At 67.8% G+C, this 89,565-nt stretch carries 85 protein-coding genes and 4 pseudogenes (1 of these 89 cut by a window edge); 33 read left to right on the forward strand and 56 right to left on the reverse strand.

The genetic code is table 11. The annotated features are described in order from the left end of the window. From QSJ19_RS17650 to QSJ19_RS17665, 4 genes are all read right to left on the reverse strand, one after another. Positions 1–1,459, reverse strand: partial view of an ATP-binding cassette domain-containing protein gene (locus tag QSJ19_RS17650; protein ID WP_286322272.1) — the 5' portion only. It extends 806 nt beyond the left edge of the window; the window shows 1,459 of its 2,265 coding nt (coding positions 1–1,459); it begins with the start codon at positions 1,457–1,459; the stop codon falls past the left edge of the window. Positions 1,460–1,561: 102 nt separating this feature from the next. Further along, complete coding sequence (locus tag QSJ19_RS17655; protein WP_286322274.1) at positions 1,562–3,337, reverse strand: Hsp70 family protein; 1,776 nt, start codon at positions 3,335–3,337, stop codon at positions 1,562–1,564. Between the two features lie 40 nt (positions 3,338–3,377). Continuing rightward, a complete protein-coding gene (locus QSJ19_RS17660) occupies positions 3,378–4,814 on the reverse strand; it encodes a dynamin family protein (RefSeq protein WP_286322275.1) in 1,437 nt (478 codons plus the stop codon). Continuing rightward, positions 4,811–6,628: a dynamin family protein gene (locus QSJ19_RS17665; protein WP_286322276.1), complete on the reverse strand. Its 1,818-nt coding sequence runs from the start codon at positions 6,626–6,628 to the stop codon at positions 4,811–4,813. The genes QSJ19_RS17660 and QSJ19_RS17665 overlap by 4 nt, the downstream gene beginning before the upstream one ends. Before the next feature lie 202 nt (positions 6,629–6,830). Here QSJ19_RS17665 and QSJ19_RS17670 point away from each other — a divergent pair, with 202 nt between their 5' ends. The 3 genes from QSJ19_RS17670 to QSJ19_RS17680 all read left to right on the forward strand — a co-directional run bounded on the left by QSJ19_RS17670 (position 6,831) and on the right by QSJ19_RS17680 (position 9,997). Then, positions 6,831–8,138 carry a DUF7373 family lipoprotein gene (locus QSJ19_RS17670; RefSeq protein WP_286322278.1) on the forward strand — a complete coding sequence of 436 codons (1,308 nt, stop codon included), beginning with the start codon at positions 6,831–6,833 and terminating at the stop codon, positions 8,136–8,138. Positions 8,139–8,260: 122 nt separating this feature from the next. Continuing rightward, the gene (locus QSJ19_RS17675; protein ID WP_286322280.1) at positions 8,261–9,661 is read left to right on the forward strand and encodes a peptidoglycan recognition protein family protein; all 1,401 of its coding nucleotides are present in this window, start codon (positions 8,261–8,263) and stop codon (positions 9,659–9,661) included. 78 nt (positions 9,662–9,739) lie between these two features. Next, positions 9,740–9,997 (forward strand): hypothetical protein, encoded by a 258-nt coding sequence (locus QSJ19_RS17680; protein WP_286322281.1) that lies wholly within the window; start codon positions 9,740–9,742, stop codon positions 9,995–9,997. Positions 9,998–10,002: 5 nt separating this feature from the next. Here the strand turns inward: QSJ19_RS17680 and QSJ19_RS17685 are convergent, their stop codons facing one another. After that, positions 10,003–11,613: a DUF222 domain-containing protein gene (locus QSJ19_RS17685; protein WP_286322282.1), complete on the reverse strand. Its 1,611-nt coding sequence runs from the start codon at positions 11,611–11,613 to the stop codon at positions 10,003–10,005. 281 nt (positions 11,614–11,894) lie between these two features. Then, a pseudogene (locus tag QSJ19_RS27030) lies at positions 11,895–12,173 on the reverse strand (type I restriction enzyme endonuclease domain-containing protein); the annotation flags it as partial. A gap of 50 nt (positions 12,174–12,223) precedes the next feature. On the opposite strand from QSJ19_RS27030, the gene QSJ19_RS17695 reads away from it, so the two are divergent. Then, on the forward strand, positions 12,224–12,454 hold the full coding sequence (locus QSJ19_RS17695) for a hypothetical protein (protein ID WP_286322286.1): 231 nt from the start codon (positions 12,224–12,226) through the stop codon (positions 12,452–12,454). After that, positions 12,454–12,726, forward strand: a complete 273-nt coding sequence (locus QSJ19_RS17700) for a hypothetical protein (RefSeq protein ID WP_286322287.1) — start codon at positions 12,454–12,456, stop codon at positions 12,724–12,726. Before QSJ19_RS17695 ends, QSJ19_RS17700 begins: the two co-directional genes overlap by 1 nt. 132 nt (positions 12,727–12,858) lie before the next feature. Here the strand turns inward: QSJ19_RS17700 and QSJ19_RS17705 are convergent, their stop codons facing one another. Genes QSJ19_RS17705 through QSJ19_RS17715 form a run of 3 tightly spaced genes read right to left on the reverse strand, consistent with a single transcriptional unit; the run spans position 12,859 to position 15,295 of the window. Next, positions 12,859–13,692, reverse strand: a complete 834-nt coding sequence (locus tag QSJ19_RS17705) for an HAD family hydrolase (protein ID WP_286322359.1) — start codon at positions 13,690–13,692, stop codon at positions 12,859–12,861. A gap of 32 nt (positions 13,693–13,724) precedes the next feature. Continuing rightward, positions 13,725–14,498 (reverse strand): lysophospholipid acyltransferase family protein, encoded by a 774-nt coding sequence (locus QSJ19_RS17710; protein WP_286322290.1) that lies wholly within the window; start codon positions 14,496–14,498, stop codon positions 13,725–13,727. A gap of 26 nt (positions 14,499–14,524) precedes the next feature. Beyond that, the gene (locus tag QSJ19_RS17715; RefSeq protein ID WP_286322292.1) at positions 14,525–15,295 is read right to left on the reverse strand and encodes a lysophospholipid acyltransferase family protein; all 771 of its coding nucleotides are present in this window, start codon (positions 15,293–15,295) and stop codon (positions 14,525–14,527) included. Positions 15,296–15,462: 167 nt separating this feature from the next. Between QSJ19_RS17715 and QSJ19_RS17720 the strand changes: the two genes are divergently transcribed. Further along, positions 15,463–17,040, forward strand: coding sequence for a Rieske 2Fe-2S domain-containing protein (locus QSJ19_RS17720; RefSeq protein WP_286322293.1), 1,578 nt, complete (start codon positions 15,463–15,465; stop codon positions 17,038–17,040). A 105-nt stretch (positions 17,041–17,145) separates the two neighbouring features. Next, complete coding sequence (locus tag QSJ19_RS17725; protein ID WP_286322294.1) at positions 17,146–17,757, forward strand: TetR/AcrR family transcriptional regulator; 612 nt, start codon at positions 17,146–17,148, stop codon at positions 17,755–17,757. A 111-nt stretch (positions 17,758–17,868) separates the two neighbouring features. Here the strand turns inward: QSJ19_RS17725 and QSJ19_RS17730 are convergent, their stop codons facing one another. Beyond that, positions 17,869–18,735, reverse strand: a complete 867-nt coding sequence (locus tag QSJ19_RS17730) for a DMT family transporter (RefSeq protein ID WP_286322295.1) — start codon at positions 18,733–18,735, stop codon at positions 17,869–17,871. Positions 18,736–18,770: 35 nt separating this feature from the next. Between QSJ19_RS17730 and QSJ19_RS17735 the strand changes: the two genes are divergently transcribed. Further along, positions 18,771–19,049 carry a hypothetical protein gene (locus QSJ19_RS17735; RefSeq protein ID WP_286322296.1) on the forward strand — a complete coding sequence of 93 codons (279 nt, stop codon included), beginning with the start codon at positions 18,771–18,773 and terminating at the stop codon, positions 19,047–19,049. On the opposite strand, the gene QSJ19_RS17740 is transcribed toward QSJ19_RS17735, so the two are convergent. From QSJ19_RS17740 to QSJ19_RS17750, 3 genes are read right to left on the reverse strand one after another with little or no spacing between them, the layout of a single operon-like run. Further along, a complete protein-coding gene (locus tag QSJ19_RS17740) occupies positions 19,033–19,971 on the reverse strand; it encodes a DMT family transporter (RefSeq protein WP_286322297.1) in 939 nt (312 codons plus the stop codon). The two genes, QSJ19_RS17735 and QSJ19_RS17740, sit on opposite strands and share 17 nt — an antisense overlap. 13 nt (positions 19,972–19,984) lie before the next feature. Further along, positions 19,985–21,241 (reverse strand): serine--tRNA ligase, encoded by a 1,257-nt coding sequence (serS, locus tag QSJ19_RS17745; RefSeq protein ID WP_286322298.1) that lies wholly within the window; start codon positions 21,239–21,241, stop codon positions 19,985–19,987. A 10-nt stretch (positions 21,242–21,251) separates the two neighbouring features. Beyond that, positions 21,252–21,596 carry an ankyrin repeat domain-containing protein gene (locus QSJ19_RS17750; protein ID WP_286322360.1) on the reverse strand — a complete coding sequence of 115 codons (345 nt, stop codon included), beginning with the start codon at positions 21,594–21,596 and terminating at the stop codon, positions 21,252–21,254. 128 nt (positions 21,597–21,724) lie between these two features. Here QSJ19_RS17750 and QSJ19_RS17755 point away from each other — a divergent pair, with 128 nt between their 5' ends. Together QSJ19_RS17755 and QSJ19_RS17760 are read left to right on the forward strand one after the other, a co-directional pair. Next, entirely contained in the window at positions 21,725–22,948 is a 1,224-nt protein-coding gene (locus QSJ19_RS17755) for a septum formation family protein (protein WP_286322299.1), read from the forward strand. A gap of 4 nt (positions 22,949–22,952) precedes the next feature. Beyond that, a complete protein-coding gene (locus QSJ19_RS17760; protein WP_286322300.1) occupies positions 22,953–23,303 on the forward strand; it encodes a metallopeptidase family protein in 351 nt (116 codons plus the stop codon). A gap of 22 nt (positions 23,304–23,325) precedes the next feature. Here QSJ19_RS17760 and QSJ19_RS17765 read toward each other — a convergent pair whose 3' ends face one another. Further along, positions 23,326–23,991, reverse strand: coding sequence for a histidine phosphatase family protein (locus QSJ19_RS17765; protein WP_286322301.1), 666 nt, complete (start codon positions 23,989–23,991; stop codon positions 23,326–23,328). Beyond that, entirely contained in the window at positions 23,991–24,941 is a 951-nt protein-coding gene (gene pheA / locus QSJ19_RS17770; protein WP_286322302.1) for a prephenate dehydratase, read from the reverse strand. Before pheA ends, QSJ19_RS17765 begins: the two co-directional genes overlap by 1 nt. Positions 24,942–25,094: 153 nt before the next feature. On the opposite strand from pheA, the gene QSJ19_RS17775 reads away from it, so the two are divergent. Both QSJ19_RS17775 and QSJ19_RS17780 read left to right on the forward strand, forming a co-directional pair. Beyond that, the gene (locus tag QSJ19_RS17775) at positions 25,095–25,850 is read left to right on the forward strand and encodes a DUF2470 domain-containing protein (RefSeq protein ID WP_286322303.1); all 756 of its coding nucleotides are present in this window, start codon (positions 25,095–25,097) and stop codon (positions 25,848–25,850) included. A gap of 39 nt (positions 25,851–25,889) precedes the next feature. Next, entirely contained in the window at positions 25,890–26,711 is an 822-nt protein-coding gene (locus tag QSJ19_RS17780) for a CPBP family intramembrane glutamic endopeptidase (protein WP_286322304.1), read from the forward strand. Between the two features lie 58 nt (positions 26,712–26,769). On the opposite strand, the gene QSJ19_RS17785 is transcribed toward QSJ19_RS17780, so the two are convergent. The 3 genes from QSJ19_RS17785 to QSJ19_RS17795 form a co-directional block, all read right to left on the reverse strand. After that, positions 26,770–27,453, reverse strand: a complete 684-nt coding sequence (locus QSJ19_RS17785) for a DUF4873 domain-containing protein (protein WP_286322305.1) — start codon at positions 27,451–27,453, stop codon at positions 26,770–26,772. Next, the gene (locus QSJ19_RS17790) at positions 27,453–28,361 is read right to left on the reverse strand and encodes an AurF N-oxygenase family protein (RefSeq protein ID WP_286322306.1); all 909 of its coding nucleotides are present in this window, start codon (positions 28,359–28,361) and stop codon (positions 27,453–27,455) included. Before QSJ19_RS17790 ends, QSJ19_RS17785 begins: the two co-directional genes overlap by 1 nt. Positions 28,362–28,873: 512 nt before the next feature. Further along, entirely contained in the window at positions 28,874–29,050 is a 177-nt protein-coding gene (locus tag QSJ19_RS17795; protein WP_286322307.1) for a hypothetical protein, read from the reverse strand. On the opposite strand from QSJ19_RS17795, the gene QSJ19_RS17800 reads away from it, so the two are divergent. Together QSJ19_RS17800 and QSJ19_RS17805 are read left to right on the forward strand one after the other, a co-directional pair. Further along, a complete protein-coding gene (locus QSJ19_RS17800; protein ID WP_286322308.1) occupies positions 29,049–29,999 on the forward strand; it encodes an LCP family protein in 951 nt (316 codons plus the stop codon). The two genes, QSJ19_RS17795 and QSJ19_RS17800, sit on opposite strands and share 2 nt — an antisense overlap. A 129-nt stretch (positions 30,000–30,128) precedes the next feature. After that, positions 30,129–30,686 (forward strand): ferritin, encoded by a 558-nt coding sequence (locus tag QSJ19_RS17805; protein WP_286322309.1) that lies wholly within the window; start codon positions 30,129–30,131, stop codon positions 30,684–30,686. Positions 30,687–30,696: 10 nt separating this feature from the next. Here the strand turns inward: QSJ19_RS17805 and QSJ19_RS17810 are convergent, their stop codons facing one another. From QSJ19_RS17810 to QSJ19_RS17830, 5 genes are all read right to left on the reverse strand, one after another. Then, positions 30,697–31,683: a DUF5926 family protein gene (locus QSJ19_RS17810; RefSeq protein WP_286322310.1), complete on the reverse strand. Its 987-nt coding sequence runs from the start codon at positions 31,681–31,683 to the stop codon at positions 30,697–30,699. Between the two features lie 41 nt (positions 31,684–31,724). After that, positions 31,725–32,516, reverse strand: a complete 792-nt coding sequence (locus QSJ19_RS17815; protein ID WP_286322311.1) for a glycerophosphodiester phosphodiesterase family protein — start codon at positions 32,514–32,516, stop codon at positions 31,725–31,727. Continuing rightward, a complete protein-coding gene (locus tag QSJ19_RS17820) occupies positions 32,513–33,349 on the reverse strand; it encodes a DUF4328 domain-containing protein (protein ID WP_286322312.1) in 837 nt (278 codons plus the stop codon). The genes QSJ19_RS17815 and QSJ19_RS17820 overlap by 4 nt, the downstream gene beginning before the upstream one ends. A 239-nt stretch (positions 33,350–33,588) precedes the next feature. After that, positions 33,589–33,924 carry a rhodanese-like domain-containing protein gene (locus QSJ19_RS17825; RefSeq protein WP_286322361.1) on the reverse strand — a complete coding sequence of 112 codons (336 nt, stop codon included), beginning with the start codon at positions 33,922–33,924 and terminating at the stop codon, positions 33,589–33,591. 439 nt (positions 33,925–34,363) lie between these two features. Continuing rightward, positions 34,364–35,236, reverse strand: a complete 873-nt coding sequence (locus QSJ19_RS17830; RefSeq protein WP_286322313.1) for a S49 family peptidase — start codon at positions 35,234–35,236, stop codon at positions 34,364–34,366. 52 nt (positions 35,237–35,288) lie between these two features. Between QSJ19_RS17830 and QSJ19_RS17835 the strand changes: the two genes are divergently transcribed. Further along, the gene (locus QSJ19_RS17835) at positions 35,289–36,041 is read left to right on the forward strand and encodes a VOC family protein (protein ID WP_286322314.1); all 753 of its coding nucleotides are present in this window, start codon (positions 35,289–35,291) and stop codon (positions 36,039–36,041) included. Between the two features lie 14 nt (positions 36,042–36,055). On the opposite strand, the gene QSJ19_RS17840 is transcribed toward QSJ19_RS17835, so the two are convergent. After that, on the reverse strand, positions 36,056–37,141 hold the full coding sequence (locus QSJ19_RS17840) for a winged helix DNA-binding domain-containing protein (RefSeq protein WP_286322315.1): 1,086 nt from the start codon (positions 37,139–37,141) through the stop codon (positions 36,056–36,058). Between the two features lie 3 nt (positions 37,142–37,144). Continuing rightward, entirely contained in the window at positions 37,145–37,849 is a 705-nt protein-coding gene (msrA, locus tag QSJ19_RS17845) for a peptide-methionine (S)-S-oxide reductase MsrA (protein ID WP_286322316.1), read from the reverse strand. A gap of 189 nt (positions 37,850–38,038) precedes the next feature. Between msrA and QSJ19_RS17850 the strand changes: the two genes are divergently transcribed. Together QSJ19_RS17850 and QSJ19_RS17855 are read left to right on the forward strand one after the other, a co-directional pair. Further along, the gene (locus QSJ19_RS17850; RefSeq protein ID WP_286322317.1) at positions 38,039–38,191 is read left to right on the forward strand and encodes a hypothetical protein; all 153 of its coding nucleotides are present in this window, start codon (positions 38,039–38,041) and stop codon (positions 38,189–38,191) included. Between the two features lie 182 nt (positions 38,192–38,373). Beyond that, a complete protein-coding gene (locus QSJ19_RS17855; protein WP_286322318.1) occupies positions 38,374–39,003 on the forward strand; it encodes a superoxide dismutase in 630 nt (209 codons plus the stop codon). A 110-nt stretch (positions 39,004–39,113) separates the two neighbouring features. Here QSJ19_RS17855 and QSJ19_RS17860 read toward each other — a convergent pair whose 3' ends face one another. After that, positions 39,114–39,863 (reverse strand): energy-coupling factor transporter transmembrane component T family protein, encoded by a 750-nt coding sequence (locus QSJ19_RS17860; RefSeq protein WP_286322319.1) that lies wholly within the window; start codon positions 39,861–39,863, stop codon positions 39,114–39,116. Then, entirely contained in the window at positions 39,860–42,007 is a 2,148-nt protein-coding gene (locus QSJ19_RS17865; protein WP_286322362.1) for an ABC transporter ATP-binding protein, read from the reverse strand. The genes QSJ19_RS17860 and QSJ19_RS17865 overlap by 4 nt, the downstream gene beginning before the upstream one ends. Before the next feature lie 218 nt (positions 42,008–42,225). Here QSJ19_RS17865 and QSJ19_RS17870 point away from each other — a divergent pair, with 218 nt between their 5' ends. From QSJ19_RS17870 to QSJ19_RS17880, 3 genes are all read left to right on the forward strand, one after another. Then, the gene (locus QSJ19_RS17870; protein WP_286322320.1) at positions 42,226–42,750 is read left to right on the forward strand and encodes a peptidase; all 525 of its coding nucleotides are present in this window, start codon (positions 42,226–42,228) and stop codon (positions 42,748–42,750) included. Positions 42,751–42,864: 114 nt separating this feature from the next. Next, a complete protein-coding gene (locus QSJ19_RS17875) occupies positions 42,865–43,581 on the forward strand; it encodes a TMEM165/GDT1 family protein (RefSeq protein ID WP_286322321.1) in 717 nt (238 codons plus the stop codon). A gap of 109 nt (positions 43,582–43,690) precedes the next feature. After that, entirely contained in the window at positions 43,691–44,452 is a 762-nt protein-coding gene (locus QSJ19_RS17880) for an SDR family NAD(P)-dependent oxidoreductase (protein ID WP_286322322.1), read from the forward strand. Here QSJ19_RS17880 and QSJ19_RS17885 read toward each other — a convergent pair whose 3' ends face one another. The 3 genes from QSJ19_RS17885 to QSJ19_RS17895 are packed head-to-tail and all read right to left on the reverse strand — an operon-like array spanning position 44,453 to position 46,706. Then, entirely contained in the window at positions 44,453–45,601 is a 1,149-nt protein-coding gene (locus QSJ19_RS17885; protein ID WP_286322323.1) for an MAB_1171c family putative transporter, read from the reverse strand. It abuts the gene before it with no gap. A gap of 1 nt (position 45,602) precedes the next feature. Beyond that, positions 45,603–46,112 carry a hypothetical protein gene (locus QSJ19_RS17890; protein WP_286322324.1) on the reverse strand — a complete coding sequence of 170 codons (510 nt, stop codon included), beginning with the start codon at positions 46,110–46,112 and terminating at the stop codon, positions 45,603–45,605. A 27-nt stretch (positions 46,113–46,139) separates the two neighbouring features. After that, on the reverse strand, positions 46,140–46,706 hold the full coding sequence (locus tag QSJ19_RS17895; protein WP_286322325.1) for an XRE family transcriptional regulator: 567 nt from the start codon (positions 46,704–46,706) through the stop codon (positions 46,140–46,142). Between the two features lie 271 nt (positions 46,707–46,977). Between QSJ19_RS17895 and QSJ19_RS17900 the strand changes: the two genes are divergently transcribed. Further along, entirely contained in the window at positions 46,978–48,114 is a 1,137-nt protein-coding gene (locus QSJ19_RS17900) for a hypothetical protein (RefSeq protein WP_286322326.1), read from the forward strand. Here QSJ19_RS17900 and QSJ19_RS17905 read toward each other — a convergent pair. Beyond that, positions 48,094–49,806, reverse strand: a complete 1,713-nt coding sequence (locus QSJ19_RS17905; protein ID WP_286322327.1) for a TM0106 family RecB-like putative nuclease — start codon at positions 49,804–49,806, stop codon at positions 48,094–48,096. The genes QSJ19_RS17900 and QSJ19_RS17905 overlap by 21 nt on opposite strands. 183 nt (positions 49,807–49,989) lie before the next feature. On the opposite strand from QSJ19_RS17905, the gene QSJ19_RS17910 reads away from it, so the two are divergent. Then, positions 49,990–50,688, forward strand: coding sequence for a DUF6474 family protein (locus tag QSJ19_RS17910; RefSeq protein ID WP_286322328.1), 699 nt, complete (start codon positions 49,990–49,992; stop codon positions 50,686–50,688). Positions 50,689–50,739: 51 nt separating this feature from the next. After that, a complete protein-coding gene (locus QSJ19_RS17915) occupies positions 50,740–51,534 on the forward strand; it encodes a hypothetical protein (protein WP_286322329.1) in 795 nt (264 codons plus the stop codon). 71 nt (positions 51,535–51,605) lie between these two features. Here QSJ19_RS17915 and QSJ19_RS17920 read toward each other — a convergent pair whose 3' ends face one another. Further along, complete coding sequence (locus QSJ19_RS17920) at positions 51,606–53,192, reverse strand: thiamine pyrophosphate-binding protein (RefSeq protein ID WP_286322330.1); 1,587 nt, start codon at positions 53,190–53,192, stop codon at positions 51,606–51,608. A gap of 76 nt (positions 53,193–53,268) precedes the next feature. Beyond that, positions 53,269–54,102 (reverse strand): alpha/beta fold hydrolase, encoded by an 834-nt coding sequence (locus QSJ19_RS17925; RefSeq protein ID WP_286322331.1) that lies wholly within the window; start codon positions 54,100–54,102, stop codon positions 53,269–53,271. A gap of 58 nt (positions 54,103–54,160) precedes the next feature. Here QSJ19_RS17925 and QSJ19_RS17930 point away from each other — a divergent pair. Both QSJ19_RS17930 and QSJ19_RS17935 read left to right on the forward strand, forming a co-directional pair. Further along, a pseudogene (locus QSJ19_RS17930) lies at positions 54,161–54,346 on the forward strand (YdeI/OmpD-associated family protein); the annotation flags it as partial. 194 nt (positions 54,347–54,540) lie between these two features. After that, positions 54,541–54,615, forward strand: coding sequence for a YdeI/OmpD-associated family protein (locus tag QSJ19_RS17935; protein WP_286322363.1), 75 nt, complete (start codon positions 54,541–54,543; stop codon positions 54,613–54,615). Positions 54,616–54,720: 105 nt separating this feature from the next. On the opposite strand, the gene QSJ19_RS17940 is transcribed toward QSJ19_RS17935, so the two are convergent. The 7 genes from QSJ19_RS17940 to QSJ19_RS26830 all read right to left on the reverse strand — a co-directional run bounded on the left by QSJ19_RS17940 (position 54,721) and on the right by QSJ19_RS26830 (position 62,210). Beyond that, entirely contained in the window at positions 54,721–56,823 is a 2,103-nt protein-coding gene (locus tag QSJ19_RS17940; RefSeq protein WP_286322332.1) for an ArnT family glycosyltransferase, read from the reverse strand. A 291-nt stretch (positions 56,824–57,114) separates the two neighbouring features. Continuing rightward, the gene (locus QSJ19_RS17945) at positions 57,115–57,912 is read right to left on the reverse strand and encodes a cyclase family protein (RefSeq protein WP_286322333.1); all 798 of its coding nucleotides are present in this window, start codon (positions 57,910–57,912) and stop codon (positions 57,115–57,117) included. A 24-nt stretch (positions 57,913–57,936) separates the two neighbouring features. Further along, positions 57,937–59,145: a PQQ-dependent sugar dehydrogenase gene (locus tag QSJ19_RS17950; RefSeq protein WP_502876229.1), complete on the reverse strand. Its 1,209-nt coding sequence runs from the start codon at positions 59,143–59,145 to the stop codon at positions 57,937–57,939. A 121-nt stretch (positions 59,146–59,266) separates the two neighbouring features. Further along, positions 59,267–60,820, reverse strand: coding sequence for a succinic semialdehyde dehydrogenase (locus QSJ19_RS17955; protein ID WP_286322334.1), 1,554 nt, complete (start codon positions 60,818–60,820; stop codon positions 59,267–59,269). A 13-nt stretch (positions 60,821–60,833) separates the two neighbouring features. After that, positions 60,834–61,439, reverse strand: a complete 606-nt coding sequence (rraA, locus tag QSJ19_RS17960) for a ribonuclease E activity regulator RraA (RefSeq protein WP_286322335.1) — start codon at positions 61,437–61,439, stop codon at positions 60,834–60,836. A 49-nt stretch (positions 61,440–61,488) separates the two neighbouring features. Continuing rightward, positions 61,489–61,845 carry a hypothetical protein gene (locus QSJ19_RS26825; protein WP_353507155.1) on the reverse strand — a complete coding sequence of 119 codons (357 nt, stop codon included), beginning with the start codon at positions 61,843–61,845 and terminating at the stop codon, positions 61,489–61,491. Continuing rightward, positions 61,842–62,210 carry an alpha/beta fold hydrolase gene (locus QSJ19_RS26830; RefSeq protein WP_353507156.1) on the reverse strand — a complete coding sequence of 123 codons (369 nt, stop codon included), beginning with the start codon at positions 62,208–62,210 and terminating at the stop codon, positions 61,842–61,844. Before QSJ19_RS26830 ends, QSJ19_RS26825 begins: the two co-directional genes overlap by 4 nt. 191 nt (positions 62,211–62,401) lie before the next feature. Between QSJ19_RS26830 and QSJ19_RS17970 the strand changes: the two genes are divergently transcribed. Continuing rightward, positions 62,402–63,334, forward strand: coding sequence for an MBL fold metallo-hydrolase (locus tag QSJ19_RS17970; protein ID WP_286322337.1), 933 nt, complete (start codon positions 62,402–62,404; stop codon positions 63,332–63,334). A gap of 21 nt (positions 63,335–63,355) precedes the next feature. Here the strand turns inward: QSJ19_RS17970 and lysX are convergent, their stop codons facing one another. Beyond that, positions 63,356–66,769, reverse strand: a complete 3,414-nt coding sequence (gene lysX / locus QSJ19_RS17975) for a bifunctional lysylphosphatidylglycerol synthetase/lysine--tRNA ligase LysX (RefSeq protein ID WP_286322338.1) — start codon at positions 66,767–66,769, stop codon at positions 63,356–63,358. 53 nt (positions 66,770–66,822) lie between these two features. Between lysX and QSJ19_RS17980 the strand changes: the two genes are divergently transcribed. Next, positions 66,823–67,041 (forward strand): RNA-binding S4 domain-containing protein, encoded by a 219-nt coding sequence (locus QSJ19_RS17980; protein ID WP_286322365.1) that lies wholly within the window; start codon positions 66,823–66,825, stop codon positions 67,039–67,041. 493 nt (positions 67,042–67,534) lie between these two features. Here QSJ19_RS17980 and urtE read toward each other — a convergent pair whose 3' ends face one another. The 6 genes from urtE to QSJ19_RS18010 all read right to left on the reverse strand — a co-directional run bounded on the left by urtE (position 67,535) and on the right by QSJ19_RS18010 (position 73,565). Next, the gene (urtE, locus tag QSJ19_RS17985; RefSeq protein ID WP_286322366.1) at positions 67,535–68,227 is read right to left on the reverse strand and encodes an urea ABC transporter ATP-binding subunit UrtE; all 693 of its coding nucleotides are present in this window, start codon (positions 68,225–68,227) and stop codon (positions 67,535–67,537) included. 4 nt (positions 68,228–68,231) lie between these two features. Continuing rightward, a complete protein-coding gene (gene urtD / locus QSJ19_RS17990; RefSeq protein WP_286322339.1) occupies positions 68,232–69,086 on the reverse strand; it encodes an urea ABC transporter ATP-binding protein UrtD in 855 nt (284 codons plus the stop codon). Further along, positions 69,083–70,201, reverse strand: coding sequence for an urea ABC transporter permease subunit UrtC (gene urtC, locus QSJ19_RS17995; protein WP_286322340.1), 1,119 nt, complete (start codon positions 70,199–70,201; stop codon positions 69,083–69,085). Before urtC ends, urtD begins: the two co-directional genes overlap by 4 nt. Next, positions 70,198–71,085, reverse strand: a complete 888-nt coding sequence (gene urtB, locus QSJ19_RS18000) for an urea ABC transporter permease subunit UrtB (protein WP_286322341.1) — start codon at positions 71,083–71,085, stop codon at positions 70,198–70,200. Before urtB ends, urtC begins: the two co-directional genes overlap by 4 nt. A gap of 103 nt (positions 71,086–71,188) precedes the next feature. Continuing rightward, positions 71,189–72,505, reverse strand: coding sequence for an urea ABC transporter substrate-binding protein (urtA, locus tag QSJ19_RS18005; protein ID WP_286322342.1), 1,317 nt, complete (start codon positions 72,503–72,505; stop codon positions 71,189–71,191). 223 nt (positions 72,506–72,728) lie between these two features. After that, positions 72,729–73,565: a cutinase family protein gene (locus QSJ19_RS18010; protein ID WP_286322367.1), complete on the reverse strand. Its 837-nt coding sequence runs from the start codon at positions 73,563–73,565 to the stop codon at positions 72,729–72,731. 208 nt (positions 73,566–73,773) lie between these two features. Here QSJ19_RS18010 and QSJ19_RS18015 point away from each other — a divergent pair, with 208 nt between their 5' ends. Then, a complete protein-coding gene (locus QSJ19_RS18015; RefSeq protein ID WP_286322343.1) occupies positions 73,774–74,208 on the forward strand; it encodes an SRPBCC family protein in 435 nt (144 codons plus the stop codon). A 46-nt stretch (positions 74,209–74,254) separates the two neighbouring features. Here the strand turns inward: QSJ19_RS18015 and QSJ19_RS18020 are convergent, their stop codons facing one another. The 3 genes from QSJ19_RS18020 to gltB all read right to left on the reverse strand — a co-directional run bounded on the left by QSJ19_RS18020 (position 74,255) and on the right by gltB (position 81,660). Further along, positions 74,255–75,463, reverse strand: coding sequence for a TetR/AcrR family transcriptional regulator (locus tag QSJ19_RS18020; RefSeq protein WP_286322344.1), 1,209 nt, complete (start codon positions 75,461–75,463; stop codon positions 74,255–74,257). Positions 75,464–75,623: 160 nt separating this feature from the next. Continuing rightward, positions 75,624–77,078, reverse strand: a complete 1,455-nt coding sequence (locus QSJ19_RS18025; protein ID WP_286322345.1) for a glutamate synthase subunit beta — start codon at positions 77,076–77,078, stop codon at positions 75,624–75,626. Beyond that, a complete protein-coding gene (gene gltB, locus QSJ19_RS18030; RefSeq protein WP_286322346.1) occupies positions 77,071–81,660 on the reverse strand; it encodes a glutamate synthase large subunit in 4,590 nt (1,529 codons plus the stop codon). The genes QSJ19_RS18025 and gltB overlap by 8 nt, the downstream gene beginning before the upstream one ends. Positions 81,661–82,035: 375 nt before the next feature. On the opposite strand from gltB, the gene QSJ19_RS18035 reads away from it, so the two are divergent. After that, positions 82,036–83,067 (forward strand): alpha/beta hydrolase, encoded by a 1,032-nt coding sequence (locus QSJ19_RS18035; RefSeq protein ID WP_286322347.1) that lies wholly within the window; start codon positions 82,036–82,038, stop codon positions 83,065–83,067. On the opposite strand, the gene QSJ19_RS18040 is transcribed toward QSJ19_RS18035, so the two are convergent. The 3 genes and pseudogenes from QSJ19_RS18040 to QSJ19_RS18050 all read right to left on the reverse strand — a co-directional run. Next, complete coding sequence (locus QSJ19_RS18040) at positions 83,054–83,434, reverse strand: type II toxin-antitoxin system VapC family toxin (protein WP_286322348.1); 381 nt, start codon at positions 83,432–83,434, stop codon at positions 83,054–83,056. The two genes, QSJ19_RS18035 and QSJ19_RS18040, sit on opposite strands and share 14 nt — an antisense overlap. Then, positions 83,431–83,682, reverse strand: coding sequence for a type II toxin-antitoxin system Phd/YefM family antitoxin (locus QSJ19_RS18045; RefSeq protein ID WP_286322349.1), 252 nt, complete (start codon positions 83,680–83,682; stop codon positions 83,431–83,433). The genes QSJ19_RS18040 and QSJ19_RS18045 overlap by 4 nt, the downstream gene beginning before the upstream one ends. Before the next feature lie 181 nt (positions 83,683–83,863). Then, positions 83,864–84,191: pseudogene (locus QSJ19_RS18050) on the reverse strand (DUF2254 domain-containing protein); the annotation flags it as partial. A 59-nt stretch (positions 84,192–84,250) separates the two neighbouring features. Between QSJ19_RS18050 and QSJ19_RS18055 the strand changes: the two are divergent. Continuing rightward, positions 84,251–84,889 (forward strand): response regulator, encoded by a 639-nt coding sequence (locus QSJ19_RS18055; protein ID WP_286322350.1) that lies wholly within the window; start codon positions 84,251–84,253, stop codon positions 84,887–84,889. After that, positions 84,873–86,144, forward strand: a complete 1,272-nt coding sequence (locus QSJ19_RS18060; protein ID WP_286322351.1) for a sensor histidine kinase — start codon at positions 84,873–84,875, stop codon at positions 86,142–86,144. The genes QSJ19_RS18055 and QSJ19_RS18060 overlap by 17 nt, the downstream gene beginning before the upstream one ends. Here QSJ19_RS18060 and QSJ19_RS18065 read toward each other — a convergent pair. Next, positions 86,133–87,485, reverse strand: a complete 1,353-nt coding sequence (locus QSJ19_RS18065) for a carboxylesterase family protein (protein WP_286322352.1) — start codon at positions 87,483–87,485, stop codon at positions 86,133–86,135. The genes QSJ19_RS18060 and QSJ19_RS18065 overlap by 12 nt on opposite strands. A gap of 214 nt (positions 87,486–87,699) precedes the next feature. Between QSJ19_RS18065 and QSJ19_RS18070 the strand changes: the two genes are divergently transcribed. Next, positions 87,700–88,170, forward strand: a complete 471-nt coding sequence (locus QSJ19_RS18070) for a hypothetical protein (RefSeq protein WP_286322354.1) — start codon at positions 87,700–87,702, stop codon at positions 88,168–88,170. Positions 88,171–88,289: 119 nt separating this feature from the next. Here the strand turns inward: QSJ19_RS18070 and QSJ19_RS18075 are convergent, their stop codons facing one another. Then, entirely contained in the window at positions 88,290–88,670 is a 381-nt protein-coding gene (locus QSJ19_RS18075) for an Lsr2 dimerization domain-containing protein (RefSeq protein ID WP_286322355.1), read from the reverse strand. A gap of 58 nt (positions 88,671–88,728) precedes the next feature. Continuing rightward, positions 88,729–89,181 carry a VOC family protein gene (locus tag QSJ19_RS18080; protein ID WP_286322356.1) on the reverse strand — a complete coding sequence of 151 codons (453 nt, stop codon included), beginning with the start codon at positions 89,179–89,181 and terminating at the stop codon, positions 88,729–88,731. Between the two features lie 175 nt (positions 89,182–89,356). On the opposite strand from QSJ19_RS18080, the pseudogene QSJ19_RS18085 reads away from it, so the two are divergent. Then, positions 89,357–89,565, forward strand: a pseudogene (locus QSJ19_RS18085) (DUF222 domain-containing protein); the annotation flags it as partial.

The following is an 89,565-nucleotide window of genomic DNA, read 5'->3' on the forward strand; positions in this document are numbered from 1 at the left end:
CACCCGACTGTGGTCGAGCCGCGAGACGACGGCGCGGCTGCGGGCCCGATCCCCGAACGGTATATGGGAGATCTCCCCGGGAGCCGCTGCGTCTCAGGTGTTCTCGGTGTGCGGTCTCCGGATGTGCCGACACATGGGCGAAGATCTCGGCCCAGTCTGCCGTGCCCATCGCGGTCGAGATCCCCTCCGGGGAGCCGAGATACGCGGTCCGGCCGCCGGGGGCCATGAGGAGGACCTGATCACACATGGCCAGATGGGTGAGAGAGTGGGTCACCACGAGCACCACGCGGCCGGCGTCGGCGAGCCGCCGCAGGGAGGCCATCACCTGACGGTCCAACGCGGGGTCCAGGCCGGACGTCGGTTCGTCGAGGATCAGGAGCGACGGCCCGGTGAGCAACTCCATGGCCACCGACGCCCGTTTGCGTTGTCCCCCGGACAATCTGTCGATGCGGGTGTCGACGTGCTCGAGCAGTTGCAACTCGGTCAGCACGTCCGCGATCACCGCGCGGTGATCGGTCGCGGACAGATCCGGCGGCAGACGCAGCTCGGCGGCGAAACCCAGCGCCTGACGCAGGGTCAGCTTGTGGTGCAACACATCCTGTTGCGGCACCATCCCGATACGGGTACGCAGGGCGTCGTAGTCGGCGTGCACGTCGTGGCCCTCGAAGCAGACCACACCCTCGGTCGGGCGGACCATTCCGGCGACGATGCCCGACACGGTGGACTTGCCCGCACCGGACGGACCGATCACGGCGGTCAGGGTGCCGGGGCGAGCGGAGAACCCGATGTCACCGAGCAACCGCTTCCCGCCGTCGACGGTGAGCCCGACACCGCGCACGTCGAGCCCACCAGAACCGCCGGCGGTACCGGGCACCGCGACCTGCTGTGCCGGACGGCGGACGAGGGATCGTCCGGAGACGAGGAAGTCGGTGTTCCCGATGGTCACCGTGGCACCCGCGACGAGACGGGCACGGGCGATCCGATCGCCGGCGACATAGGTTCCATTGCTGCTGCCGAGATCCTCGATGACCAGGCCGTCCGCGTGCGTGATCACCCGCGCGTGGTGGCGCGAGACGAGCGGGTCGTCGACGACGACCTCGTTCTCCGGTGTGCGCCCGATCGTCAGGATCCCGTCGACGACGGCGGTGATCGGTTGTTCTCCCGTCGAGCCCAACACGATGTACAGCGCCGGGCCGATGTCCGGGTCACCGAGCCGCACGCGCGCCGACGACGACACGAGCAGTTCGGTGACCACGCTGCCCGCCGCATAGGCCGGCGTCGACGGGTCGTCGCACACCACCCACCAACCATGTCCGCGCCACTCGATGCTGAGGTGATGCGCCCCGACGAGCGGGTGATTCACGACGACACCATTGTCGGGTGCGGAGCCGACGATCAGTCGTCGGGTGTCGCCGAGGTTGCGCACGGCGCCACCGATCGTCACGGTCCCGGGGGTCATCTGATCCACGCCTTTCGCTCGACCTCGGCGGACGAGTACGTCTGCCACGGCATGGATCAGACGTCGGTGGCGGCCGCAGATGTTCCCGCGACGAGCGGACCGTCAGGCGATGAGCCCCGATCGCGTCAGGAAGGTCCGCCCCTGGTCGATGGACCCGATCCCGAACACGGTGGCCTCCAGCGAGGTCGCGGTGTTCGCGTAGTCGATGGTGTAGTCGGAGCTCGACTGCTCTCGGATCTCAGCTGCCGAGGTACGGTCGGCGTTCTCGACGAGCGTGCCCTTGCCGGCGGAATAGATGCCGTTGCGAATGTTGACGATCCGCTGCCGGGCATCCGGCTCGTCCCCGTAGAGGACGATGAAGTACGACGCCGCGGTGCTGTGGGACCCGAGGTCGGCGAGGGCTCCGGTGCCGGAGAACGAACAGGTGACCTTCAGCGCTCCGTTCGAGCTGAAGCCCGACTTCCGGCAGTTGGTCACCGCGGCCTTGAGTGGGCCCGGGACCAAGGCCATCAGCTGGTTCTCGTCGGTGACGATCCCGGAGCCGTCGGACTCGGAGTCGGCCGCGGCGGTGGCGCTCCCGGGCGATGCGGGGTTGTCGTCGGAGCCGTCGTCACCGGAGGTCATCGTCGCCACCGTCCCGACGGTGATCCCGACGACGGCGATCGCGGCGACCGCTATCGCGGCGATCCGACCCGAACGTCGTCCGCTCCTCGGGGACCCGCCGCCCTGCCACGACGGCATGAGGTCACCGGCCCCCGGGATGATCGGCGACCCCGGCTGCCGACTCACGTTCTCCGCACCGACAACGACGAGTGCACCCTGTGCCACAACCGTTTTCGGATCGTCGAGGGTGGCGACCGGGCCGAGGTCGTGCAGTCGCTGCTGGATCAGCGGGATACGGGACGACCCGCCGGTCAGGTAGAGCGCGGTCAGTTGGCTCGGATGGGTGATGCCGGCATCCATGAGCGCTGCCCGGGTCAGTTGCAGGGCCTGGCCGACGGCCGGGCCGATCAGCTCATCGAACTCGTCGCGCGTGATCTGCAGGGTCGTCCGGCCCGACGGGGTCGGGACGGTGATCGTCGCCGACGGCGACTCCGACAGCAATTCCTTGGCCCGTCGGATCGAGTCCTGCAGGTTCGCCACCACATCGACGGGGGCCTGCCGACGCAACCAGGAGACCAGGTTCGGGTCGCGGTCGGTGAGGCGGTCCTCGACCCACCGCTGCACCAGGGCGTCGAGGTTCTTGCCGCCGAGGCCGTTGTCGCCGCGGGCCGCGATCACCTGGAAGGCGTTCATCGCAGTCACCGTCAGCACGGCGATGTCCAGTGTGCCGCCGCCGAAGTCGAACACGGCGATTTTTGCGCCGGGCTGCATCGCGTGCGAGCGGGAGTAGTGAGCGGCGGCGGCGCGCGGCTCGGAGATGGTGGTGATCGCCGACGGATGGATGCCGACGGAGGTCGCGGCGTCGATGAGCACCCGGACCTGCTGGTGCGCCCAGGCCTCCGGATGGGTGAAGACGAGCCGCTCCGGCGGCGCCCCCGCGTGGGCGGCCTTGCCGCGCTGGACGATCGCACCGAGAACGGCGGCGACCAGGGCATACGTCGGCATGGTGTGGCCGTTGATCGTGCAGGTCGGGTCGGCGCCGATCAGCCGTTTCGGTGACGCGACGTAGCACGACGGATTGTGCTGCGCCGCATCGACGGCGGCCTCGCCGACCGTGATCCGGTCCGGTGCCGCGACATAGACCGCCGACGGCATCAGGTTGCTCGTGTGCGACAGGGACAGCGTCTCGATGCCGCCGCTGGTCGCGCCGGAGTGCGCGGCAGCCGAGTTGGAGGTACCGAAGTCGATGGCCAGGGTCCAAGGGGCGAATGACATGTGCGGTGAGGTCCTGTGTCCTGTGTCCTGTGTGTCTGGGCTAGCCCGGGATCGTCAGTGCAGTGTAGGTGCGGATGAGGGTGACGAGTGCGGCATCCTCGGCCGCTGAACTGGTGGCCAGCGAGCGGCGCTGCACGTGGCCGAGGCGGCGGTGGGCCTCGGCGGCGACCTCGTGGGTGGTCGCGTGGTCGGGCAGCCCGACGCGGCCGGCCGGTGAGGTCGCGAGCAGCACGGCGCGCAGATCCTCGGTCACCTCGGCACGCGGATCGATCCGGAGCATGCGCTGATAGTCCTCGAGGACCGCCACCAGATGCAGGGCGGGCGAAGCGCGAAGTTGAGCAGCGAGGGATCGGATACGTTCTCGCGCAGGATGACTGAATGCCAGTTGATCGAGGCGGGACAGGATCCGGTGGGCGCGGTGCAACACGGCGAACCGGGCCGTCGACGACATCAGTGCGCGCTGCAGTTCACCGATGCCGGAGTGCTCGGTGAGCCACGCGTTGAGGGCTGCGCCGCCGTGAGGCGCGATGTGCCTGCCGTTGAGCACGCCGTATTCGCCGAGCAGTTCGAGCAACTGGACGCGCAGCGCGAGCGGGAGGACGTCGTCATCCCCCTGCCGCTCATCACTGTCGAGCACCCGGATGACCTCGAGTGGCGCCAGTGGTCGTAGGCGGGCCAGCGCTCCGGCGAGGTGTTCGGTCATCATCCCGGTGTGGCTGGTCTGTGCCATCAGTCCCGAGAGCGGGACGACGGCGTTCACCGTCTCCGACAGCTGCGCCGCCATGCGCGTCGCATGTTCGCGGGCGTGCACGAGCGGGTCCCGTCGGCCCAGCGCGCCCTCTCCGAACGAGTCGGCGCGGGAGAGGACACCGAGGGTGTTCAGCGGGGTGAAGGGCAGTTGGGACAGGAACTCGATCTCATCGGTCCGCGGCACGGCGTCGAACAGGAACACAGCGGCATCGGCGTCGATCGATGCACCGCGGGTCTGTTCGAATCCGTCGATCGTGACCCGACGGGTCGCGGCATCGTTGGCGACCGTCAGGGTCGACAGTCCGGGGGTGTCGATGAGGGTGAGTCCGCGCAGCGCCGACGACGGCAGCCATCGATCGACGAACGCGATGTCGGGTGTCTCGATGGGTAGTCGGGCCGGCTGGTGGTGGATCGTGACGGGGTGGCGTCGTCCGTCGAGGCCGACGACCTCGGCGCGCGACGGTGCACCGTCCTGGTAGACGGTGACGACGTTGGTGGCCTCGAGCGCCGCGGTCTCCGCGACCGGCGCACCGACGAGGGCGTTGACGAGCGTCGACTTCCCGGCCTTGAGCCGGCCGACGATGACGACCCGCGGTGGCGACCACAGGATGGTCCCGATCGCGTTGGCATGGGCGGGGAGGTCGCCGCCGAGAGCGGCCAGTTGGCGGAGGCCGTGGTCGAGCGTGGCGTGGACCGGGTCGGCGACGGGCGGCGGATGGGCGGTCATGACGTCTGTCCCAGCAGGGCTTCGGCCGACGCGATGCGCTTGTCGACGATCTCCAGGTTGGTCGTGAGCCGCTGCGTGGTCTTGTCGCGCGCGGCGGCGTCGGCGGATGCGGTCTTCTGCACTTCGTCGATCGTCTTCTGCAGTCGCTCGATGTTCGTGCGGAGGTGATCGCGATAGCGGATGACGATCTCGGGCCGAGACTGGGCGACGGCGCTGTCGAGGAGGCGTCCGGTCGCCGCTTTGGTGGTGGCGATGGTCTCCCGCAGCCAGACCAGCAGATTGGACTTGCCGGCACGGATCGCGCGGAAACTGAGGTTCACCCCGACCCACATCGTGCCGACGACGACCCCGACGCCCATCAACGCCGACAACCCCAACAGCCCGCCGAGTGTGGAACCGCCGACCACTCCCATCGTCAACAGGGTCGGGTCGAGCAGTCCGTGACGTTTGCTGCCCACCTGATGGGTCTCGATCCGCTTGTCCTGCATGGATTCCACGATCCGTGCTGACAACTGCTCCCACACGGTCGGGTCGTCGGCGAAGCGGGGCGCGATGATCTCGTCGTGCAGCCGCTGGAGGAACGCGGCCAGCGTCTCGGCCATCGCCAGTTGCAGATCGCGTTGCATGTCGGCGGTGAACTTCTGTTCGCTGCGCCGCAGCACCTGCATTCCGTGGGTGTTGATGTAGGTCGTCCACGTGTCGCGTACGTCGTCGAGCCGACGTTCGAGATCGTCGATCGCGGACTGCCGCAACAGGGTCAGGTCGCGGGCCAGATACTGCTCCCACTGGCGGGACTGCTCCTGCAGTTCGGCCAGACGCGCCATGTCCGCGGCGAGGTCGGGCAGCGCCTCGGCACCCGCCTGCACCGCATCGAGTTCCCGGGTGATGCCGCTGCGCACCACGCGCAGACCCTCCAGGCAGGTCCGCACCGCATCCAGGTGCGGGACATCGGCCGCCGCGTCGAGCCTGCGGTCGATCTCGGATCGCAACGTGGTTATGCCGCTGTCGATCTCGATCCGTCGGCGCATCGACGGGTCGGCGACCTCGGCGGCCAGGACGGCCATCAGGCTCGACACCCCGATCACGGTGACGCGGCGGTGGAGCCGCTCGGCGAGCAACTGTTGGTTCTCGGCCACGATCTGGCGCCAGCGCCGCAGATTCTTGTCGGTCTTCGTGACGGCCACGATCACCGAGTCGACCGTGGCGCTCGCCTCACGGACGAAGGCCATCTCCGGCGCGGTCAGGGGCGACGACGCGTCGCACACGAGCACCAGCACGCTGGCCTGCTGCGCCGAACGGGCGGCGAGGCGGGCCAGGCCGGCGTCGAGACCGCCCACACCCGGCGTGTCGACCAGTGTCACGTCCGACATCCGGGCCTCCCGGACGGCCAGGGCCGCCGACGTCGGCAGCTCCTCGACACGCGGATCGCGAACCATCGCACCGTCGGTGGTCACCCACTGCGCCAGGTCGGCGGCGTCGATCCGCCGGGACCCGTCGGGGAAGAAGATCTCGGCGGCGCTGTCGGAGTCGAGATCCGGATCCGGCGTGACACCGACCGAGACCGACGAGGTGACGTCGACCCCGACCGGGCAGATGTCGCGTCGACCGATGAGCGCGTTGACCAGCGAACTCTTGCCTCGTTGCACCTCGCCGACGACGACCACCACCCTCGCCTGGGCGTCGCGGTCGAGTTTGGTCTGGGCGATGTCGGCGACGCCGTCCATCTTGTAGGCGCGCAACACCTTCGCCGCTGCTGCCACCACACCGGCGGCGGCATCGCGCGACGCGGTGTCCGGTACCGCAGTCTCACCCATACCGTTTGTCCCCCGGTCGTGTTCACAGCCGCCGGGGCCGTAGTCTACCCAGCCGACATTGTCGCAGGTCATTCGCTCAGTGCACTAACCTCGCATGCGAGCGCCCCGGAGTCGGATGGTCGCCGGCCGCCGGATCCCCCGGGAACATCCCACGCCGTCCGCCGCGTCTGATCGGGGAATGCCACGAGAGGGGAACAATCAGATGAGCAGTCGGCGAACAGCGGCGGGATCAACGACGACACACCGGGCGGGCCGGGCCACAGCAGTGGGGGTGGCGGCGGCCGTGGCGCTCGTCCTGGCGGGATGCTCGGTCGACGGTGAGCCCACGAGCGACGTCGCCGGAAAGGCGGCATCCCCGGGTGCGGCCGAGCCGTCGGTCGACGTGAGCGCGCTCGACACCGGCACCTACCCGACCGCCCCGCGGCCTCCGTTCGGTACTGCGACGCAGGAGAACATCCTGCAGATCGAGGGCCAGCGGATGGCGCAGTTCATCGTGGTGCCGTTCGAGGTCGACGAGGACCTCACGAAGGCCGGCATGCCCACGATGGTGATCACCGGGCCGAGCAATGTGCGTCTGGTCCTCGACCGCAGCGCCGCCGACGTCCCGGCGAACAAGGCGATGGTCGGCGGCTACGTCGCGACGGCCTCGACCCCGCCCGAGTCGTTGCGCGCGGGCACCAAGCGCGCGCTCAACAACATGGTGGTCCGCTACCTCACGCCGGCCGATGCCACGACCGCTGCCAAGCAGATGGCCAACGCGACGGCCGCCAACGCCAAGGGCCGGATCGGCACGCTGCCCGGTCTGCCGGGGACCATCACCGTCTCCCACGACAGCACCGACGGCAAGGTGCTGATGGCGTTCACGCCGCGCAACAACTATGTCCTCTACCAGTGGTACGAGACGACCCCGGCGCAGCAGGATCGGCTGGAGCCGACGATCCGCACGGCCGTCGAGAAGCAGTCGGCACTGATCGACAAGTTCCCGGCCACCCCGACGAAGGCCGAGGCTGCGGCGCGCGGCATCACCGGGCCGACACGGCCGCAGATGGACCAGAACCACGTGCTCATCTATGCGCTGCCCTACTCCGAGGAAGAGCTGAAGAACCCGCAGAGCGGGATTCCGCGCGGCAGCATCCAGGCGGTGTACGGCCCGCGCGGGATGGCGCACCAGAGTTCCGACCCGGTGACCGACTTCAACGTGCTCACCGAGGTGGGATCCACCGCCAACGCCGTCGACAAGTCGACCGTCTACCGGGCTTCGACGCCGGAGGGGGCGACGAAGATCGTCGACACCTTCCTCGCGTCCAACCGGAACGCCGGATGGACGGACGCGGGAAGTCCGCCTGGGCTGCCGTCGGCGAAGTGCCAGACGAACTCCACGGTGTTCTTCTGCATCGTGCAGAAGGGCCGGTATGTCGGCTCGGTCAGCGCACGCGAGGAGAAGGATGCCTTCCAGCAGATCTCGGCGCAGTACGTGATCTTCACGAAGGCGGATCAGAACGCGAACTGAGCGCGCACTGACGACCCGCCCTGAATCACACCAGCCCCACTAGATAACAACCGCATCACGAGTTGCTGAGTGTCGGCGCGCGGCGTCGTCGCAACTTCGCGAACCGGACACGATGGCTGACCATGCGCCGAGTTCGTCCGAATGCCGTCCCTCGGCGGTCGATGGTGCTCGCGTCTGTCGCTGCCGCGATCGTCGCGAGCCCGTTCGCCGTCGTCATCGCCGGATCCGATCCACGTCCGACCGACATCTCGCGGGAGGTCCCGACGACATCTGTCGAACAGGTCGGACTCACCGAGCTCGCGACCGCCGTCGTCGATGTCGCCGAGTCGGGGCTGGCCGCGGCCGGGGTGCGTCTCCCGGCAACCGGCGCCACCGGCGAGGCGCCACGGATGGCCGACGGCCGTCCGGTCGGCGCGGCCGTCCACCACATCGTCCGCGACACCCCACTGAAAATGGTGGCCTTCACCTGGGAGCGCGTCATCGCGCAGAAACCGGACGACACCTCGATGGTGCTGCGCGCCAAGCAGAACGACGGATCATGGGGCGAGTGGATCACGCTGGATCCGGTCGACGCGCAGCAGACGCCGTCCGGCGCGCACCCGATGGGCACCGAGCCGGTCTGGGTGGGCGACGCCAAGGAGGTCCAGGTCGCGGTGACCGACGGCGGCCTGGCGATCCCGGCTGCCGAACCGCAGGGCGGCGGTCTCGCCGAATTGGGGATCGGCACTGCGAGCGCGGTGATCAAGACGTTGCTGACGACCGCGTTGTCGGCGGTGAAGGCGACGCTGATCAGCCCGGAAAGCCTGCTCTCCCTGGGCTCGTCGCTGCTGACCCCACTGCTCGGCGGACCATCGGTGGTCGCCCGCGCCCAGTGGGGCGCGGACGAGGGGATGCGCTGTTCTCAGCCGGCCTTCTCGCCCGCCATGCGCGGGGCGATCATCCATCACACCGCCGGCAGCAACGACTACACGCCGCAGCAGTCCGCCGAGATCGTCCGTGGCATCTACGCCTACCACGCGCGCACGCTGAACTGGTGCGACATCGGGTATAACGTACTGGTCGACAAGTACGGCCAGGTATTCGAAGGCGCCTTCGGCGGCCTCGACCGCAACGTCGAGGGCACCCACACCGGCGGTTTCAACAAGTCGACCGTCGGCGTGTCGATGATCGGCAACCTGGATCAGGTGGCGCCCAGCACGGCGATGGTCTCGGCCGTGTCCCGCTTCCTCCGGTGGCGACTCGGCAAAGCCGGTGTGAATCCGGCCAGTACCGCGCAGCTGACCGCAGAGTCGTTCTCCGACAGCAAGTTCCCGGCCGGGGCGCAGACCAATCTTCCGGTGGTCAGCGGCCACCGCGACTACAACAACACGAGCTGTCCGGGTGAACTCGGCTATGCGGCCCTCGCCCCCATCCGCGCGATGGTCGGCGGCACGGCGCCGCCGGCCGTATCGCCGCCACCGGCGTCGCCCGCGCCACCACCCGCTGCCGCGGGCCCGCCCTCACCCACTCCCCCACCCGCATGACCCCAGGTTGCAACCACCCCCACCATGTGCTCTACTGCATCCGATATTCATGATCGCGCATCCATTGAGGGTAGCCACATGGCCGAGCAGAACGATGAGCCGGACCGGGACGAGAATCCGGGGGAATCCATCGCCGTCGAGGTCGGCACGCGGGTGGTCGTACCGAGCCACGCCGGGCCGCACGGTGTCGTCGTCGACGACTTCGGCGAACAGCCGTCGAACGTGACCACTGCGCGCCTCGGCGACGACACCATCGCCGGACCGAAGCGTTTCGCCGTGGTGCTCGACGACGGGAATCTGGTCTTCGCGGACGGTGAGGACGTCAGACCGGTGTGATCGGGTCAGTCCACATCGTCGCGCGAGTCCCTTTCGCGCTCCTCTCGTTCTCGCCGTCGACGGTTGCGTTCACGTTCTTGCTCGCGGCGTGCGTATTTGGCAGCCAACCGAGTTCGGCGTCGGCTCGGTGGCCTCGGGTCAGGCGGTGGGGCGCCGGGTGAACCGCGACGCTGTTGCGGCGTGTCGGCTGAGGTGAAGCGAATCCGTCGCAACCCGGGAAACAACACCTCCAAGTTCTCCGGCTCACCGGGGATCACCAAGCCCTCCGGCGTGATGAACTCCTGCCGCAGGCGACCGCGCCGGTCGCGGTACTGGTCGTCGACCCAGGAGCCGAATGTCTTGAGGATGTGGAAGAACCGGTCCTTGACGTTGAGATTCTCCGGACACGTCTGACCACCGGCAGCCGGGTCGGCGTGGTCGTATTCGACGACGTGGTCGACATCGCCGTCGAAGGACGAGGTCGCGTTGCCCGGGATCACACTGTGCCCGTCACGCACCCGGATGTAGGTGTCCAACGCGGCCGACGGTCGGTACGGATCTGCCGGTTGGTGCGCGGACAGCGTGTACGTGCCATCGGGATTCTGCGGGGTGTCCGGCGGCACAAGTGGCTTGATCACCGCATCCGGCCGGGCGGCCAGATCCCGCACATGGTCCCCGGAGATGACCCCGTGCCCGGCGACGAACCCGGCACTGTCGGCCTCGCCGGTCACCGTCTTCTCCTCGGCGACAACGTGGATCACGATCTTCGTCTGCGCCGCGACAACCCCGGGTTCGGGAATCTCTGCCGGGCAGCTCTCATCGCCGCACAGGCATTCGAAGCGGGTTTGCGACATCAGGGCGAACGCCGCGTCGGAGCGCCGCTGACCGATCGTACGTGGATCAGCCGAGCACGCCGACTCGGCCAGGGCGCGGATGTTGGCCTGCGAGATACGTGCGTTCTCTGCGCTCATGCTCGTCGACACCTGCGCGATGCCATCGGTTTTCGGCTGGACCCAACTGTCGCGGGCGTCCAACGCGCGGCGGCGGCGTTCGCGTACCGCATCCGGATCGTGGCGATAGACGATGCGATCGACCATGTCGCGCAGGCGTTCCGCCGACCACGGCCCATCGTGCAGATCCAACTCCGCCGCGATCTGCGCATCCACCTCGGCGGCGCAGTCAGCGCCGTCGATCAAATCGGTACGCGCGATCACCGAGATCACCCGCTCCGGTGAGATCCGCCCCTGCTGCAACCGCTGCGCCACCTGCGGCAACCGATCACGCAACGCCACCGCCTGCAGTATCACCTGCTCGGCGGCGTGCTGAGTGATCGCCAACGCCACCGCAATCCGGGCGGCGCAATCCGCCAGGCCATCCACCACAAGGAAGTCGTGTTCGCCGCGGTCACCGACCAAGCGACGATGCAACTCTGCAGCCAGCTGATAGTTGTGCCACGCCAGATACGAGCGGGCACGCTGGGTGGAGGCCATCGACCCCAGCAACTCGTTGACATGGGTACCGATCAAATCGGTGACGTCATCAGCGTGCACATCACCGGTATAGAGCGCCGGCAGGCCCGGCCACGGCGAACGGGCACGCCACCACCGCGACATCTCCCACCCTGCGACAGCAGCCACCACAGACACCTTCCAGAGACACGGATACGACCGCAGCACCCTCGGTCACACATATCTCTGGAACACAGCCGCCACCCGAAACAACCGAGCGCGGCCGAAACATCATCAACTCGGTCCTGCAGAAACCAACCTACGGCACAGGTCCGACAAGAATTGGTCGTTACCGACCGCGGTGCGAGACCTATACGCCGGGTTCTTGACCGCCGACTGGACCCTTCTGTTCGGCGAACCGAGGTGCCATCATCTCCATCTGCTCGAACACCGTGGTGATGGCTGCCGGCTGACAACGCTGGCGTGAACCGCTTCCCGCGATTACCCTCGGCAGCAACCTCTTTGGCCATCTCGATGAGTTCGGCAATCACCTCAGCAGAGGTGATCTGCTGATTGGTGTACTGGTTCATCAGCTTCGTGATGCGTTCGGAGACGTCGCGCTGCCGCACGACGTTGTTTCTGGTCGCGCGGGCCGATTCCTCGTTCAGGGTTGCCCGCAGCGCCTCGATCGCCAGGTGCGGGTTGGTTGCGGCTTTCGCCTTGGCCTCGAAGTCGGGGCCGAGATCGCTGGCCAACCGTACGCAGCCGAAGCACGATCTCGAACCGATCACCGACGCAAATGCCATCGAGCAACCGTCAGCGATCCAGACCAAGCGAACAACAGGTCCCCGGGCCTCGCGAGATCGACTGTGTTCATCTCAGCGCCATCGGGAAGAACGCGCAGAAGATCGAGAAGTCCTGCATCACCGTCTACTCCGCCATCGACCGGCTCCTGGGCGAGGCGCTGGCAGCGCTGGCAGGGGTCGCCGACAACGAGACCGTGACCGAGGCGCAACGCGGGGCGGCCTGATGGTCGACGAACCGACGCAGCTGCCCCCGGCGATGGCATCGCCGGAGGTGGACTGCACGGTCCGCAGCGGCTGGCACCCGTTGCTGTCCCGGCTGCACCGGCAACTCACCTCAGTGACGTCGGATTTCACCTATGCCCAGATCTCGGAGAAGCACGGCACGCTGCGGGGCAACCTCGTGTACGGCGATTCCGTCGGCGGTTTCACCCGCGGATGTTCCCTTCGTGTCGTGCGGGCGACTCAGTCCTACGAAACGAGCGCGCGCACGCAGTGATCCGCAGTGCGGGGGGTGCGGCTATCAATGAGCCCGCGAAGTGTCACAATCCGTGGCAGAACTGTCACAATCCGTGGCAACAGTCCGCGCATACCGCGGACTATTGCCCTGGATCGGTATCGGGATGTGCGACTACCCGAACCATCGCTCGAGCACCCGAGCGACCCCGTGGTCGTTGTTGCCGACGGTGACCTCGTCGGCTGCGGCGAGCGCTGCCGGATGGCCGTGCGACATCGCGACGCCATGGCCGGCCCAGGCCAGCATCTCGACGTCGTTGGGCATGTCACCGAACGCGATCGACGCCGTGTCGGTCAGGCCGGCGAGTCCGATCAGCGTCTGCAGGCCCGACGCCTTGTGTGTGTCGGGGAGCGACAGCTCGATGAGGCCGTTGTCGGTGGAGAACGTGATCTGGGCGAGGTCGCCGACGGCGTCCTTCAGGCGTGCCGCCATCTCGTCGCTGCGCATGTCCGGTTGCCGGACAAGCAGTTTCACCGCGGGTTCGGCGTACACCTCGTCGTCGCCGACCTCGATGTGGTCGGGGTTCAACCACGCGTGCCGGTATCCGGAGGTCGCGACGAACGGCGGGGTCGCGGCGTCGTAGGCGGACTCGCCGACACGTTCCGCGGCGATTCCGCAGCCCGGGATCCGCGCGTACGCCCGCTCGACGAGCTTCTCGAGGACGTCCGGCGCGAGCGTCGCGGCCGACAGGACACGGTCGTGCGCGACGTCGTACAGGATGGCGCCGTTCGCGCACACCGCATATCGCACGTGCGCGGGCGTGTCGTCGAACTGATCGCTGATCTCGGCGATCCAGCGTGGCGGCCGTCCCGTCGCGAGGATGAACTCGGCCCCGGACGCGATGGCCGACCCGATGACGTCGATGGTGCGTCGCGACACGCGGTTCTCGTCGTCGATCAGGGTGCCGTCGACGTCCGATGCGATCAGGGTCGGTGGCCCGAATTCGATTGCTGCCGAATCCGACACGGACGGAGTAGGTGTCACCGGCCACCCTGCTCCCTGGCTGCACGGGCCGCTGCCTTGCGAGCCGCCTCCTCGTCCTCGATCACGTGCGCCTCCTCGGGCGTCGGGGCCGAACCGCCGAGTCGGGACGGGACCCAGAACTCTCCGGCGGGATGCGGCCCGTAGTCGTCCTGCACCGTATGCAGCAGGGTGGTCATGGTCTCTCGCAGACGTGCTGTCGCCACCTCCGGTGGCTCGTCGGCCGCGACGGCGAGCGGGGGTCCGTACCGGACCGCCACCGGCAGGCGACTCCGCCCGATGTTGCGGGCCCCGGTCTCGGTCTTCGTCCACTGCCGCTGGGCGCCCCAGACGATCGACGGCACGATCGGCACGCCGGACTCGGCGGCCATGCGGACCGCGCCCGTCTTGAACTCCTTCAGCTCGAAGCTCCGGCTGATCGTCGACTCCGGGTAGACCGCGACGATCTCGCCGTCGATCAGCTCCTCGACGGCGAGCCGGTAGGCGTCAGCCCCGGCGGACCGGTTCACCGGCACCGTCTTCGTGTGATTGACCAGGAAGCGCATGATCGCGATGTCCATCACCTCGGACTTGATCATGTAGCGCGTCCGACGACCGGCGCGGTACAGGCCGAGTGCAGCGGGGACGAAATCGAGATAGCTGGTGTGGTTGACCGTCAGCACGGCCCCGCCGGTGCGCGGGATGTTCTCGAGCCCGGAGAAGCGCAGGTCGAGACCCTGAGCGCGTACGAGACCGTGCGCGATGATCTCGAGGGTCCGGTAGACCGGTTCCATGGTTGTCAGGGTAGCGGTGGCGCCGATCAGGACACGTCGCCGCCGGCGTCGCGCTCGGCACGCTTGGCGGCACGCGCTGCCTGCTCGTCGGCGTCGAGCCGGTTGGCCTCCTCCAGGGTCGGTGCCGACCCGCCGAGACGCGCCGGCACCCAGTACTCACCCTTCGGGTGCTCGCCATAGGCGTCCTGCAGTTCCAGCAGCTTCTCACCCATGACCTTGTGCAGGCGTGCGGTGATCTCGCCGGCCTCGCCGACCGGCTCGACCGGTTCGGCGACACCGATCAGGATTTTGACGTTGCTCCGCCCGAGATTCTTCGGGTGGCCCTTCGTCCAGACGCGTTGTGCACCCCAGATGACGGTCGGGATGATCGGCGCACCGGACTCGAGGGCCATGCGGGCCGCACCCGACTTGAACTCCTTCAGCTCGAAGCTGCGGCTGATGGTGGCCTCGGGGTAGACGCCGACGAGCTCGCCGCGTTTCAGATAGTCGACGGCCGAGCGATAGCTCTCGGCACCGCTGGACCGGTCGACCGGGATGTGTTTGAGCGCACGCATGATGGGCCCGGAGACCTTGCTGTCGAAAACCTCCTTCTTCGCCATGAACCGCACCTTGCGGCGGCCCTGGAGGAATGCCGGGATGCCGGCGTAGGTGAAGTCCATGTATCCCGTGTGGTTGATCGCGACCACACCGGGACCGTCCTTCGGCACGTTCTCGACGCCGGACACCTTGAATTTCAGCCCCTCGGCCAGCCACAACAGGCGGGCGGTCGTGATCACGGTGTCGTAGACGGGTTCCATGGAACGAGCTTAGCCAGGGCCGCAATCCGCGGACCGAGCATGACGCCCGTCACGTGCCGGACCCGACGGACCTACGGCCCACGACACGACCGCGGCCCGGTCGTTAGATTGGTAGATCGAGAGCATCACCTGCGCAGCCCAGCGCACTGCCCACGAAAGGCCCATCCGTGCAGATCACCAGCGTAGGACACGCCGGCTTCCACATCCAGACGAGCGCCGGTTCCATCCTCTGCGACCCCTGGGTGAACCCTGCGTACTTCGCCTCCTGGGTGCCGTTCCCGGACAACTCCGAGCTGGACTGGAAGACCCTCGGCGACTGCGACTACCTGTACGTCTCCCATCTGCACCGCGATCATTTCGACGAGCGGAACCTGCTGGAGAACGTCAACAAGGACGCCACCGTCCTGCTCCCCGACTACCCGGTGCCGGACCTCAAGCGCGAACTCGAGCGTCTCGGCTTCCACACCTTCGTGGAGACCGAGGACTCGGTGAAGACGACGGTCTCCGGTCCTCGGGGGTCGCTGGAGGTGATGATCATCGCGTTGCGCGCCCCCGCCGACGGACCGATCGGCGACAGCGGTCTCATCGTCTCCGACGGCGAGACGACCGTGTTCAACATGAACGACGCCCGTCCGATCGACCTCGACGTCGTCGACGAGGCGTTCGGTCATGTCGACGTCCACCTTCTCCAGTACTCGGGCGCGATCTGGTACCCGATGGTCTACGACATCCCACGCAAGTCGAAGGCGAACTTCGCGGCGCAGAAACGTCAGCGCGGCATGGACCGTGCGCGGTCCTACATCGAGCAGGTCGGTGCCACCTGGGTCGTCCCGTCGGCGGGTCCCCCGATGTTCCTCGACGACGACCTGTTCGGGCTCAACGACTTCGGGTCTGGCGACAACGCAGACGTCACCTCGATCTTCCCGGACCAGGAGACATTCCTGGAACAGATGCGTATCCACGGCACCGACGACGGCGAGAAGCATCGCGGGCTGATGATGGTGTCCGGGTCGGTCGCCGACTTCACCGGCCCGACCCTCGACGAGGTCTCCCACCCATACGCGCCCCACGAGGTGTTCGGCGAGAACAAGCGGGCTTACCTCGAGCGGATGAAAGAGAAGTTCGCGCCGGTCATCGCCGCCGACAAGGCCACCTGGGCCGCCGACGACGGGGAGCCCCTGCTCGAGCCGCTGCGCCAGGTGTTCGAGCCGATCATGGCGCAATCCGACCTCATCTGCGACGGCATCGGTTATCCGGTCGGCCTCGTGATGGGCGATCAGACCGTCGTGCTCGACTTCCCCAACCGGATCGTCCGCGAACCGAAAGAGCGGGAGGGCAAGTACCGTTACGGTTTCCGGATAGCACCGGAGCTGGTGCGCACCGTGTTACGCGACAACGAGCCGGACTGGGTGAACACCATCTTCCTGTCCACCCGGTTCACCACGTGGCGGATCGGCGGCTACAACGAGTACCTCTACACCTTCTTCAAATGCCTGACCGATGAACGAATCGCCTACGCCGACGGCTGGTTCTCCGAGGCGCACGACGACTCGGCGTCGATCACCAAGGACGGCTGGGAGATCCAACGGCGCTGCCCGCATCTCAAGGCGGACCTGTCGAAGTTCGGTGTGATCGAGGGCGAGAAGCTGACATGCAATCTGCATGGCTGGCAATGGGATCTGCCGACCGGACGCTGCCTCACCTCCAAGGGGCACGAGTTGCGGGCCGAACGACTCGACTCCTGAGCCAGGTGGCGCACGACGCAGCCGCCCACCTCAGGACCACCCGACAGCACACCTCCTAGAGACGCGAGACCCACAGTGGCGCAACGCTCTTACCGCGGCCAATCGGTGGCCGAACGCAGCGCCGAACGGCGCGAGCGGTTGATGACGGCAGCCTTGGAGGTGTTCGGCACACTCGGGTACGCCGGGGGCACCGTCTCCGCGATCTGCTCGGCCGCCGGGCTGTCGCGGCGCCAGTTCTACGAATTGTTCGAGACCCGTGAAGATCTGCTCATCGCCGTCTACGACATGATCCACCGCGAGGCGCGGGCCGCCGTGCTGGCCGCGTTCGCCTCGGTCGATCGGCCCGATCCGCCACTGGAGGAACGCGTCCGTCCCGCGGTGGCCGCCTTCTTCGACTCCGTCGCCGCCGATCCCCGCCGGATGCGCATCGCGTTCATCGAGGTCGGTGGGATCAGCACCCGCGTCGAGGCCCACCGGTTCGAGGCGCGACGCGAGTGGATGACGTTCTTCTCGGCCGCCGCTTCCGAGTTCACCGACCTGCCGGACTCCGAGTTCGGTTTCGACTACGAGGCCATGATCGTCATCGGCGCGCTGACCGAGGCCGGCCATCTCTGGGCCAAGAGTGACCCCCGCCCGAACCGCGACACCGTGGTCTCGATGCTCATGAGCGTGATCCTCGCCCTCGCCGCCTCGCGGTCGCCCGCATCACGCGCCTGACCGAGGTCCGTTCGTCGTACAAGTGACTGAACGCACGCCGAACGGTGCCGGCGACTCCCCGCATCGTTCCGGCTCTCCTGGCAAGCCGGCTCTCCTGGCAAGCCGGCTCTCTCAGCCCTGCGGCACCGCGGGTGAGGACGCCACGATCACCGCTCCTGCGACCGCCGCGATGAAGGCGATCATCGCCACCGGCATCCACCCCGATCGCGTCGCGTCACCGAGCAGCGCGATGCCGACGGCGCCGGGCACCACCGTCTCGCCGACGACGAGTGCCGCGGCCGCACCGTTCACCGAGCCGGTCTGCAGGGCGACCGTGAACAGATAGAACCCGCCGACACCACACACCACGACCGCATATGCGGCAGGGTCGGTGAGCAGCTCCCCCGGCGAGAACGGGTCGAGGCCGTGCACGATCCGTACCGCCACCGCCATCACCCCGAACACGATGCCCGCCAGGAGACCTGCGATCACCGCGATCCGCGCACCCGGCAGTTGCAGCATGGCCAGGCCACCGCCGATCAGTGCGGCACCGAGGACCAGCACTGTCCAGTGCAACCACGCGCCGTCATGACCGTGTCCCTCGTCGGCCGAGACCAACCCCAGGACGATCAGCGCGACGACGACCACGCCTATCGCGATCCGGTCGATCGTCCGCAGCCGCACGTGCAGGAACAGCGCGGCCAGCACCGCAGTCACCACGAGATTCGCGCTGACGATCGGTTGGGCGAGAAACAGCGGCAGCTCGCGCGCGGCGATCAGGTTGCCGACGAAGCCGAATCCGTCGAGCGCCATGCCCGCCAGGAACGAGACGGTCAGCATCGCGGTGATCGTCGACCGCAGAGTGGGCGCATGCGAGGCGCCCGGACCGTCGATCCCGGTGGGCGGCTCGGCGACGCTCCGGGCACCGTGCGCCTGCAGGACGGACGCGGTGCCGTAGGCCAATGCCGCGACGACGGCGGCGATGATCCCGATGAGCATCGGTTCAGTATCGCGTGCCCGCTACGATTCGGGGCATGAAACCCTCCGGCGGTGACGTCGACGGCCACCTCGCCGAGGTGTCCCCGGCCAAGCGGCAGCGCGACGCCGAGACCCTGGTCGAGATCCTGCGTGAGGTCTCCGGTCACGAGCCGCAACTCTGGGGCACGATCGTCGGCTTCGGCGCCTGTCACTACCGGTATCCGACCGGCGCCGACGGGGATTCGCCGATCGTCGGTTTCGCGGCCCGCAAGTCGGCGACGACGATCTACCTGCTCGACGACATCGACGGCGCCCACATCACCGTGACCGGGTGACGTCCCGCGGCGGATGCCCGTAGCCGCGAGGCAGATTGGTGGCATCGGCCGACTCGACGGCGGTGACGGCTCCCGACGACGCGAGCACCACTCCGCCGACGACCGCCGCGACGAACGCGACGATGGCCACGGGTCCCCACCCGGCGCGCGTGACGTCGCCGAGGAAGATGATGCCGACCGCGCCGGGCAGCACCGTCTGCCCGACGACCAGCGCGGCCGCCGCACCGTTGACCGATCCGGTCTGCAACGCGACGGTGAAGAGATAGAAACCACCGATCCCGCTGATCAGCAACGCGTAGAGCGCGGGGTCGGTGAACAGGGCCCCGGCGTCGAACGGGTCGAGTCCGTCGAGGATGCGCGAGGCGACCGCCATGACGCCGAACACCGCACCGGCGATCAACCCGGTGGCGGCGGCGAGATGTTTGTGGACCGTCCGCATGACGATCACGCCGACCCCGATGAGCGCCGGACCCGCGATGAGCACGGCCCATCGCATCCACGGGTCGTTCTCGACGCCTTCTCGCCCGGCCGACACAGCGAGAAGCACGAGCGAGGCCACCACGACGGTGCCCGCGATCCAGTCCCGCGGCTTCAACGAGACGTGCAGGACGACCATCGCCAGTAGCGCCGTCGCGACGAGGCGGGCCGAGATGATGGTCTGCGACAAGAACAACGGGATCAGCCGCGCCGACAGGATCGTCGACACGAAACCGACGATGTCGAAGACGAACCCGACCAGGAACGGCACGGTCAGCATCGTCGCGAGGGTCGACCGCAGCGACGGATGGGCCTTCGACGACCGGCGCCGCTCCTCGCGGACCGCCGCCCGTTGCGCGACCTGATCGGCCCCGAGTGCCTGCAGTACTGCGGCGGCGGCGAATGCGAACGAGCCGATCACCGCGATGACGATTCCCGCGGTCATGGTCGGTGCGGGATCACTTCGGCGTGAGGTGGTCGGTCCCCACGAACCGCGCGAGCTCGGGCGGCAGGATCACCGAACCGTCGGGCTGCTGGTGGTTCTCGAGGATGGCCACGATCCACCGTGTCGTCGCGAGCGTGCCGTTCAGGGTGGCCGCGACCTGCGGTTTGCCGTGCTCGTCCCGGTACCGGATGGACAGTCGCCGGGCCTGGAAGGTCGTGCAGTTCGACGTCGAGGTCAGCTCGCGATAGGTGTTCTGTGTCGGGACCCAGGCCTCGCAGTCGAACTTGCGGGCCGCCGACGACCCGAGGTCGCCACCCGCGACGTCGATGACCCGATAGGGGACGTCGATCGCGGCGAGCATCTCCTTCTCCCACGCCAGCAGCTTCTGGTGTTCGGAGGCGGCGTCCTCGGGCTTGCAGTAGATGAAGCCCTCGACCTTGTCGAACTGGTGCACCCGGATGATGCCGCGGGTGTCCTTGCCGTAGCTGCCGGCCTCGCGCCGGAAGCAACTCGACCAGCCGGCATAGCGTTTGGGTCCGTCGGCCAGATCGATGATCTCGTCCGAGTGATAGCCGGCCAGCGGCACCTCGGAGGTGCCGACGAGGTAGAGGTCGTCGTCTTCGAGGTGATAGATCTCGTCGGCGTGCGCGCCCAGGAATCCGGTGCCGCCCATGATCTCCGGACGTACGAGCACCGGCGGGATCATCAGCGTGAAGCCGTTGGCGACGGCCTTCTGGGCCGCCATGTTCAGCAGGCCGAGCTGCAGCAGCGCGCCCTGTCCGGTCAGGAAGTAGAAGCGCGAGCCGGACACCTTGGCGCCGCGTTCCATGTCGAGGAGGCCGAGCGACTCGCCGAGTTCGAGATGATCTTTCGGATCGGCGATCTCCGGTGGCGTGCCCACGTGATCGAGCACGACGTAATCGTCCTCGCCGCCGGCCGGAGCACCGTCCTGCACCAGATTGGAGATGGCCCGATGCGCCTCCGTGGCCGCCTCGTCGGCGGCGGACTGTCGCGCGACGGCCGCCTTCACCTGCTCGGCGAGTTCCTTGCCCTGCGCGAGCAGCGCGGTCTTCTCCTCGCCCTGCGCCTTGCCGACCTGTTTGCCCAACGCCTTCTGTTCGGATCGGAGGCGGTCGGCGTCGACGATGGCGGCCCGGCGCGCGGAGTCCGCGTCGAGCAGCGCATCGACCAACCCGGGATCCTCTCCCCGCGTCCGCTGCGATGCACGCACGAGGTCAGGGCTCTCACGCAGAATCTTGAGGTCGATCACGTCTGAAACCCTACTGGAGGCCGGGTTGCCAGAACCGCACGTAGTCGGCGCGACCGAACATCTGCGCCGCGTCGTGCGCCGACGGCGTGCCCGCGTACGGATCGGCGCCGCCGTGCACCAGCGCCTCGACGACGTCGTCGAAACCCTTGAACACCGCCCCCGCCAACGGTGTCTGCCCCTTGTCGTTGGCCAGGTCCACCTGGGCTCCGGCCTCGAGCAGCACGGCCACCGTCGGCGCCGACCCGTGGTACGCGGCGAGCATCAGCAGGGAGTCGCCGGACTGGTTGCGCAGGTCCGCGGGCACGCCGGCACCCAGATAGGCGCGCAACGTCTCGGCGTCGCCGGCGCGGGCCATGTCGAACAGCCGGCCGGCGAGTTCGGCGATGTCGTCGGGGACCCCGCGCGGCTGCTCCTCGTCGGTCACCACCGCGAGTGTAGGCGGGCGGTACTGCTGCCACGTCGGAGCAGGCATGATGGATCCCGATGAACGCCGACGACACACCACACGGCAGGGCTGATCGCGGCGCGGACGACCGCGACGACGACTGGGTGAGTCTGCCCGGTGACCACCCCATCGGGGACGACGCCCCCGCCGACGTCCCCGACCGCGACGAGGCAGGCGACCCGCAGGCCGGGAAGTCACGCTGGCAGGGGTCGCTGCTGGCCAATCCGGTCCGTCTGGTGCTCGCGGCCGTCGTCATCGGTGCGATCGTCGCCGGCGGCATCGCCCTGGCCATGGGGGTGTTCAACGACAGCGGCAGTGTGGGCGGCACCGACATCGGCGAGAACGAGCGCCTCGCCCAGAACGATTTCACCCGGTCCGTCCGCGGCGACTGCCTCGACTGGCCCGCGAACAACCCGGGCGAACCCACCGAGGTGACCTGCGATCAGAAACACCGCTTCGAGGTCGCCGGGCCTCTCGACACCGCCCTGCTCCCGGGTTCCGAGTTCGGCGAGAGCGCGACATGGCCGGGGGTCGAGCGCTTCGCCGCGATCCGCGACGAACAGTGCCCGGTGATCGTCGACGCCTACCTCGACGGACGACTCGATCCGCAGGGCCGCTTCTCGGTCGGGATGATGTACCCGTCGCAGGTGCAGTGGGACAAGGGTGCCCGTGAACTCCGCTGCGGTCTGCAACAGACCGGCAAGGACGGCACGGCCGATCAGTTCGTCGGCCGGGTGGCAGATCAGGATCAGTCCTTCCAGTGGCCTGCGGGCACCTGTATCGGGATCGATCCCGCCACGCGGAAGCCGACCGGCTCGACCGTGAACTGCACCGAGGCCCATGCCTTCCAGACGACCGGGACCGTCGTCCTCGCCCCGCGCTTCGGTGACCGGCTGTCGGGCAAACCGTGGCCGGGCGTCGAGGCGCAGAACGACTACCTGAAGTCGATCTGCCCGGTGCAGGCGACCCGCTTCCTGGGTGGCAAGAACAAGCTCGACGCGACGACCCTGAACGTGCAGTGGTCGGTGTTGTCGGAACCCAGTTGGCTGGCCGGCAGCAGGACCGCGGTCTGCTACCTCGGCCTCCCGGACCGCGGCGGATTCGCGACCCTGGTCGGCGACGCGCGCTCGACGTTGCTGATCAACGGCAAACTGCCGGTGCCGCCGCCCGCGGCGCCGCCGGGCCGGGCGCTGCCGACGCCGGTCCCGCTGCCGCCGGGGGTCGCGCCGAACCCCGAGGAAGTGCCGGCCCCGGCCGGGTGATGTGATGCCCGTTCGCATGTCCGACGACGAGTTCGACGGGCTGGTGTCCGACGCCCTCGACACCATCCCGTCCGAGCTGACCGACAACATGTCCAATGTGGTGATCCTGGTGGAGCCGTATCACCCGGAGGAACCGTCGATCCTCGGGCTCTATCACGGTGTCGCACTGACCATGCGGGACCACGAGTACGGCGGCTTCCTCCCCGACACCATCACGATCTACCGCGACCCGATCCTGGCGATGTGCCACGACCGGGCCGAGGTGGTGCACGAGGTCGCCGTCACCGTGATCCATGAGATCGCCCACCACTTCGGGATCGACGACGACTGGCTGCACGCCAACGGGTGGGGGTGAGGGACTCGAACCCCCCAGACCGCTACCCCATCGGATCGGTGACGAGCGGTTCGTCGACCTCGGTGCCGAACGGTCCGGTCACCGCCCCCCAGCGGTGCAGGCGCCACAGTCCGTCGACGAACTCCAGCTCGATCGACCCGGTGTTCTGCAGATGTGTGCCCGCCGCGAATGTCGGGTCGACGCCGGCCAGTCGGGCCGCGATCAACCGGATCGCGGCGCCATGGCTGACGACGTAGACGTCCCGACCGTCACCCGGACCGGTCAGGTAGCGCCCGGTGAGGTCCTCGACGACGGGAAGATAGCGGTCGTAGACCATGGCGAGCGATTCGCCGCCGGGCAGGCGGGCGTCGAGATCGCCACGATGCCAGCGGTCGACGATGTCCTTGAACACGCCGTGCGCGTCGTCGTCGGAACGGTCCTCGAGGTCCCCGACCTGGACCTCGTGGATGCCGTCGGCGACCTCGAGACCCACATCCCACACCGAGCCGATGAGCTCGGCCGTCTGTTGCGCGCGACGGGCCTGCGAACTGACCAGGATCACCTGCTCCTGCGGCGGGTTCTCGAGCGCGAACCGGACACCCTGTCGCACACCGAAATCCGTCAGCGCGGCACCCGGCAGAGCGGTGTCGAGCCGCCGCATCACGTTGGAGGTGGTCTCACCGTGGCGGACCAGATGCAGGCGCGCCACTACGGCGCCTCTCCGCTACGGATGCCGTCGAACCAGACCATGCTGTCCGAGGTGTCCGGCGGCGGGGCACCCGTCGTGCGATCGACCGGCCACGAACCGAGGAACACCACCCGCTCGCACCGGCGGTACAGCGCACGCAGCGCCTCGCCCACGGCGTCGTCGTCGATGTGGCCGACGGCATCGAGGTAGAACCGGTGCGACCCGGGCACCTCGCGACGTGGGCGCGACTCGATGCGGGTCAGATCGATTCCCCGCGAAGCATATTCGTTCATCGCCGCCATCAGGCTGCCGGGCACGTTGGGAAGGTCGAGGATGACCGAGGTGCGGTCGGCGCCGGTCCTGGCCGGCGTCGGCCCCGGCGGACCGATCAGCAGGAACCGGGTGTGGGCCTCGTCGGCGTCGGCGACACCGTCGGCCAGGACCGTCAGCCCGGCGATCTCTGCGGCGAGCGAGGTGGTGACGGCGACATCCGCGCGTCCGGCCGCGACGTCGGCGGCGGCGGCCGCGTTCGACGACGCGTTGACGAATCCGGCCTGCGGATAGAGCTTCTCCACCGATTCCCGAACCTGCGCGGCCGCCACCGGATAGGCGGCGACGCTACGGACCTCGCTTGCGGACATCGGTTCGCGAGCGGCGATGGTGAACGCGACGTCGAGGATCACCTCGGCGAAGGCCTGGACACGCCCCGCGGTCCCCGGTCCGGGCGGGACCAGCGCGTCGGCGGTCGCCGGGACCGCGCCTTCGACGGAACTCTCGATCGGCACGCACCCGAAGTCGGCGACCCCGCCGCGCACCATCTCGATGGTCGCCGCTGGGCTGTTTGCGGCGATCTTCTGGTTCTCGCCGGTCACGCGCGGCATGGTCTGGCGGGGCAGGCGCTCGGACAGGAGCTTGTCGAGCGCGATCTCGGTGAAGGTCCCGGACGGGCCGAAGTAGGCGAACACGGACACGACAAGAGCCTAGTCGAGTGGGGCGCTCGTCCGTTCCGGGTTCGAACCGGTGAGGATTCAACGATTGACGAACAGCCAGGACCCACTTAGGTTAGGGTTACCTTCATCGCCCGGTGGAGTCCCGGGCCCGATACGCCGAAAGCGAGGGAGCGCATGACCCACGCCGTCACCGACCGCCCGTCGGATGCCGAACTGATCCAGACCGCGTGCCGCCGGGTGTCCGGCGCGACCCTGGCCGTCGAAGGTGCCGAGCCGACACCGGTCAACGTCGTCCATCTCTTCGAGTCGCAGGCCTTCGTGCTGGTGCCCACCGACGGGGACGCCATGCTACTGGCCGGCGAATCCGCCGACGGTGTGACCGCGATGGTCGAGATCACCGACTGCGCCCCGATCGACTTGCGTGAACGGGTCCGCTCGCTGATCTGGCTGAACGGCCACCTGCATCCCGTGCCGGCGAACCTCGAACGTGATCTCGCCCTCGAGATCGTGTCCGAGCACCCCGACGACGGCCTCCTCGACATCGGCCACGGCTACTCGATGCTGCGCCTACAGATCGACAGCGCCGTGATCGCCACCGCCTCGGGCGCCGCCTCGGTGCCCGCTCCCGAGCTCGCCGGTGCGCTTCCGGACCCGTTCTGGGAGTACGAGAGCGACTGGATCGCCCACCTCGACGCCGACCACGCCGACGTGATCGGGCAGCTCGCCCGCAAGCTGCCGCGACAGTTGCGCAACGGGCGCGTCCGCCCGCTCGGACTCGACCGGTTCGGCATCCGCTTCCGCATCGAGGGTCCGGGCGGTGACTCCGACGTCCGGCTTCCGTTCCCGCGTCCGGTCAACGACGTCTATGAGCTGTCGCAGGCACTGCGGTCACTCGCCGGCTGCCCGTTCATGAACAGCCTGCCCGACTGACCTCGGATCGGCTCCGCCGACGCCCGTAGGGTGGGCGCCATGGGTGCGACGGTGCGATCGGTGCTGACGCAGGTGGTCCGTCCGTCGCGGCCCGACTCGATCCCCGTCGTGACCGACCGCACCGAGCGACGCGCGATCGTCGTCGAACTGGTGATCGTCGGTGTCCTCACGTTCCTCTTCTCCGCCCTCGCCGCCGCCCTGTCACTGATCGAGGCGCAGCTGTCCGGCGGGATCGGCAACACCACGGTCGCGCTCAACCCGACACGGTCGGATCTCGGCTGGATCGATTTCGCCCGCCAGCTGATGAGTGCGCTGCGACTCTTCGCGATCGGCGGCCTCGGCGTGTACCTGCTGTGGCGGAGCGGGATCGGATTGCAGCGCGTCGGCCTCGGACGGTGGGCGCCACGCCGTGACGTACCGACCGGCCTCGGCCTCGCCGCGCTCATCGGGTTGCCCGGCCTGGCGCTCGTCGCGATCGCCCGCGCGCTGGGCATGAACGCACATCTGATCCCGAGTGAGACCGACGGCGTGTGGTGGCGCTGGCCCATTCTCATCCTGATCGCGATTGGCAACGCCGCCGCCGAGGAGATCATCGTCGTCGCCTACTTCATCACACGGCTGCGGCAGCTCGGGGCCGGCGAGAACACCTCTCTGGCAGCCAGTTCCGTCCTCCGCGGCGGCTACCACCTGTATCAAGGCGTGGGCGCCGGCCTCGGGAACATCGTGATGGGGCTGGTCTTCGGGCGCTTCTTCCAGATCACGTCGCGGGTGTGGCCGCTTGTCATCGCCCACGCGGTGATCGACATCGTGGCGTTCGTCGGGTACGCGTTGTTGAAGGATCACCTGGGCTGGGTGGGGTAGCCCTCAGCGCTCCTCGACGAGTGCGACCTCCGCCGAGAGGCGACATCCGCGCTCGACCTCAGACCGCGAGATCCTCCAGCGGATAGGGCGGCTCACCGACCCCGACGAGCCGGACCGCCCCCGACGGGGTGATCTCCGCGAGGCGACCGTCGACGGCGCCGTTGCCGCCGACGGAGACCGACACCGTCGTGGTGCGGTCGTCCTTCCATCGGCGGACCTCGTCGCCGAATGCGGTACCCGCCCAGTGATATCGGCCATCGAGGGGGTCGAGGGCGCCCGCGATCCGTACCCGCGCGACGATCTCGTCGTCGTCGGTCCGCAGCACCGCCTCGCCGTCGAACACGTCGTCGTCGATCGCGGGGACGCCTATCCACGTGTAGTCGTCGGGCCGGAACCGTCGCAGGCGCTTGTGCCGAAGACGTCCGGAACCGACACTCCGCCATTCGTTCTCGAGGGATCGACGCACCGTGACCGATGTCGCACCCGAGGTCGCGAAATGCTCGACGAGCGCGACCACGTAGTCGAGTGCCGCATCGTCGTCGAGGAACACCTCTCCGGGGCGGTCGGCCGTCGCGACACCGAGGTAGCTACCCGGCGGCGCGGACACCTCGTGCACGGTGACATCGCCCGGCGACGCCTTGTCGACGATCTCGATCGGCAACGGCGAGTGCATGATCCGGTTCCTCAGACGCCCGGCCAGCGGACCTGTGCCGAGCACCGCGACCGCCGCCGCGTCAGTCATCACAGGAATCCGCCGCGACGCCATCCATACCGCGACAGACGGCTCATCAGGCCGGCTTCGGTGAGAAAGGCGGCGAGCGAGGCGAATCCACGGATCTGCGCATCGTGGAAGTGCGGGTTGGTGCGTGCCGCACGTGCAGCGGCCCGGCCGTCGAGACCGGCTCGGCGATACATCGCCGGATTCGTGAAGAGATTGCGGAACAGCACGCCCGCCACCGCATGCCCGTTCGCGGCGAGGAAGGTCTCCCATCGCCTCCGGACGGGCTTGCGCCGCATGATGCCGTCCCGAGCGAAGCCGATGTGGCGGGCCTCCTCGGCCACGTGCACCTGCATGAGACGGGCCACCAGCGGCTGTAGCTGCGGATCGTCGAGCATCTCGCGTTGCAGCGCGTCGAAGATCTCCTCGCCGACGAGCGCCGCGACCCAGAGCAGGCTGCCCCGGAGTGCCTGCGGCAGCATCGCCATCGCCAGGCGCTCCCGACGTCGCATCTGGAACGGGCGCGCCCCCGCCCACTCGATGGCACGGCCGAACATCACCATGTGGCGACACTCGTCCCCCATCTCGGTCAGCGCGTAGTGGGTGGTCGCCGAGGCCGGATCGGCGCTCATCAGTCGGGCGAGCAGTGTCCGGTTGAGCAGGTTCTCGAACCAGATCCCGACCGACAGGATGTTGGCCATCTCCTGCCGGGACAGCTCGATGCGCTGCGCCTCGTCCATCTGCTCCCACAGGTCGGTGCCGACCAGTGACAGCACCGACGGCGGCAGGAAGTACCGATCGGGCTCCGGTTCACGCTCCCAATCGAGGTCGACGACGGGTGCATACGAGCGTTTGACCGACCCCTTGATCAGCCGGCGGGCGATCGCCTCGCGGCCCCCGCCACCTGTTCTCACCTGCGTCGTCACACTCATCGCGCATCTCCTCGCTTCGGCGGGCTGTGACCCCTGACACTAGGAGCGGCCTTCATATGTGTCAATACTCACTGTCACAATCATCGGTGGCCATTTTCTCGACCGGCCGTCGGACCAGCACCGTTGCGTACATTGGATGGGATGAACGAGTCCGAGCCGCCGATGATGCGCCGGCGCGACGTCCCCCCGGGACCCGCGCCACGCGCCGGCGACCCCACTCGCCGCGCCGTCCCACCACCACCTCGGCACGGTGGCCCACCACCTCCCCGGCAGGCCGGTCCTCCTCCCCGACAGCCCGGTCCGCCGCGGCACATGCCGTCCCCGCCCGTCGATCCCGGCGTGAGGAGTCGCGTGCCGCCTCGCCGGAATCCCGCGCCACCACCGCCGGCACCATCCGGCGCGCCGGATCAGTATCAGCCGCCGCTGGCATGGTCGGATTCGGCGACCGGACGGCCCCTGTCGGATGGACGCAGGCCAGATGGACGCAGGCCGGATGAGCGCGGAGGTGTCGGTTACGCACCCACCCAGAAGCCTGAGCCGGTGCCCGGCGACCGCCGGCGTGACGGGAATGTCGGCGGACCTCCCCCACGGCGTCCCGCGTCGCGCAGATCGGCGGGCGCGCCGCCACGCGAGCCGCGGACCCGGTCGTCGTCGGCGAGCCCGAAGCCGCCCCGACGACGACGTCGCATGCGGATCGGTCGAATCCTTCTGGTCGTCCTGCTGGTGCTGGTCGTCGGATCCGTCGGGCTGGTCTTCTATTACGACGGCAAGCTGCATCGCACCGACGCGCTGACGGCGTATGCCGGGCGCCCGGCGAACACTCCCGGCACGAACTGGCTCATCGTCGGCACCGATTCGCGCGCCGAGCTGTCCGAACAGCAGCGCTCCCAGTTGTCGACGGGCGACAGCGACGGTTCGCGGACGGACACGATCATGATGGTGCACAAGCCGCCGAGTGGGCGGGCGATGATCATCAGCATCCCGCGAGACCTGTACGTCCCGATCCCCGGCCAGGGTTCGCACAAGATCAACGCCGCCTTCAACTTCGGCGGTCCGCAGCTCCTCGTCCAGACCGTCGAGGGACTGACCGGCGCCCGGATCGACCATTACGCCGAGATCGGTTTCGGTGGCTTCGATCGCGTGGTCGACGCGGTGGGCGGGGTGACCATCTGTCTCGACCAGCCACTCAACGACCCCAAGGCGGGGCTGCGGCTGCCCCGCGGCTGCCAGCAGCTCAACGGACGCGAGGCGCTGGGACTCGTTCGGACACGGGCGTTCCCGAATGCCGACCTCGAGCGTGTGGTCAATCAGCGCAAGTTCCTCAACGCACTCATGGCGAAGGCGACCAGTCCTTCGGTGTTGGCAAATCCGTTCCGGCTCATCCCCTTTGTGAACGGCGCCGTCAACGCCGTCACCGTCGACGACGGTGACCACATCTGGAATCTGCTCGGCTTGGCATTCGCGCTGCGCGGAGACCCGATCACGACGACGACGCCGACGGGCGGCAGTGAGTACACCGACGACGGTGACGCACTCGCCGTGGGCGACAACACCGAACAGTTCTTCACCTACATCCGCAAGGGCGCAACGGTTCCCGAGGACCTGATCTCGGGACCCGGTGGGGTCATCGGCGGTTGAGCATCGCGCGGCGTGACCCGACGCTGACGTGACCTGCGTCTCGGTCGCAAAGCCGAAATACGGTGAGGCTCAACTCAGTAAGGTTCAACTGAGTGAATCCGCGATTTTCCTTCTCCTTACGATGGCCGCATGACAGCAATCAGTGACCACACGACCGACCATTCCGTCTTCCACAAGTTGCTGCTGGACCAGATCGGCAACGAGTTCGCCGCCTCACAGCAGTACATCGCCGTGGCCTTCTACTACGACAGCCACGACATGCCGCAGCTCGCCGAGCACTTCTACGCGCAGGCCGTGGAAGAGCGCAATCACGCCATGATGATCGTGCAGTACTTCCTCGACCGCGACGTCCAGGTCGAGATCCCCGGCGTGGCAGCTCCCCGCACCGAGTTCGAGGACTACCGGGCACCGATCGAGCTCGCCCTCGCCCAGGAGAAGACCGTCACCGAGCAGATCGTCGATCTGGCGCGCGCGGCACGCGACGGCGGCGACTATCTCGGCGAGCAGTTCATGCAGTGGTTCCTGGCCGAGCAGGTCGAGGAGGTCGCGACGATGACCACTCTGCAGACGATCGCCGAACGCGCACAGGGCAACCTGTTCGATCTGGAGAACTTCGTCGAGCGCGAGGTCAACGTGTCCAAGACGGCAGCCGTGACGCCGCCGGCGGCCGCGGGTGGCAATCTGTAGACGTCGCCCGTCAGCGCAGGGTGACCTGCCGGCCCCGGATGCCGTCGCGCGAGCGACGCTCGTCGCTGGTGAGGTCGGCGGTCACCGCCAATGCCTCGGCGAGCCACTCGTCGAACTGATCGAGTCCCGGATACCACTCCTCGTGGTGGAGTTCGTTGTCGAGGTCGAACACCGGGACCAGCAGGCCGTGGGTGCGGAACGACCCGGCGAATCGGGACCCCTCGCCCAGCGTCAGCCGTCCCGCGGCGTGCAGCCGGGCCAGGGCGGTCATCAAGTCGTCCTCGGATTCCGGTCGGACCCAACGCAAGTGGGCTCGCTCGCCCGCGTCGACCCACCACGGCGCACCCGTTCCGCTCTTCGGGGTCAGGCGCGCCGTCGGCATGATCGAGTCGTTCGCACGGCCCAGCATGTCCGCGATCTCCGGTGGCACATCGGATCCCGGCGGGAACCACCATGCGAAGTCGTCGTGGACGACGATGTCGAGGTCGGCGTCGGCGACGAGCACATCGGTCAGTGCCACGTCGGTGTCACCGGATTCGTACTCGTCACCCGGTGCGGCGTGGGCAGCCCACCGGAGCGCGGCGGCGATCTCGCCGGCCGCGTCGTCGGGGTCCGGGTCCGTCTGCACCGCGACGACACCCTCGGGGCCGTTCGCCGCATCTCGCACGATCGCACGGACCGCGCCCGGCAGGATCGTCGCGAGCACGACCTCGTTGCGTTCACCTTCCGCGCGCGCAGCCGCCGGCGCCGGGCTGTCGCCCGGCACCGCAGAGGTGAGGGTCGGTTCGGCCGGTCCGGGCTCGATCAAGACAGGCGTGGCCGTGGCCGACGCCACGAAGGCACGCAGGGCGATCAGATCGCACTCGGCGGCGAGGCCGGCGAACGGACGTGGCGGCGGTGCCATCGCGGCGAGTTGACGCTCCTTGCGTGCCGCCACCCGCTCGGCCCGGTTGCTCCCCGGCCGCGGGCCACTGCCTCGTTTGCTCTTCTTCGCCATGCGTCCACCCTCTCACGACGGTCCGCGTCGTCGGTCGGAGGTCAGTCGACCGTGACGAGCCAGTCGCGCACCTTGGCGGGTCGGTTCGTCGCCAGCCATCGCACGCCCAGGTCCGCGCACAACTGCACGTCCACGAGTTCGTCGACGGTCCAGCAGTACGTCACCCGCCCCGCCGCGGCCGCCCGGTCGACGAGGTCCGGGTAGTGCCGCAGCGTGTCGATGGACGGACCGATCCCGGTGGCCCCGACGGCGGTGGCAGCACTGCCGCCCAGGACACGAGCAGTGTCGCCCAGGAGGATCGTCGGCAGCATCGGCGCATGCCGTCGGATCCGCCACACACCGGCCGACGAGAACGAGATCACCACGGCGCGACTGTGATCGGCCGACGGTGGACTCGCGACACCGAACTCCTGCAGGAGACCGAGGAGTTTCTGCTCCACCAGACTGCCGTAGCGCACAGGATGTTTCGTCTCGACGAAGAGCCGCACCGGACGACGCCAGTCGAGGGTCAGGGTCAGCAGTTCGCGCAGGGTCAGCACCGACGCCGGCTTACCCGACGGATGCCAGCTGCCGAAGTCCAGGTCGCGCAACTCCGCCAAGGACATCTCGCTGACGATCCCGGTGCCATCCGAGGTCCGGTCGATGGTGCGGTCGTGGATGCAGACCAGCTCCTGGTCGCTGGTCAGGCGCACATCGCATTCGAGCCCGTCGGCACCGCCGGCCAACGCCAACTCGTAGGCCCCGATCGTGTGTTCGGGCATCTCCTCGGATGCACCGCGGTGGGCGACCACCGCCGGTTTGCCGGAGCGCGAGATGTCATCGATCCCCGTCATGCGACCGCCACCCACCGGCGCGACGGGACCGGGTCCTCGACGACGGCACCGAAGGCGGCCGGGAGCCGTCCCGCGAGCCAGCGCGCGAAGACGGCCGAACAGGCCGAGCTGATCACAACTGCCGCCAGTCCGTTGGCGCCGGTCTGGATGGACCCGGACATCGCGGCCACCAGACGGGTCACCACCGCGAGCACCGCGAGCACGTTGATGATCGCCCACGCCACGCACATCCGGGTCAGGCGACGACGCGTCCGGACCTGATCGAGGTCGTCACGCTGCACCGCCGCCTCGTACAGCAGGAGCGCCGCACCCATGACATTGACCAATGGCGTCGCGGCCAGCAGCGCGATCTGCCAGCGCGGACGCGGATCCCGAAGATGATGACGCCCATAGGCCTCGGACCTCGTGATGATAGTCCATCGCGTGACGATCACCGTCGTGTAGACGTACGCGCCCAGCGCGAGCAGCCCGGCGAACACCACCAGCACCCAGGTGACTCCGTCGAGCCATCCGGGTACCGGCGTGGACCGGTTCACCACGAGCAGGACGTAACGCGCCAGATGCGCGATCGCGGCGAAGCCGAGCGCACCGGCCAGCAGATGCAGGGCCTGCGTCAGGGCCGCGGTGAGGATCTCCTTCCGGGTGCGCTGGTCGCGATCCGCCTCGACGGCGGTGTCGCGCAGTCCCCACTGAGGGATGTAGACGTACCGGGGGATCGGGCGCGGTCCGCCGGCGAAGACGGGTCGTCGTGCCGGGATCGCCTCGGGTGGGCGTCGCGCAATCCAGCGAACGTGCCGACTCCGGTACAGCCGGCCACTGCGTGGACCACCCATCGGCGGTGCCGAGGGACGCGGGGGTGTCGGACGAGGGGGTCCCGGTGGGGAGTGCGGGTTCGGGGAGTGCGGGCCCGGTGATCGGGTATCCGCGCCCGTCGACGGCTGCTGGGGCGCAGGCGCGTCCTCCTGTCCGAGCAGTTCGGAATCGAGGACGCGCAGAGGCCCCCCACAGCGGGGACACTGCTCGCGTCCCTCGCGATGTGGCGCCTGGATCCGACACCTCGGACAGAGGTCGATCATCTGGAGCCGGCGCTCCCGGTCTCGACCGGCTTGCCCTGCTCGAGCCATGCGAGCATCCCGCCACGCACACAGCTGCCCTCGTAGCCGAGCTGATCAAGGTACTGCAGGACACGCATCGACCGCCCGCTCGAATGACAGACGACGAGGAGATCGGCGTCGAGATCGATCTCCTCGATCCGTGCGGGCACATCCGCCAGCGGGATGTGCAGCGCTCCCCGGACGTGTCCCGTGGCCCACTCGTCATCCTCGCGGACGTCCAGCAGGACCCGGTCGGTCTCGTCGCTGAAATCGTCCGGAAGCTCCGTCACCGGCACCTGCCGGATGTCGCCCATGCTCACGAATCCATGGTGGCACAGGCCGACGAGCGACGGCGCGCGCTGTGCGCAACCGGTCCGTCCGTCGAGTTCGGTCGAGGTCGAATTGACATTGCTGTCGGGTGCGCCACACCACTATGACGACCTGCATATAACTATCCACATGCCGATTTGCCAGCCGGACATCCCGTGTGCACTCTCCACCTCAAGCTGTGGATGAGACTGTGGATAATGTGGACAACTCCGCACGTCGGGGTATGTTTCATGTGATGACCCTCACAAGGTATGTGACCAGCATCACTGATCCGGTTGAGCGCTACACCAGATAATGCAGAAGAGTGCAGATGCACGTCGCGGCCAAAGGTTTTTCTCGATCCTCACAACGCCTGTGGAGAACTTGGGGAGAACTGTGCACACCTCGCCTCGTCGACCGTCTGTCACTCGGGCGGATGACCTGTCAGCGCAGGTGTGTCACCACTCCACGGTCGAGTGCGGAGACAACGCCGCTCACCACACGCTCGACGATCCCCTCGATCCCGACCTGAGCAGTGGCGTGCGCACCCAGCGGGCCGCCGACCAGACGGGCCAGGAGCGGCTTCGGCGTGTCGATCATGGTGATCTCGGCATCGGGATACCGCTCCGCGACGACCGACCGCATGACTCCGATCGCATCGACCAGGCCGACCTCGAGTGCACGGTTGCCGACCCAGACGTCACCGCTGAAGAGCTCGTCGTCGGGGGCGTTCAATTTCTTGCCCCGACGCTGACGGACCCAGCCGATGAAGGCCTCGTGCAGGTGCGACTGCAGGGTCTGCAGCCACTCGACGTCCTCCGGCCGCTCGGGGGAGAACGTGTCGAGGCGGGCCTTGTTCGCGCCCGAGGTGTACAGGCGGCGTTCGACGCCGAAGCGGGTCAGGACATCGGAGAAACCGAACCCCGACGACACCACCCCGATGGATCCGATCATCGAGGTGTGCGCGGCGAAGATCTCGTCCGCGGCACAGGCGATCCAGTAGCCACCCGACGCGGCGACATCCTCGCAGAACGCGAGCACCGGAACGCCCTTCTCGGCCGACAGCTGGCGGATCCGCTCGGCGATGTACTCCGACTGCGCCGGCGAACCGCCCGGCGAATTGATGACGACGACGACGGCCTTCACGTGCTCGGTGCCGAAGGCCCGCTTGAGGACGGGCTCCACCGAGTCGGTGGTGATACCGGGTCGGCCCATGCCACTCATCCCGATCGGACCGTCGAGGCGGACCACGGCCACCCGATCCGCCCGCGACCGAGACACCCGCTCGGTCACCTTTGTCCACGGTCCACTTGTCATGAGGCGAGTCTAGTGGCCGCACCCCCGACGCCCGGGACTCTAGACTTTGCGCGTGCGGATCCGATGGCTCACGGCGTTCCTGGATTTTCCCTCCGCCCAGTTCGGCGCCGAGGTGACGTTCTGGCGGGCGATCGCCGGCAGCACCGTCTCACCTCCTCGTGGTGATCATCGTGAGTTCGCCTCATTGGAGCCGTTCAACGGGGATCCGCATCTCCGGGTGCAACGCATCGAGGACGGACCCGGTGGAATCCACATCGACCTGCACGTCGACGACCCGGACGTCGCGGCGCGTGAGGCGATCTCGCTGGGCGCGAACGTCGTCCGTGATGTCGCCGGGCCCGACTACCTGACGCTGGAGTCGCCGTCGGGTTTCGTGTTCTGCCTCGTTGCCTGGGAGGGGGAATCGGAACGGTCACGACCGATCCGCTGGCCCGGCGACACGATCAGCATCATCGATCAGGTCTGCATCGACGTCCCGTACGCCCAGTTCGACCGCGAGGTCGGGTTCTGGACGCAACTCACCGGCCACCCGAGGGAACCGACCAGTCGACCGGAGTTGGTGCGCATCGCCCGCGATCCGGCGCTCGCCATCGGAATCCTACTGCAGCGCAACGGCGAATCCGATCCGCCTGCGGTCGCGCGAGGTCACCTCGATCTGGCGGCGACGGCCGTCGAGGACGAGGTCGCCCGGCATGAGGACTGGGGCGCCCGGGTCGTCGAGCGCCTGCCGCACTGGACCGTGATGGCCGACCCGGTGGGTCGCCGGTACTGCATCACCGACCGCAATCCCCGCACCGGCGAGTGAGTTCCCGCCCGGCCTCAGCGTTCGATGTCGCAGAAGGCCTGTAGCCGTTCGACTTCGGCAGTCAGTTCGGATCGTTGCCGACGAGTCGGTTCGGCCATCATGTCGACCACCACCCGGCCGCCGTCGAGCAGCCAACTACCGGCGAGGCGGCCATCGACCAGCACGAAGCCCGGGGACCGGCCGTTGGGGGTGGCCAGGCTACGGTAGCGGTCGTCATCGGCGATGCGGCGCCGGTCGGTCTGCGCGACAAGCACATTGTCGAACGGGGCGAGCAGACGGACCGGCGCGGGCGTGCCCGCGTCGATGATGTCGAGTCCCTCGAGGTCGAAGAGCCGCTCACCATCGGGCCCGGCGAGCTCGGTCAGCTCCCAGTCCGATTCCATCTCGGCCACCAGCGGCCCGAGCCGCGTCAGTCCGGCCCAACTCTGGATGCCTTTCACAGTCGCCGGCCCGAATCCCCTCAGGTACAGGCGGATCAGGTCCTTGCGCGCCTCGTCGCCGACGACGGCGGGCTCACCTGGGCCCACCCAGTCGTCGAAGAGCTGATAGGTCGGCGCCGCCGAACCCCGCCAGAGTCCCCGCGGCGGCACCTGCACGAGCGGCAGTCCGCACCGCACGACGGAGACCATCGTGGACGGATCGTTGTCAGGGTGTCCGGAGGCCAGTGCCCGGCCGAGTTCGGCTCCGGACAACGCTGTGCCCGAGAGCAATTCAGCCGCGTCGGCGAGGATGTCGGTGGCCACGGCGCTGGTGAGCCGCCGTTCGTGGATGGCCACCTCGGTGTCCAGCAGGGGCTGCGCAACCGGGCGAATCCACCGTGCGTCCTCCGCGTCGATGAGGAAGATCGTCGAGCGCAGCAACGCCATCCGGACGACCTCGCGGTCGGTCAACAGCGCGTCGAGCTCACCCGGATCGAAGTCGGCCACACGCGAAGCCAGCGCGAAGAACGGCGCCCTCGGTTCCTGCGCCTGCAGTCCGACACAGCGATCGAGGACGTCGATGGCGTCCTCGTCGGCGCGTTCGAGCAGGTGCTGGCGGTGCAGAAGGGTCCGGTTCCACTGACCGGTGGTGAGCTGACGACGACTGGTCGGGGCGGTCACCGCTCAGGCGGCCGGATAGTGCAGACCGGTCGCCGCGTGACAGCGATAACCGTTCGGGTTCTTGGCCAGATACTGCTGGTGGTAGTCCTCGGCGTAGTAGAACCGTCCCACACCGGCGTCGGCGAGCGGCGCGATCTCGGTGGTGATCGGTCCGAGCCCGGCATCGGCAACCACGGTGCCGAACGTCTCCGCCGTCGCCCGCGCACGATCGGCGTCGCCGGCGGTCAACGTGTAGATGGCCGAGCGGTACTGCGTCCCGATGTCGTTGCCCTGCCGCATCTCCTGTGTCGGGTCGTGCGACTCCCAGAAGATCGTGAGGATGCCCTCGAGGTCGATGACGGCCGGGTCGAAGACGACCAGCACGGACTCGGTGTGCCCGGTACGGGCCGTGCAGACCTCCTCGTACGACGGGTTCGGCGTGTGGCCACCGGCGTAGCCGACCGCCGTCGTGTACACGCCGGGTACCTGCCAGAAGATCTCCTCGACACCCCAGAAACACCCGCCCGCCAGCACGACCGCGGACAGGCTGTCGTCGAAGGAGCCGACGCCGTTGCCCGCGGGGTCGTCGGACCAGGTCATCGGGTGATGGAGGAGGAGATGTTCGGGCGCGACCGGTACGGGAGCCTCGCGACCTGGGAGTGCCTGATCCGCCTCGATGAGTCGACGCTTGTGTGATTGCCCGGAAAGAAGCTGGTCAAGCCATGACATGCCGCCAATCGTACGCTCGCTCGGGTCGTCGACGGGGTTGATGGATCTCCAAGAGTCTGTCTATCATGACCCCCACGCCGGCGTTGTGATGGTTGTCACTGAGGTGGATCGTCACACCGCGGCACGGCCGGTCCATGCAGTCCGGCCCGCGGTCGTCGCGACCGCACTCAGCGCCGACGAAGGGTGTCCATGGCAACGCACGCGAGTTCCGACCTCCGTCGGGCCCAGGGGCCTCGGCCGAGTACGCCGCGTGCGACCTACGACGTCCGATCCGCCTGCCTCGGCACGGCCGTCAGCATCGCCGGCCTGATCGTCCTCCTCATCGTTCTGATGGTGATCTGACCAGCTGTTCCGGCAACCCGCGCATCGGTCAATACTTCAACCGCACTTGAAGTGGATTGTGCCGCAGTGTTTGCAATCCCCCATGCAGTGGGTAAGGGTGGAAGTACTCGCGTGACCGGCGTCGGAACGCCGCGGTTGTGCGCGCAGAGTGAGTAACGAGTTACACCTCAGAGAGGAATATCGTGGCTGAATACACCTTGCCGGATCTACCGTACGACTACGCGGCGCTCGAGCCGCACATCTCCGGCAGGATCATGGAGCTCCATCACGACAAGCACCACGCGACCTACGTCAAGGGCGCCAACGACACCCTCGAGAAGCTGGCTGCGGCCCGCGACGACGAGAGTATCGCCGGCAAGGTCTACGGGCTGTCGGCGACCCTGTCGTTCCACCTCGGTGGTCACACCAACCACTCGATCTTCTGGAAGAACCTGTCGCCCAACGGTGGCGACAAGCCCGAAGGCGACCTCGCGGCTGCCCTCGATGATCAGTTCGGCAGCTTTGACAAGTTCAAGGCGCACTTCACCGCAGCGGCGACCACCCTGCAGGGCAGCGGCTGGGCCATCCTCGGGTACGACACCATCGGTGGAAACCTGGTCATCCTGCAGCTGACCGACCAGAGCGGCAACATCCCGGCAGCGATCATCCCGGTGGTCATGCTCGACATGTGGGAGCACGCCTTCTATCTCGACTACCAGAACGTCAAGCCGGACTACGTCAAGGCCTGGTGGAACGTGGTCAACTGGGCCGACTCGGCCGAGCGTTTCGCGACCGCCAAGAGCCAGGGCGCCGGACTCATCGTCCCCGCCTGAGGCACATCTCGCCCACGATCTGCCCCCTCCTCTTCCGCACCGCGAAAGAGGAGGGGGCAGAATCGTTTTCGCGGCCGCTCCGGTTCACGAACCCGGCGTGGGGGCGGGTGTCAGAGCACGAGGGTCAGCGTTATCGCTGCGGCACAAGCGATCCCGATGACGAGAAGCGCCACGGCGTCCATCCGCCCCGGTCGTGACGGGTAGGCGGTCAGTCGGCCGGTCCCGCCGCGTGCCGTGATCGCCTCGGCCATCTCGGCACTGCGGCGCAGCGCGCTCGACATCGCCGCGGTGATCATGTCGACGACCCCCATCTCCGCGGCGGGATGCCCGCTGCGCGCAGGTGCCGACGGACGGAGACGATGCGCGGCCCGCAACAGCCGCATCTCCTCGATGAGCAGCGGGAGGCCCCGCAGGCACAGAGCGATCGCGACCGCCCATTCGTCGACGGGCATCCGGAAGATCCGGAGTGGCCGCATCAATGTGGCGATCGCGGGGGCGATCTCGGCCATCGGGGTCGTCCAGATCACCAGGATGGAACTGGCGACGAGCACCAGCCCGAGAGTGACCGCACGCAGATACACGATGAGGGCCGCCGGCCCGAAGACGACGTTGAGAACGCCGCCGGCGATGATCAGGCCCCAGAACCACCAGGGCGGTCGCGGGATCGCGCCGAGCGGGATACCCGCGACGATCGCCGTCAGCACCACGATCGCGGCGACGAGTCCCAGCGCAGGCCACGACGGCAGGACCCAGGTCATCACACCGAGGGCCAACACGATGAGCAGTTTGGTCCCGGCCCACAGCCGGTGGACGAACGAGTTCCCGGGGACCTGCCGCAGCGGGACGGACTGCATGCTCATTCGCCTGCCTCCGGTGAGATGATCGGTCGGAACTGGTGCACGTCAACAACTCTCGCCGCGTCCGTCGGCGGTGGACTGCTCTGCGCCGGCGCATCGCGGGGGGAGGCGCCGTGGGGTGGGGCACCGTGCGGTGGCGTGCCGTGCGGCGGGACCAGCGTGGTGAGGGTGCCGTCGACGAGCTGCACACGACGGTCGACGACGGCGTCGAGATCGCCCAGGTCGTGCGAGATGATGACGATCGTCAGACCGTCGGCGCGCAATCGTGCCAACAATTCGATGATCTCGGCACGAGCGTACGGATCGACCCCGGCGAGCGGTTCGTCGAGGATGAGGACCTTGGGCCGCCGCGCCACCAGTCCGGCGAGCACCACCCGCCGCATCTGTCCGCCGCTGAGCGAGTCGATCTGACGTGCCGCCATGTCCCGCGGAAGGCCCACCGCCTCGAGGGCGTGGGCCACCTCCGCGGTGCCGACACCGGGTCCGCCGGCGGACATGATCTCGTCGCCGACGGTCTGCTTCTGCAGTTGCAGACGCGCGTGCTGGAACGCGAGGGCCACATCGCCGACCTGTCCGGAGACGGCAGAGCCGTGTAGATTCGCCGACCCCGCGCTCGGTGAGATGAGGCCGGCCATGATCCACGCCAGCGTCGTCTTGCCCGATCCGTTGCCGCCGACGATGAGGACGCCGTCACCGCGATGCACCGTCATGGAGATGGCGTGAACGGCATCGACGGCCCAGGGCGAACCGGGCAGATACGTGTGCCCGACCTCGTCGAGGACGAGAAGGGGCTCGTCCCGTCGTCCGACGGATCCGTGCCCGAACGGGAGATGCGGTGCCGGCTCGGCGACCGAACCCGGCCGGGGAATCCAGTGCGGCGGATGCGCGATGATCCGACCGTGGTCGAGGTGGACGATGCGATCGGCGGCGGCCGCCTCGGCGCCGCGGTGGGTGATCAGGACGACGGTCATGTTCCGGCGCTCGGGCAGCGCCGCGAGCAGTGTGAGCAGTTCATCGCGCCCGGTCGGATCGACCATCGACGTGACCTCGTCTGCGATGAGCAGCGCGGGTTCGCGTGCCAGTGCGGCCGCGATGGCGAGCCGTTGCTGCTGTCCGCCGGAGAGATCCGATGTCTCGCGACCACCCAGCCCGGCGAGACCGACCTCCGCGAGCAGGCCGTCGACGTCGACCTCGACGTGCGGCGGCAGACCCCAGACGACGTCGTCGGCGACCCGGGAGCCCAACATCTGGGTCTCCGGTCGCTGCAGCACCATCGCCGTGCCGCCGTGCCGTCCGAGTCCGGCGGTCCCCGGACGATGCACTGTGCCGGCGGTCGGCGTGCGTCCGGCAAGGATCTTCGCCAGGGTCGACTTGCCGGATCCGTTCGCGCCGACGACGGCGACGAACTCACCGGCCGCCAATGACACGCTCACATCGTCGAGGACGAGCGGTCCACCGTCGCGATAGCGGAATCCGATCCTCGAGAGGGTGAGCGGCAGGGGTCCGACGGTGGCGTCGTCGGCGGAGAGGTCACCGGCGTCGAGGGTGTCCTCGCTCGGTACGTCGGCGAGCCGGGCTATGACACCGCCGAGCAGCCACCACGCGACCGCCAACGACACCGCGGTGCCCAGCGCACCCGACACCCACATCCAGATCCACCACTGGTCGACCATGCTGTTCCCGAGTGTCTCGACCGAGTCGGCCACGCCGGACAGGGCGGACACGCTGTCGAGGATCTTGACCAGTCCGCCGACGGTGTTGCCGAGGGCCTCGAGGGCAAGCGTGCGCAACGGCACCAGGATCAGCAGCACGAGCACCGACAGCCCGCCGATGATCGGTGCGGCGACGATGCCGGCGACAGTGATGGTCCCGATGCCTCGCCCGCGACGCTTCGTGTCGCCGACGATCCCTCCGACCAGCGCGGATCCGAGAACCGTCGCGGCCGCACCGGTGCCGGCCATCGCGAAGCTGACGCCGGTAGCGGCGACGGATGCGGCGATCAGCGCACGGGGCCGGGTCCGGGCGGCGATCAATGCGAGCGGGACCGGGGCCAGCAGCCCGACGGCGGTGGCCAGAGGGATCACCGAGGCCACCACGATGGCCGCGACGGTCAGTCCGCCGAAGATCGCGATCGACGCCATCTCCATCGGACGCAGGGGTGCAGAACTTCTCACCTGATCCAGTGTGCCTGGTGGTGGCGGCGTGCTAGTGCCCCCGGATGGGTTACGCCGTGTAAAGGAACCGTCACAAGACCCGTGTTCGAGTTGTCGGCGAGGCCGGTCGGGTGGATTCTTCTCAGACGGGGTGTCGTACACCACGACATCTCCAACTCCGGCGAAAGCCCTGCCGCAGAGGGGGACCAGCGATGACGACCTCCATACCGATCGGCCTCACACCGTTTCATTTCGACGGGCATCTCAACGGCATCCTCATCTCGGGCCGCTGGCCGGAGTCGACCCTCGAATGGACGCAGACCCTGGTCGCGTCGGTCCGGATCGCGTGCCGACCGGGCTTTCTGCCGACGACGACGATCTTCGGGGTGGTCGAGGAGCGACCCGACGACGCCGAGGCCGACGCCGTGGGAATGATGATCGCCGTCGGCAACGTCGTCGACGACAGTTTCGTCGAGGCCGGTCGATTCCTCAGCAACCCGCCGGCGCTGGTGATGCTGCATCCGCCGTCGCAGACCCGACCGTCGCTGCCGGAGTGCTCCCAGGTCGCCTCGGGCTGTGTGCTGCTGCCGGGATTGCCCGAACTCGGGCTCGAGCACCGGGCCGGATGGGCCGAGGCGGAGGCCGATGGGACCGTCGTCACATTGCGTAACCAAGTCGGTATAGATCCCAACGCGGACCCCGACACCGCAGTGCTCGCGATGCTGCTGGCCGCCTGACCTGCGGCAGGAGATTCAGGGTTCCCTAACTTTAGATTTTGTGCCCCCTACCTGCGGAAATACGGCCACGCAATCTGTTGCACAGCCATCTGGGGGCACCCTAACCTGGCGTTCGTGATTGCTGCCCTGCTCCTGAGCTTCGGCGTGATCTTCGTTGCCGAACTCGGTGACAAGTCGCAGCTGATGGCCATGACCTATGCCCTCCGGTACCGATGGTGGGTCGTCCTGCTCGCGATCACCGTGGCGACGACCGCGGTGCACGCGGTGTCGGTGTTCTTCGGCCACTTCCTCGGTCTCTCCATCCCGGCCGACCTGATGTCGATCCTCGCCGGGATCGCGATGCTGGTCTTCGGCCTGTGGACCCTGCGCGGCGATCATCTCGACGACGACGAGTCGAGCAAGGCCGAGCGGGTCGGTGCATCCGTCTTCTTCGCGGTCATGTCGTCGTTCTTCCTCGCCGAACTGGGCGACAAGACGATGCTCGCGACCATCACGCTGTCCACCAACAACGACTGGCTCGGGGTGTGGATCGGGTCGACCGTGGGCATGGTCGCCGCCGACGCACTCGCGATCGCGGTCGGCGCCCTGCTCGGCAGACATCTGCCGGAGCGGATCATCGCGCGCGGGGCAGCGGTCCTGTTCTTCGGATTCGCCGCGTGGCTGCTGTGGGAGGGCCTCGCCGATGCCGGCACCGTCACCGTGATCGCCACCCTCAGCGCCGTCGTCGTGCTCCTCGGCATCGGTGCGATCTATCTCCGTTACCTGCGACGCACCGCCGTGACCACGGCCGACGACGACACCGACGAGGATTCCCGAACGATCGCTCGGTGAGAGCGGGGGTTGCGGTCGGCGGACGACCGCGTCCTGTCTAGGGTGTGTCGGGTGACACCGATCGCGGCCGCCACTCCCCGGCGGCCGGTGTACCCCGAAAGGACTCTCAATGGACGTTTCCGGCTCTTCCGTACTGGTCACCGGCGCAGCATCCGGACTCGGCGCCGCGACCGCGCAGCGTTTCGCCGCCGCCGGCGCCCAGGTGTTCGGGCTCGACCTGCAGCCGTCCATCGACAAGGCGACCCCGACCGGCGGGGTGACCCTGCTGCCGGCCGACGTCACCAACGAGGTCGAGGTGAAGGCCGCGATCGACACCATCAGCGATGGCGGAGCGCCCCTGCGCGCCGCGGTGAACTGCGCCGGCGTCGGCTGGGCCGCACGCATCCTGGGCAAGGACGGTCCGCACGACCTGTTGCTGTTCCAGAAGATCATCAACATCAATCTCGTCGGCACGTTCAACGTGATGCGGCTGGCCGCGGCCCAGATGGCCACCGAGTCGACCGTCGACGGCGACGGACAGCGCGGCGTGATCATCAACACCGCATCGGTTGCCGCGTTCGAGGGACAGATCGGGCAGATCGCCTACGCCGCATCCAAGGGCGGCGTGCACGCGATGACCATCTCAGCCGCCCGCGATCTCGCCCGCGTCGGCGTGCGCGTGTGCACCATCGCCCCGGGCACCATCAAGACACCGATGCTCGCCGGCGTGACGCCGGAGTTCCAGCAGACGCTGGCCGAGGCGATACCCTTCCCGCAGCGACTCGGCGAGCCGGAGGAGTACGCCCAGCTGGCCGAGTTCATCGTCGCCCACAACTATCTCAACGGCGAGACCATCCGCATGGACGGCGCCATCCGCATGGCGCCGCGCTGATCAGGAGCTGTTCTCCGACAGCGACTTCCGAGCGACGGCCGCAGACAGACGCAGCAGTGGTGCCGCGTCCTCCTCGAGTTGCCGACCGCCCGGTAGCACCTCACGGACGGCGCCGCGGGCTCGCCCCGCGAGCGCGTGGTCCTCGGCCGCGGCCCAGAGCATGTCGGCACGTGCGTCGTCATCGACGATCTCGAAATCGTCGGTGAGATGGGGGCTCAGTTGAGTGAGGGCGTCCCGGATCTCGACGACCCGCCGATGCAGGATCAGCGACGGCGTGGACGTCGTGCCCGCACCGTCCGGGGCCGACGCAACGTTCGTGGATTCACTTAGTGGCAGAACGACTTCGGGAACCGCGCCGGTCACCAGCTCCCACAACGGCTGCAGGGCATCGGCGTCGCGCCGGTGCCGTCGGCCGGAGGTGATGGTGTGCCATCGTGCATGCAGCATCGGGTAGCTGATGCCGATCAGGAATCCGACGACGCCGATGATCGAACAGGCCCGGGCGGCGCCCAACAACCACGGCAGATCGATGACCTCCGCCGACGAGCCGATCACGAAGAGGATCTGCAGCACCGAGCTGACCGTGAGAAAGGCCAATCCGCCCAGCAGCATCCCGAGCGAGGTCCGCAGGTAGCCGTCGGCCAGGACGAGGAAGCGCCGGATGCTGCGCACACATGCAACGAATCCGTAGGTGAGATAGCCGGACGCGATGAGCACGAAGATCGCATACGCGACGTTGCGCGCGGTCCACTCCGAGAGGTTCTCAGTTCGCAGGTCGATCGGGATGACGAGCATCGACACCTGCAGGCCGATCAGCGCGACCACCAGCGGGATCGCCTCGATGCCCGCACGCCGCTCACGTGTCGTCGAGCGGCCGGGGAAGAAGAAGACGACGATGAGGCCCGCCACGCCGACGGCGAGCAGCGCATAGAAGAGGACGCGCGCCGCGCCGGTGAACAGCACAGTGTCGATCGCATCGGTCACGTCCTGACCCGACACCACGAAGGCGAGGGTGAGTGCGGCGATCGCGACCGTCATCGCCACAGCCTGCAATCCACCGCCCTCCCGGCGGATCTGCTCGAGACGCCAGCACAGCGCGGCCGCGAAGACGACCGCGGCGATCGCGTTGACCACGCCGATCGCGATCATGTCAGAGCCATCCCTTGTGTCCGCCGAGCACGCGCTGGATACCGCGCAGATCGGCGTTCTCCGGAGTCGACCCGACGGTGTCGCGGGCCTCGGCGGCCCAGCTGAGGATCATCGACGCCAGCATCTCCGCCTCCCATTCGCGCTCGTCGGAGTAGCACGTGCGTCGCAGGGCGGCGTCGGAGTCGTCGTCGGACGGGGCCGACAGAGCCGACGCGTGCACCTCACCGAGCATCTGATGTCCGGCGATGAGGTGGCCGAACTCATGGATCACGATCTGATCCTGGTGCAGCTTGGACGTGTTCGCCTGATAGAAGAAGTAATCCGCGTCCTCGGCGGCCAGCCACACCCCGTTGGGCATCCCGGCCGGCAACGGGTGGGCGATCAGCCGGATCGGACGGCCGCGGCGTTCGCCATAGCGCCCACAGAGTTGCGAGACGTCGAGCGGCAGATCGAGGTCGAGCCCGCGGAGCGTGTCGCGGCACAATGCTCGGAGCGCCCGTTGACGTCGCATGGATGACAGGGGGCTCCGGTAGCGGAGTCAGTCGTTGACGATCGGTCCGCCGACGATCCGCAGGCGCGCGTCCTCGGAGATCCCCGCCGCGATGATGTCCGGCGGATCCTTCGGAAGGCCCTGCTGCTCACGCAGCACCTTGATCAGCTCGTTCACGACGGTGACCGAGTCGCTGGACAGACCGGCGAGCCGGAAGGCTGCGAGCTGCACATTGGTGTCGGCCTGCAGACGCATCAGGTCGATCTCGTCACGTGTGCGCTGCGCGGCCCGGTCTTCCAAGAAGTAGTGGACGTCCACACCGAACGCCGCAGCGATCCCCTCCACGGTGCGGAACGACGGCGACTTAGCCTTTCCCGATCGCAGCTGACTCAGATACGACTCACCGAGGCGGAATCCGCGTTCGGTGGACCGGGCAGCGATCGCCTTGGCGCTGTAGGCACGTCCGTTGGGTCCCGGAACTGTCCGGAACAGTTCTTCCAGGCGTCGAGCAAAGAGCCCTGGGTCCACTGTTTCGTGTTGCATGGCATCGACCGACCTCGTGTCGGTTCGACGCCCGCCATCAACGGCGGGCATTTCCGTACCCTGTGAAGTCATCATTCTCCCCGGCAAATCCAAAGCTTGAACTTGCAAACATTAAAGACCTGCGTGCAGCGTCGTTGCAACGATCGGTACGATCAGAACGTACCTGACGGCCACTGCCCATGCGTATCACCTGTGCCAATGATGTAACGACTACCCATTGTGGCATTGTTCACACTCGATCGTAAACATCCTGCAGCGGCGCAAATCCGAGTTTACCTGAGCGTGAACAGTGGGCGACGATGCACCACGACCGTTCTCCTGCCCGTAACCCGAACGAGGTCCGATGACACACCGCACCCCCGAGCAGCCGCCATCGCGCCGCCGCATGGGTGCGCTGGCCGCGATGATCGCCGTGATCGCGCTCGCTGTTCTCGGTGTCGGCGCAGGTGTGGCCCTGTCCGCCCCGGATTCGTCGGACTCGTCGGGCAGCGGCGCGCAGTCGGAGCGGTCGGGTTCCGGGAGCGGCTCCGATTCGAGCGAGGGCGGCTCGCACGAGCACTCCGGCAGTTGGGGACATCACGGGCACGGTGGCGGATGGCATGGGTCACCCGGCGGCTCCGATGACGACGATGACGATGACGACGGATCGACCGGCGGTCCGTCCGAGACCACGGGGCCGTCGGGGAGCACGGGGCCGTCAGGGACCACCGAGCCCTCCGGCAGCTCCGAGACGTCGGGGAGCACTGAACCGTCGGAAGGCACTGAGCCGTCGGAAGGCACTGAGCCGCCGGAAGGCACTGAGCCGCCGGAAAGCACCGAACCGTCGGAAAGCACTGAACCTTCCGAGAGCACGCCGCCGACCGAGACGACCGACACCACGGTGACGGTACCCCCGGCCGCAGGTGGCGGTTCCGGCGGTGGCGTCGGCTTTCCGCCGCGACCACCGGGCTTCACATCGACCCCACAGACCGGCGGATCGATGCCGGGCAGCAGCGGCGACGACTCGTCGGGTGGCAGTCCGTCGGTCGGCGGTCAGTCGGGTGGCGGTCAGTCGGGTGGCGGTCAGTCGGGTGGCGCCGCGGCGCAGAATGCTCCGGTGCCGAGCGTGCCGACCGCGAACCCGCCCGGCGCCGGCGGTGCCGGCGGTGGCCCCGGCGGATCGTCGGCGGGCGGGCCGGCCGGCAGCGCCCCGGCAGGTGGCGGGCAGTCGGGCGACGGTGCGTCGACCGGCACCCACCAACCCGACAGTGCCGATCCCAACACCGCGGGTCCCAACACCGCCGGGTCGGACAGCTCTCACGTGGCCCAGGCCGCGCAATCCGCGCCGGCGGGAGCACCCGTCGCCGACGACACCAGCCTCATGTCCTCGACCCGTCGAATCCTCGTCGGATTGGCCCCGGGCGGGCTGTTGCTCCTCGGCGCGGTCGCCCTGCTCGGCAGCGGATCGTTCCTGGAGGAGTTACGTTCGTCGCGGCCCTGATCGCGGTCCGTGGCGATCGGTTCCGGATCCACCGTGGTCGCGGAACTCCAGCACTTGATCCCGATGCGGGACATCCTGTTTCGCGGAACCGTCGATCCACTCGCGGAGCACCTTGGTCGCGCGCACATCGTCCTCGTTGTACTCGAGCAGTCGTCTGCGCTGGGTGAGATCCATCGTGGCCTCCCCCAGCCCGACGGCCTCGCGATACCAGTCCATGGAGGCCTCGCCACTCGCCTCTGCATCACGCCAGGTGAACCCGGCTACCGGAGCGACCCGCTTCAGGCCTTTCCCGTTCGGGCACACGAAGTTCCGGCCGACCGCCTCGTAGATGTCCACCCACTCGTCGGACGCGATGAAGGCCTCGATCTCCCCTGGCGACGGCACTCCGGGAACCCCCGCGAACCGCTTCGCCGACCCCACCAACCACCGGTTCTCCGCCTGTTGTGAATAGCAGTATGCGGCAAAGGTCTTGCCGACCTCATGAGCAGCTTCGCGCTCGGCGCTCAGCCACGTCCAGAACTCGCCGAACGATCGGCCCTCGTCCCGGGTCGGGAGCGGCTCCCACGTCACGAACGCGCGGTACACGACGGGACGCGACGGGTCGGCGTTGTCGGTCAGCAGCGTCCCCCACATGTAGGCCCCGTGCTCGCCGTAGCTCTCCATGTCGACGTCGACCTCGACGTCGGCCCGAGTCACCACGGGTTGCTCGAGGCGCCGGATGAGCGGGGTGTCGGTCAGCCAGGCGATGGCGGTGAGCACTGCGTCGTCGAACGGCGCATTGCCGGGCCAGTCCCCCGGGGGATCACCGCGGTAGTGGGCGAGTTGGTCGATCGTCGTGATCCCGGCGTCGTTGAGCACCACACTCTGGTTGCCCCCGACGACGAGACTGACGTCGCGGCGCTCCTCGAGTTCCGGGCCACACCGCACCCACCAGGGGCAACTGCGGCACTCGCCGATCCGGCGTGGCGTCGTGGCGACACGTTGTTCGGCGATCGCGGTCCGTCGCTCGAAGATCTCCTCGTAGTCCTCGAGCAGCGGGGCCATCTCGTGCACAACGATGCAGTCCGCATCGAGTCCGATCACACCTCCGCGCAAGTCCTGCGGATCGTCGGATGCGGCGAGCCCGAGGTCGCGCAGCATCGCGGTGAGCTGCGCCAGCCGCAGTTGGTCTCGACGCTGGTTGCGGCCGTTGCGCGACGGGTCGGGTTGCGGTGCCCAGGTCCAGACGGGACTCGTGAGCGTCGACGACCCGGCGCCGAGAGAACCGTTCGGTCGGCGATCGGGCTTCGCCGGGTAGCTCACCCGGTGATTGACGACGATGACCGGGACATAGCCATCTCCGCCCCGGATGAGGAGTTCCGCGTGACCTCGACGTCCGTGCTCGTGATCGGTCGGGAGCGTCGCGTTCCAGATCCAGCCGGCCCCGTCGCGGCACGCGGCCAGCGTGGTCGCGACGCGGGTGGCGTGGTCGGTGCCCGGTTGCACCAGCACCACCGTCCCGGCCGGCTGATCGCTGTGCAGCCCGCGGATCATCTCCCGCACGCGGGCTCGGTGATCGGCCGCCGCGTCCTTACGACGCTGCGCCTCGGGTGTGTCGGGCCGGGTGCGGGCCTGGTCGGGGTGAGAGTGATCGAGGGAGAGCCGATGTTCACAGCCCGCGAGGTCTCGCGGGTGCAAAACGACTCTCGACACTCGCCATCCCTTCGCCAGACGCTGATCGACGTGCTTCGTCCTCGACACGGAGCGATCGGTCAGCGCGGACCGACCCTGTCGAGCCTATGTAATGCTTGTACGGATGCACTCACCGGTCGCGCGGCGTTTTGAGCGTGCGTGACCGGACATGCCCGAGACACCGCACAGGAGGTAGGTCCTCAGATGGGATTGTTCTCGTCGGACGGCAAGACCCGCGCCCAGCGCCGGGCCGAGGCCAAGGCGTTGAAGACAAAGGCCAAGTTGGAGGCGAAGCTCGAGGCCAAGACCGCGCGCAAGGACGAGAAGTCGCGTCGTCGTGACGAGCGCAAGTTCCGCAAGAAGGAACTCAAGCAGGAACGCAAGACACTGAAGGTGGCCGGCAAAGCCCAGTCGAAGGCGTCGAAAGCGGAGGCCAAGGCGATCGCCGCCCAGGCGAAGGCAGATGCCGACGCCAAGCGGTTCAGCCCGGCCAGCGTGCGGCGCTATCTGACGGTCGCGCGGCTGCTGTCCCCGGTGGTGGTGCCGATCGCCTACCGCGCCGCAGTCGCCGCTCGCGGCCAGGTGACCGCCATCCAGGCCAACCGCGCCGGCGTCGCTCCCGATGTCCTGCGGCAGTACTCGGGCCACGGCGCCACGTTGTCGGCACGCATCAGCACCACCCGTGCAGCGCTACAGAAGGTCGCCACCAAGGACACGACCGACGAGGGCTCCGCCTTCGTGACCGCGATGACGACCCGACTCGACAACCTCGCGATCGCCGTCGACACCGCCGAGGCCATGCCTCCCGGCCAGCGCAAGACGGCGCACCGGGCCGTCGAATCCGAACTCGCCGCGATCGACGCGGACATCCTCGCCCGTCTGGGTGTGCAGGCGGGACACTGAGATGAGCCGGACACCGCGGACCGATTCACCGCGCAAGGGAGCGTGACGCAGATGACCGGACCCGATCCGAACGACACCTCGTCCGGTACGGGCGCACCAGAACCCGAGAAGCCCGGCGCGACAACGCCGGGGGAGCGGCCGGCGACGGAGGTATCGCCAGGCGAGGTATCGCCAGGTGAGGTACCAGCGGACGAGGTGCCGGCGGCCCCGGCGAACAAGGCCCCCGCAAAGAAGGCACCGGCGAAGAAGGACGCTGCAAAGAAAGCTCCGGCCAAGAAAGCAGCGGCCAAGAAAGCAGCGGCCAAGAAGGCGGCCGCCAAGAAAGCACCGGCGAAAAAGGCTCCGGTCAAGAAAGCAGCGGTCAAGAAAGCTCCGGTCAAGAAAGCTCCGGTCAAGAAAGCCCCGGTCAAGAAAGCCCCGGTCAAGGAGACGACGGAACCGCCCGGGAACGACCCGTCGGCACCCGAAGTCGCTGAGTCGAAACCCGGTGCACCCACACCCCCTGTGCCCACACCCCCTGTTTCCACACCCTCTGTGCCGACACCCTCTGTACCCACACCCTCTGCGGCCCGGTCCGCCTCGTCGAAGCCTCCGGTGAAGAAGAAGGCATCGACCGGGCCGTCCGGCCCGGCGTCGACCGCTCCGAGTGCACCGTCATCGCCGCCGTCGCCGGCGGTCGTCGACGTGGTCGCCGAATCGGATGCTCAGCGAGCGACTTTCGCGCAATTGCGGGCGGGCGCACCCACCGAACTGCCGACGACGAATCGCACGGTTCCGCTCGCTGCGGCGGGCGCGCTCGGAATCCTGGTGCTCCTCATCGCGATCCTGCGTCGTCGGCGGCGCTGACGACCCAGACCGACCCGGCCGACCGGGGGCGAGTCCGAGAAACCGGCGCGGGACGGGTTCGGTCGTGCCGATCAGCCCAGCTGATCAGGTTCGCGGACGTGGATGAGAGTCGGCCGGTCGGCGGAGAACGACTCCGAGACAGCCGGTCCCACCTCCTCATAGGAACCGGCGGCGACTCCGTGGCAGCCGAGAGCACGTGCCACCGCCGGGAAGTCGACATCCCGCAGGTCGACGGCAAGGGCGCGTCCGTCGCGTTCGATCATCTCGCGACGGATCTCGCCGTACCCGCTGTTGTCGACGATCACGACCGGCAACGCCAGGCGCGCCTGGGCAGCGGTCGCCAGTTCCGCGAGTGAGAACATGACGCCACCATCGCCGAGCACCGACACCACCTGTCGCCCCGGTCGGGCGATCGCGGCGCCGATGGCCGCCGGCAGCGCATAGCCGAGTGTGCCCAGGCCCGCGGAGTACACGAACGACCGCGGTCGGTGTAAGGGCAGATTGGCCAACAATCCGTAGTAACACGACATGGACTGGTCGGCGACCACCACCGCGTCGCGGTCGAGCGCGGCCGACAACGACGCACACAGCCCCAGATATGCCCGGCCCACCGAACGCGCCTCGGCTCCGAGCCGATTTCGCCACTCCCTGGCACGATCAGCACCGGCCGACGACGCCTGCGGCAGGCGCGACGCGAGGTCGGCGAGCACGAACGCGGCATCCCCGACCACCGCCACCTCGGGTTTCGCGTTCGTGGCAACCATGAGCGGGTCGAGATCGACTCGGATCAACCGGGTGGCCGGTATCGGACCCGACCACCAGTCCGCAGGTGCCAGTTCGGTTCCCACGGCGAGGACCACATCGCAGTCCCGAACCAGGTCACGGATCCGGGACAGGTGGACCCCTGCGCCGAGCGACAGCGAATGATCCTCGGGGAGGACACCTTTACCATTCGCAGAGGTGACCACCGGGGCATCTGTCTTGTCGGCGAACGCGAGCAGTTCCGACGATGCGGCGCTCGCTCCCCCGCCGGCGATGATCAGTGGGCGCCGCGCCTCCGACAGGACGGTCGACGCGGCCTCCAGCACGGCCTCCGCAGGCACCTGCGTCGGCGATGTCATCGGCAGCATATCGATACTCACCTCCTCCGACGCGTCGAGCAGGTCGAGAGGAATCTCCAGGTAGGCGGGTCGAGGACGTCCGACCGTCATCGCGGTGAAGCACTGGGCCACAGCGTGCGGTATCTCGGTGAGAGTCGTCACCCGCTGCGCATGGGCGACCACGGCGGCCATCGCATCGAACTGACTCCGCACTTCGTGCAGGAGTCCGTTGTGTCCGCTCGGGTGGTCCGACGGCATCCCCGGCGCGATGAACAGCACGGGTATCGAATCCGAATACGCCTGCGCTGCTGCGGCTGCCGCATTGAGGATGGCCGGGCCGGTGGTGGTCACCACCACCCCCGGGCGACCGGACAGGCGTGAGTAGCCGTCGGCGGCGTAACCGGCCCCCTGCTCATGACGGGGAGTCACATGGGTGATCGGCGACTCGGCGAGCGCGGAGTAGATGGCCAGGTTGTGGGTGCCAGGGATGCCGAACACGGTGTCGACGCCGTGGGTGACCAACGCATCGACAACCGCTCGGCCCCCTGACCGAACCACGAGTGGCACTGTTCCGTCCTCCTTCCGGATAGAGATCGGTGGCGTGAAACATGCAGGGCGATGGCCGATGTTCTGCTCAGGCGTTGACCCGATCCAGGATCGTCGACGCGACATCGGCGGGGCGACTCTCCGGCAACCAATGGTCGGCGTCACGCAGTACACGGAACTCGTGCGGCGCGTCGACGTACCGTGAGGTCATCTCCGCCGCAGCCCGGCCGAGCGCGAAATCGCCGTCGCTCCACGCGTAGGTGGTGGGCACGGTGATCAGTCCCACCTCGTCCTCGCGGGTCCAGAACGGCATGCCGCGATACCAGTTCAACGCCCCCGTCAGCGCACCCGAGGCGACGATGTCGTCGTGGAGGCGACGGGCGAACGGTTCCGGCATGCCCATCCGCTCCCCACCTCTCGACGTCCGAAAGAATCTGGACAGGAACAACTCCGGGAGTGTCGGCAGATTGAACACGAACATGTACCAGGACCGCAGGATCTGACCGCGCGGCATGGCCTTGATGAACGCCGCCGGGTGTGGCACCGAGAACGTTGTCAGCGTGCGCACCCGATCGGGATGTCTCGACGCCACCGCCCACGCGGCGATGCCACCCCAGTCGTGACCGACGAGGTCGACCGAGTCGACTCCCAGAGCATCGATGAGGGGCATCACGTCGTCGGCGATCTGACCGATCCGATAGTCCCGGCGGGCGGTGGGACGAGCACGTGGGGAGTAGCCGCGCATGTCGGGTGCGAGTGTGCGACGACCCTTCTCGTGCAACAGCGGCGTCACGAGGTCCCACGCCGTCGCGCGTTGCGGGAACCCGTGCAACAGGATCGTCGGCGGGCCGTCGAGCGGTCCGCTGTCGATCACGTCGAAGACATAGGGCCCATGTCTGAATTCGGTGATGCGTCCGGTCATGACGGCATCTTGTCAGAGATCGGAAGCAACCAGCGATTCCCGGCGATATGATTCCGGCATGACCGGCGACCAGCTCCGCCTGACCGTGGTTCTGGAGAAGCGGGGCCCAGCGGCAGCAATCGTGCTGACCGATGATCAGGTCGCCGCTCTCCGCGCTCCGACCAAGACGCCCCCGGTCCGCTTCACGATCAGCTCCCAGACAGTCCAGGGCAGGATCGGACGTATGGGTGGCGAGAACCTCCTGGGACTGAACAAGAGCGTTCGCGGACAACTCGGCGTCGATGCCGGCGACACCGTCGACGTCATCATCGAAGCCGATCTCGCACCACGGGAGGTCTCGTTGCCACCCGAACTCGCACGCGCCCTCGACGCTGATCCGAGCCTTCGTGCGCTTTCGACGACCTGGCCCCGTCCCGTCGTAAAGAGCATGCGCGCTCGGTGGCCGATGCCAAGCAGGAGAAGACACGCGAACGACGGCTCGCCGCAATTGTCGATTCGCTGAAGGTCGGCTGAGCGCGGGATTCGGCACGAACCCGTCGATCCCGCCGAAGAGACACCGCACAACGAGAACCGTCCACCCCGTGTGGGGTGGACGGTTCTCGCGTCGGCGCTTCCGTGTCAGATCAGCTTGTAGACGGTGGTCCCGCCGACAGTGGTAGCGGTGTAGTTCTGCGCAACCCAGGTGGCGATCTCGGAGTTCCCGCCAGGACCGCCCTGACCGCCCTGACCGCCGCCGATGTAGTAGGCGATCTTGCCGGCCTTCACGTAATCGATGAACTGTTGCAGCGTCGGAGCGGGGTCACCGCTCCAGCCGCCGATGGCCATCACCGCAGTGCCCGTGGCGATCTCGATCCCGGCCGCCGACTGCGACCCGTTGGTGGCCGCCGACCATGTGGTGGTCGTCGCCGTCAGCAGTGTGGCCAGTTCGGTGTTCGACGAGATGTCGCCCATACCGCCGGTCCCGCCGCCTCCGCGACTCCCGTCCTGCTGTGTCTGACCCTGCTGCGTCTGACCCTGCTGCGTCTGACCCTGCTGTGTCTGCCCCTGCCCGGCCGTCATCGACGATCCCGAACCGGCCGAACCGGTCGTGGTTCCGTCGGATCCGGCTCCGCCGCCAGGCATTCCACCGCCCGGCCCACCCATGCCACCGCTCTCCATGGAGGTCTGCACCGCAGTCGGGATGGACCCGCTGTGTGGTGTCGCGGCGGTCGCGATCGCGAACCCGACGCTACCTCCGGCTCCGGCGAGCGCGCCGATGATGACCGCACCGGCCACCGCCTTACGCCAGGCCATGGCGCTGCCCACCAGTAGGAGCAGTACGCTCACGATCGTCGCCCCGCCGATCAGCCAGCGGCACCACTGCGGTCCGAAGTCGTTGCGGCTCAACAACACGATGGACCACCAGCCGGCGAGGGCGATCATCCCGGCCATGGCGAGACGGCCGTCCCAGTGATCGCGACGACGCCACGCGAACACACCACCCATGCCGACCAGCGCGCCGATCGCCGGCGCCAGCGCCACCGTGTAGTACGGGTGGATGGTGCCACTCATGTAGCTGAAGATCAGCCCGGTGACGATCAGCCAACCGCCCCAGGCGAGGACCGCACCGCCCTCGACGCGCGAGAGTCCGTCGGCGAAGCGGAAGATCGGGAAGCTGCGCACGCCCAGGTACACGGCGAAGACGAGGGCGAGAAGTGCGACGGGGAGGAGCCACGAGATCTCGTTGCCCATCTCAGAGCCGAACAGTCGGCTGAGCCCGGTCGAGCCGCCGAACGATCCGCCTGTCTGGCCGCCGCCCGGGCCACCACCGCCTCCCGATCCGTTTCCGCCGTTGATTCGGCCGACACCGTTGTAGCCCCAGACGAGATCCATGAAGGTGTTGTTCGTCGACCCACCGATGTACGGGCGAGAGGACGCGGGGGTCAGGATGGTCGCGACGACGAACCAACCAGCGGAGACGATCAACGCCGCCGTGGCACCGAGGAGATGGCCGATGCGCTTGAGCCAGCCGTTGTCGGCGAAGAGGAGATAGGCCAGGCCGAAGGCCGGCAGCACCAGGAGGCCTTGCAGCATCTTGGTCAGGAACGCGAATCCGAGCGCGACGCCGACGAGGGCGAGCCACCGTCCGGAGTTCGTGCCGATGGCGCGGATGAGCGCGTAGCCGGCAGCGACCATCAGCAGCACCAGCAGTGCGTCCGGGTTGTTGAACCGGAACATCAACGCGGCAGCCGGCGTGAACGCGAGGACCCCGCCGGCGATCAGGCCGGCAGCCGTGCCGTGCCGCGGGTCGGCGAAGGTACGGCGCATCGCGCAGTACAGGAGGGCCACCGCCGCGACGCCCATCAGCGCCTGCGGCACCAGAACCGCCCAACTGTTCATGCCGAACACACGCACCGACAGTCCCGTCACCCAGAGGGATGCCGGCGGCTTGTCGACGGTGATGAAGTTCGAGGAGTCGAGAGCTCCGAAGAACCACGCCTTCCAACTCTGCGACCCGGCCTGCGCGGCAGCGGCGTAGAAGGTGTTCGCGTACCCGCTCGACGACAGGTTCCAGAGATAGAGCACCGCCGTCGTCGCGAGCAGACCCGCGAGGGCGAACGGACTCCAGCGCAAGGCTCGATGCGGGGTCGGGCGGTCGGCAAGTTGCCGGCCGTGCCGGCCGGACGGGGGCGGCGGCTCGCCGGGCACGTGTGCGTCCCGGTGGTCCAGCACTGCGGTCATGAGTCCTCCTGTATCGAATGTGATGACCCCACAGTGCGGTCGTCGACTCCCGTCAGGCTGGACGCCGGCTGGGAGAACCCTGTGAGCGGTGTCGTGGCGCGGTTCGCACCCCGCACCCGATGCCGCACGTCGTCGTCCGTCTTCGCCCGTCTTCGCCCAATCCCGGACGTCCCCCGGAAAACCGCCCCGGACATCCGCCCCTCGCAGAGGCGGCGTCGACACTATGTCGACGCCTCCGCTGGTAAGGGCGCTTTTCCGGGGCGGTTCTCCGGAGCACTCAGCCGCGGATGATCACACCACCGCCAGCACCCGCGCCGGGCCGCCTGTCCCGCCCGCGAATCGCGGCGCACCGACGATGACCTGCGCCCCGACCGCAGGTACCGATGACAGGTTCGCCATCGCCTCGACCGCGTATCGTCCCGCGCCGAGGATCGCGGTGTGTGCGCCGACGGCACCACGGATGTCGACGCTCAGGGTGTCGGTGCCGATGGCGACGACACCGCGTTCGCGCACCAGCATCGTCACCGCGGCAGGATCGAATCCGGCAGCGTCGGCGCCACCTGTGCTCGGTTGCCACCCGCTGTGCAACGCGACCAGTGCGCCATTCGGAATTCGACCATGCCGGGACTCATGCACCTCGACGTCACGCTCGGTGAGTCTCGCCCGACGATCCGCTCGGGCACGATCGGCGATGCTGATGACGATCAACGGGGCGATGAGGTCGCGGGCCGGTATCCGATCCACCGTGATCCCGTTGCCGATCTTGTGGGCCGGTGCGTCGACATGCGTGCCCGAGTGCTCGGAGAACGACATCCACCGGGTCGCGAAACCCTGATTGCCCGGCCCGATCCTCGACGTCGGGACCGCGACGACCGGGGCGCTGCCCGGCCACAGCGGGAAGTCATGGGAGAGAACATGGGTGAGGTCGACGACGCGACCACGCCCCGGGGACGCGCCGGCCTCGCCCGACGCTGCCGAAGCCACCCCGACCACACCCGCCGCGACGCCCCCGGTCATGCGCAGCGCGGTGCGCCGGGAGAAACGACGGGCCTCCTCGTGCGCATGCCGCACCAGGTCGTCGTCGCACATGTCGGTTCCCCTCCGCGGCCGACGTCAGGCCGGCTTCACCCGCAGGATGCGGTCGGTACCACCGTTGTCCGTTGTCAGCAGCAATGAGCCGTCGCTGTCGAGAGCCAGCCCGCGCAGGCGTCCATAGGTGTCCTGCAGTGCGTCCGTGGTCCGAACCACCTGTGTACCTTGCTCGTTCAGGGTGACGAACTGCAGGTGCTTGCCCTTCTGCGCGGTGATCGCGACGGCCCCGTTCAGATCACCCCAGCCGGACGACGGGAGGAACTGCAGCGCCGGCGTCGCCATCGTCGGCTTACCCGTCTTCCAGATCGCGTCGACGGCGCCCGGCACGCGGACCGGATCGGTCATCGGCACGGATTCGTCGTAGATGAAGGGGGTGCGGTCCGGCTTGTATCCGTAATTGGCGCCCGCCCGAAGGAGATTCAGTTCGTCGTCGGAGTCCGTGCCCTGTTCGATGACGTACACCCGACCGTTGCGCAGAGCGACTCCCTGCACGTTGCGGTGCCCGAGCGTGTAGATCGGGCTCGACGGATTCGGATTTCCCGCCGCGGGTGTGCCGTTCGCGTTGATGTGGAGAACCTTGCCGCCCAACGAATTACGGTTCTGAGGATTCGTCGGGATCGCGTTGTCGCCGGTACCGACCCAGAGTGTGCCGTCGGCGCCCGCCGTCAGGCCGCACCCCGCGTGGCGGCCCGTGGCCGTCAACGGGATGCCGGTGAGCACGTTCCGTTCGCGGACCATCGTCGACCAGTCGGCTCCGACACGCCACGACACGATGTTCACGACCTGGCCCGTGTTGGGCCACGGCAGCGGCAGATTCGCCACCGACCCGGGCACGCTGGCCGCCGCACCGCGGGTCGTCTCCGCCTGGCAGGAGTACACGCGGCGCGTCTGCTCGAATCTCGGATCGAGGGCGAGACCCATCAGGCCCGCCTCCTTCACCGCGAAGATCTTCGACAGGTCGGCCTTTACCGGCTTCTTCTGCCCGCCCGGCATGACGGCGACGAAACGACCGCTGCGCTCACCGGTGAGGATCACGCCGTCCGGAGCGACGACCATGTCCCACGGATGGTCGAGGCCGGACGCGACCGTCGACACCGACAGATTGGGCGCCGCATGGGCCGTCCCGGCGGTACACAGGCCGACGACCAGAGCTCCGACGGTCAGGCCGACTGCTGCGGCGCGCTTGGCGAGGGCACGGATGGGCACAGTCCGGGATCGAAGTCCGTTCACGTGGGTACGGTAACCCGCCGCCGGCGACGACCGCGGCAGGTCGACGGGATCGTGTCCAATTTCCCCGGTCGGGGCTCCTTCGCCTCAGAGGCCCTCGCGCCGGGGGCGTCCCGGAAAATCCTCAGCGTCCCGGCAGATACTTCAGCGCACGGATGGCGTACGGGGTCACGGCACGGTAGACGCCCTTGGGGATGCCGGGAGCCCGATCGATACCGATGAACCGCTGCTCGGCGACGGTCTGCGGCTCGGTGTACTTGAGGAGTCCCTCCTCACCGTGTCGTCGGCCGACTCCCGAGATGCCCATGCCACCCATCGGGGCGGCGGTCGACGCCCACGCGGCGGCGTAGCCCTCGTTGATGTTGACGGTCCCGGCGCGCAACTGGTCGGCGATCGCGTTGGCCTCTGCGCTGCTGCCGGCGAAGACGCTCGCGTTGAGGCCGTAGCGGGTCTGGTTGGCCAGCTTGATCGCCTCGTCGGTCGAGTCGACGGGATAGATCGCCACGACGGGCCCGAAGGTCTCCTCGGCGTAGCAGGTCATCTCGTCGGTGACATCGGTGAGCACGGTCGGTTCGAAGAAGAACGGGCCGAGGTCCGCGCGCCGACGGCCGCCCGCGAGCACCTTCGCCCCCTTGTCGACCGCGTCTTTCACGTGTTCCTCGGCGGTGTCGACCTGCGTGGCCGACGCCAGCGATCCCATGTCGGCGGTGAAGTCGTAAGTGGCGTCGAGGGTCATCGCCGAGACGAACGCCGCGAACCTCGCGGTGAACTCGTCGGCGATCGCCTTGTCGACGTAGAGCCGCTCGATCGAGATGCACAGCTGACCGGAGTTGGAGAAGCAGGCACGGGCGGCACCCTCGACGGCGCGGTCGATGTCGGCCTTGGCGCTGACGATCATCGGATTCTTGCCGCCGAGTTCGGCGGAGAAGCCGATCAGCCGACGGCCCGCTTGCTCGGCGAGCGTCGCCCCTGTCGACGACGACCCGGTGAACATCACGTAGTCGGTGGTGGCGACGATCGCCTGCCCGACCACACCACCCGGGCCGGGGACGACGGCGAACAGCTCGGTCGGCAGACCCGCCTCATACAGGAGTTCGGCCAGGGCGAGGGCGCAATACGGTGTCTGGCTATCCGGCTTGATGACCACACCGTTACCTGCCAGCAGGGCCGCGACGGCGTCGGACACCGCCAGGGTGAGTGGGTAGTTCCACGGACTGATCACGCCGACGACACCCTTGGGCTGGTATCGCACACGCACGCTGGTGGCACCGGGCAACATGCCGCGAACCTTGTGCTCCGCCAACGTCTTCGGACCGGTTGTCGCGTAGTGCCGCGCGGTCAGCGCAACGTCGATGACCTCTTCCTGCGCATAGATCCGGGCCTTGCCCGTCTCCGCCTGCGCGATGTCCATCAGTTCGGCGGCGTTGCGGTGCACCAGTTCCGAGAATGCACTGAGCACTTCCGCGCGCTGTGCGGGGGTGCGCTGCGCCCACCCCTCCTGTGCGGTACGCGCCCGCGCGACGGCGGTCTCCAAGTCGTGGGCGGTGCCGATCGGGATGGTCGCCATCTCGACGCCGCTGAACGCCTCGAGCACCGCACGCGTCGGACGGGCGTCCGCATCGTCGATGGCGATCAGACCGGACAGGCGCCGGAAGTACTCGGGTGTGGGCTTCGGCATGGCAGTGGGTTCCTCAGCTCTCGGTGGTGGATTCTGCGGAGTCGGCGGGTTCGGGGGTGTCGGTGGCCGCCGTGCTGCCACGGGTCTCCGAAGCATCAACAGAAACGGACGCATCTGCGGACCCGCCCGCGTCGTCTGGCCCGTCGACGAGCACGATGCCGTCGTCGTCGGAGTAGACGATGTCGCCCGGGTTGAAAGTCTCCCCGCCGATGGTCAGCGGGATGTCGCGGTCGCCGACGCCGGTCTTGGTGGACTTGCGCGGATTCGTACCCAGGGCCTTCACGCCGATGTCCATCCCGCCGATCGTCGCGGCGTCGCGGATCGCGCCGTTGACGATGATCCCGACCCAGCCGTTCGAGCGGCCGAGTTCGGCGATGATGTCACCGACGAGTGCGGTGTGCACCGACTCCGCGCCGTCGATCACGAGCACCCCGCCCGGGTTGGGCTCGGACAGGATCGACTTGAGCAGTGCGTTGTCCTGGAAGCACTTGACCGTGGTCACGCGCCCGACGAACTCGCGATGGCCGCCGTACTGGGTGAACTGGGTGTCGCAGCTGCGGACGAGGTCGCCGATCTCGTCGACCAGATCTGCGGTCGGTGTGAAGGTCAACTCGGTCATGACGACGAGTTTATGCCGAGCGGCCAGTAAATGTTACCGGCGGGTACAGCTATTGTCCGCCATCGCCCGGCCCGGGTCGGATCGCGTCGATCGCCGCGGCCACCTCGTCGGGCCGGTCGAGGACCAGGAAGTGATGCCCGACGACGAGTAGCAGCGATGCGTCGAGCATCTGCGCGTACCGCGACTGCTTCCACGCCCAGTACCGCCGCCACGGCCGTATTCCGTGCACCGCGCCGACGACCACCCGCGGCACGGAAGGGATCGGTCGTCGGCGTCGAAGGGCTCGCAGATCCGCGTTGAGCGTGGGGAAGGTCGCGTGCTCGATGAGCGTCGCGCGGACCATGGTCCGGGCGCGTGTCGGCAGCACCCGCCAGGGCACCATCACCAACGAGCCGTCGATCATCACCAGACCCGCGGTCCGTTCCGGGCAGCACCGGGCGAACGCCTCGGCGTAGAGCGAGGCCATCGAGTGCGCGACGACCGTGACCGGCCCGCCGGTCCGACCGCGTCCTGTACCCCACGCATCCACTCGACCTCGCCGTCGAGTGTCGGATGATTCAGCGGCGCAATCGGTTCCGACAGTCCGTAACCGGGACGGCCATAGCGGATGATCCGCCACGACGCGCGGAGCCGATCGGTCAGCGGATCGAGGTCGAACCAGTTGCTGCCCAACGCCGCCAGCATCAGCAGGGGTGGGCCGTCGCCCTCGTCGAGAACGTGCAGCGTGATGCCGTCGACGTCGACGAGGCGCCCGGGACGTCGGTGGCTCACGATGACGGCACCGCAGACCGCGGCTGTCGGTCGATGGATCGCATCCGCCACCTGATGCGCAGTCCACACGTCGTCCGCACGCACGATCCGCACGCCGCGTCCGTCGCCGACGCCGCGATCACGGTGCGCGACGCGGTAGTGTCGAGCTCGCGTCGCACAGATCCGAGACGGATGTCGAAGGAGCCGCCGAGGTGTCCCTGCCCCGAGAGCGCGATCCCCGGCTCGGCGAGGTGCTGACCGCCGTCGGCCACATGGTGCTCGGAACCGTGCGCCCGAGGCCGCCGGATGAGAGATTGATGCAGTCGATCACCGATGCCGGGCTTCCGCCGGGCGAGCGGACCGTCACGATCAGAGCATTGCCTCAGGTCACTCGGCGAGTACCGGCGATGGGAGTCGTCGAGGGCGCGGCTCCCGTCCGGCGACTGGGCTCGGCGCTGACGTCGTTCGTCGTCGAGCATCCCGCGGCGACCTTTCTGGTGGACCCCGGCTTCTGCCGGCAGGCACGCGACCGTGTCCTCCCGGAACTGCCGTTCCTGACGCGGACGGTGGTGACCCCACCCAGGACGACGGTCAGCACCGTCGACGGGCTCATCGCACGGCCATCGATCCGGCGGCCCGAGTTCGCGCTGCCGACCCACGCCCACTGGGACCACCTGTGCGGACTCCTCGACCTTCCCGGTGTGCCGGTCCTCCTCCGGGACACCGAGCACGCGTGGATTCTGGACGGCGTACGACCTCCCGCCGGTGGTGTCCGGCCGACGCTGACCGACGGCAGACCCGTCCGGACCTACTGCCTCGACGGCCCGCCCGTCTCCACGTTCACCGCAAGTCATGACCTCTTCGACGACGGGTCGGTCGTGCTCGTCGACCTCGCCGGACACACACCCGGGAGCGTCGGTGTCCTCGCGAGAACCGCACGTGGATGGGTACTGCTCGCCGGCGATGCCGCGTGGCACCACGAGCAGGTCGATCGGCTCCGGCAGAAACCGGCCTTCCCGGGCGAGTTCGTCGACGACGACCGAGACGCCGCCTTCGCGACCTTGCACCGGCTTCATCTCGCGCGGCATCACATCCGCGTCGTCCCGACCCACGACTCCTCGGTCACGATGCATCTGTGCGGCTGACCCGAACCGGCACGAAGGCCCTCACCCCTCCTGCGGCTTCGCCAGCGGGAACGCCAGGGATTCGCGGATCGACTGCCCGGTGATCAGCATGACGACACGGTCGACACCGACCCCCAGACCTCCGGTCGGCGGCATCGCGTACTCGAGTGCCTGCAGGAAATCCTCGTCGAGCTCCATCGCCTCCGGATCGCCGCCGGCCGCCAGCACCGACTGCGCGGTCAGTCGCTTGCGTTGCTCGACCGGGTCGGTGAGCTCGGTGTAGGCGGTGCCGAGCTCGACACCCCAGGCGACCAGATCCCATCGCTCGGCGACGCCGGGAATGGTGCGGTGCGCCCGGGTCAGCGGCGACGTCGACGTCGGGAAGTTGGTGTAGAAGGTCGGGAAGGTGGTCCGGTCCTCGCCGAGGTGTTCGTAGAGTTCGAGGATGACCTGTCCGGCATCCCAGTCGTGCCGGTAGGCGATGTCGAGCCGATCGCAGATCGCGCGCAACGTCTCCACCGGCGTCTCGGGCGTGACCTCCTCGCCGGCGCCTTCGGACACCACCTCGTGCACGGTCTTCACCGGCCACGGCCCGGAGATGTCGATGCGTTCGGAGTTGCCCTCGTCGTCGGTGCGGATGATGATCGGTTCACCGTACGCGACGGTCGCGGCGTGTTGGATCATCTCCCGTGTCAGGTCGAGCATCGTGAGGTAATCGCTGTGCGCCTCATAGGCTTCCAGGCTGGTGAACTCCGGGTTGTGGCTGAAGTCGACGCCCTCGTTGCGGAAGTTGCGGCCGATCTCGAAGACCTTCTCCACCCCGCCGACACACAGCCGCTTGAGGTAGAGCTCGGGCGCGATCCGCAGATACAGGTCGAGGTCGTAGGCGTTGATGTGGGTCTGGAACGGGGTGGCGTTGGCACCCCCGTGGATCTGCTGCAGGATCGGCGTCTCGACCTCGAGGTAGCCGCGGGCGGAGAGGAAGTCGCGCAACGACTTCACCACCAGGCTGCGCGTGGCCAGCAGGTCGCGCGTCTGTGTGTTGATCGCCAGGTCGACGTAGCGTTGACGCACCCGTGCCTCCGGGTCGGTGAGCCCGCTCCACTTGTCGGGCAACGGGCGCAAGCACTTTCCGAGCATCCGCCACGTCGTTGCCAGCACGGACAACTCACCCTTGCGGCTGGTCCCCATCTCGCCGGTGATCTCGACCAGGTCGCCGAGGTCGACGTCCCCCGCGAAATCCGGGGCGGCCGCGTCCAGTCGCGACGCCTCGACGAGCACTTGGATCTCCCCCGACCAGTCGTGCATCTGCGCGAACACCACCTTGCCGAAGTCACGCAGGCGCGTGACGCGTCCGGCAACCCGCACGGTCGTGCCGGCCGGCGCCGCGGCCGCCTCGGCGATCGTGTGGGTGGGCGGATCCGCGGGTGGGTACGGGTCGATGCCGTCGGCGATCAGTCGTTCCATCTTCGCCAGGCGGACGCGGACCTGCTCGGGCCGATGGACCTCGACGGCCGTCTGATCGGCCTCCACCTCGAACTCGGCGACGAGGGCATCGACGTCGACGCCGGCCGGGATCGCGGACTGCCCCTCGGTGTAGTGGCGGGCGCGGCCGAAACGCGGCAACCGGACGAAGCCCTCGGTGACGATGGCGGCAAGGCCGACCCGCGGCATCACGGCGTTGTCCTCGAAGCACAGATACCTCGGCTGCCAGTCGGGCCGGTACTTGGCGTTGGACTTGTAGAGCGACTCCATCTGGAAGAAGCGGGAGCCGAACATCAGCACCGAGTAGGTCGCCCGCATCGCGGGGCCCGCACCGATGTCGGCGCCGTGCTCGAAGAACGCCCGGAACGTCGCGAAGTTGAGCGACACCTCGGTGATCCCGTACTGCTCGGACTCCTTGGCCAGTTCGGTGACCATCGTCTCGACGATGCCGTTGACCGACCCGCGGTCTCGGCGCATGACGTCGAGGGACACGCCGGTGCGTCCCCATGGGACGAACGACAGCATGCCGACGACCTTTTCGTCGGCGGCGCCCTCGTTCTCGACGGCCTCGACGAGCAGGCAGTCGCCGTCGTACGGGTCACCGAGGCGTCCGAGCGCCATCGCGAATCCACGCTCCTCGTCGGTGTCGCGCCAGGCGTCGGCGCGGGCCACCATCTCGGCGATGCCCTCGTCCGACAACTCGCTGTGCCGGCGGATGCGCACGGTGATCCCGGCACGCTTGGTGCGGGTCACGGCCTGCCGGACACCCTTCATCGCCGGCCCGTTGATGCTGTATCCGCGGGTGTGGATGATCGCCTCGTCGCCGATGTTCAGCGAGCCGAATCCGGCGGCGTCGTAGGCGGCGGCCCCGCGTGCGCTCGGTCCCATCGCCGCCGGGTGCCAGCCGTACCGCTCGCACAGGGTGAGGAACTCGGCGATCGCGTCGCCCCAGGACTCGGGGTCGCCGATGGGGTCGCCGCCGGCGAGTGCGACGCCGACCTCGACCCGATAGGTCAGGGCCGCACGGCCGTCCGGCGAGAACACGACAGCCTTGTCGCGGCGGGTGGAGAAGTAGGCCAGTGAGTCGTCGTCATTGAAGCAGGCGATCTGCGCGCGGATCAGGCGCTCGTCGTCGGCGGTGATCAACGCCCGCAGTCGCACCGACCGGAACAGCACGATGGCGGCGGCGATCAATGCCAGCGCGCCGAACAGGCCGAGGAGTCCGTTGACGGGGGCGTAGGCATGACGGCCGTCGAAACTCGCCTCGGGATCGACCGATCCGAACGCGACGACGCGGTTGACCGCATACGGCAGCCGGTCGGAACGGGTGAGCGTGTGGGGGAACGCCCACACGAGCGCCCAACCGAGGAGGCTGCCGATCACCAGTCCGGCGATGAGAACTCCGAGTGCACGCCAGAGAGCTCCGCGGCGGACACGGGTGTAGAACTGCCGACGCGTCGCGAGGAGGTACGCGAGTGCCGCCACGTCGATGACGAGGCCGATCCACAGGTTGAGGCGGTCGTTGTCGGTCACCGACAGCTCGTCGGCGAGCGCCGGGATCAGATAGAGCGCGTTCCCGATCGCGTACAGAACTAGATAGATCACGGCGATCCACCACGCGATGCGCTTACGCATCGACAACGCGAAGGCGACCAGCGCAAGGACGAACGCCCAGGCGAAGCTGGTGTCGGGCAGCGTGATGACGAAGGTGTCCACGTAGTCGCGCGGTACGTGGATGAGGTGGCGGAAGAACGGGAACAGACTCGACAGCAGTGAGATCGTCGCGATGACGCCGACGACGGTTCCTGCGATCCGTGGGGCGTGTCGCCCGAAGCCACGAGGCGTCCGGATGCGCTCGATGAGATCTTTCGACCGTCGCTCGGCGGCCGTCTCCGGGTGGTGTGGATGGTCGACGTCGTCGTCGGCGATGTCTTCACGGGGGAGCGTGGGGCGCGGGACTTCCAACGTCATAGGCAAACGTTAGCCGTCCGAACTCGCCTTGTACTGCAACGTTGGGCAAGATGATGGCGATGGATGACGTACCGATTCGCGATGATTCGATCCGCCTGGGTCAATTCCTCAAGCTGGCCAACCTCATCGAGTCCGGCGCCGAGGCCAAAGGCATCATCGCCGACGGCATGGTGTCGGTCAACGGAGAGGTGGACACCAGACGCGGTCGGCAGTTGTCACCGGGCGACGTGGTGGAGATCGGCGGGCAGTCCGCGCGGGTGGTCAGCGAGTGAACGTCCGCTGGTACGCGACGGTCAGGACTGCAGACGGCGCAGTTCCGCCGGGGTGGCGAGGCGTTCGGCTTCGGCCGGAAACATGCGCGCGCCACGAGATCGGCCGATGCGGCCGGTGATCGAGCTCAACCGTGAGCTGCGACGGGGTGCGGAGTATGAATTAGCCAACCTCATGACCAATCACTTCCCTGGTTTACTACGACGGACTCGATCTTCGGCTTACTGTAGACGGTCGGTGACCGGTGCCCAAGTCTTTTGATCCTTGGGCCGGGTTGGTTTCCATCACACTGCATCTCTGCTGTGATCTGAGGTCTGATCGCTTCGCTGACCGGCCTGACCGCGCGCTGTTCGCATGCCATCCGATCTATCGATCTTCCCACCTGCGGCGTTACACCCCGGGTAGCGACAGACCCCCGGCGTGAATCGGTTGAATGACAGCCGCTTCCACCCGGGTGATCGAACCCGCGCAGTAATCAGATGGTCATGGCCGCGATCAGATGGTCATCGCCTCCCGGACCGTCGCCTCCGCCTCGTGTCCGCCCGACCCGGAGGAGGTGATCCGTCCGCTCTCGAGGACGTAATAACGCTGTGCGGACTGCAACGCGAAGCCGATGTGCTGCTCGACGAGCAGCACGCCGAGACCACCACGCCCGGTCAGTTCGGTGATGGTGTTCTCGATCTCGGCGACCACCGACGGCTGGATGCCCTCGGTGGGTTCGTCGAGGATGAGCATGCGCGGTTCGGTGATCAGTGCCCGTGCGATCGCGAGCTGTTGTCGCTGACCGCCCGAGAGCAGCCCGGCACGCCGGTCCAGGAGATCCCGAAGTGCCGGGAACAGGTCGAGCATCTCGTCGATCAGCACCGGTCCACGCTTGCGTCCGTCGGCGACGACCTGCAGGTTCTCGGCCGTGGTGAGGTGCCCGAAGCTCTGCTGACCCTGTGGGACATACGCGAGCCCGCGACGGACGCGGGCACTCGGCCGCAGCGAGGTGATGTCGGCACCGTCGAAGCGGATGGTGCCCCGCGACGTCTTCACGAGTCCGACCGCCGCCCGGAGCAGAGTCGTCTTCCCGGCGCCGTTGTGGCCCATCACGGCTGCGACGCCATCGGCAGGAACCTCCAGGTCGACTCCGTGGATCACCTCGGTGCGGCCGTACCCGGCACGGATCCCGGACAGTTCCAGCATCTGCTCACTCCCCATCTCGCGCCACGTCCGTCCGGCCGGCGGCGGTCGGCTCCGTCTGCGCGATCTCCTCGATCTCCTCGCCACCCGCCGCGGTACCGAGGTAGACCTCCTGCACCTTCGGATTCGCCTGTACCTCTGCCACCGTCCCCTCGGCCAGCACCTGCCCGCGGGCCAAGACGGTGACCGACGTCGCGAACGACCGCATGAAGTCCATGTCATGCTCGACGACGACGACCGTGCGCCGAGCGCCGATCCGCCGCAAGAGGTCTCCCGTCTCCTCGCGCTCCTCGTGGCTCATGCCCGCGACGGGTTCGTCGAGCAGCAACACCGAGGCGTTCTGCACCAGGAGCATGCCGATCTCCAGCCACTGCTTCTGACCGTGTGCCAGCACCCCGGCAGGTGTGTCCCGCAGATGAGCGAGACCGATGGTCTCCATCGCCTCCTCGATGTGCTCGGGCACGGCGCTGGGCCGACGCCGCAGCATCGTCCACATCGATCGTCCGGCTCCCGCGGCGATGTCGAGGTTCTGCAGCACGCTCAGTTCCTCGAAGACGCTGGCGGTCTGGAACGTCCGGCCGACGCCGAGGCGCGCGATCTGGTGCACCTTCTTGCCGACCAGCTCCTCCCCGGACTTCTGGATGGACCCAGTGGCGGGCACCAGTCCCGTGATCGCGTCGATGATCGTGGTCTTGCCCGCGCCGTTCGGTCCGATCAGGAAGCGCAGATCGCCCTGCAACAGGGTGAGATCCACATCGGTCACGGCCTTGAAGCCGTCGAACTCGACGGACAGTCCGCGTACCTGGAGGTAATCGCTGTCCATTCCTGCGTTCCCGCCGGCAATCGGTTCGAGGGCGGTCATGACCGGACTCCTGTCGAGGTCGGCGCGAGGACGACGTCGGTCGTCTGGCCGGCGTCGGGGTCATCCGGCGCCCGGCCCCTCCGCCACCGGAGCAGCGCACCGAGACCGGCGAGCCCGGCCGGGAAGAAGCCGACGACGACGATGAACAGGATGCCCTGCGCATACACCCATCCCGACGGGAAGTTCTCCGACAGGCTCGTCTGCGCCCAGGCCACCGCGACCGCGCCGAGGACCGGGCCGAGCAGAGTGGTCCGGCCGCCGATGGCGACACCGATCAGGAACGCGATCGACGGCACGATACCGACGTCCGCCGGCGAGATGATCCCGACAATGGGGACGAACAGTGCACCGGCGATACTCGCGAACAGCGCCGCCACCGCATACGCCACGAGTTTGACGTTTGCCGGGTCGTACCCGAGGAATCGCACGCGCTCCTCCTGATCACGGACGGCGACCAGGAGTTCACCGTACCGGCTGTACATCAGCTGACGGGTGATGGCGACGACGACGAGCAGCGTGCCGGCCGCGATGAAGAAGAGCAGGCGTCGATTGACCGGATCGTTCAGTGCGAGGCCGAAGAAGCTGCGGAAGCGGTTCAGTCCGTTGCTGCCGCCGATGCTCTGCTGGCCCACGAGCAGGATGGCGAACGCCGCGGCGAGCGCCTGCGACAGGATGGCGAAGTACGCACCCTTGACCTTCCGCTTGAAGACACCCAGGCCGAGCAGGACCGCGACGGCGACCGGGATCAGCACGATCCCCAGCAACGCCACGATCGGCGAGGCGAACGGCTGCCAATAGGCCGGCAGCTCACCGATCCCGGCGATCTGCATGAAGTCCGGTACTTCGTCGCCGCGCAGTTCGGCGTCGGCGATCTTGAGGTGCATCGCCATGATGTACGCGCCGAGCCCGAAGAACACCCCCTGCCCGAGGGTCAGCATCCCGCCCCGCCCCCACGCCAGGCCGATGCCGACGGCCACGATGCCGAAGCACAGGAACTTGCCGAGCAGATTGAGTCGGAAATCGGACAACACCGCGGGCGCCACCGCGAACAACAACACGGCCGCGATGACGAACCCTGCGTATGTTCTCCACGTGGTAGTCAGATGATTCCTCACACGAGGCTCCTCGACCGGACCGTGAACAGTCCCTGCGGTCGGATCTGCAGGAAGATCACGATGAGCACGAACACGATGACCTTGGCGACCGATGCCGTGGTGCTGTACTCGATGAACGAGTTCAGCAGGCCGAGCGCTACGGCGGCGATCACCGCGCCCTTGATCTGCCCGAGCCCGCCGATCACGACGACGAGGAAGGCATCGATCAGATACGTCATGCCCGTGTTCGGGCTCGTCGACCCGATCAGCGTCAGCGCCACCCCGGCCACCCCGGCCAGGCCCGACCCGATGAAGAAGGTCGTGACATCTGTTCGGCGACTGGATATCCCGCTCGTCTCGGCCAGATCACGGTGCTGGACGACCGCGCGGATCCGGCGGCCCATCGACGTGTACTTCATCGTCACCGCGATCGCGACGACACAGGCCACCGCCAGCAGCATGATGAAGATGCGTGTCTTCGGCACCACGGCACCGAGGATGTCGACGCCGCCGTCGAGCCAGCCGGGGGCGACGACCCGGACGGCGGGTGCACCGAAGATGTCGCGGGCCGCCTGCTGCAGGATCAGGCCGACACCGAACGTCACCAGAAGGGTGTCGAGCGGGCGGTCGTACATCCGCCGGATCAGCGTGACCTCGAGGATCACACCCATCAGGCCACCGACGAGGAAACCGATGATCAGCGAGACGATCAGGGAGATACCAGCATTCGATACGAGGTACTCCTGCACGGTGTAGGCGGTGTACGAGCCGGCCATGATGAACGAGCCGTGCGCCATGTTGATGACGCCCATCTGGCCGAAGGTCAGCGACAGCCCGAGCGCGGCGAGGAGCAGGATCGATCCCAGACTGAGTCCGGTGAACGTCTGCCCGATCAGGGTTTCCACGTCAGATCTCGATTCTTGTCACGCGAGGAAGGACGGTGCGGCGTCCGGTCCGCCCTCCGGCGTCGGAGGGCGGACCGGGCTGTCGCAGGCGGTTGTGCCGGTGTCAGCCGCTGAGGCCGCCGGCCCAGGGGTAGTCCTTCAGGTAGGGATCCGGCTCGATCGGCTGTCCCGAATCCCACACGGTGTAGATCAACCCGTCCGGCCGGATCTCACCGATACGGGCGGTCTTGGTGATGTGGTTGTTCTCGCCATCGATCGTGACCAGGCCCTCGGGAGCGTCGAATGTGACTCCGCCCGCCGCCTTCTGGATGTCCGGAACGGCGAAGGACTGAGCCTTCTCGACAGTGTTCTTCCACAGATAGACCGAGACATACGCGGCCTCCATCGGGTCCGACGTCGGCTTGTTCGCGCCATAGGCATCCTTGTAGTCCTGCACGAACGAGGTGTTCACCGGGTTGTCCACGGTCTGGTAGTAGTCCCAGGCGGTGAGCTGACCGACGATGTTCTGCACCCCGATGCCGCCGACCTCTTCCTCGGCGATCGACACCGACACCACCGGCATGTCCTGGGCGGTGAGACCGACGTTCTTGTACTCGCGGAAGAACGCGACGTTGGAATCGCCGTTGAGCGTGTTGAACACAGCGTCGGCGTCCGCGGTACGCACCTTGTTCACGATCGTGGAGAAGTCGGTCGAGCCGAGCGGAGTGTAGTCCTCACCCTTGATCTCCATGCCGTTCGCCGCCGCATAGGCCTTGATGATCCGGTTGGCGGTCTGCGGGAAGACGTAGTCGCTACCCACCAGGTAGAGGGACTTGACGCCCTTCTCCTTGAGGTAGTCCAGCGCCGGCACGATCTGCTGATTGGTGGTCGCACCCGTGTAGAAGATGTTCTTCGACGACTCCAGGCCCTCGTACTGCACGGGATAGTAGAGCAGAGAGTTCTTGTCCTCGAACACCGGCAGCATCGCCTTGCGGCTCGACGACGTCCATCCGCCGAAAACTGCTGCGACACAATCACTGCTGATCAGCTTCTCGGCCTTCTCCGCGAAGACGGTCGGCTCGGAGGCGCCGTCCTCCCCGACGAGTTGGATCTGCTTGCCCAGCACACCGCCGGCGCCGTTGATCTGGTCGACCGCCAACTTGATCGAATCACGCACCGTGACTTCGGAGATGGCCATGGTGCCGGACAGCGAGTTGAGCGAACCGACCTTGATCGTGTTGCCCGATGTGTCCACACAGGACTCCGCCGTGCTCGCCGCCTCGTCGCTCGCCGAACTGCCGCACGCGCTCAACGCGAGTGCCACCACGGAGAGCGCCACGGGCACACCCCAGCGTAGAAGCCGCCGGCGGCGCGATGAGACGCGCGCACCGAGCGCCGACTCCTGACCCCCATCACGCACGATGGAGCCGTTCACGTTCATTCTATTGTCTCTACTTCCCTTGGCGCGCAGCACAGATCACGCGAACGTCCGACACCGATGCCGTATGCGAGATGCATACGAGAGGGAAACTATCGGCGAAATGTTACATTCACGTGACTGGTCGTGAATGTCCGGTTTCGGCGCTTCCGAACATCGGCTCCACGTGGTTCGCCCTCACCCTTGACGATCGACGATGTCGGATCGTGAAGCGACGGGGGGATTCTCAGGCGAGGCCGGCGAGGTACTCGTGCGCCCACTGCACGGCGGTCACGCCGGGACGTACCTGGAACGCGGCGTAGTTGCCGTGTGAGCCGGACTGCAGGAATCGGTTGAACTCGGTGATCTGCTCACGCGCGCGCCTGTTGCCGAGTTCTTCGACGATCTGGCCCGGGCCACCGAGGGTCAGCAACTCGGCGACGATCGCGCCGGCCTCGGCCTGGTACTGCCCGATCTGGCTCGGGGTCGGGTCGCTCGTCTCCGCGAGATAGCCGACGATCCGCGTGATGAAGTAGTCGCGCGGGACGTTGCAGTAGAGGTCGGCCGGCTCGCAGATGGTGAACGCGCGGGGCAGGACCCAGCCCATGCCGTCGAGCCGGGGGCCGCCGCTGCCCTCGCCGCCCAGGGCGGGCCCGACCAGATTGTCGCGCTTGGATCGTCGGGGGTCGGAGATCAGCACGACGCCCGCCACCTGTCCGGGACGGATCTCGGCGCGACCGGTGCCGATCTCGGAGGCGACGTCACCGGCGGCGTCTGCGCCCTGGCTGTACCCGGTGAGGGCGATCTTGGTGCCCGGGCACTTGCGCAGCATCGTCAGCGCCAGACCCTTGGTGTTGGCGACGGCCTGTGCCTTCGACTTGCCGTAGATGGCCTTCTCCCAGGGGAAGGCGGTCGCGTCGTAGCCGACGAACTGGACGCGGGTCTCGGAGCCCAGCCCGGACGTGATGTCGCCCAGGATGCCCGGGCTCACACCGTTGGCCCACGTGCCCGGCACCGCGAGCACGTAGATCTTCGGACAGCCCGCCGGCGCCGCGGAGGCCGGCGCCGCACCGAGGGACACCATCGTCCCGATCCCCAGCAGAAAGGCCACCACACCGGCGACCAACGCGCGCAGACGCATCGTCGTCCCCTCTGGATTCCCGATATCCGGTACCGCTGATGAGTCTAACGACAGCATCGGACTGCGGCCGACCCATCCGATCGATGCGCTGCGCCGAATCGCACACACAACGATCCCCCAAGACAGTTCACCCCATCACAGAGGAGCTGACGTGGTCGACGTCTCCCGGACCTTCACCGTTCGACGCCCGCTCGACGAGGTCGTCGCCTACCTGCGTGACTTCGCGAACGCGGTCGACTGGGATCCCGGTACACAGAAGTGCGAGAGGATCGGGGCCGATCCGGTGGCTCTCGGCACCCGCTGGCACAACGAGTCGAAGCTGTTCGGCATCTCCACCGAACTCGTCTACGAACTGACCGTGGACGAGCCCGATCACCTGAAGTTCACCGGCACCAACAAGACCGCGACGACGTTCGATGACCTGACCTTCGGCCGCGGTGACGGCGACTCGACGATCATCACCTATCACGCGCACGTCGGGTTCGACGGCGCCGCAAAGCTCGCGGACCCGGTCGCGCAACTGGCGTTCAACCGTCTCGCCGACACCGTCCCGAAGCAGATGACGACGGTGCTGGAGAACCGCTGAGCGGCAATGTCAGCGCCCTGAGGACCAGAGGGTGAGGACGCACGCGCTAATCGACCGGCGGAAGCGGCGCCGACACCACCGCCGCGGCCAGCCACCGCGCGTCGTCGGGAAGCGTGGGCATCCGCAACGCCTCGACCCGGACGACCCCGTTGACCACGGCCAGCGTGAGGTCGACGAGGGTCTGCGCCTCGTCGGCGGTCAGCTCCGGGCGGCACATGTGCACGAGACGACGCCACTCCCCCACGTAGTCGAGGTAGGTGCGGGTGAGCGAGGCGAGTTCGTCGCCGTCGAGCAGCGCGGTGTGCGAGAGACAGACGGCGATCAGGTCCCAGTGGGCATAGGCGAACCGTGTGTAGCCGGCCAGTAGTTGATCGAGCGCGATCTGCGGATCGGTGGTCTGGCCGAGGACGCGGCCGAGCTCGAGCCACAGGGCGTCGAAGGCCCGCCGGATGCCGCAGACGAGAATGTCGCGTTTGCTGCTGAAATGGTTGTAGACGCTGGGACCCGCGATTCCGACGGCATCGCCGATGTCGTCGAGGCTCACGTTCGGGTATCCGCGGACGGCGAACATGGTGATCGCGGTCGTCAGCAGGGCCTCGCGGCGAGAGGCGGGAAGCATGCGGTCGGAGTCGTCGATCTGCGCGGGACCCACCGACATCGGCTCCGGGGCCGGCCGATTCGGGTCGAGTCCCGCCGCGACGATGGCCCGCGCCGCTTCCGTCAGCATGCGTGGCTGATCGGCCACCGGGATCGGCAGTTCGCGATGGCCCGGCCAGTTGACGACGGCGAACACCGCCCACGACGTGACGTCGGCGGGGACGCACCCGGGCGCAGCGGCGGCGTCGATCAGTGCCGCGAAGCCCGAGGCGACCGCGCGGATCCGACCCAGCAGCAGGGCACGTTCGTCGGGGTGGAGATGCCCCTGATCACGGCTCCACAGCGAGTCGAGGGCCCGCGACCCGGTCGTCACGTTGACGATTCGTCGGGTTGCCTCGGACGGATCCGCGACGCCGTCGATCTCCTCCTCGTACCGGCTCAGCGCCTCGTCGAACGCCGCGACCAACAGTTCGTTCTTGTTGCGGTAGTGGCGGTAGAGGGCGCTCGGGACGATGCCGACCCGCTCGGCGATGTCGCTCATGCTCACTGCGTGATAGCCGTCGGTGCGGAAGAGTTCGGCCGCGGTCGTGAGGATGCGCTGTTTGCGATCCTTGGGGCGGGCACGCCGGATGGGACCATCCGCGGGAGCAGTCGTCATGCGAGTCCTGTCAGGGTCTGGCGGCGGGACGGCACACGACCGTTGCCCGCGTCTTCCTCCACCGCTCTCCATCATGGTCGTCGTACGCCGACAAAGCACGCAACTCCCGGTGAACCGACAGGCCCCGGGAGTTGCGTGCTGGTGTGTCCGACGGCGCGGGTCAGCGCTGGGCGACCTGTGTCGGGTAGATCGGCGCGGGGAGATCCGAGGCACCCGCGAGGTAGGCGTCGGCCGCGGCTGCCGCCGAACGGCCCTCGGCGATGGCCCACACGATGAGCGACTGCCCACGACCGGCGTCACCTGCGACGAAGACACCCTCCTGGCCGACGGCGGCGAAGTTGTCGTCGCGCTTGATGTTGCCGCGCTGGTCGTACTCGACGCCGAGCTTGTCGAGGAAGTCCGCGCGCTCGGGTCCGACGAAGCCCATCGCGAGGAGGACGAGATCGCACTCCAGCTCGAAGTCGCTACCCTCGACCTTCTCGAACCGGCCCTCGCGCATGACCACTTCGTGGGCATTGAGCGCGGTGACCCTGCCGTTCTCGCCGACGAACTGCTCGGTGTTGACCGAGTAGACGCGTTCGCCGCCCTCTTCGTGCGCCGACGACACGCGATACATGAGCGGATAGGTCGGCCACGGGGTCGACTCGGCGCGCTCGATCGGCGGCTTCGGCATGATCTCGAACTGGTGCACGACGTCGGCACCCTGCCGTAGCGAGGTCCCCAGGCAGTCGGCGCCGGTGTCGCCGCCGCCGATGATGACGACCTTCTTGCCCTTGGCGGTGACCTGTCCGTCGACCTCGTCGCCCAGCTGGACGCGGTTGGCTTGCGGCAGGAACTCCATCGCCTGGTAGATACCCTCGAGCTCCCGCCCGGGGATGGGCAGATCGCGACCGATGGTCGAACCGGTGGCAAGGACCACCGCGTCGAAATCGGCGCGCAACTGCTCGACGGTGACGTCGACGCCGACGTTCACGCCGGTGCGGAACCGGGTGCCCTCGGCCTCCATCTGCGCCATCCGGCGGTCGATGTGACGCTTCTCCATCTTGAACTCGGGGATGCCGTAGCGCAGCAGTCCGCCGATACGGTCGGCACGCTCGAACAGCGTCACGTCGTGACCGGCGCGGGTGAGCTGCTGTGCGGCGGCGAGACCGGCCGGTCCGGAACCGACGACGGCGACGGACTTGCCGGTCTTCTCGGTCGGCAGGACCGGTGTGACCCAACCGTTGTCGAAGGCGTTGTCGATCAGCTCGACCTCGACCTGCTTGATCGTGACAGCCGGCTGGTTGATGCCCAGCACACACGACGACTCACACGGAGCCGGGCACAGCCGCCCGGTGAACTCCGGGAAGTTGTTGGTGGCGTGCAGGCGTTCGATGCCCTCGCGCCACCGGTCCTTGTAGACCAGGTCGTTCCACTCCGGGATCAGGTTGCCGAGCGGGCATCCGTTGTGGCAAAACGGGATACCGCAGTCCATGCATCGGCTGGCCTGGGTCTTCAGTTCCTTCTTGTCGAAGTCGGTGTAGACCTCTTTCCAGTCGAGCAGCCGCAGTTCGACCGGTCGACGGTCGGGCAGCTCCCGCTCGGTGTGCTTGAGAAAACCCCTGGGATCAGCCACGTGCGGCCTCCATGATCGCTTCGTTCACATCTCGTCCATCGCGTTCGGCGGATTCGATCGCCAGCAGGACACGCTTGAAATCGCGCGGCATCACCTTCGCGAACTGGTCCTGCGCCTCGTCCCAGTTGTCCAGGACTGCGGCGGCAACAGGCGAATCCGTCTCGGCGCGATGCTCTTCGATCACGCCGGAGAGGAACTCGATGTCCTCGACCTCGAGCTCCTCGATCGCGACGAGCTCGTCGTTGAGGTTGTCGGCGAGCTTGCGGTCGGGGTCGTAGACGAACGCGATACCGCCCGACATGCCGGCGGCGAAGTTGCGTCCGGTGTCACCGAGCACGACGACCCGGCCACCCGTCATGTACTCGCAGCCGTGGTCTCCCACACCTTCGACGACGGCGGTCACGCCCGAGTTGCGGACACAGAACCGCTCGCCGACGACACCGCGCAGGAAGATCTTGCCGCTGGTCGCACCGAAGCCGATGACGTTGCCGGCGATGATGTTGTTCTCCGCGACAAAGCCTTCCGGGGCGTTGCGCGCGGGCCGGACGACCAGACGGCCACCGGACAGGCCCTTGCCGACGAAGTCGTTGGCGTCACCTTCGAGTCGCAGCGTGATCCCCTTCGGCACGAACGCACCGAAGCTGTTGCCCGCCGAACCGGTGAAGTCGATCATGATCGTGCCGTCCGGCAGGCCCTGTGCCCCATAGGTCTTGGTGACTTCGTGGCCCAGCATGGTGCCGACGGTCCGGTTCACGTTCGTGATCTTCGAGCTGAAGGACACGCGTGTCCCGTGATCGATCGCTTCGCGGCTCTGCGCGATCAGCTGCTGATCGAGTGCCTTGTCCAGCGAATGATCCTGGACGCCCGAGCAGTACAGATCCTGGTTCATGAACGGCGACTCCGGCGTCGACAACACCGACGACAGGTCGAGCTTGCCCGCCTTGGCCGAACCCCAGTGGGCGAGCGCCTTGGCGGTGTCGAGCGCCTCTACGTGGCCGACGGCCTCCTGCAGCGTCCGGAACCCGAGGCGGGCCAACAGCTCCCGGACCTCTTCGGCGATGAACATGAAGAAGTTCTCGACGAACTCCGGCTTGCCGGTGAACCGCTCGCGCAGCAACGGGTTCTGCGTCGCCACACCCACCGGGCAGGTGTCGAGGTGGCAGACACGCATCATGATGCAGCCCGAGACCACCAGCGGCGCGGTCGCGAAGCCGAACTCCTCGGCACCGAGCAGCGCCGCGACCACGACGTCACGTCCGGTCTTCAGCTGACCGTCGACCTGCACCACGATGCGGTCCCGAAGACCGTTGAGCAGCAACGTCTGCTGGGTCTCGGCCAGGCCGATTTCCCACGGCGCGCCGGCGTGCTTCATCGAGGTGAGCGGGGTGGCACCGGTGCCACCGTCGTGACCGGAGATGAGCACCACGTCGGCGTGTGCCTTCGACACGCCCGCCGCGACGGTACCCACGCCGACCTCGGAGACCAGCTTCACGTGGACGCGTGCCTGCGGGTTGGCGTTCTTCAGGTCGTGGATCAGCTGTGCGAGATCCTCGATCGAGTAGATGTCGTGATGCGGCGGCGGCGAGATGAGGCCGACGCCCGGCGTCGAGCCGCGCACCTCGGCGACCCACGGGTACACCTTGTGCGGCGGGAGCTGGCCACCCTCACCGGGTTTCGCACCCTGGGCCATCTTGATCTGGATGTCGGTGCAGTTGCTCAGGTAATGCGACGTCACGCCGAATCGGCCGGAGGCCACCTGCTTGATCGCACTGCGCCGCCAGTCGCCGTTCTCGTCGTGATGGAAGCGACGCGGATCCTCGCCGCCCTCACCGGAGTTCGAGCGGCCCCCGAGCCGGTTCATCGCGATCGCGAGCGTCTCGTGCGCCTCCGCGGAGATCGAACCGAAACTCATGGCCCCGGTCGAGAAACGCTTGACGATCTCACTCGCCGGTTCGACCTTGTCGATCGGGATCGGATCGCGGTCACCGAAGTTGAAGTCGAACAGACCGCGCAGCGACGCCATCTTCGACGACTGGTCGTCGACGAGCTTCGTGTACTCCTTGAAGACCTTGTACTGGCCGGTCCGGGTCGAGTGCTGGAGCTTGAACACCGTGTCCGGGTTGAACAGGTGGTACTCACCCTCACGGCGCCACTGGTATTCGCCGCCGACCTCGAGTTCGCGGTGCGCACGCTCGGTGGGCCGCTCGGAGAACGCCAGTGCATGGCGGCGGGCGACGTCGGCGGCGATCTCGTCGAGGCCGATGCCGTCGAGCTGGCTGTTGAGTCCGGTGAAGAACTCGTCGACCGTCTCCTGCGAGATGCCGATGACCTGGAAGAGCTGCGCACCGGTGTACGAGGCGAGGGTCGAGATGCCCATCTTGCTCATCACCTTGAGCACGCCCTTGCCGGCGGCCTTGATGTAGTTCTTGCGCGCCGTCGGGAAGTCGATGTCGCCCAGTGCGCCCCGCTCGACCATGTCCTCGATCGACTCGAAGGCCATGTACGGGTTGACCGCGGCCGCACCGAAACCGACCAGCGCGGCGACATGATGAACCTCGCGGCAGTCGCCGGACTCGACGATGAGGCCCACGCGGGTGCGCTTGCGCTCACGCACCAGGTGGTGGTGGACCGCCGAGGTCAGCAGCAGCGACGGGATGGGCGCCAGCTTCTCGTCGGATTCACGGTCGGACAGCACGATGATCGACACACCGTCGTCGATGGCGTTGCTGACCTTGGTGCGGATCTCGTCGAGGGCACGCCGCAGGCCGGCGCCGCCTTCGGACACCTCGTAGAGCCCGTGGATGTGGGCGCTGCGGAAGTCCGGCAGGTCGTCGTTGTCGCCGATGTTGACCAGCTTGGCGAGTGTGTCGTTGTCGAGGACCGGCTGCGGGAGCACGATCTGACGGCACGACTCCGGACCCGGGTGCAGCAGATCTGCCTCGGCACCGATGGTGCCGCCGATGCTGGTGACGACCTCTTCGCGGATCGCGTCCAGCGGCGGGTTGGTCACCTGGGCGAACATCTGCTGGAAGTAGTCGAACAGCATGCGTGGACGTGCCGACAGCACCGCGATCGGGGTGTCGGTGCCCATCGAGCCGATCGCCTCGGCGCCGGTCTTGGCCATCGGTGCGACGAGGAGGTTGAGTTCCTCGGTGGTGTAGCCGAAGACCTGCTGACGCAACGCGACTCGGTCGTGGGCCATGTGCACGTGCGGCAGCGCCTCGACCGAGTCGATGTGCACGAGTCCGGAATCCAGCCATTCCTGGTAGGGGTGCTCGGCGGCGAGCTCGTCCTTGATCTCCTCGTCGTCGACGATGCGGCCCGCGGCCGTGTCGACGAGGAACATGCGGCCGGGCTGCAGACGGAGCTTCTGCACGACGTCGGAGTGATCGATGTCGAGGACGCCGACCTCCGACGCCATGACGACGAGGCCGTCCTTGGTGACCCAGATGCGGCTGGGGCGCAGACCGTTACGATCGAGGACCGCGCCGACGACGGTGCCGTCTGTGAAGCACACCGACGCCGGTCCGTCCCAGGGCTCCATGAGTGCCGAGTGGTACTCGTAGAACGCCCGGTGCTCGGGCTTCATCGACTCATGCCGCTCCCACGCCTCGGGGATCATCATCAGCACGGCGTGCGGCAGGCTGCGGCCGCCGAGGTGCAACAGTTCGAGCACCTCGTCGAACCGCGCGGTGTCCGACGCACCGAGGGTGCAGGTCGGGAAGATCTTCTGCGCGACATCCGAGTCGGTGCCGAACGCCGAGGCGTCGATCAGTGACTCGCGGGCACGCATCCAGTTCTCGTTGCCGGTGACGGTGTTGATCTCGCCGTTGTGCGCGACCCGACGGAACGGATGGGCCAGCGGCCACGACGGGAAGGTGTTGGTGGAGAAGCGTGAGTGCACGAGTCCGAGCGCGCTCTCGACGCGGGAATCCTGCAGGTCCAGATAGAACTCGCGCAGCTGCGGGGTGGTCAGCATGCCCTTGTAGACGAAGGTCTCGCCGGACAGGCTGGGGAAGTAGACGGTCTCGCGTCCGGGGCCGTCGGCGCCGGCACCCTTGGTGCCGAGCTCGGCCTGCACTCGCTTGCGCACGACGAACGCCTTGCGCTCGAGGTCCATGCCCGACGCACCCGAGATGAACACCTGCCGGAAGGTCGGCATCGCGTCGCGGGCCAACGCACCGAGCGACGTCTCGTTGGTGGGCACCTCGCGCCAGCCGAGGAGGGTCAGTCCCTCGGCCTCGATGATCTTCTCCACGCCCTCGGTCGCGACGCGCGCGTCCTCCGAGCCCTGCGGCAGGAAGGCGATGCCGGTCGCGTAGGAACCCGCCTCGGGCAACTCGAAGTCGACCGTCTCACGCAGGAAGCGATCCGGCACCTGGATCAGGATGCCCGCGCCGTCGCCGGTGTTCGGCTCGGCCCCGGCGGCACCCCGGTGTTCCAGGTTGACCAGCGCGGTGATGGCCTTGTCGACGATGTCGCGGCTACGCCGTCCGTGCATGTCGACGACGAATGCGACACCGCAGGAGTCGTGCTCGTTGGCCGGGTCATACAGCCCCGTGGGGCCTGGAGCATGCTTCATAAGTTCGCCTCACTCTGTGCGCGACGCTGCGCACGCATTCACCCTCGTGTATCCCTCGTGTCGTCCACGGGGACACGTCACGTGTGTCCATGGGGGACGCCGACCCGCAGGCGCGCTGTGTGACCCCCCGAATCCTTGGGCTGACCTGGGAGGTTCTCCTCGCCCACGTGGCGGTGTCCCTGCCAGCGTCGTTGCTGACGGCGCACCCGGGTCGACTGCTCTTCCCGGCACCACCCTGCTCTCGCGAAAGCATTGTGGGTCATTTTCTCACGCGGGGTGCCCAGTATCGAAATCCGGATAGCACAATCGTGACGATTCCGCAGCGTACGCGCCGTAAACGCTCCCTCGCGGGGTCGATCGTCTAGCGTCGGCAGCATGCAGACGTCCGATACCGAGGTGCTCTGGAGACCCGCCGGCCGGGGTTCGTTCCGGTCGCGTGCCGTCAACGGTTATCTGACCCGGGTGTCGCACCCGGTGATGGCCGCCGGGATGGGCCGCAACGGGCCGTCGGCGCGTGTCATCAGCGCGATGCGACCGGGCGTCAACAGGTCACTGTCGGCGCTGTCACCGGTGCCGTCGGGCACCCGGGTGGAGCAGGTGCGTGAGTCCCTCGCCGACGGCCAGGTCCGTGGTGAATGGGTGAGCGCCCACGCCGGCCCCGCCCGGCCCGCGTCGACGGATCAGACGATCCTGTATTACCTGCACGGCAGCGGATACGTCATCTGTTCACCGCGGACGCACCGAGGGCTGGTGGCACGCCTGTCGCGGCGCACCGGGTGGTCGGCGTTCAGCCTCGACTACCGCCTCGGCCCCGAATACCGGTTCCCGACGGCGGGCGATGACGCGATCCGCGGATATCACTGGCTCCTCGATCAGGGCCATCGCGCCGACCAGATCGTCGTCGCCGGCGACTCCGCGGGCGGACACATGGCCCTCGACCTCCTCGCCGACAATCATCGCCGCGGCATCGCACAGCCGCGCGGCATCGTGATGTTCTCCCCGCTCTACGACCCCACCTTCGATCTGGCCGTCGCCAGCCAGCTCCGCGGCGTCCGCGATCCGCTGATCGATGCCGTTTCCGCACAACGCATCCTGCAGCTCTACACGGGAGACGCCGAGCCCGGCCATCCCCGGATGAGGGTGCACCTGCCGGCGGGGATGTCGTTGCCGCCCACCCTGATCCAGGTGGGCGGCCTCGAGGTCATGGGCGATGACGCGCGCGCGGTCGAACGTGTCCTACGGGAGGCGGGAGGCCACGTGCGGTTACAGGAATGGCCCGGTCAAGGGCACGTGTTCCAGATGTTCCCGTTGTTCTCCGACGAGTCCCGCCTCGCCCTGCGCGAGGCCGCCGGGTTCCTGCGAAACCTGCCGACCCGCGCCCCAACGGTTCACGTCATGCCGGAATGATCTCGACCAGCCCCTCGAGTCCGACGAAATCGGCCGCGTTCCGGGTGTAGATACGGGCATCGTGCGCGAGCGCGGTAGCCGCGATCAAGAGGTCCAGTGACCGCGAGCGTGGTTGACGGCCGGCCTCACGGACGGCTGCCGCCACTCTGCCGTAGCTCGCGGCCACAGCGTCGTCCACCGGGAGCGACTCGAATGCCTTCTCCACAAAGAGCAGGCGACGAAGCCGTTCCGCCCGGACGTCCGCAGATCTCGCGACGAGTACACCGAAATGGAGCTCAGCCACCGTGATCGAGCTCAGGGCCAGATAACCGGGCAACGGCTCGACGTCGTCGGCCACGACGACGCTGGTGTCGAGAATGCCTCTCACCGATGTCGGTCCCATGGGTCTTCGATCCGATGGTCGACGGCGTCGCGGTCGGCGACCCAGTCGGGGTCCGCCGGACCGGCGAACAATTCGTGCACGTCCGCCCATTCACGCCACGGATCCCGAGACGCCGGCACCAACCGAGCGCTGGGCCGCCCGGACACGGTGATCGTGATCTCCTCGCCCGCCTCCACACGACGCACGAGTCCGGATGCGTCCTGCCGAAGTTCTCGCAGCCCAACTGTCGCCATGACACCGAGAATAGCACTTGTGCTATCGTGCGCCCACCCCTCTCATCGCCCCACCCGGCGGCCCGCTCCGAGCCGTATCGCAGCACGCGCGCCGTGTTCACCCGTCCCACGTCACCGGTCACCTCGACGACCGGGAACCCTTGGGCACATGATCTCCCACTGCGATGAGGACGTCGATCCGTACATCCCTGACGATCGTCAGGACGAACTCATCGAGGACGAGCGGAACCGATGCCGGAGAGCGCCGAGCGTGCAGTCGAGGACCGGTGTGCGGAACGGGTCGACGGCGACGAATCCGAATCCGGACAACAGCATCAGCATCATGCCGAAGACGACGTGATGAACGTGCACGCCCCCGGCGTGACATTGCCCGGCCACCAACTGACCTCGGCGCGGATCCTCCGCACACTGAACCGGATGAACAGGAAGGTCAGCACGAAGGCGTTCAGCAGAAAGAACAGCGGCAGGCGGCCCGTCTCCACGATCGTGTGATCGAACCACCGCGCCATGACGGAGACCCTATTGGGATATCGCCCGCCCACAGGGCATCGAAGCATATTCTGAGCCGATGGATCCCCTGGTGACCGTCGTCGTGGTCGACGACCATCCCTTCTTCCGTGACGGGGTGTCGCGCGGGCTGACCCAGAGCGGCCGGGTGCGTGTCGTCGGCGAAGCCGGTGACGGTGCAACCGGATTGGACGTGATCCGTCGTGAACAGCCCGACGTCGCGGTGGTCGACTATCAGATGCCGGGCATGACCGGGGTGGACGTGGCCCACGCAGTCGCCCGCGACGGTCTGGCCACCAAGGTGTTGGTGTTGTCGGCGGTCACCGACGGACCGATCGTGTTCCGCGCGTTGGAAGAGGGCGCATCGGGTTATCTGTCCAAGGACGCCGACCGCGATGAGATCGTCGGCGCGGTGACCCGGGTCGCCAAGGGCGAGACCGTCGTACCACCACAGCTGGCCGCAGGTCTCGCCGGTGAGATCAGGATGCGCTCACGCTCCGACGCCCCGGTCCTGAGTGAACGGGAACGGCAGGTGCTCAACGGATTCGCCCGCGGACTCTCCATCCCACAACTGGCCGCCGAGTTGTTCATCGGGTCGTCGACGGTCAAGACCCACACGCAGCGGCTCTACGAGAAGCTGGGTGTCTCCGATCGTGCGGCCGCGGTCGCCGAGGCGATGCGTCGTGGCCTCCTCGAGTAACCCGGCGCCCCTGCTGGGGCTGGCCGAACTCGCCGACGAACAGCGCATCGACACGATTCTGATCGATCACGCGTTGCAGGGCATCAGGATTCAGGTTCTCCTGCGGCTGTTGCTGTCGGTGTTCGTCATCCTGTCGGTGGTGCTGGAACCGCCGGTCTACTCCGCCGGGATCTGCATCGCGATCGCCGCGGTCTACGTCGCGTGGTGCGTGCTCGGCGCCGTCGTCGCCCCTCGGGGTGGCCTGCTCGCCATCCGGTTCTCGTGGCTCACCCTCTTCGTCGACCTGCTCGCACTCGTCGCGGTCACCGCGGTGGCCAGCCAGTCGGATCAGATCAGTTGGACCGCAGACGTTCTGGTGGTCGGATTCGCGATCGTGCCGATGATCGCCGCCATCGGCATGCGTCCCGCCGTGTGCGCTGCGGTGGTGGCGCCGACCGTGGTGGTCTACTTCGTGGCCAACGTCATCGCGCGGGTTCCCAACGGGCGGCCGTGGTCTGTCATCGTGCTCAGCACCTTGGTGATGGCGTCACTCGCACTCGGGGCCGTACTGCTGTCGCGTCTGCAGCGTTCGCGTGTGGTGACCATCGGATCGCTGGCCGCCGAACGCAGTCGGCTGCTCGACGAGGTCATGCAGATCGAGCAGCGCGAACGCCGCGATCTCGCCGAGCACCTCCACGACGGTGCACTGCAATACGTCCTCGGAGCGCGCCAGGAGCTGGCCTCGCTCGCCGACGGTCCGCCCGATCCGGTGGTCGTCACCCGCATCGACGAGGCACTCCGGGAGTCCGCGCGACTGCTGCGATCGACCCTGGGAGAGCTCCATCCCGCGGTGTTGGAACAGGCGGGACTCGCCGTGGCTCTCACCGATCTCGCCGAATCCTTCGAGCAGCGTGGTGCATTCGCGATCTCTGTCGACACGGTCGGCTGGCCCGACGATCTGCGCACGACGGTCGACTCGGCGCTGTTCGCCACGGCGCGGGAGTTGCTGACCAACGTGGTCAAACACGCCCGGGCGATGACCGTGCAGCTGACCGCCGAGGTCGACGAGGGGCGTGCACGGGTCGTCGTGATCGACGACGGTGTGGGAGTCGACGAGGATCACCTGCGTAGCCGTGTCGCCGGCGGTCACATCGGCCTGGCCTCCCGACGTGTCCGGCTCGAGGGACAGGGCGGTGCGCTCGTCATCCGGCGGCATCCGGCCGGCGGGACGGTGGCGATCGCCGAGGTCCCGCTGCCGAACGCGTCAACGTCCTGAGTCGAACCGGATCAGACCACGCACATCCTCGGGTGCCGACAGCCCGTTCCGCGCGACGTCGGCCCAGATCTGCCGCAGGCGGCGCCCGGCCTTGTCGACCGCGGACCAGCTGTGCCCCACCAGGATCGCCGCCTCGCCCCAGGTCTGCCGATCGCCGAAGAGCAACGGGATGTCGACCGTGTGGCTCGCCCGCAGCGGATGGCCCGGCACTCCCCATTCGAGGAGGTAGCCGGCCGCATGTCCACCCGCGCGGCGGTGCCGTCGCAGGAAGTGGGCGCCGGCGTTCGCGTAGACCGCGTTCGTGAAGTGCCCGCTGATGAACTCGTACAGGCGGTTTCCGACGACGGGCACCCGAGGCAGTGCGGCGAGGCCGGGGACGGCGGAGGTGAAGAAGGCGGCCTCGCGCTCGTTCCATCCGATCAGTACGTCGATGCGCGCGGCGGCGTGCGCCCACGCGGCCTCGATGTCCTCTTCTCGCGGGAGTGGCGCGTGACCGTACTGGGTACCGAACGCCATCGTCGCGCGGAGTCCGTGGCGGAGAATCAGTCCACCGCCGCGGGCGAGCCGGCGCTGGGCACGGAGCACGTCGTCGATCGGGGTGTCGGCGTCGATGTCGCGGGTGGCGGCGACCATGGCGTCGTACATCGCCGCCCGTCCGGAGGCCAACCCCAGCGGCGCGCTCTGCAGGATGACACGGCGGAACAGGCCTGAGGTGCCGTCGGCGATCATCAGATGGGCGGCGGCGTCCGCGCCCGCCGACTCCCCGAACACGGTGACACCATCCGGGTCACCGCCGAACGCGCTGATGTTGCGCGCGACCCACCGCAGGGCCTCGATCATGTCCAGAAGGCCCAGATTCGCGGGTCGCCCGATGCCGTCCCCGACGAACCCGAGCAGACCCAACCGGTAGGTGATCCCGACGACGATGACCCGCTGCTCGACGACCAGGCGAGCGGGATCGTGGCACGGCGCATCGGCGGCGCCCAGGACGTACGAGCCGCCATGAATCCACACCATCACCGGGAGAATCTCGTCGGGCCTGTGGTCGGCGGGCAGCGTCACCGACAGGCGCTGGCAGTCCTCGTCCTCACGCAGGTCGCCGAACGCGGCCTCCCCGAACCTGCCCCGCAGCAGGTCGTCGGAGACGTTCTGCGGTGCCGCCGGCGACCACACGGTCGCGTCGATGATCTCCGACGCCGGCGGTTGGGCGACGGGCACCTCGAAGCGCGCGGACCGGGCGTATCGGATGCCGGTCGCCCGGATGACGTCGCCATCGCGTCGGCCGACGATCGTACCCGCCGGGGCGTCGACGGTGATCGTGTCCATCGGTGTCTCGGTCATGACGCTCCTTCACGTACTTCGGCGCGGATCGTTGTGCGGGTCGATCTCGCGCGCTGATGCCCAGTCACCTCCACGATGTCCACCGATCGGTGGACATCGTGGTCAACCAGCGGATCGGCCGGTCGGCGGAATCCGGAACCGCCCTGACCCGAGCAGAGTCATGGGTGTCGCCGGAACGACCAGCGCCCCGGCCCCCACTCGAGGAGACCCGCTCATGAACACCACCACCCGCCGCATTGCCGCCGCGACCGCCGGAGTCGCCGCCGTCATCGGGATCGGGCTGATCGGGACCGGCGTCGCCAATGCCGGCACCCTGCCGGTCACCCGGCCCGGCGAGCCGACCATCGCGATGACGATCACCAACCACACCGACAAGCCCGAGTACCTCGTCGGCTCGACGGCGGGACAGTCCGGACAGTGGGTCAACGCGCCGCAGCGCGTCCTCTATCCCGGTGCCAGCGAGACGATCACCGCCGTCGCACCGTTCTCGAACTACCTGACCGCCAATGCCCAGTACACGATCGGCGCCTTCGGTCCGACCGCCAACTACGAGATCGAGAACATGAAGGGCAACGTCAACACGGCGATGAGCGGGATCTGGGGCCCGCACTCGCAGCAGTACTGGATGAACAACACGATCAGCAGCCGCTACCCGAACGTCAACGTCGGCTTCGATCAGTGGTGACCGAGAGTCCACCGTCGAAAGGAGGTCACCTTCGTACGAACAGGTGAGCACAACTGAATCCGAGCACCCCCGCACGACTCCCCGCCCACCTCCCGGGCGGGGCGTCGTGCGTTGTCGACTCAGTGCGCGTTCTCGAACGCTTCGATGACATCGACCGGCAGACGCCCGCGCGACGATACGTCGTACCCGTTCTCCCGCGCCCACTCCCGGACGGCACGGTTGTGTGCCTGCTTCGCGGAGTTCGAAGCGGTGACGGTGCCGGCCCCGGCTGCCCCACCCGCTTTGATCTGATCGGCGTTACGGATGTACCTGGCCAGATCCTTCTCGAGGCGCGCGACATTGGTGCTGCGCAGATCAAGGCGATATCGGGTCGCCTTTCGACCGGGCAACTTGACCTCGATCTCGACACGATTGAGGTCGTCGGGATCGATGACCTTCCCGTCGACGTCGTCGATGATCTCCACACGTTCCACTTTCACCACTGCGAACGCCCTCCCCATTGTTCATAGTGAATACCTGATGCGGCATCGTACACACCCGTTCGCAACCTGCGGCGGGTCACGAGCTCGCAGGCTCGCCCTTCGTCAGTTCCTGGGCGAGCATCACGAGGATGCCGCTGGGCCCGCGGACATAGGTGAGCTTGTACGCGTCCTCGTAGGTCGCCACCCCACGAAGCGGATGACAGCCGTGCCGTGCCGCGATCTCGAGCGCCGCGTCGATGTCGTCGACCTTGAAGGCCACCCGGTGCATACCGATCACGTTGGGGCGCATCGGCTCCGACTCGATCGCCGCCGGATGGATGTACTCGAAGAGTTCGAGTCGTCCCCCACCGTCCGGGGTCTGGAGCATGGCGATCTTCGCGTGGTTGCCGTCGAGGCCCACGGCGGTGTCGGTCCAGTCACCGCTGACGGTGTCACGTCCGAGGACCGTCAGACCGAGGTCGGTGAAGAACGCGATCGCCTCGTCGAGGTCACGGACCGCGATACCGACGTTCTCGAGCGTGATGGGCATGTTCGGATGCTACCGACGAGAAGTGCGACGCGCCGTCGTCGGTCGTGGCGCGGGGCGCCCGACCCGGCCCGCCGGCCTTCGCGTTCCGCGGAACGTTTTGTGTCGGTGGTCGTCGATAGTGTTCGGGTAGTTGTATTCGACCTGCTGGGGGGCTGTCGTGACTGCTGCTGTGTCTTCCGAGTTCGACGACCGCCACGCCTGGAGTGGTGAAGGCATTCTGTCGTGCGCGCACTGGTTGTCGTGGCGGGCGGGGTTGTCGCTGCGCACCGCGCAGGAGCCTGCGGGTGGCCCATGCTCTGACCGAGGTGCCCGACATTCGGCAGGCCTTCGCCCAGGGGCGCCTGTCGTATTCGAAAGTGCGTGCGTTGACCAGGGTGGCCACCT

The sequence above is a fragment of the Gordonia sp. ABSL11-1 genome, from assembly GCF_030315685.1.
Lineage (GTDB): Bacteria > Actinomycetota > Actinomycetes > Mycobacteriales > Mycobacteriaceae > Gordonia.

Bases quoted from the DNA above. Each gene is read 5' to 3' on its own strand.
- QSJ19_RS17655 (WP_286322274.1), bottom strand. From the start codon at position 3,337: ATGTCATTCGCCCCTTGGACCCTGGCCATCGACTTCGGTACCTCCAAC.
- QSJ19_RS17660 (WP_286322275.1), bottom strand. From the start codon at position 4,814: ATGACCGCCCATCCGCCGCCCGTCGCCGACCCGGTCCACGCCACGCTC.
- QSJ19_RS17665 (WP_286322276.1), bottom strand. From the start codon at position 6,628: ATGGGTGAGACTGCGGTACCGGACACCGCGTCGCGCGATGCCGCCGCC.
- QSJ19_RS17670 (WP_286322278.1), top strand. From the start codon at position 6,831: ATGAGCAGTCGGCGAACAGCGGCGGGATCAACGACGACACACCGGGCG.
- QSJ19_RS17675 (WP_286322280.1), top strand. From the start codon at position 8,261: ATGCGCCGAGTTCGTCCGAATGCCGTCCCTCGGCGGTCGATGGTGCTC.
- QSJ19_RS17680 (WP_286322281.1), top strand. From the start codon at position 9,740: ATGGCCGAGCAGAACGATGAGCCGGACCGGGACGAGAATCCGGGGGAA.
- QSJ19_RS17695 (WP_286322286.1), top strand. From the start codon at position 12,224: ATGCCATCGAGCAACCGTCAGCGATCCAGACCAAGCGAACAACAGGTC.
- QSJ19_RS17700 (WP_286322287.1), top strand. From the start codon at position 12,454: ATGGTCGACGAACCGACGCAGCTGCCCCCGGCGATGGCATCGCCGGAG.
- QSJ19_RS17710 (WP_286322290.1), bottom strand. From the start codon at position 14,498: ATGGAACCGGTCTACCGGACCCTCGAGATCATCGCGCACGGTCTCGTA.
- QSJ19_RS17715 (WP_286322292.1), bottom strand. From the start codon at position 15,295: ATGGAACCCGTCTACGACACCGTGATCACGACCGCCCGCCTGTTGTGG.
- QSJ19_RS17730 (WP_286322295.1), bottom strand. From the start codon at position 18,735: ATGCTCATCGGGATCATCGCCGCCGTCGTCGCGGCATTGGCCTACGGC.
- QSJ19_RS17735 (WP_286322296.1), top strand. From the start codon at position 18,771: ATGAAACCCTCCGGCGGTGACGTCGACGGCCACCTCGCCGAGGTGTCC.
- QSJ19_RS17740 (WP_286322297.1), bottom strand. From the start codon at position 19,971: ATGACCGCGGGAATCGTCATCGCGGTGATCGGCTCGTTCGCATTCGCC.
- QSJ19_RS17750 (WP_286322360.1), bottom strand. From the start codon at position 21,596: ATGGCCCGCGCCGGCGACGCCGAGACGTTGCGCGCCTATCTGGGTGCC.
- QSJ19_RS17755 (WP_286322299.1), top strand. From the start codon at position 21,725: ATGAACGCCGACGACACACCACACGGCAGGGCTGATCGCGGCGCGGAC.
- QSJ19_RS17760 (WP_286322300.1), top strand. From the start codon at position 22,953: ATGCCCGTTCGCATGTCCGACGACGAGTTCGACGGGCTGGTGTCCGAC.
- QSJ19_RS17775 (WP_286322303.1), top strand. From the start codon at position 25,095: ATGACCCACGCCGTCACCGACCGCCCGTCGGATGCCGAACTGATCCAG.
- QSJ19_RS17780 (WP_286322304.1), top strand. From the start codon at position 25,890: ATGGGTGCGACGGTGCGATCGGTGCTGACGCAGGTGGTCCGTCCGTCG.
- QSJ19_RS17785 (WP_286322305.1), bottom strand. From the start codon at position 27,453: ATGACTGACGCGGCGGCGGTCGCGGTGCTCGGCACAGGTCCGCTGGCC.
- QSJ19_RS17790 (WP_286322306.1), bottom strand. From the start codon at position 28,361: ATGAGTGTGACGACGCAGGTGAGAACAGGTGGCGGGGGCCGCGAGGCG.
- QSJ19_RS17800 (WP_286322308.1), top strand. From the start codon at position 29,049: ATGCGGATCGGTCGAATCCTTCTGGTCGTCCTGCTGGTGCTGGTCGTC.
- QSJ19_RS17795 (WP_286322307.1), bottom strand. From the start codon at position 29,050: ATGCGACGTCGTCGTCGGGGCGGCTTCGGGCTCGCCGACGACGACCGG.
- QSJ19_RS17805 (WP_286322309.1), top strand. From the start codon at position 30,129: ATGACAGCAATCAGTGACCACACGACCGACCATTCCGTCTTCCACAAG.
- QSJ19_RS17810 (WP_286322310.1), bottom strand. From the start codon at position 31,683: ATGGCGAAGAAGAGCAAACGAGGCAGTGGCCCGCGGCCGGGGAGCAAC.
- QSJ19_RS17815 (WP_286322311.1), bottom strand. From the start codon at position 32,516: ATGACGGGGATCGATGACATCTCGCGCTCCGGCAAACCGGCGGTGGTC.
- QSJ19_RS17820 (WP_286322312.1), bottom strand. From the start codon at position 33,349: ATGGGTGGTCCACGCAGTGGCCGGCTGTACCGGAGTCGGCACGTTCGC.
- QSJ19_RS17825 (WP_286322361.1), bottom strand. From the start codon at position 33,924: ATGGGCGACATCCGGCAGGTGCCGGTGACGGAGCTTCCGGACGATTTC.
- QSJ19_RS17830 (WP_286322313.1), bottom strand. From the start codon at position 35,236: ATGACAAGTGGACCGTGGACAAAGGTGACCGAGCGGGTGTCTCGGTCG.
- msrA (WP_286322316.1), bottom strand. From the start codon at position 37,849: ATGTCATGGCTTGACCAGCTTCTTTCCGGGCAATCACACAAGCGTCGA.
- QSJ19_RS17850 (WP_286322317.1), top strand. From the start codon at position 38,039: ATGGCAACGCACGCGAGTTCCGACCTCCGTCGGGCCCAGGGGCCTCGG.
- QSJ19_RS17860 (WP_286322319.1), bottom strand. From the start codon at position 39,863: ATGAGCATGCAGTCCGTCCCGCTGCGGCAGGTCCCCGGGAACTCGTTC.
- QSJ19_RS17865 (WP_286322362.1), bottom strand. From the start codon at position 42,007: ATGGAGATGGCGTCGATCGCGATCTTCGGCGGACTGACCGTCGCGGCC.
- QSJ19_RS17870 (WP_286322320.1), top strand. From the start codon at position 42,226: ATGACGACCTCCATACCGATCGGCCTCACACCGTTTCATTTCGACGGG.
- QSJ19_RS17880 (WP_286322322.1), top strand. From the start codon at position 43,691: ATGGACGTTTCCGGCTCTTCCGTACTGGTCACCGGCGCAGCATCCGGA.
- QSJ19_RS17885 (WP_286322323.1), bottom strand. From the start codon at position 45,601: ATGATCGCGATCGGCGTGGTCAACGCGATCGCCGCGGTCGTCTTCGCG.
- QSJ19_RS17890 (WP_286322324.1), bottom strand. From the start codon at position 46,112: ATGCGACGTCAACGGGCGCTCCGAGCATTGTGCCGCGACACGCTCCGC.
- QSJ19_RS17895 (WP_286322325.1), bottom strand. From the start codon at position 46,706: ATGACTTCACAGGGTACGGAAATGCCCGCCGTTGATGGCGGGCGTCGA.
- QSJ19_RS17900 (WP_286322326.1), top strand. From the start codon at position 46,978: ATGACACACCGCACCCCCGAGCAGCCGCCATCGCGCCGCCGCATGGGT.
- QSJ19_RS17910 (WP_286322328.1), top strand. From the start codon at position 49,990: ATGGGATTGTTCTCGTCGGACGGCAAGACCCGCGCCCAGCGCCGGGCC.
- QSJ19_RS17915 (WP_286322329.1), top strand. From the start codon at position 50,740: ATGACCGGACCCGATCCGAACGACACCTCGTCCGGTACGGGCGCACCA.
- QSJ19_RS17925 (WP_286322331.1), bottom strand. From the start codon at position 54,102: ATGACCGGACGCATCACCGAATTCAGACATGGGCCCTATGTCTTCGAC.
- QSJ19_RS17940 (WP_286322332.1), bottom strand. From the start codon at position 56,823: ATGACCGCAGTGCTGGACCACCGGGACGCACACGTGCCCGGCGAGCCG.
- QSJ19_RS17945 (WP_286322333.1), bottom strand. From the start codon at position 57,912: ATGTGCGACGACGACCTGGTGCGGCATGCGCACGAGGAGGCCCGTCGT.
- QSJ19_RS17955 (WP_286322334.1), bottom strand. From the start codon at position 60,820: ATGCCGAAGCCCACACCCGAGTACTTCCGGCGCCTGTCCGGTCTGATC.
- rraA (WP_286322335.1), bottom strand. From the start codon at position 61,439: ATGACCGAGTTGACCTTCACACCGACCGCAGATCTGGTCGACGAGATC.
- lysX (WP_286322338.1), bottom strand. From the start codon at position 66,769: ATGACGTTGGAAGTCCCGCGCCCCACGCTCCCCCGTGAAGACATCGCC.
- QSJ19_RS17980 (WP_286322365.1), top strand. From the start codon at position 66,823: ATGGCGATGGATGACGTACCGATTCGCGATGATTCGATCCGCCTGGGT.
- urtE (WP_286322366.1), bottom strand. From the start codon at position 68,227: ATGCTGGAACTGTCCGGGATCCGTGCCGGGTACGGCCGCACCGAGGTG.
- urtD (WP_286322339.1), bottom strand. From the start codon at position 69,086: ATGACCGCCCTCGAACCGATTGCCGGCGGGAACGCAGGAATGGACAGC.
- urtA (WP_286322342.1), bottom strand. From the start codon at position 72,505: ATGAACGTGAACGGCTCCATCGTGCGTGATGGGGGTCAGGAGTCGGCG.
- QSJ19_RS18010 (WP_286322367.1), bottom strand. From the start codon at position 73,565: ATGGTGTCCCTCGGTGCGGCGCCGGCCTCCGCGGCGCCGGCGGGCTGT.
- QSJ19_RS18020 (WP_286322344.1), bottom strand. From the start codon at position 75,463: ATGACGACTGCTCCCGCGGATGGTCCCATCCGGCGTGCCCGCCCCAAG.
- gltB (WP_286322346.1), bottom strand. From the start codon at position 81,660: ATGAAGCATGCTCCAGGCCCCACGGGGCTGTATGACCCGGCCAACGAG.
- QSJ19_RS18035 (WP_286322347.1), top strand. From the start codon at position 82,036: ATGCAGACGTCCGATACCGAGGTGCTCTGGAGACCCGCCGGCCGGGGT.
- QSJ19_RS18045 (WP_286322349.1), bottom strand. From the start codon at position 83,682: ATGGCGACAGTTGGGCTGCGAGAACTTCGGCAGGACGCATCCGGACTC.
- QSJ19_RS18055 (WP_286322350.1), top strand. From the start codon at position 84,251: ATGGATCCCCTGGTGACCGTCGTCGTGGTCGACGACCATCCCTTCTTC.
- QSJ19_RS18065 (WP_286322352.1), bottom strand. From the start codon at position 87,485: ATGACCGAGACACCGATGGACACGATCACCGTCGACGCCCCGGCGGGT.
- QSJ19_RS18070 (WP_286322354.1), top strand. From the start codon at position 87,700: ATGAACACCACCACCCGCCGCATTGCCGCCGCGACCGCCGGAGTCGCC.
- QSJ19_RS18075 (WP_286322355.1), bottom strand. From the start codon at position 88,670: ATGGGGAGGGCGTTCGCAGTGGTGAAAGTGGAACGTGTGGAGATCATC.
- QSJ19_RS18080 (WP_286322356.1), bottom strand. From the start codon at position 89,181: ATGCCCATCACGCTCGAGAACGTCGGTATCGCGGTCCGTGACCTCGAC.